We start from the raw sequence: 113187 nt of genomic DNA, 5'->3' as shown, positions 1-113187 counted from the left end.
TCCGGTAACGCCACAGGGCGCGCCTGGGGCACAGCCAGGCGCAGGTTACGGCTTGTCGCCTGAGGCCTCTTTCTGCCGCCGCTTCCGCCGTTCTTCTTCCTCAAGCAGGGCACGCTGCTTGTCAAAAGGCACTCAGCCGCAGCTCATGCGGTCTACCCGCAGCCAGCCCTTGCGCAAGGCCAGAATGTAAAAGGCCGCTACGCCGCCGAAAACGCCTATCAGGACCAGCAAATCCCACATCTTTCCTCCGCAGACTGCGGCCGCGGGCTTGCGGCCCTTTTCGCCAGTCTGTTATTAAGAATAACTATAAAAACTCCGCCCACAAGGGCGCGCGCCCCTAAACTCCCGCCGCCCGCCGCCGAAAATACTTATAGCGGCAAGGCCGCGCGGCGGGAAAAAACTTCCGTTTTTCATGAGCATGGTTTTTGCATCTGTTTGGCAAACCGCGGCGCGTTTTCCGCATCCGCCGCGGCACACCACGTTGCGAGGCGCCTATGGCCATCAGCATATCCGGCTCCAATTCCATATCCGGCCTGAGCGGCATGGACACCGATTTTGACGAGGTTCTCGCCAAGCTCAAAGAAGTCGAATCCACCCAGCTTAACCGTCTGGAGGCCTGGAAGGACGACTGGAACCTGCGCTACGAAGCCTTCGGCGAAATCATCTCCCAGGTTCAGACCGCCCAGAGCGTGCTTGCCGACCTGGCCAACAAGAACAACTTCGTCAGCAAAAACGTCACCAGCAGCAACGAAAACGTCGTCACCGCCGTGGCCAGCGCTGCGGCGCAAGACGTGCAGCACAACATTACTGTCAGCCAGATGGCCAGCAACGCCATCTGGGCCAATATGCACGTCTATGACTCCAAAACGGACATTATCAACGATACGGGCACAACGCAGGAATTTTCCTATACCTATGCGGGCACCACCCGCACCCTGGAAATCGCGCCCAAAACCACGCTGGAGTCTTTTGTCAACCTCATCAACAACGATGCCGAGAACCCCGGCGTCAAGGTCAGCCTGGTGCAGACCGGCTCCGGCTATGTCTTCCAGATGGCGGGCGAAAGCACGGGCGAAGACAATGATCTGATCGTCAGCGATTCCAGCCTGGTGGGCATGACTTCCGCCGGCGCCACCTCCACCTGGCAGACCAACAGTCTGCTGTCCCTGGACGCAAGCGTCACGGACCCCAATCAGTACGCCTACGACCTGCTTATGGAGGACGGCAACTGGTTTACGGTCACCATCAGCGGCGACAAAACCAATACGGATCTGGTCAACCAGATCAACGCCCAAACCGGGCGCAGCGTGGCCAGCCTGGACGAGAACGGCGCATTGCAGCTTGCGGACGTTAAGGCCGTTTACCGCCGCAATACCGAAGAGCAGTCCTCGCGCACGCCCGGCAGCACCACCCTGGGCGTCGGCTCCAACCTCAATGCCACGCTGGGCACGGACACCACCGTTACCTTTACGCTCAACGACGGCGCGGTGAGCAGCACCCATGAGGTGGCCCTTACCGCCGACATGACCATGAAGGAGGCCTTGTTTCAGATCGCCCAGGCCGCGGGCAGCAGCAGCGCGGAGCTGACCCTCAACAGCAACGGCGGCTGGGAAATGAACCTCGCCAACGTCAGCGACCTTGCCTTCAGCAGCGCTGCGGGCATTACCCATACGGAGACGGCCGCCGAGCTGGGCACACGCCTGGACGATGCCGACGCCCTCGCGGCCGACGCCAAGGTAACCTTCAAAGCCGATATGCTGGATGATGCCCTGGGCGGCGACAATCCTGACGGCAGCGATTTCGTTTACACTATCGTTAAGGAGGACGGCAGCACGCAGACGTTGAGCATCGCCAATACGGCGAAGTACAGCGATCTGCTGGCGCAGCTGGGCGGCACGCAGTCTACGGACAGCGACGGCAATACGGTGGTGACCCTGGACGGCGTGACGAACTTTTACCTCAGCACCGGTTCGGGCGGCGGCATGGACGGCATTTCCGTCAAAACCGAGGCCAACACGCAGCTGGCCGGCACGTTTGTCGGCACGGAGGCCATAGACGACGAGCAGCCGGCGCTGAACTACACCATCACCCTCAACGGCGGCGAGCAGGTGACCGTGGATGGCATTGCCAGCGGTTCCAGCATCAAAGACATCTACGAAAAATTTTCTGAAGCTCTGGAAGGCACGGGCTCCACGGCCAAACTGGTTGATGCGGACGGCAACGAATGGGACGGCACGGACGCCACCGGCGCATACTACCTGCAGATCAGCAACGTCCAGAGCGTCAGCGGCCCCGGCGTCAGCGGGCAGGTGGCGTCTTCCTCGGTCTGGAATATCCAGCGCGCCGCCAATGCCCGCTATACCGTGGACAACTGGCCCATAGAGATGGAGTCCTCCAGCAACAGCGTAAGCGACGTTCTTGAAGGCGTGGTCTTCAGCATCCAGAGCACGGGCACGGCCCAGATCAGCGTGAGCACGGACATCGCCTCGGTGGAGGAATCCATCCAGACCTTCCTGGACGCGGTAAATTCCATTATCTACACTGTGCAGAGCTATACTGCCTACGACGCCGACAAAGAGACCACCTCCAACGATCCGGACGACATCGGCAACGACAACTACAGCGCCTCGCAGCTTACGTCTGAAAAGGGCGGCCTGCTGCAGGGCAACTACGGCGTGCAGCTTTTCTCCTCGCGTTTTTCCTCCCTGCTGGGCAGCGCTCCCCCAGGCTTTCAAAGCCGCACCAGCGCCTCTGACCTGCTCTCCGGCGACGTACTGGCCAACCTGGCCAACATGGGCATCAAAACCGATACCGATGAGAACAGCGACACCTACGGCCTGCTGGTCATTGCGCCCGATGCCAGCATTGCGGCCATCCAGCAGATGGACCAGGAAAATTATGAGGACATGATCAACAACAACCTGGAAGCTGTGGTGGATTTTTTCTGCTCCAGCGGCACCGGGGCCAGCACGTCCTCATCCTTCCGCTACAACAGCCACGTTTCCGGCATTACGCAGGGCGGCACTTACGACGTCAGCTACTCCGTGGACGCGGAGGGCAATATCGAACACGTCTATGTGGGCGGCGTGGAAGCCACCCGCGACACCAGCCAGCCCGGCTACTACTACAGCGTGGCCAGCGGCGACGCGCGCGGCCTTTCCCTGAGTATTGACGACCTGAGCGAGGGCACGCACTCGGGCCAGATCCGCATCAAGGAAGGGCTGATCCCCACGGTCAACAGCTTCCTCAAAAGCGAGCTGACCTACAACGACGTGAGCGTCGGCACCAACGCCACAGATTCGCAAATCGCCGACGCCGTGTACCTTAAATCCCAGAACGGCGCGCTGATGGTTTTGCAGGCCAACTACAAAACCATTATGGAAAATATTGACGATAAAATTTCCAAGGAACAAGACAGGCTTGAGCTCTGGGAATCGCGGCAGAAAACCTATTTTGCCAATCTTGAAACATTGCTCAGCGAATACAGCAGCATGCAGGACCAACTGGAATCGCAGATAGCGCAGCTTTCCAACTCTGACGACTAACGCGCAATAAACCGTCGCCCAAGGGCGTTCCGAGGTTGTTTATGAATAAAGCGGCGCATGCCTATTTTCAGACCAACATCTCCACCACCGACCAGGGGCAGCTTCTGCTCATGCTCTATGACGGGGCCCTCAAATACCTGCACCAGGCCCGTGACAAAATCCTGGCCAAGGACTATGCCGCCAAGGGCGTTCTGATCTCCAGGGTCATCGATATCGTCAATGAGCTGGCCGCTTCTCTGAATATGGAAAAAGGCGGCAGCCTGGCCGTGAACCTCAATAACCTCTACCTGCTCTGCACCGCCCGCCTGCTGCGCGCCAACCTCAAAATGGATCTGGAATCGCTGGACAGCGTGGAGCATATCCTTGCCGGGCTGCGCGACGCTTACTCCCAGATTATCGAAACCCCTGAAGCCCGCCGGGCCGCCTCTGAAATCGCCAACCGCATGCAGCTTCCGGGCTCGACCCTGCGCACGGCCCAGCCCATTTTGCCGCCCACGCCCGCGGGCGTGCCCCGGGCCCAGGTCAGCGCCGCCTACGGCCGTACCGCCGCTGCTGTGGGGGAGGAGGGGCCCGCCCGCATCCAGCCCTTTACGCCCAGCCCCGCGCGGCCCGGCCGCCTGCCCGGCGCGTACGGCAAGCCGCAGGGCGACGCCTGACGGGCAGCGGCTTGTGGCCCGGAGCCGCAAAAGCTACACTGGGGAAAAGCTCGCACCACACTGGAATCCCCATGCCGCAATCCCGTTTTTTGTCGCCGGGCCGGGCCGGGTTGCCCCCGGCCCTGATGTTTCAGGGCACCTGCTCCAACGCGGGCAAAAGCCTGCTTACGGCGGCCCTCTGCCGCCTGCTGGCCCGGCGCGGGCTGCGGGTGGCCCCCTTCAAAGCGCAGAATATGTCCCTCAATTCCTTCGTAACGGCGGAAGGGGGGGAAATGGGCCGGGCCCAGGTCTTGCAAGCCGCGGCCTGCGGCCTTGCGCCCGATGTGCGCATGAACCCGGTGCTGCTCAAGCCCACCTCCCAGACCGGCTCGCAGGTGCTGGTGCTGGGCCGGCCCGTGGGCCAGATGCGCGTGGCCCAATACCTGGAATATAAGCCCAAGGCCTGGCGGGCCGTGTGCCGCGCCTACCGCGAACTGGCGGAGGGCAAGGACGCGCTGGTGCTGGAAGGCGCGGGCAGCCCGGCGGAGATCAATCTGCGCGCCCACGATATCGTCAATATGCGCATGGCCCGCTATGCAGGGGCCCAGGTGGCCCTGGTGGCCGATATTGACCGGGGCGGGGCCTTTGCAGCCCTGGCCGGCACCCTGGCCCTGCTCACCCGCGCGGACCGGGCGCGCGTGGCCGGGCTTATCCTCAATAAATTCCGGGGGGACGCCAGCTTGCTGGACCCGGCCCTTACGGCCATCAGCCGCCGCACGGGCAAGCCCTTCTGGGGCGTGGTGCCCATGCTGGAGGATCTGCGCCTGCCGGAAGAAGATTCCGTAAGTTTCAAATCCGGGCTGACGCCAGGTCTGCACCTGGGCGCGGGGCCGGATGCCGGGGATCGCCTGGACGTGCTGGCCGTGGATTTGCCGCACGTCAGCAACGCCACGGATCTGGACGCCCTGCGCAATGAGCCTGGCGTGCGCCTGCGGGTGGCCCGCCGGGCCGAGGATTGGGGCGCGCCCGATGTGGTGGTGCTGCCCGGCAGCCGGAACACGGCGGCGGACGCGCGTTTTTTGCGGGCCAGCGGCCTGGCCGCATGCCTTGCGGCCTTTGCCGCCCGCGCCCTGGCCACGCGGCGCGGGGCGCTGGTGGGGGTATGCGGCGGCCTGCAGCTGCTGGGGGTGGAGGTTCTGGACCCCCTGGGCCTGGAAGAAGGGGGGCGGGAAGCGGGGCTTGATCTGCTGCCCCTGCGCACCACCCTGCGGGCGGCCAAAGAGCTGCGGCGTACAGAAGGCACAGCTTTGGCCGCGCTGACGGACGGCGGGGCAGACGCGGCTGTAGTGGGCTATGAGATCCACCACGGCCGCACGGAAGCGGCGGGCGGCACGGCGGCGCTGGCCGCTGCGGGAGCGACGCGGGTGCTGCTGCGGGACGCGGCGGGCGCGGCCCTGGGCTGGGGCCTGTGCGATGCCGGGGGCCTGGCGCGGGTTTGGGGCAGTTATCTGCACGGCCTGTTTGACGCGGACGCCTTCCGGCACCGGTTTCTGGCCGCGCGGCGCAAGGAGGCCGGGCTGGGCCCGGCCCGGCAGGCCGTCTACGACCTGGGGCCGGAGCTGGACCGCCTGGCCGACGCCGTGGAGGCGGCCCTGGACATGCCCGCCGTTTGCGCCGGCCTTGGGCTCTGAAAGGCCGCGGGCCGTTACGGCCTTGCAACGTTGAAAGGCCGCGGCGTCTGCCCGCGCAGCCGTCCGCTGCGGAGGCGTAAGCGCAATTTATTTGCGCCGTTAAGCGCCGAAACGCGCGTGCCGTAAACTTTGAGAATACCTATTCTCAAGGTTAGTCTGCTCTAGAGCGACGTGGTCAGATCCTTGCCCAGCACCTTGTTGAGGACAAACAGGGGCGCCAGAACGGAAACGATGAGGATGGCCCCGTAGGCCGAAGCCGGGCCGAAGTCGCCGCTGCCGATGTACTGAAAGATCTGCACGGTCATGGTGCTCCACGGCCCGTAATAGAGCACAATGGTGGAGCTCAGTTCCGCCAGCGTCGTTACCCACATGATAATGGCCCCCGCCGCCACGCCAGGCAGCATGGCGGGCGCCACCACCTTAAGGAAGGTGCGCAAGGGCGGCACCCCCAGGCTGATGGAGGCCTCCTCCACCGAGACCTCTATCTGACGCAGCAGGGCGGAGGTGGTTTTGACGGAAAAGGGCGTTTTGCGGATAAAGTAGGCCAGCACAATGATCACCCAGGTGCCGGTAAGCGCCACGGGCCCCGTGTTGTAGGTGGCGGCCAGGGCAATGCCCAGCACGGAACCGGCGATGACCAGAGGCAGCATCATGGCCAGGTCCAGGGCATAGCCGATGGCCCCGCCCTTGCGCACGATGAGGTAGCTGACCGCCAGGCCGAAAACCATGCCGATGACGGTAGCCGTGGTGGACAAAAAGAAGGAATTGAGGATGGGCCTGGGGGCCACCTGCAGCGCTATGAGCAGGTTGTCCAGCGTAAACTGGCCGTAATAGAGGACCGGGCCGCTGGTTTTGGTGACCGCCGCCACCATGACCATGGCAAAAGGCGCCAGAGAAACGAAGACGATAAGGGCGCAGAAGCCCCAGGCCAGGGCCTTGCCCAGGGGGGGCAGCGCTTTGATTTCCGGCGGGCGCAGTGCGGACATGGCGTAGTTTTTTCGCTCAACCCACATTTTCTGCAGCACGGTAAGGGCCAGGGTCACCACCACCAGCACCGTGCTCAGGGTGCCGGCCATGGAAGGGTTCCCCCCCATTTCGCTGACAAATTCGCTGTAGGCCTGTTCCGCCAGCACCTTATAATCGTTGCCGATAATGGTGGGCACGCCGAAGTTTTCAATGGACATGCAAAAAACGATCAGCGCGCCGGAGGCGATGGCGGGCGTGACCACCGGCAGGGTGACGGTGCGGAAGACCCGCCAGGGCGAAGCCCCCAGGTTGCGGGCGGCTTCTTCCAGCGATCTGTCCACGGAGTTGATGGCCGCGCCGACCATAAGAAACACGAAGGGGAAGAACTGCAGGGTGAACACCAGCACCACGCCCTGCCAGCCGTAAATGCTGGGAATGTGCAGGCCCAGGTCGGCAAAAAAACGGGTAAGGATGCCGTTGCGGCCCAGGAGCAGAAGCCAGGCTTCCGCGCCGATGAAGGTGGGCAGGATCAGCGGCAGGGTGCCCAGGGTGCGCAGCACGGTTGCGCCGGGCAGCTTGTAGCGGGTGGTAAAAAAGGCAAAGGGCACGCCGATGAGCACGCTGAACAGCGTGGCCAGGCCGCTCATGAACAGGCTGTTCCACAGGCAGCGGCGGTAAAAGGGCGTGGTCAACACGCTGGCGTAGTTCTCCCAGGTAAAAGCGCCGGTCTCCGGGCTGAGGAGGCTGGCCTGAAAGATGGCGGACATGGGGTAGACCACCAGCAGGACAAGCGTCAGCGCCGCCAGTACAAAAATCAGATTCCAGACGGAAAAAAGTCTGCGCAGCGTCATCAGTTGTCCACCCTGACCGGGCTGGCTGGCGCGAAGCACAGCCGGATCGGATCCCCCGGCTTTTTGGCCTCCCTGCCGCGCAGGGCGGGCACGTCCACGCGCAGCGTCGCGCCCAGCGCCGCCACATGATAAACCATGGTGGCCCCCAGAAACATCACGTCGCGCACCTGCCCGTCAAAGGCGTTGGTTGCCGCCGCATCCGGGCCGGCTTCGCGCAGCCAGTCCGGGCGCAGCATCATACGCAGGGCCTGGCCCTGGCGCGGCGCGTCGTCCAGCAGCACCGCAAATTCCTTGTCGGCGCACTGCATCCGGGCCGTTTTACTTGCCGGATCCCAGTTCAGGGGGCGCATTTCCAGCAGGTTGCAGGCGCCCATAAATTCCGCCGTAAACTGGTTGACGGGCGCAAAATAGATGCCCTGCGGGCTGTCCACCTGCTGCAGCCTGCCGTTGTAAAAAATGGCCACCCTGTCGGAAACGGCCATGGCCTCTTCCTGATCGTGGGTTACATAGATGGTGGTGATGCCGAGGGTTTGCTGGATCTGGCGTATTTCTTCGCGCATGGTGACGCGCAGTTTGGCGTCCAGGTTGGAGAGGGGCTCGTCCATAAGCAGGACGTCCGGGCGGATAACCAGGGCGCGGGCCAGGGCCACGCGCTGCTGCTGGCCGCCGGAAAGCTGGCGGGGGTACCTTTCGCGCAGGTCCAGAAGCTGCACGGCCTCCAGAATTTCCGCCACCCGGCTGCGGATGGTTTTGTGGGGAAGTTTGCGCGCCGCCATGCCGTAGGCCACGTTGTCAAAAACCGTCATGTGCGGGAACAGGGCGTAGTTCTGGAAAACCATGCCCGTATTGCGCAGGTGGGCGGGCAGGGAAAGGATGGATTTGCCGCCGAAGCGGATGTCGCCGCTGTCGGGGTCGTTAAAGCCGGCAATCATGCGCAAGAGGGTGGTCTTGCCACAGCCGCTGGGGCCCAGAAGGGTAAAAAATTCGCCGTCGCCGATTTTCAGATTTACGTTGTCAACTACCCGCAGCTGGCCGAATTGTTTGACGATATCCACAAGCTCTATGTGCACTGGCGTATCCTTGGCTTAAACGCCCCAGGGGCCGCAAGGCCCGCGCAGGGGCTTGCGGCCCCCCGTGGGGCTGGCGGTCATGAAAAAAACGGGGCCGCGTTCAGGGCATGGTCCGCCCCGCGCCCTGAACGCGCTGGCTACTTTTGCAGGACCTGTTTTTTCCACCAGGCAAGCAGCTGTTTTTGCAGGGTATTGGCTTCAGCCGGATCATAATCGCGCAGCAGGGTTATTTCCTGCAGCGTGGGCATGTCCTTCACCGTAACGGCGTCCGGCCGGGCGGGGCGGCGGAAGTATTTCTGGAAGATGCCGTCCACCACGGGTTGCGAAAGCAGGTAGTCCACCAGGGCTTTGGCTTCTTCCGGGTGTTTGCAGCCGGCGATGATGGCGGCGCCCTCGGGCGCGGCGATAACGCCGTCCGCGGGGTAGACTACGCGCACGTCCTTGGCGCCGCCCGCCACATAGCGATGGGCGGCGTATTCCATGGTGATGGCCAGGGGGAACTCCCCTTCGGCGGTGCCCTTGTAAACAAGGCTGGAGCTGTCCAGAATTTTGACGTTGTCGATAAGTTTTTTCAGGCCGTCCCAGCCGTACAGTTTATAGATGCCGTACACCTGCGCATAGGCGGAGCCGGATTTCAAGGGGTTGGCCATGACCACCTTGTTTTTCCATTTGGGGTCCAGCAGCTCTTTCCAGGATTTGGGCAGCTCTGCGGGCGGCACCAGGCGGGTGTTGGCCATGATGACCATCAGGTGCATGTTGGCGGCGGTCCAGCGGTGGTCTTTTTCCACAAAGGCTGCGGGCAACGCGGCGGCCTGGGGGGATTTGTAGGGCATGAAGTCGGCCTTGGCGTTGTCCAGCACGGCCACGTCGCCGCTCCAGAAGACGTCGCAAAGGGGGTTCGCCCTTTCCGCAGCAATGCGCTTCATGGCTTCGCCGGTACCCATGCGCACCACCGTGAGCTTGATGCCCGTCTTTTTTTCAAAATCCAGCGCAATGGCGTCCAGCATGTCGGGCTGGTTGGAGGAGTAGAGAACCACCTCTTTGGCCGCAGCGGCCACAGCAAGGCCCAGCGTGAGTACAACCAGCGCCAACAGCGCGCACAGCTTTTTGCAATAAACGTTCATCTGACCCCCCAGGCAATATGTCATGAAGAAAGTGCAGTCATCCGACGATAATAGCGAAAATACGCTCCCAAAACACGGAGGTCAAGGCTGCGCGGCGCGTTTCCTTTCCCCCGCCTCACAGGCCACGACCTATCCCTGACGGCGGGGGTTGAGGGCAATGCGGTTGCGCTCCACGGCCACGGCCAGTTCCGGCAGCAGGTCGTGGAGGGCGTTTATGTCATTGGCGCGGGCGGCGCGTTCCACGCAGCGGGCCATGCGGGCCAGGACGCGGAAGCCGAAGGAGTCCGATTCCGCGGCTATGCGGGCGGCGGCTTCGCCCACCACGCGGCAGCGGCGGTTGTGGTAGCCTTCCTGGGCGTCTTCCATGGCGGCGTCCAGGCGTTCCACCAGACGGAGGAGGGCGGCGTCCGCCTGCTGCGGCGGGACCAGGAAGGGGGCTGCCGTGGGTGGCGCGGGTTGGGCGGCCTGCGGGGCGGCTTCGGGCGCTGCCCCCGTGGGGGGCGTGGCCGCAGCGGGTGTGGGGGCGGCTTCGGCGCTATGGGCCTGGTCGTCGGGCGCGGCTCCGGCGATGAAATTAACGATTGAGGCGTCCTTGGCGGCGCGGCCCGGGCTGCCGGCGGGCGCAGCCTGCGGGGCGGCTTCGGGCTCCGCCCTGGCAGCTTCGTGTCCATCGCCCAAGCCGCCCAGGAGCTTCAGGATAAGCCTGCCCGCGGCGGTGCGGGGCATTTCCCGCGGCGGTGCAAAGACGGACTGCGGTTCCGGCCTGCCCGTGAGGGTCAGGGGCGTCCTGGGCGGGCGTTCCTCTGCGGCGGCGGCGCGGCCCGGCTGCGACAGGGGCTGCGTTGCGGCAGGCTTTGGCCGGGGCGCGGCTGGGGCGGGCGGCTGGGTGCTTGGCGCTGCACCGCCCGGCTTTTTGGGGATGGGCATGGGTTCGCCCACCCATTCGCCTGCGGTGGAGATGCTGGGGCTCACATAGCGCCGGTGGTCCTGTCCAGGCGTGGACGCGGGCGGCGCGGCTGGCGCCGCCGGTTGCGCAGCCGCGGCTGCGGGCTGGGCGGAAGCCTGGGGTCGGGCTGTGTTTACGGGCGTGCCCAGGGGCATGGGCTCGCCTACCCATTCGTCGGCCAGGGCGCGGTCCGCCCAACTGGCGGAACCCGTGGGGGCTGCGGAGCCGGGCATGGCTGCGGCCGCCGGGGGCGCGGCGGAAGCAGCCTGCGGGGGCAGGGGGCTTGCGGGCGTGGGGGGCGCAGGCGCGGCGGCCTGGGGCACTTCTGATTCCGTAGCCTGAAGTGCGGCCTGGGGTGCGGCGTCGGCCGCGGGCGCGGCTGACGCTTCAGCAGCGGGCGGTTGCGGCGGCGTCTGCGCCGCGCTGGGGGCAAACGTCTGTTCCGGTGGCTGTTCCGGCGTCTGTTCCGATGTCTGTTCCGATGTCTGGGGAGCGGCAGCTTCGGCTTCCGCAGCGCCCACGGGCGTGAGCACGGCTTCGCCGGGGCGTTGGGCCAGCAGGGCTCCGGCTGTGGCTGCAGAGACGGAAGGCTCCTCCCACTGGGGGCCGCCCAGGCCCGCGGAGGCCAGAAACGCGTCGTGCTCTGCCGCGGCGGGCGGCTGGTGCGCCGCAGGTTCGGCGGCATCTGGGGCAACGGCTTCCGGGGCAACGGCTTCCGGCGCGACGTCGGCTGTCGCGGCAGGCGGGACAGATGTTTCCGGCGCGGCGGCGTCGGTTGCGGGGCGCGGGCCAAGAACCATATCCTGGAAGGCCGCGGCGGCGGGTTCCGGTTTCGGAGCGGACGCGGCGGCCGGGCCGAAGGGATCCGGTCCGAAGAGGTCGGGCAGCGGGGGATTTTCTTCCGGTTCCGCCGGTTCCGGAGCAGGGGGAGCGGCGTCCTGCGGCGCGGGAGTATCCTGCGCCTCAGAAGGAGGCGTTCCTGCCATATCCGTTGCGTCCGCAGCCGGGACCGGGGCGGCGGAGACTGCCGACGTCCCGGCTGCGCTTGGCTGGTCGGCGCGTTCGGGGCGGGCTTCCGCGTCCGCAGCGGCGCCGGCAGCGCCTGCCGGAATGTCGGCAAACGCGTCTGTCGGAACGTCTGCCGGAACGTGGGGTGAAACACTGGCGAGGTCGTCGGGCCCTGGGACATCGTCGGCCTGAGGCCGCGCCGCCGTGGCGGAAGGCGTCGGCGCTTCAGGTTCCGGGTCCGGCAGGGCGAGGGCCGTGGGGCCGTTCTCCTGCGGTGCGGGTTCCGGCTGCGGCGTGGGGGCCGTTGCCGCCGTGTCGGCTGTGGTTGCCGTGGAGGGGCCGAACAGATCGGGCAGCGGGGCGTTTTTCTGAGGGGCTTCCGCGTCTACGGGGGGCAAGGGGCTGTCCGGCCGGATTCCGGCCTCGTCCAGCACTTCGCGCAGGGTGGCGGCAAATGCGGCGGCGTCCAGGGGCGTGAGCAGGGCGTGGGTATAGCCCGTTTCCGCCAGGTCGTCCCAGTGCCGCTGGTTCCGCGTCACGGCCAGGGCCTTGAACGCGCCAAGCCCGGCGCGCTGGGCGTCCGCCTCGAAGCGCCCCAGCATGTCGGCCTGGGCCGGGCCGTGCTGGGGGTGAAAGACGGTCAGCAACACGGCGGGGCTGGCGGCGTTGTTGTTCAGGGCGGCCTCCGGGTCGGGGGCTGCGGCGCAGCGGCAGCCCGCCTCCCGGCACAGGCGGATCAGGGTTTCCCGCTCCTCTGCGTCCGCGCCCGCTACGGCCACTGTGGGCGCGGCGGCCGGGGCGGCCTGGGGGGCGGTTTCCGCCTCTTCTTCCCCTTCCAGGGGCTTCAGGCGCAGGGTAAAGGCAATGGACGCGCCCTGCGGGCCGCTGTCCACAGTAAGGTAGCCGTTGCAGGCCCCGGCCAGCTCCCAGGCCTGGAGCAGGGCCTGACCGGAGCGCTGGCGCGGCGGCAGGCCTGCGCCCGTATCCGTAACGGTAAACAGTAGGTGGCCGGGGTCTGCGCTTTCGGGCACGCGCCGCACGGTCAGGTGCACGGCTCCCCGCGCTGTGGCGCGCACGGCGCTTTCCAGCAGGTCGCCCAGCACCTGGCGCAGGGCCTGCCCTGGCCCTTCATATACATGGCCCAGCAGGGGCGGCAGGTACCAGGCCAGGCCAATGCCCGCGTTTTCCGCCGTCACGGCCACGGCGTCGTGGGCCTCGCGCACCAGATGCTGGAGGTTGAAGGCGGCGCGGGCGGGCGGTCCGGCGCTGGCCGGCGACAGCGCGCCCGGATTGTCCAGGGCGCGGGCCAGGTCGTCCGCCGCGCTGCGCAGGTTTTCCGCGTGCTGGCGCACGGCCGGGGGCAGCGCGCAGCCCAGCAGGGCCGCGCCTTCCCGCAGAATTTTTTCCAGAGGCGGGCGCAGGGCATCCCGATCCGCAAAGGCAGCCGGGGCGGGGGCTGCGGCGCGGGACGCGGCCTTTGCGGGCGGCGTCCAGTCTTGGCCGTCGGGCAGGCCGGAAAGATCGGGCAGGCCGTCAGTGGGCAGGGGATCCAGGCTGGGCAGCAGGCGCAGGTTGGGGTCGTCCAGGGGCTGATCCAGGGTGATGACGTCCGTATGCGCGGCGCTGCCCGATGTGGCGGCCTCCGGCCGGGCCGGGTCTTCAGCCAGAGCCAGGAGGGGATCCGGAGCGGCGGCGTTCTTGGGGGTGGCCGCCATGTCTTTGGGCTGGCCCGTGCCCGCAATGAGCAGGGCGCTCAGGGCCGTGCCCCAGAGGGGGGCGGCGGCCAGCAGCCCGGCGGCGTAGCCCTGGTCCAGGCCCAGCAGGCTGGCGGCCACGAACAGGGGCGGCAGCAGGCAGCCCAGCAGAAAGCGCCGCGCGCCGCCCAGGCCCATGAGCGCGCCGGCCAGGGCCGTGGGCGCGAACAGCACGGTGCAGGCGGGCCAGAGGGCCAGATAGCGCACCAGCCAGCCGAAGCCGGGCAGCAGGGGCAGCAGGGCGAGCGCCGCGCCGGGCAGGGAAAGCAGCAGAAACTGCGCGTCCAGAGCGCGGGAGCGGCCGCGGGTGCGCAGCAGGTGCCGCCCCACATGGGGCAGCAGCATGAGCGCCAGGCCGGGCGCAAGCACGGCGGCGGCCTCCGCCGGGGTGATGCGGCCTTCGCCGTAGGCGGGCATGCCCAGCACGGCCTGGAGCAGGGCCACGCCCACATAGAGGGCCGTCCAGCCGCGCCACTGGCCTTTCTCTGAAAGACCGCGCAACAGACAGAGCAAAAGCACCACGCCCAGGGCCAGCACGGCCGCCGTGCCAGCCAGGCTGTCCCAGTTGCTGGCGGCGTCCTGCGGGGTGCGGAGCGTAGGGGCGAACCACGGCCCCGGCAGGCCGTCCAGGCGCAGGTAGCAGGTCAAAGGCTGGGCGGCGGCTTCGGGCAGCAGGAGTACATTGCGCTGGCTGGGGGTTGTTTCGCGCCATTCCGTAGCTTCCGTAAGGGGGTCGGTGTGGGGCGCGTAGAGGATGGGGCCCGCGGGCACGGCGGGGCCCAGATCCAACAGCAAGGCGGCCGGGCGCAGGCCCTGCGGCAGCGGGGCCAGCGTAAAGCGCAGCCAGAGCACGCCCGTGGTCCGGGGCAGGGCCGGGAGCGACAGGGGCTTGAAGGCGGCGGCGTTGGCCGGGGCCGCCGCTTCGTCCACGTCCATGCTGCCCGTGGGGTCAAGAAAAGCGTCCAGGTAGGGGAGCAGGCCCATGTGGGGCGCGCTGGGCATGGCCGGTACCGGACCCGCCTGCCCGCGCCCGGGCAGCCCGCAGAGGACATACAGGCAGAGCAGCAGCGCGCCGAGCGTTGCGGCCAGGCGGCGCTGCGCCCAGGCGCGGGCAGGCGGGCCTTTGCGGGAGGAAGGGGCTGCCTGCGGCGGGGTGGGAAGGCCCTCCGGCACGGCGGCTGCGGTGCGGATCTGCCCGTCGCGGGCGTTCGGGGCCGGGGCTCGGCTGGAGGAAGGGTCTGGGCCCGAAAAGAATGCAGTCATGGATGCTCCGCCTGTGTCTCTGCCGCGAAGGCGGCCTATTGCCGGATGAGGTCGGCCACCGCCTTGCCGTCAGGGGCGCGGGCCGCGGGGTTGACCGCCAGCAGACGCTGCCAGGCTTTGATGGCGTCCTCCTTGCGCTTGAGGTCGTAGTAGAGGACCACGCCTTCGTTGAACATGGCGTTTTCGTGGCGCGGGTTGACGGTGGAGGCGCGGCGGAAGTCGGCTACGGCTTTTTCAAATTCCCCCAGTTCCCTGTGCATGATGCCGAGGTCGGTGAGCACGTCGGGGTTGTCCGGGGCCAGGGCCAGGGAGCGCTCGTAGGCGGCCGCGGCCTTGCGGGCCTGGCCAGTGTCAAAATAGAGGTTGCCCAGGCTGGTCCAGGCGACGGCGTCGTTGGGGGCGGCCAGCACGGTTTTTTCCAGCTCCGCAATTTTGGCGGCCAGTTCCGGCGGCATGGGGGGCTGACTTTCCTGCGCGGCAGAGGGCGTTGCGGCGGGAGCGGCCGGGGCGGGCGCTTCCGCCTGGGCCTGCGGCCGGGGGCCGGAATCCGACGCGGGCGCGAACAGGGAAGGCGCGAGCGAACCGACGTAGAGGCCCAGCACCAGGGCCAGGGCCACGGCCAGGCCGAAGACCAAGGGGCTTACGGCGCGTTTGGGCGGCACGCCGTGCTGCGCGCGGCTCTGCGCCTGGGGGGCCGCGGCTTCCCCCTGGCCTGCGCCGGACATCGCGCCGGTCGCGGCGTCGCCCGGCGTTTTTGCCTGGGCGTCGCTTCCGCCCTTTTCGCTCTTTGCACTGGCCATACAACCTCCTGAAAGCCGACGACTGCGGCCGGTTTGCCTGCAAGGCAGCCTACAACCTGCGTCTGAAAGAGGCAAGCCCGCTCCGGCCGGGCGCGGCAACAAACGCGGCGTGCGGGCCATCCGGCGGCGGACGAACCAGGCGGCGGGCAGGGCGGGTGCGCCATGTTCGGGGCCGCCACTGGAACGTCCTTTGGCATGAGCGCGATGCCACCTTCGCGGACGGGGGAAGGAGGCAGGTGCGGGCGCGCTTGCGTGGGGCGGCAAGCATCGCATGGTCCCTGCGTGACGTAGATGGGGAGGCAGGTGCGGGCGCGCTTGCGTGGGGCGGCAGTGCCGGCCGTAACGAGCCCCCCGTCAGCGTGGTGCTGTCCCGCGCGGATGCCGGATTGCGCGCCGCGCTTGGCGGTTTTTGTTTGAATCTTGCGTCGGTTCCGCGTATACTGTCGCCGCCCCGCAGGTCGGCAGCGACCGGGGCCCGCTCCTCGGGCGGAGGGATGGCAGAGCGGTTGATCGCGGTGGTCTTGAAAACCATTTGGGGTTTGCGCCCCACGGGGGTTCGAATCCCTCTCCCTCCGCCAAACGCCTTACTGCATATGGAGCGCGATATGTTAAAAAAGCTGCGGGGTACTTTGCCAAGGAGCTGCTGTGCGATATGCCGCAGTCAACATTTTGCGACAAATATCCTGCCCGGCTTATTTACTTGATTTTGCGAGCGTCTGTCGGTGGATACTACGCCTGGGTCAAACGCGACGCGGTCCCATCAGACAAGGCGGCTCGCCGGAGGCGAAGTCCTGGCTGTCCACCAAAATGACGCAGAACAGTTGCGCCAGGTGAGTGACATGACCTACATGCTCACACGGCAACGCCGGGGATATCTTGACGGAATCAAGATATTGTTACAACAATGGCCCCATGAAGAGCTTCTGGGACTTGTTGAAAAATGCGTTAGTGCATCGCAAATCTACGGCTTGCCAGCTGAAGCCATTATAATAGATGTAGCGAAGTATATTGAGATTTTTTACAATCGGCAAAGACTACAGACAGCACTCGGCTACCTAGCTCCGGCTACGTTTGTCAGGCGCTGCCTGCTGGACGCAACGCTGCCGAATGCCGCTTAACCTGGCTTCCGAATTTGACGACCTACCTCACTTGTACCCCATAAACCCCTTCAACAAGTCCTGAAAATTTTTAGGCTGATACTTTTCAAAACTCTCCTGGTCCGCAAAAACAAAATCGAATTGACTGCCAGACTGTACTTTGTTGATATCTTCGCACCACTGGCGCAGGCGCTCCATCTTGAGCGGCACGTCAAGGTCTTCCTGCCCCTTGGTTTCCACTATGACGACTTTGTTACCCGGAAGTTTAACAATGAAGTCCGGGTAGTAATTGGATATGTCGCCGTCAGCGTTGACGTAATCCAGCTTGAAGTTCACGGCGAAGTAGTTTTTGGCGTAGGAAATAATATCCGGGCATTTTTCCAGGAAACTGGCGAACACCAGCTCAAAATGGCTGTCGCCTACAATGCGGCTGAAAATACTTTTTTGCGGTATCAGGCTGGCCTGATCTTTCACCATAAAGGGGCGGGTTTTCCGTAACTTGATAGAATCTCTAATTTCCGCATCCCCCTTGTCTTTCACCGTCAAGCTGTTAATGGCCTTTTTTATGGTGTCAACGATGGTTTTGGCGGCCTCAAGCTCGGAGAGGTTGCGCAGGGTGTTGGGGCTGTTCAGGTCTACTTCCTGCGTGAACAGTTCATCCCGCACAAACTGCTTCACCTTGCCGTAGAGAACGTCATACCCGCTGAACAGGCGCAGTTCCTTCATAATCGTTTGGGCAAAGTAGCCGAGAACGCTGCGGTAGTCGGCTATGCCTGCGGTGTCCAGAATCGTTGTGTGCGCCACTTCTCCGGTGGTGATGTCTTTGAAGACTATCTCCCGCTGCTCTTCTTCGGAAAAATGTCGGTATGCGACTTTTTTGTGCGGCAGCGCCGCCACGTCCAGATCGGCGAGATTTTTATATTCCCTATACACACGCGGCGTCATGACCGGAATTTCGATATCCAGTGCGCCAATATCCTTTTGGGTGTTTTCGTTATCCACCTCAACAACCATAGGCGTTTTTGGCTTTGTGTCTTCACCCATGGCCTTGCGCTCCAGTTCCACGCCTTCGGCCTGGATGGACTCGACAAACTCCATGAACGCATCCGTGCCGACGACACTGACATATTCTTCAATGCCGCCGCGATACATTTTTCGCAGGCCGCGCCCCAGGGTCTGTTCCGGCAAAATGTTGCTCTTGGAGGAATAGGCCCGCAGGCCGACAATGGTGGTCACGTTGCGCACGTCCCAGCCTTCTTTCAGCATTAGGACGGATACAATGGCCTTATAGGGGCTGCTGCCGTCGTCAATTTCATTGGATTGCTTGCGCAAGCGCTCAAGCTCTTCTTTGGCCTTGCCGGAGGCCGCCTCGGAGAGTTCACCGTTGTTTTTGGTATGGATGACAAGAACGGCGTCTTTCAAATCCGGGTAGTGGGCCTCCAGGTATTCGGCCACGTCATCGCAGTTGCGCGTATCATCTGTCATAACAAACAGCACAGCCTTTTTGCCGAGCTTTTGGTGCTCTTCATAAGCCTTACGCCATTCAATAACCCCAAGGTCGATATAATCGGCATACTTTTCCGTGTATTTGGCGCTTTGCCGTTCCACCAACTTGGCGCGGCTGGGAGCATCCGGCAACACCGGATGTTTTACGACATTCTGGAAGATGGCTTCGACCAGCGGATAATCCGCCACTGTTTGCACAAAAATAGCACCTTTGTTATGCTTCGGGGTGGCGGTAACGTCCACTTGCAGGCTCAAAGCCCCGCCTTTTTGCAGCAGGCGGTTGTGGATATCTTCAATGGACTTGAACCAGGCCAAGGAAGAATCATGAATGTGATGTGCCTCGTCATTGAGAATCATCAGTTCGTCAATGTCCCGGACAATCATGCCCAAGTCCACTTTTGAATCTGTCGTCGCGCCGGCTGGGCGCTTGCCGAGAAAGTAATCCATCGTGTTTTCATCGTCCGGAGAAGGCGGGATGTCTTCCCCGGCATAAACGCGGTGGATGTTGGTCAAAAAGATATTGCCCGTGAAGTGTGAAACGCGCACCTCATCCTGCTTGTGCAGGGTAAGCTGGAAATCATCGCGCCAGTTACGCCCGTCATAGCCATTGTCCGGCAAGACGGGATCGTCAAAGAAAATGCGCAATCCTTGAAAGTCTTTGTAGATTCTATCCAGAACGATGATGTTTGGGGCGATAACCAAAAAGTTGCGGGCAAGCTCGGAATCCGGCTCATACATTTTGTGGAAGTAGCTCCAGGCCAAAGCCAAGCTCATGACCTTGGTTTTGCCGCTGCCGGTGGCCATTTTGATGACCAGACGCAACCAGCTCTCATCAAACATGCTGGCGGACACATGCCCCGCGCTGTCAAAGCGCATCAGGTCGTATTTGTCCCGCGCTCCCACAACGTCATACAGGTAGACGATTGTTTCCAGGGCTTCACGTTGGGCAAAGAAATACTGGAACTCGGTCATGGTGCCGTCAGCCTGCGGCATAAGATGCGGTTCCTTGAACCACCAGTTCAAAAGGCTTCTGCTGGTATCGGTCGCGCCAACATAGCCGGAATCCCGAAACTCCTTTACCTTACGGCGTAAAGCCGCCACAAGGGGTGGCATAAGTTTTTCCATACTGGTGTCACGCAGGGCTTCATCAGCAGGGAACCAGCGCACAGCGGGGTCAAGGATGGCGTAGGGGGAATCGGGGAAATCAGGATGCAGAGCCACGGCATAACCTCAAAAATGGAGTTTCGATTTGTGTCTAAATGGGAATTCGTTGTCTTTACAGGATGTTTTTCAATTGGGGCTCCACGTTCTGTTTTGCGAACAAATGAGATCAACCCCAAAAAGGTATGTATTTGGCATAGCGTCTTGAACGATTTTCAGGGTCGTCAAGTTTGATCTTGCCGTCATTCACAGCGTCAGAAATGATGCGCGATATTGCCTCCGCCTTGCTTTCCGCCAGCTTGAACCGTTCGCGCAGGCTCTGGTTGGTCATTTTCTGATTGCTCACATAAAGCAGGCAGGCGTGCTGGTAGCAGGCCCGCACCCGTTCTTTGCGATCCATGTCGTCAAAGCTCTTATGGGCGAAAAGAACTACGCTGGTATGTTGTTCGCCGGTACGAAAATCCGGTGCGGGAAGCTGCCATGCCTCGGCAAAAGCCACAACTTTGTCGATGCCGCTACTTTTTTCTTCGCAGATGCGAAAGCGGCGCATGAGGTCGGTCAGGCGCTCGTTGCGCGATTTGTATTCGTCAATGAACCTGTCGGTGGGGATCAGGGGCGTGCCGGGATTGGTTATCTCAATCCGGTCACAATAGATTTCGAGCATCACGAAAGAACCGAAATCTTCCAAGTCCTGATGCACAAGAGCGTTGGCCACCAACTCACGAATGGCTATTTCCGGGTACATTCTGGTTTCAGTGCGTAGAGCCTGCCCGATTACTTCGTTGGCGGGTAGCTGGCTGTTGATGTAGCCGACAAGCCCTTCAAAACCGGCAGCGTAACCCTTGGCCCCGATTTGCTCACGCACAGTTTCCAGTTTGTTGGCTCCCTTGTAGACAACCACCCTGGGGGCTTTGCGGCTTAACTGCCCGAACTGGCGAAGGTCTTTGGCGAACAGTAGAGCGCCAAGGTTGGTGATGTTCCAGAGTCCTTCGGCCTCCACAATCAATTGTTCTTGCGCCAGACGGGCCAGAGCCGCATCCCGCGTTGCCGGGTACGGGAGCTGCATCAGGTCAAAGTAGCTCTGGGTATCAAGCAGCATGACCACATCTTCCGCGCTTGCTCCAGCGCGTGCGTAACGCAGCAAAAAGTCCGGATTCCCTTCGACAAAGATGCGCCGCAGCATGTCCTCGGACATGGGCATAAGGCTTTCGCCCACGCGCATGAGGTATGCGCCTTCATAGGTAAAAGCCGTTCCCGCCGGGCGGGGTGGGATATTGAAGGCCAGCACACGACCATCCGGATGCGTAACCTCTTCCACTTCCACGCGGAATTTGAGTTTGGAGAAAATCCGGCTTTTGATTTTGTCGGGGTTGGGGAAGGCGGCAGTTCCCACAACCTTGCGGGGTTGCTTGTCCGTTATGCCAAGCAGCAGCAGACCGCCGCCCTCGTTGCTCAAGGCGACGCAATATTTGAACAGTGTTTCCGTGTCATATTGTTGTTTGGCTTCCTTGAACTCAAGCCGTTCGTGCTCTCTGGGCGCGGCAATGATGCGGTCTATATCTTGTGCCAAAAGCATTAAATTCTCACTTCAATGATGGTCATGGTGTCGTTGCCGAAAATATCCACCACTTTGACGGCAATCTTGTAGGCGCCAGTGGGATATTCGTGGAAAACACTTTGTAATTCAAGGCTTCTGTTCTTTTTGGTGCGGAAGCTCTGCCATTCGTTTTCAAAAATATAGTCGCCCGTCCAGCTTTCTTCCATCTCGCCGGTATCCGGGTTCTTTTGGCGGATGATTTCGCGCTTGCTCTCAAAATTGAAGTCAACCGACCAATAATCAATCCAGTCCGTCCACTTTTGGGTCAGCACCTCACGGCTGACAATACCGTCCTTGTCCTTGCTGACTTTGACAATCTGCCCTTTTTCCACCACCACCTTGTTGGCCTTGTTCTTGAGGGTGGTTTCGGCGTTGGAGATGGAATCCTGCGAGTAGAACACGGAAAAGTCCGTGAGCTTTACGGCCACACTGTTCTTTTTATGCAGCGGCTTGACTTCGATGAAGGAAACATCATGAAAAACAACCTGGTTCTTTTCCACGGCCCGTTTGTCGAAAACTTCCGCCGGAATATACTTGGGCGCAATATCAATACCCTTGCCCCGCGCTTCGTCCAGCACGTTGGGGAACAGGCCCATTTCAAACTCAAAGCCAAGAATATCGACTTTGGTAATGTGCTTTTTGCGACACTCCAGAATGACTTCTTCCACAAACAGGCGCGTGACCGGCATGTTCACCGGGCCGATAACCACCATGCGCCCGTTACGCTTGCCATGGAAAGTGGTAAAGCCTTCCACGGCTTCCGCACGATAGGCGTTGAGAATAAGTTCAAGAAAAGCGGCTTCCTTGGCGGCAAGTTGTTGCTGCTTCTGCTCTTCGCGCAAGTCCTGGTTCACGCCGACATAGTGCTGGCGCTCATATCGGCCGAGGTTGAGGATTTCAAAGGCGCGGTAGTCCTTGCCTTCGGCCTTAAGCTGGCGTTGCACGCCGATCATGCGTTTGCGGGTGGTGTGGATGGCGAATTTGCCCAGGTCGGTGGCAATCCATTTGCGGCCGAGCTTTTCAGCCACGGCGGCGGTGGTGCCGGAACCGCAAAAGAAGTCGGCCACGAGGTCGCCTTTCTTGGAAGACACATTTATTACTTGCTCTATCAATGCAACCGGCTTTTGCGTGGGGTAGTAAACGCGCTCGTCTGAGGCTTTATTGATAATTGGAATATCCCACCAGTCACGCGGCGCAACACCAATTCTGTCGTTAAGGTAGTCTCTATAGGTTAACCCAGGATACCTTGCCTCATGTTCATGTCGTAGCCCGTCAGCAGCCTGTATGGGGCTCCCTTGGAGGTTGCGCCCACGAATTTGATATGGCCCTTTGCCATCATTATCATCAAACTTAAATTTTTCTCTTGTAATGTCGGAATATTCAGTTGCACCCTTTTCCCAATTAAAAGTGCGCAACTTGCTATTTGATTTTGCGTAAAAGAAAATTGTATCATGCTTGGGGTTGTAAAAGTTTAATTTTCTTTCTCGTTCTTTATAGCACCATATTATTTCATTCAAAAATAGTTCTTTCCCGAAAACTTCATCTAAGGCGAGGCGCATATAGCCGCTGACTCTCCAATCACAATGCACATAAATACTGCCGTCTTCCGCCAGCAAGTCCCGCATCAGCACAAGGCGTTCATAAATCATGCTGATAAACGAATCCGCCCCACGGCCCCATGTGTCCCTATACGCAATTTCTTCTAATATGTTCGGCTTCTTGGTGAAGGTCTCTTCGCCAACCTCAATATCCATGGAAAAATCCGCACCCACGTCAAAGGGCGGATCAATGTAAATCAGTTTCAAGCCGCCTTGGGCTTCTATGGCTTCGCGCATGGGGCCGCTTTTCAGTGACGAGAGAATGAGCTTGTTGTCGCCCCAGATCAGTTTGTTCGTCCAGCCCTTGAGCTGGCGGCCCCGCGAATCAACATTAAAAAGACTACTCTTGTACCCATCCCACTGGCTGACGAACTTTTCCGCACGCGGTTCGTCCACCTGCTCAATAGTCTGAAAAGGCAGCACAACATTGCATACTTCATTGGTCTTGCCGTTCCAGACAAGTTCCACCTCGCGTTTGTCGTCAAAAAGCAGAAAGCGGTACTTTTCCGGCAAGGGTTTGTCTGCCTCAATGTAGCGAATGATTTCCTGTTGCTCCTGGGGGGTGAGGCGTGGCATAACGGTGCTCCAAAATATTCAGCGGATTCTTGTGGTTTCAGTATCAATGCCCCTATAAGGTACAGTAGCGGCAGGCGAAAAACAAGGAAGGAGGCGCCAGCGCCTTGCAACGTTGCAACGCCCTAAAACGCGCCGCCGTCTTGTCCCCCCCCAAAAAAAATTCGTTTTTTTTCTGCCGTCGGGCCTAGCCCCGTTGTTTTTCAGCGTAGAACACGATAAGCACAACCGAGAGTGGATTCCGCCCTGCCTGATGACGAATGCAGTTAGAGTTTTTTCTCTGTATTTCGGCCAGTTGGAAATGGATTTTCGGGTAAATCCAAGCGGATGCGCGCAGCTTTGACGGCGCCTGCTCTGGTCACGGGGGCGTGGCCGGACGCCGGGGCGCACGGGCGTTCTGTGCCCGCCCTTCCGGCATGCCCACCAGCAACATCATTTTTGTATGAGGGTCTTATTATGGCATGGACGCAAGTTTACGATCCTGTAGGCGGAGCGGTGGTCTCCGCCCTGCTGGCAGCCATCCCGCTGTTCAGTCTGTTCTACATGCTGGCCGTACGCCGGGCCAAAGGGCATTATGCCGCCCTGGTGGCGGTGGCCCTTTCCTTCATTCTGGCCGTGGCCGTGTGGGGCATGCCTTTCGGCACTGCTGTGGGCGCGCTGACGTATGGCGTGGCCTTCGGCCTCTTCCCCATCATCTGGATCGTCGTCACGGCGGTGTGGGTGTACAACATGACCGTGGAATCCGGCGAATTTGAGTTCATCAAAGAATCGCTGGCCCGGCTCACCGACGACCGCCGCCTCCAGGCCATTTTCATCGCCTTTGCCTTCGGTTCCTTCCTTGAAGGCACCGCCGGCTTCGGCACGCCCGTGGCCATCACCGCCGCCATGCTGGCCGGTCTGGGCTTCAGGCCCCTCTACGCCGCCGGCATCTGTCTGATTGCCAACACCGCGCCCGTGGCCTTCGGGGCCATCGGCATCCCGGTTATCGTGGGCGCGCAGGTCGCCGGTCTGAGCGATCTGCATGTGAGCGCCATCGTGGGCCGTCAGCTGCCCTTCCTCTCCATTATCGTGCCCTTGTGGCTGTGCGTGGTCATGTGCGGCTTTAAGCGCGCCATGGAAGTGCTGCCCGCCATTCTGGTGGCCGGCGTGAGCTTTGCCGCTTCCCAGTTCGCCTTCTCCAACTTCCACGGCCCGACCCTCCCCGACATCATGTCCGCCATCATCACCATCGTGGCCATGGTGCTGCTGCTGCGCGTGTGGAAGCCCGCCCGCATCTTCCGCTTTGAAGGCGAAAAGGAAACGCCTATCACGGGCGAGGCCCCCAGCTTCGGCGTGGTGCTGCGCGCCTGGCTGCCCTACATTATCCTGGCTCTCATGGTCTTCTTCTGGGGCCTGCCGCAGTTCAAGGCCATGCTCAACGCCGTGCCCGGCGCGGTGATCAAGTTCTCCTGGCCTGGCCTTGACGGCATGGTCAACAAGGCTGCCCCCATTTTGGCCGCCGGCAAGAACCCCAACTATCCCGCCGTGTTTGCCCTGAACTGGCTCTCCGCTGGCGGCACGGCCATTCTTATTGCCGGCTTCCTTTCCGTGCCTCTCATGAAGGGCTACAGCTTCGGCAAGGCCGTGGGCTGCTTCTTCCGCACCATTTACCAGCTGCGTTTCCCCATCCTGACCATCGCCACCATCCTGGGCCTGGCCTACCTCATGAACTACTCGGGCATGAGCTCCACCCTGGGCATCGCCTTTACCCTGACCGGGCCGCTCTTCCCGCTCTTCTCGCCCCTGCTCGGCTGGCTGGGCGTGTTCCTTACCGGGTCGGACACCTCGTCCAACGCCCTGTTCTGCGGCATGCAGCGCTCCACGGCTGAAGTGGTGGGCATGGACCCCTACCTGGCCGTGGCCGCCAACTCCTCCGGCGGCGTTACCGGCAAGATGATTTCGCCTCAGTCCATCAGCGTGGCCACCGCGGCCACGGGCCTGGTGGGCAACGAGGGCAACCTCTTCCGCTTCACCCTGGGCCACAGCCTGGCCATGACGGCCTTCATCTGCGTGCTCACCTATCTCCAGGCCGGCGTGCTGCACTGGATGCTGCCGTAGCCGACCATTTGACTTACTGCCATGACAAGGCCGCCCTTCGGGGCGGCCTTTTTGCGGTCCCGTCCTTTTTGCGGCCGGGGCTCGTCCTTCATGGCTGCGGCCCTGATGGAGCGCTGCGCCTGATGCTTGCCTCTTATCCACGCCCCTTTCCGGCTTTTTGCTGCCGCTGGGGCCGGGGCATTGCCGTGGCCGCCGCCCGCGCCGAAGAGGGCGGAAGGCAAAAGGGAAGCCGCCGCAGGGGAGAAGACGGAGGCCGCGCGGACCGCCCCCGCGGCGCGCTTGGCTGCGCCGGGGAAACAGAGTATTCTGACCGCCGGACTCAGTTTTTCTCTCAACACAGGAAGATGGTGATTACGATGGAAAGAACAAAACTTGCCCCTTTTGATTGCGCCAAAGAGCTTTTCGCGGCCCTGCCCAAGGGCGTGCTGCTCACGACCAAGGCCGGAGACAAAGTCAACAGCATGGTCATAGGCTGGGGAACCCTGGGCATCGAGTGGCAGACGCCCGTCTTTATCGCCTTTGTGCGCGAGCACCGCTATACCAGGGAAATGCTGGACAAAAATCCGGAGTTCACCGTCAATGTGCCGGTGGGCGCGTATGATAAGAAGATCATCGGGGTCTGCGGCGGCAAGAGCGGAAGGAATCTGGACAAGGTGCAGGCGGCCGGGTTGACCCTGGTGGAACCCGAAGTCGTTTCCGTGCCGGCCGTCAGGGAATTTCCGCTGACCCTGGAATGCAGGGTGGTCTACCGCCAGCAGCAGGACCTCGCCGCCCTGACCCCCAAGCTCAAAGACGCCTGCTACCCGCAGGATGTGGACAGCAGCAATGTGGGCGCCAACCGGGATGCGCACATCGCCTACTACGGTGAAATCGTCAGTGCCTACCTGCTCAAGTAGAGCAGATTAACTTTGAGAATATGCATTCTCAAAGTTTAAGATACGCTCGTTTCGGCGCGTAACAGCGCAAATAAATTGCGCTTGCGCCTCCACAGCGGGCGTCTGCGCACGCAGCCGCAAGGGCATTTCAAGGTTGCAATGCCCTTGCAGGGCAAGGACCGCTGCCGTTGCTCGCGGCGGCCGTTGGGCCACGACGCCCGGCGGCCGCGCCCGCAACGGCGCGCATTTCCGGGCCCCCTCGCGGCGTGGGGGAGGCTACGCGGTCTCCAGAATCCGGCGGGCGGCGGCCACGTCGGCGTTGATCTGGGTTTTAAGATCCTCCACGTCGGCGAAGCGGCGTTCGTCGCGCAGGCGGTCCACAAAATCCAGGCGCAGGGTGCGGCCGTAGAGATCGGGGCAGTCTTCCAGCAGGAAGGCTTCCACGCTCAGCTCGTTGCGGCCGAAGGTGGGTTTGTGGCCCACATTGGTTACCGAGGGCCAGGCGCGGCCTTCCAGGGTCACGCGGGTGGCGTAGACGCCCCTGGCGGGCAGCGCCACCTGCGGGTAGCGGATGTTGGCCGTGGGGAAGCCCAGGCCCCGGCCGCGGCCGTCGCCGTGGACCACGGGGCCGCTGAAGCCGTAGCAGCGGCCCAGCAGCGCGGCGGCCTCGCGCACGTCGCCCCGGCCGATGAGCCTGCGCAGGACAGTGGAGCTCACCACCGTGCCGTCCACCACCACGGGGGCGAGCTGCTCTACGCTGAAGCCTTCGGCCGCGCCCAGGCGGCGCAGCTCCTCCACATGCCCGCAGCGGTTGCGGCCCAGGGAAAAATCGTAGCCCACCACCAGGCGGCGCAGATGCAGGGGCAGCAGGCAGCGGCGGACGAACGTTTCCGCGTCCAGGGCGGCCAGGTCGCGGTCAAAGGGCAGTTCCAGCACCTGCGGCACGCCCAGGGCCGCCAGGCGGTCCAGGCGGTCCTGGCGGGTGCAGAGGGGCATATGCCCCTGGTCGGGAAAGAGCACCAGGCGGGGGTGGGGCCAGAAGGTCAGCACCACGGGGGTGAGGCCGTCTTCCCTGCAGACCGCCAGGGTTCTGCGGATAAGAGCCTGGTGCCCCAGGTGCAGACCGTCGAAGTTGCCGATGGTGACGCCCGCGCCGGCGGGCGCGCCAAGAGATACCACGGAGTGTGCGATGTTCATGCCTGCGGCTTCCGAAACGTGGCCGGCTCAGATCAGCCGGGCGAATATGAAGTTGTAGCGCTGGCGGATGTGCAGCACCAGCTTGAGGGTCATGTTCCTGGCCTGTTTTTCGTCCTGTCGGGTAAAGGAGCACAGGTGCCGGGCCACGGGGCTGAAGTCCGCATCGCCCCGGGGCTCCAGCATGCCCCAGTATTCGCTGGCGCGGGTCAGCAGGGGGGCGCACTGGCGGTCCTTGCGGTTCTGGCGGTACTCGCGCTGAAACTGGACGAACATGGCGTCCGCATCCTGCGGGAAGGAGCGGCCCAGGGCCAAGCGCCACAGGGCCATATACAGGGCGCGCAGCTCAAAGAGCATCTGACGGCGGCGCAGAAACTGCAGCCGCCCCACGCGGAGCAGCTGCAGCTCCACCGTGAAGTCGGCGTCCGCCAGCAGGGCCGCGAAGTTGTCCAGGGCCGTGCGCACCGCTTCCGCGGGCGCGGCGGCCACAAAGGCGATGGCAGGGCTGGGGGCGACGTCTGCGGCGGTCATGGATTTTAGGCAGTTTCCGGGTTGGGGGCTTCGCCCGCCTTGCGGCGGCGGGAAGAACGTTTGCGGCGGCGGCCCGTGCGCGGGGCGGCGGCTTCGCCTTCTTCGGCGGGCGCGGCGGCCTCCTCGTGGCGGTGCGGGCCCTTGGGCGCGCGGGGCCGCTGGCGGGAGCGCGCCGGGGCGCTCTGATCGGGAAAGCGGTTTTCGTGCAGGCTTTCCTGGTGGCAGGCGTCCAGCAGCATGGCCAGCAGCAGCACGTTGTCTTCTTCGTCGTTCTGGGTGGCCAGCTCGTGGGCCAGGGGGGCGTAGCGGGCCACGCGCATGCGCTCCAGGCCCGTCAGCGTGCGGAAGCGGGCCTCAAGGATGGCCGTGAGGCGCGTGCCGGCCACCCGCGCCACGTCGTCGTCCGTGGGCAGGGGCAGCTCCATGAGGGCGATTTTGTAGTGCTTGGCGATGCGGTCCAGCTCCATGCGCTGCATGACGTCCACCAGAGAGATGACCGTGCCCGCCGCGCCCGCGCGGCCCGTGCGCCCCGCGCGGTGGATGTAGCTTTCATGGTCTTCGGGCGGCTCAAAAAGAAAAACGTGGGAGAGTTGGGGGATGTCAATGCCGCGCGCGGCCACGTCCGTGGCCACCAGATACTGCAGGCGGCCCTGGCGGATTTTTTCCAGCACTTCTTCGCGCCGGGCCTGGGTCAGGTCGGCCGAAAGCTCGTCGGCATTGTAGCCGAAGCCTTGCAGCACGCCGGTCACATAGTGCACGTTGGCCTTGGTATTGCAAAAAATAATGGCCGAAGCGGGGTTTTCCGTTTCCAGCAGGCGCACCAGGGCGCGGTCCTTATCCATGGGCTTGACCTGGCAGAACAAATGCTGCACCGCCGCCACGTGCACTTCCTTCTGCGAAAGGGAGAGCATGGCCGGGGCGGCCATGAATTCCTCCGCCAGCTTGAGCACGTGCGGCGGATAGGTGGCCGAGAACAGGCAGGTGTGGATGCGCCGCCGGGGCAGGTAGCGCTGGATTTCTTTCATGTCCGGGTAAAAGCCGATGGAAAGCATGCGGTCGGCCTCGTCAAAAACCAGCTCCCGCAGGGATTCCAGGTCCAGCGTGCGGCGCAGCAGGTGATCCAGCACGCGGCCGGGCGTGCCCACGATAAGCTGCGCGCCCTCGCGCAGGGCGTCCATCTGCTTTTTGTAGCCCACGCCGCCGTAAACCGCGGCGGTAAGGATGCCCGTGCCTGCAAAAATGGTGGCGGCCTCGCGCTCCACCTGCACGGCCAGCTCCCTGGTAGGGGTCAGCACCAGGGCCTGCGGGGCCTTGAGCTCCGGCGCAAGGCGGGGCAGCATGGGCAGCAGGTAGCAGCCCGTTTTGCCGCTGCCCGTGCGGGACTGGACCATGATGTCCCGCCCTTCCAGCAGATAGGGCAGGGCCAGAGACTGCACGGGCATCAGGCTTTGCCAGCCAGCGCGGGTGCAGGCCCCGCGCACGGATTCGGGCAGATCTTCCAGCGTGACGCCGGGCAGGGCGTCCTCCGGCTCGCTGACGGCAATGCCTTCCATATTTTCCAGGGGCGACGGCTGGTTGGGGGCTGTTGCGGGCTGTTCCGCCGGTGTGGTTTGCTGCTCTGCGTTCAAAGTGTCATGGTGTTCGGACATGTATGTTCCCGGCGGCGAGTCCGCCTTATTCTGGAGTTTTTGTTAACACAGCAATGTGCCACAGTCCGGCGTGGCGCGCAAGGCCTGCCGCAACCCCTTGCGCATTGCGGTTGCAGCCGCTATATTAAAGCGTTTTGCATCGAAGCGACGCCCAAGGAGAACGCCCCATGCCCCAGATGCCGCCTGCCGCGGATTTTGCCCCCGACTTCAGCAAGGGCCTGGTGCCCGCCATCGCCCAGGATTGCCAAAGCGGCGAGGTGCTCATGCTGGCCTATATGAATGAAGACGCCTGGCGCAAAACCCTGGAGACGGGTGAAGCCCACTACTGGAGCCGCAGCCGCCGGGAAATCTGGCACAAGGGCGGCACCTCCGGCAATGTGCAAAAAGTGCGCGCCCTGCGGCTGGATTGCGACAATGACACGGTACTCCTTCTGGTGGAGCAGCAGGGCGGGGCGGCCTGCCATACGGGCCGGCGCTCCTGCTTTTACCGTGAATGGAAGGACGGCCGCCTGCACGAATGCGCCCCGCAGGTCTTTGACCCCAAAATAGTTTACGGCGGATAAGGAAAAGCCCATGAGCGCGGAAACCACCCCCATCATCAAGCTCGGCGTGCCCAAGGGTTCGCTGGAAGAAGCCACCATCAACCTTTTTGAACGCGCGGGCTGGAAAATCCGCAAGCATACGCGCAACTATTTTCCGGACATCAACGACCCCGAAATCAGCGCCTCGCTCTGCCGCGTGCAGGAAATCGGCAGCTATGTGGCCGCCGGCGTGCTGGACGCGGGCATCACCGGCCTGGACTGGCTGGTGGAGCGCGAGCATGAAGACAAGGTGGTGCGCGTGGCCGATCTTGTCTACTCCAAAACCTCCAACCGCCCCTGCCGTTGGGTGCTGGCCGTGGCCGGCGATTCGCCCTACCAGACCCCGCAGGATCTGGCGGGCAAACGCATCGCCACCGAGGTGGAGGGCCTTACCCGCCGCTACTTCGCCAAAGCGGGCGTGGCGGTGGACGTCTTCTACTCCTGGGGCGCTACCGAGGCCAAGGTGGTGGAAGGCCTGGCCGACGGCATCGTGGAAGTTACCGAAACCGGCACCACCATCCGCGCCCACGGCCTGCGCATCATCGACGAGGTCATGCGCTCCTATCCCGTGCTCATCGTCAACAAAGAGGCCTGGAAAGACCCGCGCAAACGCGCCAAGGTGGAGCAGCTCAACCTGCTCCTGCAGGGGGCCCTGCGGGCCGAAAACCTCGTGGCCCTCAAGATGAACGCCCCGGCCGCCAACCTGGACGCCATCCTGGAGATGCTGCCCTCCCTCAATTCCCCCACCGTGGCCCCCCTGCGCGACACGCGCTGGCTCTCTGTGGAAACCGTGGTCCAGATCGACGTGGTGCGCGACCTCATCCCCCGCCTGCGCCAGGCCGGAGCCGAGGGCATCATCGAATACGGCCTCAACAAGGTGATCTGACGCCCCCTTGCCGCGTCCGGCGCGGCCAACCCATCCGGCGGCGCTGCGCACCGCAAGGAGCCCCCATGACCATGTCTTCCGACGACGACGCCAGCCGCGAGTTTCTGGAAAACCTGCCCGAACTGGCCCCCGGCGCGACCTTCTGCTTTGACTGCAACCCGGAAGTGCCCTGTTTTAACCGCTGCTGTGCGGAGCTGACCCTGCCCCTGACCCCTTACGACGTGCTCCGCATGCGCCGCCACCTGGGCCTGGGCAGCGAAGACTTCCTCAATACCTTCACCCGCATGCGCACCTTTCCGGATACGGGCTTCCCTTTGCCCCTGCTGCGCATGCTGGAAGGCCCTGGCGAGCCCTGCCCCTTTGTGAGCCCCGTGGGCTGCTCTGTCTACGACAACCGCCCCGGCGCCTGCCGCTTCTACCCTCTGGGGCGCGGCACAAAAATGGCCGAAGACGGCGTGGCCGAGCGCTTTTTTGTGGTGCGCGAACCCCATTGCCACGGTTTTGACCAGGGCACGGACCGCACCGCCGCCCAATGGCTTGAAAACCAGGGCCTCACCCCCTACAACGCCGCCAACGACCGCTACATGCGCCTTATGGCCATGGTGCGCGCCACCGGCAAACCCCTGGAATCCCGCATGACCACCATGGCCGTGCTCTGCCTCTACCAGCTGGACAAATTCCGCGAGCTCATCGAGCGCATGCGCATCTTCTCCCGCGTGGAAATAGACCCCGCCCGCCGCGAAGCCGTCATGCAGGACAGCCTCGAAGGCGATGTGGCCGCCCTTGACTTCGCCCTGGACTGGATGGAGCTGATCATCTTCGGCCAAAGCCAGGGCCTCGCCAAGGCGGAACCGCAAAAGTAGGGGAGAGATTTTGTGTGGGGGGAAGGGGACTTTTGTCCACAAAAGTCCCCTTCCCCCGCAAACGCCTTTTGCTCCCGTCCTTTCCCCCCTTCGCCCGGTATGCCCGGCTGGCCTTCAGCGGCGTTTTCTGTTTTACTGGGGGTTGCCGCACGGGGCCTTAGCCCCCCTTCCGCCTGCGGCAGGCCGAGTTGGCGTCATGTGGGATGTGTTGGAATATCTTGCCATTGTGGTTGCGCACGCCCTTTCCTGGGTGGCCGTAGGCCACGCGTTGCTCACCAAGCACGATCCGCGTGCGGCTCTGGGCTGGACGGTCACGGCCTTGCTTCTGCCCCTGGTGGGGCCGTTGCTGTACGCCTCGTTCGGCATCAGCCGGGCCGAGAGCCGGGCTACGCGCATCATGCGGCGGCAGGCTCCGCTGGAGCCGGACTACGCCCATCCGCCTTTGCCCAGCGCGCCGCCCGGCCATGTGCCGGAAAACATCGCCCGCATGGAGCATATTGGCCGCGTGCTCACGGCGCAGCATCTCAGCGTGGGTGACGCCATTTCCCCTCTGCACAACGGCGACGAAGCCTACCCCGCCATGCTCCAGGCCATCAATGCGGCGCAGGAGCGGGTTTACCTTTCCACCTATATTTTTAATGCGGGCCTGACGGCCGTGGCCTTTTGCGAGGCGCTGGCCGCCGCGGCCGCGCGCGGGGTGGACGTGCGGCTGCTGGTGGACGGCGTGGGCCAGTTGTATTCCCTGCGCCGCCCGTGGAAAAAGCTGGCCCGCCGCGGCGTGCGCGTGGCCGTGTTTCTGCCGCCGCGCCTTGTGCCCCCCAACCTGAGCATCAACCTGCGCAACCACCGGAAACTGCTGGTCTGCGACCAGACGGGCTTTACCGGGGGGATGAACATTGCGGACGAAAATCTGGCCGCCCGCGGGCGCAACCGGGTGCAGGACGTGCATTTTCGTTGCGAGGGCCCCATTGTGGACCAGTTGCGCCGGGCCTTTCTGCTGGACTGGGGCTTCAGCACCGGCCAGTATTCGCCCTTGCCGCCCCCCAGCACAGAGGCCAGGGGCGCGAGCCGCTGCCGCATCATCATGGACGGCCCCGGTTCCGACGAAGACCCTTTGAGCGACATCTTCTGCGGGGTCATCAACGCTGCCCGGCGCAGCGTGCGGATCATGACGCCCTATTTTCTGCCTTCGCACGGCCTGGTGGCGGCTCTGCGCTCCGCCGGGCAGCGCGGGGTGGACGTGCGGGTGGTGCTGCCCGCCAAAAGCAATCTGTTCTATGTCCATTGGGCCACCTTCCGCCTGCTGCCCACCCTGCTGGAGGCCGGGGTGCGCGTCTGGCACCAGCCGCCGCCCTTTGCCCACACCAAACTGCTGGCCGTGGACGGCTATTACAGTCAGATCGGCTCCTCCAACTGGGACGCCCGCAGCCTGCGCCTCAATTTTGAACTTAATATGGAAATTTTTGACCCCAAGGCGCACGACGCCATTGCCGCGCATATTGATGCGGCGCTGGCCCGCGGCACGGAGATCACCCTTGCCCGTCTGCGCGGGCTTTCCCTGCCTGTGCGGCTGCGCAACGCCGCCTGCTGGATTTTTTCCCCCTACCTGTAACCGCGCCTTACGCGCAAGGGTTTGCCCATGAGCGGCACACACGCCCCCACGTCCGCACTGCCCCCGGAATCGGCCGCACCGATTCCGGACGACGCCCCTTTGACCATGACCCCTTCCGGCCCTGAGGCGGCCGCCGCAGGCCCGGCCCCGCACGGCGCGCCTGCCGCCCCTGGCGCAGAAGCCTGCGCCGCGGGCTGTCCCCTGGCCCGCATTCCGGCTTCGGTCTGGCGCGGTCTGCTGCGTCCGCCTTTCCGGCGGCGGCATCCTTTTGTGTTCTGGGGCGGGCTTGCGGTATTGCTGGCGGCCCTGTTGTACGCCTTTTTTCCGGAAGGCGGGCTGGGCGGGCACGACCGGCTGGCGCTGGTCAACGTGCGCGGCCCCATTCTCAGCGCTGAACCCACTCTGGACTGGGTGCGCAAGCTGGAGCGCAACCCTAACGTCAAGGGCGTGCTGGTGCGGGTGGATTCGCCCGGCGGCGGCGCGGCGGCCTCGCAGGAAATCTATACGGCCCTGGCCCGCTTGGCCGAAAAGAAGCCCGTGGCCGTGAGCATGGGCTCTCTGGCGGCCTCTGGCGGGCTTATGGTCAGCATGGCGGGCCGTCGCGTGTTTGCCAATCCGTCCACCGTCACCGGTTCCATCGGCGTGCGCATGGACATCCCGCAGGTCCAGGGCCTGTTGCAGAAGCTGGGCCTGGGGCAGGAAACCCTGACCACGGCCCCTTATAAGGACGCCGGTTCCTATCTGCGGCCTCTGACCCCGGAGCAGCGCCGCTATTTCGCCGCCGTGCTGGAGGATATGCACCGCCAGTTTGTGGGCATTGTGGCTCAGGGCCGCCGCATGTCGCCGGACAAGGCTGCGGAGCTGGCCAACGGCAAGATCTACACCGGCCGCGAAGCGTTGGCGCTGGGGCTTGTGGATGCCTTGGGCGATCGTCAGGACGCCCTGGAATGGCTGGCCAGGGAATGCGGCGTGCCTGCGCAGCGGCCCCTGCTTTCCCCGCCGGAGGGTCGTTCCTGGCTTTCCCGCACGCTCAAAACCTGGCTTGGTCTGGATGTGAACGGCCTGGCCGGGCTGACGGAGAGCGCCGCGCCCGCATTTCTGTACCAGTTTTAGGGCATTTCAACCTTGAAATGCCCTGGCGGCTGCGTGAGCAGAGACGCCGCTGTGGAGGCGTAAGCGCAATTTATCTGTGCTGTTAAGCGCCGAAACGAGCGTGCCTTAAAGGCAGATTCTCAAAGGTAATCTGCTCTAGGTCCAGACCCGGCCGGAAAGGGGCCGCTGACGCCGTGTCCGCAAGGCCGCCGCGCCCTTGTATGCCGCGCTCGGCCCCACGGGAAGGGCTGCGCCGCAATTCTGGCAAGGGATGCCCGGTGCAACGGCCGGGGAAAGAGCGGGCCGGCGGGAATACATCGCAAGGCCGCAAAAGCGTCCGTCCGGGGTCCGCCCGGCACCTTGCCTGAGGAGAGAAAAGTTCCCCCTTCCCCCCACAAAAGTGCGCTATTCTTCCCCCGCAAAAGTCCTCTCGCCGCCGCTTCTGCCTGTGGTATAGGGCAGGCGTTCAAAGACCTTGCGGCGGGGGGTGAGGGAGATGTGGTAGTACTGGTCCTGGGGCACATAGATATAGGGGATGTCTTCTTGGCGCTGGCGGAGGAAGAGGGCGAGGAGCACGCGGTTGATGGCCTGGTGCCCCACGATGACCAGGGGGGTATCCCCGGCGAGGAAGAGGGCGCGGCGCAGGCCGCGCTGGACGCGCTCGCGGAGCATGGCGTAGCTTTCGCCTTTGGGGTAGGCGAAGCCGTATTTATCGGCGTTGCGGGCGCTGGCCACCTGGGGCATGCGCTGGCGGATTTCCGCGTAGCGCAGGCCTTCGCAATCTCCGGCCCAGATTTCGTCAAATTCGCGGAAGGCCATGACGTGGGTATGGGGGCGCTGGGCCAGGAGGGGGGCGGCGGTCTGGTGGGAGCGCAGACGGGTGGAGGTAAAGACCCAGTCGATGGGGCGGTCGCGCAGGTGTTCTGCCAGGGCGGCGGCCTGGGCGCGGCCGTGTTCGGTCAGGGGCGGGTCGCCGCCGATGCGGCCCTGGAGGTTGAATTCCGTCTGGCCGTGGCGGACCAGGTAGAGGCAGTGGACCCAGACGCTGACCACGATTTCGCGGATGGCGGGGTAGTAGGCGCAGCCTTCGCGGGGGTGTTCGGCCAGGATGCGGTTGGCGGTGGAATCCACGCGCAGCCAGAATTTTTCGTGGCGCAGGGGCTCGTAGATGTTTTCGTAGTAGCTGATGCGTTTCTGGAAGTTTTCCAGGGCGGCTTCTTCGGCATAGCCTGCGTATTCGGGCAGGGCGGTTTTGCGGCGGATGCAGGCGCGCAGCAGTTCCTGATCCTCATTGAGGCATTCGACAAACAGCAAAGGGTGATCGGTGAGGGTGCCTTCCATAAGTCGGCGGCGGGCGCGGCTGACGTTGGTGGCGTCCAGGATGGCCACGTCGCCGTTGCCGCCTTCGGGGGCGAGCCACTGGCGGGCCAGCTCCATGTTGTGGCGGCAGATCTGTTCGCGGGCCTGGCGGCCATAGGTGTTGTGGGGGTTATAGAAGTCCGGATCGGTGGAGGCCGCGCCCAGGCGGGCGCGGCGCACGTCGCCGTTGTTGAAGAGGCGGGCGCGGATGCCTTCGGCGGCGAGCCCGTCGCGGATGCGTCGGGCCAGGGTGGATTTGCCCCGCGCGGGCAGGCCCACCATAGCCACATAGAGCTTCTGCATGCGTTCTCCGCGGCCCGGAGCGGCGGTGGCGGCGGGCGGCGGCCCCTCCGCGGGGCCCTGGGTCTTGCGTTACTCCTGGGTAAAGCGGTAGAGCCGGACGGAGAGGGGCTGCATATTGCCCCGGTGCATGGCCGAGACCACAAAGGCGTAGTCGCGCGGGCTGCCCGCAGGCGGGCAGGGGCCGCGGTAGTGGCGGGTAAGGCCGCCTTCGGGGATCAGGCCGGAGCCGTCGTTATCCCAGCTGCCGCCGCCGAGGAAGAGCTCCTGGGCGTCGCCCGTGTATTCCACCAGCCGCACGTCGTAATAGTCGGCATCCGGGGGCGTGTTGGTCACCTGTATTTCGGGCGAGATGCGGGAGCAGCGGTGCACGTCGCGCAGGTTAACGGCAATGCTCATGTCGTGGGGGGCTTCCTGGGCGTCATCGTCTTTGGCCGCGCAGGCGGGCAGAAGCAGGGCGGCGCACAGGGCTGGCAGCAGAGCGCGCAGGCAGTTGCGGAACCGTTTAAAACGCATGGGGCCTCCACCATGGGTTTGCGTCCGCCGCGCAGGGGCGGCGAGCCGCGTCGACAAAAAGAGAATTGCTTTATGCGGCGTTTGGAAGCATAACCAATAGCCATGCCAAACACAACAACCATGGGGAGTCATGTTATGTCCATTCTTTCCCACAGCGTGGCGGGGTATCTGGACCACGCCTCCTGGATCCGGCGCATGTTTGAGGCCGGGGGGCAGTTGAAGGCCCGCTATGGCGAGGACAAAGTGTACGATTTCAGCCTGGGCAATCCCGATCTGCCCGCGCCGCCCGCCGTGGCGCTGGGCTTGCGCGCCTTTGCCGCCCATGCGGGCGAGCCTTTTGCCTTCGGCTATATGCCCAACGGCGGGTTTGGCTGGGCGCGGGAAAAGCTGGCTGCGCACCTGAGCAAGGAGCAGGGCGTGCCGCTCAAGGCCGATCAGGTCATCCTGGGCTGCGGCGCGGCCGGCGTGCTCAACGCCTTTTTGCGCGCCGTGCTTGACCCCGGCGAGGAAATGCTGGCCTTTGCCCCCTATTTTGTGGAATACGGCTTTTATGTGGCCAACCACGGCGGCACGCTGCGGGCCGTCATGAGCAAAAAGGACACCTTCGCCCCCGACCTGGAAGCCCTGGAAGCCGCCATCAGCGCCAAAACCCGCGTGGTGCTCATTAATTCGCCCAACAACCCCACCGGGGTGGTTTACAGCCGCAAGGATCTCACGGCCCTGGCCGAGCTGCTGGAAAACAAGAGCCAGGAATACGGCCGCCCCATCTGGCTGGTGGCCGACGAACCGTACCGCTTTTTGGCTTACGACGGGGTGGAGGTGCCCTCGGTGCTGCCGCTCTATCCCTATGCGGTGGTGGTGAGCTCGTTTTCCAAGTGCCTTTCCCTGCCGGGGGAGCGCGTGGGCTACGCCGCCCTGTCGCCCCGGCTGCCTGAGGCGGCGGAGCTCATGGCCGGGCTCACCCTCACCAACCGCATTCTGGGCTTTGTCAACCCGCCGGTGGTGGGCCAGCACCTCATGGCCGCCGCCCTGGACAGCCAGGTGGATCTGGCCGTGTACGCCGCGCGTCGGCAGGCCATGGCCCAGGTGCTGACGGAGGCGGGCTACGAGTACCTGATGCCCGCCGGGGCCTTTTACTTCTTCCCCAAAGCGCCGGGCGGCGACGACGTGGCCTTTGTCAACGCGCTGGTGGAGGAACGCATCCTGGCCGTGCCCGGTTCGGGCTTCGGCTGCCCTGGGTATTTCCGCCTGGCCTTCTGTGTGGACGAGGGCGTCATCCGCAACGCGGCGGAAGGTTTTGCCCGCGCGCGGGCAAAAATCGGCTAGGGCGGATTCCCTTTGAGAACAGGCCTGCTCAAAGTTTGCGACACGCCCGTTTCGGCGCGCAACAGTGCAAATGCATTGCGCTTGCGCCTGCACGGCGGGCGTAACGCCTATTCCGGCGCTTTGCCGCACAGCCGCGCTGGCAAGACGCCGCAAGGAACGACCATGCGCCATACCGCACTACAGCCTTTTCGCCTTGCCTGGGCCCTCTGCGCCCTGGTTCTGCTGCTGACGGCCACGGCCGCCCTGGCCAAGGACATCGGCGTGCAGGAGGCCGCGGCCCTGCTGCGCCGTCCGCCCGACGGGCTGGTGGTGCTGGACGTGCGCACTCCGGCGGAATACCGGGCCGGCCACCTGCCCGGAGCCGTCAACATGGACTACTTCGGCGGCCCCTTTGAAACGCAGATCCAAAGTCTGCCCAAGGATGCGCCCGTGCTGCTCTACTGCCGCACGGGCAACCGCTCCCAGGCGGCGCAGGAGACGCTGCTCAAGGCCGGGATCCGGAATATTCTGCACATGAAGGAAGGCGTCAGCGCCTGGCAGGCCCAGGGGCTGCCCCTGGAAAAATAGCCGTCGTCTCTGGCACGATTCCTGCTTTACTGGGGACGGGGAGGAAGTTTTTTCCTCCACCGTCCCTTGTTTTATGGAGGCAACCGTGAACTCCGCACTCTACATCGGCGCCACGGGCATGAAAGGCCTGAGTGAGGGCATGAATGTCATCACCAACAACCTGGCCAACATCAGCACCATCGGCTACAAGCAGCAAAGCATTCTCTTTTCCGATCTTATCTCCACGGATCAGGGGGGCATAGGCGACTGGTGGGGCGCGCAGACCGATTCCTATGTGGCGGTGGGCCAGACAGGCAAAGGCCTGCAGGTGGACACGGTGCGCACCCTGTTCAATCAGGGGTCTTTTGAAACCAGCAACACCGTGACGGACCTGGCCATCAACGGCAAAGGCTTCTTTCAGGTTACGGACGGCGTGAACCTCTACTATACCCGCGCCGGAGACTTCCGTACATATGAGGACGGCGTGCTGCGCACGCCCACAGGGCTCGCCGTCAACGGCTACATCTACAATGCCGACGGCACCAAGGGCGCGCTGCAGCAGGTGACGCTGGACAAATTCGGCACCATGGCGGCCAAGGCCACCAGCAGCGTGGATCTGCGCTGCAACCTGGGCCTTGAGAGCCAGAACAGCAGCAGCGAAACCGACCCCTATTTCAGCCTCATCGGCCAGTACAACGCCAACAGCTCGCCGCCCATAGACAGCTCCGCCTATGGCTACAGCACGGGCGTGACCCTCTACGGCGCGGACGGCAGCACCCAGACGGCCACCATCTACTACGACGCGGCCCCGGCCGACGGCGCCGATTCCGTGGTGCAGTTCCTCATCGCCAGCGACAAGACGACCACGGACGGCACCAGCGCCACCACGGGCTCCGGCCTGCTTATGTCCGGCACGCTTACCTTTAACAGCAGCGGCCAGCTTACGGACATGACGGCCTTTACCCCCAGCGCGGAAAACAGCGTGGACCTGGCCGACTGGCAGCCCGCCGCCCTCTCCGCCGGCGGCCTGCCGCAGATGACCGTGGACGGACAGACCGTTACGGTCAACCTGGGCATCAGCGCCTCCGGCGGCTGGAGCAACGCCCCGGCCAGCGCCGCCGACGTGGGAACCGACCCCGCCGCCCTGGGCGGCATGAACAACGCCAAGGTGGCCTCCAACGCCACCACTAACTATACAGACAGCTCTTCCACCACGAGCGTCACCAGCCAGAACGGCTACGCCGCAGGCACCCTCAACGGCATTGACATCGGCAGCGACGGCACCATCACCGGCTCCTACTCCAACGGCAAAAGCATGGACCTCTGGCAGATACCCATCTGCCGCTTTACCAGCGAAGACGGCCTGCGCCGCGAGGGCAACAACCTCTTTTCCGCCACGCCGGAAGCCGGACAAATGGACATGGGCGTGGCCGGCACTGAAAACTACGGCACCATCGAAGCCTACGCCACAGAAACCTCCAATGTGGATATGGCTACCGAAATGGTCAATATGATCATCACCCAACGCGGCTTCCAATCCAACAGCAAAGTCGTCACCACCGCCGACGAGATGCTCCAGAAAGCCATGGAGCTGAAACGGTCGTAAGCGAAGCGTGTTGTGTGTGGGCAATAGACTGTTTGTGGAGGGAAGGGGAAACTTTTCTCTTCTCAGGCAACGCGCAAGGCGTGCCCAGGACGGACGCTTTTGCCTCATTGCGAGGCATTTTCGCCGGCCCTCTCTCCCCTTCCCATAAACGCGGCTGTCTTTCCCTGGGAGTTGCGCGCGGCCTAAAGGGGCGGGCGGCCCTTGCGGCCGTCACTCCTGCAGCTGGTCCGTGAGATGCTCCAGGGAGTTGATGATCTCCAGAAGTTTGTTGGTCTCATGGCGGGCGTTGGTCATGGATTTGGCCGTATCCCCCACCACGGCGTTGACGTGGGCAATGGTGCGGTTGATCTCCTCACTGGCCGTGGATTGCTGCTCGCTGGCCGCCGCAATGGCCTTGACCTGTTCGCCGGTGTTCTCCACCGTGCCCACAATGTCCTGAAGGGCGGAGCCGGATTGCCCGGCAAAGTCCGTGGCCCGCTCCACCTGGCTTACGGCGTTCTCAGTGGAAAGCATGCTCTTGGAGGTGCTGTCCTGAATGGCCGTAATGGCCTTGGCCACATCGTTGGTGGAGGCCATGGTTTTTTCCGCCAGCTTGCGCACCTCGTCGGCCACCACGGCAAAGCCGCGTCCGGCTTCGCCCGCGCGGGCGGCCTCAATGGCCGCGTTCAGGGCCAGCAGGTTGGTCTGATCCGCAATGTCCGAAATGACGTTCATAATGTCGGAAATGGCCTTGGCGTGGCCGTCCAGCTGCGCCATGTCGTCCCGCAGGGCCAGGGAGAGGTCGTGCACGGCCTTGATGCTGTCCAGGGCGTTGCGCACTACCGCCGCGCCGCCCTGGGCTTTTTCGCGGGTTTCGGCCGAAGCCTCGGCGGCCACGTCCGCATTGTGGGCCACCTCCTGCACGGTGGCGTTCATCTGGTCCATGGCCGTGGCGGCCTCGGCCAGACGCCGCGCCGCCTGGGCCGCGTTTTCGTCAGACTGGCGGATGCCGCGGGAAAGGCTTACGGCAATGGCGTTGAGCGTTTCCATGGTCTCTTCCAGGGCTGCGGCCACCTCGGCCATGCGCTGGTTTTTGTCCGTGATCTGCTGCTGGGCGTTTTTCAGGGCCGTCATATCCACATAGAGGCACATGCCGCCCAGGCAGAGGCCCCCTTGATCATAAATGGGAAAAACGTTGGCCAGCACGTTGACGCGCGAGCCCTTGTGCCCGCCGATGGTGACCTCCAGATTGCGGAAGTACTGGCCGTTGCGGATGCTTTTGCCCACCGCCGTTTCCCTGCCGGGGTCGTTATAAAAAAGCTCGGCCAGGGTTTTGCCCAGGCAGGCGTCTATGCTGTTGTCGATCTCCAGCATGTTCAGGCAGTCCTGATTGGTGCTCAGGGCGCGTTCCTCCGCGTCCACCAGCAGGTAGGGCATGGGGATGCCCGCCAGAATGCCGTGCAGCTGCCCCGTGACCCGGCGCAGGTCGTCGCCCAGGTCTTCCAGAGCCGCGCGGAGCGGGGGCGGCGCGCCCGGCGTTTCTGGCAGGGGCGCGCCCTGACGCACGGCCGCCAGGGCCTCCAGAACGCAGCGCAGATCCGCCCCAGCCAGAATGCGAAGGCCCGCCAGCAGGCAGATCGCGGCCAGGGCCGCCCCCGCCGCGCCAGCCAGGGCCGGCGCGGCCCCCAGTTCCCCAGCCAGAGCGGCCAGGCCCGCCCCCGACAGCAATCCTGCACCGCCCAGCAGAAACGTCTTTTGTGACGAAAGCATGCGTCCCCCTCAGAAAAACGGGAAAATATAACCGATTCTTTGTGACTTAACGGCGGATCTGGGCAAATGTTAAGGGCGCGGCAAGGTTTTTGGGGGCCCGGCAGGGGCACGGAGGAGGGCGGCGCGCGCCGCAACGCGGAAAACGGCAAAAATGCTTGACAGGGAACCGGCAAAAAGGTATTGACACCCATTCAAGGCGGCTGGCGCTTGCGTTGGCCGTGCATCCTGATACGGAACTTGTTCCAGCGGGGTGGCCTGAAGGGGCCCCCTTTTTTTTGTCCTTGCGCTTGCGCCGCCAAAGGAACGCATGACCGAAGAAGCCTGCAAAAACGCCATAATCCGCCTGGTTGAGCCCCTGGCGCACGCGCTGGGCCTGGTGCTCTGGGGCGTGGAAATCGTCCGCGCCGGGCGCGTTCTGGTGCGGGTATATGTGGACGTGCCCGCTCTGCCGGGTCAGGCGAACGGCCTTGAGGCGGCAAATCCCACGGATCCCTCCCCGGACGACGCAGTGACGCCCGCCCTTTCCGCCAGTCTGGACCAGTGCGAAAAAATTTCCCGACAACTGGGCCTGGCCCTGGATGTGGAAGACTGCTTTGCCGACCCCTATGTGCTGGAGGTTTCCACCCCCGGCCTGACGCGCGTTTTTTTCAGCCCGGAGCAGATGCCCCCCTATGTGGGGCAGGTGGTGGAAGCCCGCCTGGAGCGCCCCCTGGTTCCTGAAGCGGCCGACGCGGCCCCGGCGGATCTGCCCGCCCGGCGCGTCTGGCGCGGCGTGCTGCAGGCGGCGGAAGGCGCGGCCTTTGTGCTGGCCCCTGTGCAGGTGAGCCAGGAAGGGGAAGTGCTGCCTGAGGATCTGCCGGCGGTGCGCATCCCCTGGGAGGCCGCCCGCCGGGTCAGCCGCATGTATGTGTTTCGCAAGCCGGTCAAGCCGGGCAAAGGGGCTGGAAAGGGCGCGGGGAAGCAGTCCGGAAAAGGCGCGGCCGAGGGGCCGGGCAAAAAAACCGGGAAGGGAAAGGGCGGTCGGCGCGGCGCGGATGCCGACGGCCAGCCTGACGCCGCCCCGGAATCGGCGGCCGCAACCGCGGCGGGCCGCAATCCCGGATAGTTTCCGACGCCGCCCCGCCCGCGCGGGCCTGCGCCGGAAGCAGAGAAGTTACGCCGCCCTTGGCGGCAGCCGGAGGCACAGATGAATCTTGAACTCAAAAAGGCCATTGATCAGATCAGCAAAGACAAGGGCCTGGACCGCAATATGCTCATCGAAACGCTGGAAGACGCCGTGCGCACCTCGGTGTTGCGCCGCTTCAGCGAAGATACGGACGTGGAGGTGAGCTATAACGACGAGACCGGCGATATTGAGGTCTATCAGTTCAAAATCGTGGTGCCGGACGGCGACCTGGCTAATCCGGACACGCAGATCGAGCTGGCCGAGGCCCGCACCCACGACCCTTCCGTGCAGCTGGACGACGAGGTGGGCTTCCGCGTGCGGGTGGAGGATCTGGGCCGCATTGCCGCGCAGTCGGCCAAGCAGGTCATCATTCAGCGCATGCGCGACGCCGAGCAGGGCATTATTTACGAGGAATACAAAGACCGCGTGGGCGAGATCGTCTCCGGCATCATCCAGCGGCGGGACAAGGGCGGCTGGGTCATCAACCTGGGCCGCACCGAAGCCATTCTCCCGCGCGAGGAGCAGATCCCGCGCGAGCACTACAAGCGCGGCGACCGCGTGCAGGCTCTGATTATTGAGGTGCGCCAGGAAGGGCGCGGCCCGCAGGTGGTGGTTTCGCGCTCGCACCGCGATTATATGGCCGCCCTGTTCCGGCGCGAAGTGCCTGAGGTGGACGACGGCGTGGTGCAGATCATGGGCGTGGCCCGCGACCCCGGCTCCCGCGCCAAGGTGGCCGTGCTCTCGCGCGAGCGGGACGTGGACCCCGTGGGCGCCTGCGTGGGCGTGCGCGGTTCGCGCATCCAGAACATCGTGCAGGAGCTGCACGGCGAGCGCATCGACATCGTGGTCTGGAGCGCGGACATCGCCACTTACGCCCGCAACGCCCTGGCCCCGGCCCTGGTTTCGCGCATTGTGGTGGACGAAGAAGAAAATCTGCTGGAAGTCATCGTGCCCGACGATCAGCTCACCAACGCCATCGGGCGCAAGGGGCAGAACGTCAAGCTGGCCGCGCGCCTGTTGGGCTGGAAGGTCGATATCTTTACTGAAACCCGCTACAACGAGGCCAACGCCATCGGCCACGGCCTGGAGCAGGTGGCCAGCGTGGCTGAAGTCTCCATTGAGGCTCTGCTGGCCGCGGGCTACAGCTCCCTGGACAAACTGCGGGAAGCCTCGGATGAAGAGCTGGCCGACAAGTTGACCATCAGCGCGTCGCGCATTGCGGACCTGCGCTCGGCCATCAACTTCCTGGCCCCGGTGGTGGAAACCACTCCCGAATCTTCGGCCGTCCACCTGGGCGGGCCCGCGGACGCGGCGGAAGACGCGCCCGATGAAGCCGAGGCCCCCGAAGCCGGGGAAGCGGCTGCGGATGGGGAAGGAACGTCGGCCGACGTTGCCCCGGACGCCGCAACGCCCGCTGCAGCTGAACGCGAGGGCGAGGCCTGAGCATGACGAAGCCGGAGCACGACGCCGGCCTTACGGCCGGGTCGGAAGGGCCGGTGCGGATGTGCGTCATCTGCCGCCGCCGGTTCGCCAAGGCGCAACTGACCCGCCATGTGCTCACGGCGGAAGGAATTTTGAGTATTGACGCTGCAAAAACCAGACCGGGCAGGGGCTGGTATGTGTGTTCCGATCCTGTCTGTACGGCCAGATTCGCCAAATTCAGGCCCGGCACACGGCGCAAGGGGGGTAACCATGGCTGATGCGAAAATAAAGATCAAACTTCTCGGCGAGGAACTCGCGACGGATCCCAAGGACATGCTGCGCATGCTGCGTGAAATGGGCATTGCGGCGCGTTCCGTTTCCGGCTCCGTGAGCCCGGAAGAGGCCGCCCGCGTGCGCGCGCATGTGGCGGAGCAGAAACAGGCTGAGGCCGAGCGTGCGGATACGCACCCCAACGTCATTGTGCGCCGTCGCCGCAAAGAGCCGCCCCAGGCCGCTGCGCCGGCCGCCAAGCCCGAAGCGCCGGCCGCGGCAGATCCGGAAGCTGCGCCAGCTCAGGAGGCCGCCGCTGCCGCTGCGGCCCCCGCGCCGGAAGCCGCGGCTCCGGCCGCTCCTGCTCCTGAGGCGCCCGCTGCATCAGTCCGCGCGGCCAGGCCCGCCCGCCCGGCGCCCGTCGGCGCGCGCGTGCTGCACCGCCCCGGCGATACGCCGCCCGCCGCTCCGGCGCAGGCCCCTGCGGCGTCTGAAACTTCTGCGGCGGCTGCCCCCGCCGCGCAGGCCGCCCCTGCGGCCCAGGCCGCGGCGGAACCCGCCCCTGCCGCTGTGCAGGCCGCTGCCGCCCCGGCGCAGGAAGAGGCGGCCAAGGCCGCGCCCAAAGTTGTGGAAGACGCGGCGGAAAAAGCCGCCCGCGCGGCGCGTCTGGCCCGGCCGGACGCCTCTGCCGTGCCCGAAGGTTCTTCCGCGCCCACCTTGCCGCCGCGCGCGCCCGAAAACCGCTCCGAGCGGTTCGAGGGCCAGAACGCGGCCGAAGGCGAGGCCCCTGCGCCGCGGCGTCCCCGGGCGGAAGCGCCCTCCACGCCGCAGGTGCGGATCATTTCCCGTCCGGCTCCCGGCAGCCAGCGTCCCGCGGCGGCCAGGCCGGCGGCGGGCGCGCGTCCCGGCGCGCCGCGCGACGGGGCTCCCCGGCCTGCGCGTCCTGGCAGCCCGCGCCCCGGTGCTCCGCGTCCCGGCGGGCTCGGCCAGCAGCCGCCCGCTCCCGGCACGGAAGGCCGTGAAGGGCAGAGCAAGAAGAAGCGCCTGAAAGGGCGGCGCACGGTAGATTTTCAGCAGGGCAATTTCGGCCGCCGCGACGATGACGACAGCGGACGGCTGAACCGCGGCAAGGGGCGTCGCAAGCCCGGCCGCGGCGCGCCTGTGGCCCAGGCCACCCAGCCGCTTAAGGCGGCCAAGCGCAAGATCCGCATTACGGAGGCCATCCGCGTGGCGGACATGGCCCACCAGATGGGCCTTAAGGCCAATGAGATCATCAAGGTGCTCTTCGGCCTGGGAGTTATGGCCACCATCAACCAGTCGCTGGATATCGACACGGCCACCCTGGTGGCGTCGGAATTCGGCTACGAGGTGGAGAAGGTGGGCTTCTCTGAGGACGACTATCTGCTGCCCAAGGAGGCGGACGCGCCGGAGAGCCTCAAGCCCCGTCCGCCCGTGGTGACCATCATGGGCCATGTGGACCACGGCAAGACCTCCTTGCTGGACGCCATCCGCAAGACCAACGTCACCGGCGGCGAAGCGGGCGGCATCACCCAGCACATCGGCGCGTACCACGTCAAGACCAAGCGCGGCGAGATTGTCTTTCTGGACACGCCCGGCCACGAGGCCTTTACGGCCATGCGCGCCCGCGGCGCGCAGGTGACGGACCTGGTCATTCTGGTGGTGGCGGCCGACGACGGCGTGATGGAGCAGACCCGCGAGGCCATCAACCACGCCCGCGCGGCCAACGTGCCCATTATGGTGGCCGTGAACAAGATCGACAAGCCTGGGGCCAATCCCGACCGCGTGCTGCGCGAGCTGGCCGAACTGGGCCTGCAGCCTGAGGACTGGGGCGGAGACACCATTGTGGCCAAGGTTTCGGCCAAGACCCGCGAGGGCCTGGACGCCCTGCTGGAAATGGTGGCTCTGCAGGCCGAGATCCTGGAGCTGAAGGCCAATCCGGACAAGCCCGCGCGCGGGCATATTGTGGAAGCCAAGCTGGACAAGGGCCGCGGCCCTGTGGCCACGGTGCTGGTGCAGGAAGGCACCCTGCACCAGGGCGACAACTTTGTCTGCGGCTCCTTCTCGGGCCGCGTGCGCGCCCTGAGTAACGACCAGGGCAAGAAGGTCAAGGAGGCCGGGCCCTCCCTGCCGGTGGAAGTGCAGGGCTTTGAGGGCGTGCCCGAAGCGGGCGAGGAATTCTTTGTGGTGGCCGACGAAAAGGTGGCCCGCCGCATTGCCGATTCGCGCATGGTCAAGCAGCGCGAGCGCGAGCTGGCTTCGGAATCCCGCGTCACGCTGGAGACCTTCCTCTCGCAGCGCGCTTCCGACCAGGAGACCTTGACCCTCAACCTGGTGGTCAAGGCCGACGTGCAGGGCAGCCTGGAGGCCATTACCGAGGCCCTCAACAAGCTGAGCACGGACAAAGTGCGCATCAGCGTGGTGCACGGCGGCACGGGCGCCATTTCGGAGTCGGACATTCTGCTGGCCTCGGCCTCCAAGGCCATCATCATCGGCTTCAACGTGCGGCCCACGGCCAAGATCAAGGACGTGGCCGAGCACGAGAACGTGGATATCCGCTTCTACGACATCATCTATAAGCTGGTGGACGACATCAAAAGCGCCATGGCCGGCATGCTGGCTCCGGTGCAGCGCGAAGTCTATCTGGGCCAGGCCGAGGTGCGCGAGACCTTCAACGTGCCCAAGGTGGGCGTTATCGCCGGCTCCTATGTGGCGGACGGCAAAATGGCCCGCAACGCGGGCGTGCGCCTGCTGCGCGACGGCGTGGTGGTCTACACCGGCAAGATTGCCTCGCTCAAGCGCTTTAAGGACGACGCCAAGGAAGTGGTCAAGGGCAACGAATGCGGCGTGGGCCTGGAGAACTTCAACGACGTGAAGACCGGCGACATCATCGAAGCCTTTGAAACTGTTGAGGAAGCCGCAACGTTGTAGGCAGTTGCAGCGCGGGCGTGCGGCGCTCGGCTCTGCTGTCGCCATCCCTAGCTTTCTCCGTCGCAAGGGCTGGCGCATCGAAGCCTTCGAAACTGTTGAGGAAGCCGCAACGTTGTAGGCAGTTGCAGCGCGGGCGTGCGGCGCTCGGCTCTGCTGTCGCCATCCCTGCAGGCTGCAGGCGCGTACAGAACTGCCTCCGGCGGCGCAGGGGGCGAGGCCCCCTGCGAACCCCTTTTCATCCTGGGTATGCCTGCGGCGTCCCTTGAGGGAGAAAAGTTTTTTGAAGGGTGGGGGGCGTGGGGGGAGGGGAACTTTTGTTCACAAAAGTTCCCCTCCCCCCACAAAAATCCTTCCCCCACAAAAATCTCCCCCGGAACCGTCGGGCGGCAGCGCGGGAGGGTGCAGGGATGTTCATGGCGGTGCTTACCGTGGAGTTCAGTTTGCACGGCAACGACAATCTCAAGGCCAAGCGGCGGGTGGCCAACAGCCTGAAGCAGAAGACCCGCAATCGTTTTAACGTGGCCATTGCCGAGGCGGGTACGGAAGAGAGCCTGACCAGCCTGCGGCTGGCGGTGGTTTCCGTATCCAACAGCGAGCGTCATTTGCGCAGCCGCATGGACAAATGCGCGCTGATGATGGAGGCGGTCTGCCCGGAAGAGATGGTGGACAGTCAGGTGGAGATATATGCTGCAGACTGAGCTTGTGCCCCAGGCTTACAGAGCGCATGCCGAGCGCATGGCGGCGGCCCTGACCGGGCTGGACCGCGTGGTGGTGGCCGCGCATGTGCATCCGGACGGCGACGCCGTGGGCTCGCTGGCGGCTGCCGGGCACATTCTGCGGGCGCTGGGGCGGCGGTTCATGCTCTACGCCCGGCCGGGGCTGCCGCGCTATCTGGATTTTTTTACTTTGCCTGCGCCGTTGTATTCCAGCCTGGAGCGCCCTCCGTTTGCGCCGCGCGCGGCCCTGCTGCTGGACTGCGGCGAGCCGGAGCGTCTGGGGCCGGAGCTGGCGGCAGCGCTGCCGAGGCTGAAAAGCGTGAACATCGACCACCATCTGGGCGGCAGCGGCATGGGCAGCCTGGACAACTGGGTGGAGCCGGAGGCCGCGGCCACGGCGCAGCTGGTGGGGTACACGGCGCTGGCGGCCGGGTTGCCGCTGACGGGCGGGCTGGCGCAGGGCGTGCTGCTGGGTCTGGTGACGGATACGGGCGGCTTTGCCCACGGCAACACCAGCGCGGCAGTATTGGCGCTTGCCGCGCACCTGGTGGCCGGGGGCTGCGATCTGGCGGCCCTGCGCGAGCGCATGGACAATACCTGGACCTTGGGGCATCTGCACCTGTGGGGCGAGCTCATGGGGCGGGCGCAGCTGCTGGAAAACGGCAGCGTGGCCTTTTGCCCCGTGTATCTGGAAGATTTTCGTCGGCACCAGGCCATGAAGGAAGACCTGGAGGGCTTTGTGGAGCACCTGCGGCGGCTGCGCGGCACGCGGGCGGCGGTGCTGCTGCGGGAGGACGCGCCGGAGCGCTGCAAGTTCAGCCTGCGTTCTTTTGGGCCGGTGGACGTGCGGGCTGTGGCCGCGCGCCTTGGCGGCGGCGGGCACCGCAATGCGGCGGGCGGCACGGTGCAGTTGTCCATGCCCGCGGCCCAGGCAGCTCTGCTGGAGGCCATCCGGCAGGAAGCGCAGGAGCGGGCGGTGGAAGAGGGCTCGGCGGCCCAGGGAACGGAAGCCGGTTCTGCAGCGGGTTCCGGGGCTGGTTCCGCAGCGGATTCTCAGGCCGGGCAGGTCGGCTTTTGACTTGCTTCGGCGCTGCGGGTAAGGTGGATTGTTGCGTATGACGGATGTAACGGCGGCTTCGGCTGCCCCCCGCAAGGATTCTTTGCCGGCGGCCGCCCCAGCCCGGAAGGCGGCGGGCCGCGCGCCCGCGCCGTTGCCGCAGCTGCACGGCGTGCTGGTGCTGCGCAAGCCCGCGGGGCCCAGCTCCGCCCAGTGTCTTACGGCCATCAAGCGCCTGGGGCAGAAAAAGATCGGGCATGCCGGCACCTTGGACCCCATGGCTTCGGGCGTGCTGCTGGTGCTGCTGGGGCAGGCCACCAAGCTCTCCGGCCATTTGCTGGAGGGCGGGGGCAAGGTGTACTCCGGCACGTTGCGCCTGGGGCAGACGACGGACACCTGGGACGCCACGGGCGCGCTCACGGCCGAAGCGCCGTGGGAAGGGGTGAGCGAGGCGCAGGTGCGGGAGGAGATCGCCGCCTGGTGCGCGCTTGCGGAGCAGGCCGTGCCGCCCTATTCGGCGGCCAAGCACGAGGGCCAGCCCCTGTACCGGCTGGCGCGTAAGGGCCTTGCCGCGCCCAGCAAGGTCAAACGCATAGAAATTTCACAGGCGGACACGCTCGAAGTAAGCCTGCCGCTTGTGCGCTTTCGGGTCGCATGCAGTTCCGGCACCTATATACGCTCCCTGGCCCACAGCCTGGGGACGCGCTTGGGGTGCGGAGCCGTGCTCACGGAACTGACCCGAGAGTACAGTCACCCCTTCGGTCTTGACCTGGCCCGCGATCCGGCGGACTTCACGGCCAATCCCGCCTTGTTGCCGGGCTGCGTGCAGCCTTTGAGCGCGGCTTTGCCGCACTGGCCGCAGGTGGAGCTTCTGCCGGACGAAGCCGCCCGGGTGCGCAACGGCGTGGCCGTGCCCTGCCGCGCGGGGGCCGCGGGCGAGCGCGCCCTGCTCCTGGAGCGGGGGGCGGCCCTGGCCCTGGCGCAACGGGCGGCAACGCCCGCCGGGCCCTGCTGGACCGTACTGCGGGGACTTTGGAACTAACCCTGAGAGAATCAAGGAGAACTGCTGTGGCAATGGATGCTGAAGCGAAAAAAACGGTTATTGAAGCCCACGCTAAACACGAAGGCGATACCGGCTCCCCCGAAGTGCAGGTGGCCCTGCTCACCGCGCGCATTGAGGGCCTTACCGGGCACTTCAAAGAGCACAAAAAGGACTTCCATTCCCGCACGGGCCTGCTCAAGCTGGTGGGCCGCCGTCGCAACATTCTCAATTACCTGAAGAAGAAAGACGTGCAGCGTTACCGCGCGCTGATCGAGAAGCTCGGTCTGCGCAAGTGACGCGGCGCGGGGGGGCTCCGGTTGCGCCGGGGCTCCCCCGCAGTGTCGTGCAACGCCCCGCAAGGGGCTAACATCGCCAAGGAAGGGGGGTCCGGGAAAATCAGGCAGGGCGCGGCTCTGCCCGCTTTTGCCGGAATCCCCTTCGCCAGTGCAAAGGAACGTTATGCAACAAGACATTTTTAATCCCACGCGGGTCACGGCCCAGGTGGGCGGCAAAGAAATTATTCTGGAAACAGGCCGCCTGGCCAATCAGGCCCACGGCGCCGTGTGGGTGCAGTGCGGCGGCACCGTGGTGCTGGTCACCGTGTGCTCCCAGCCGCTGGAGTTTGACAAGGGCTTCTTCCCCCTTACGGTGGAGTATTCCGAAAAAATGTACGCCGCCGGGCGCATCCCCGGCAGCTTTTTCCGTCGGGAAATCGGCCGTCCTTCGGAGCGCGAGACGCTGGTTTCGCGGCTTATCGACCGGCCCATCCGTCCTTTGTTCCCCAAGGGTCTTCATGAGGACGTGCAGGTGCTGGCCAACGTCATCTCTGCGGATCAGGAGAACGAATCGGACGTGCTGGCCCTGACCGGCGCTTCGGCCGCGCTCATGCTCTCGCCCCTGCCCTTTGCCGGGCCGGTGGCCGGCGGGCGCGTGGGCCGCGTCAACGGCCAGTTTGTGCTCAACCCTTCCTTTGAGCAGCAGGCCCAGAGCGACATCAACCTCATCTTTGCCGCCTCAGGCGACGCCCTGACCATGGTGGAGGGCGACGCCCGCTTTGTGGCCGAAGACGTGATTATCGACGCCCTGGAATGGGGCCGGCAGCAGATCCAGCCCCTGGTGGCCGCGCAGCTCAAGCTGCGCGAGCTGGCGGGCAAGGAGAAAATGGCCTTCACCCCGCACGACGAAGACCCCGTGCTGGTGGCCCGCGTGCGGGAGCTGGCCCTGGCCGCCGGGCTGGAAGAAGCCCTGCGCGTGCCCGACAAGCTGCCCCGTAAGGAGGCCCGCAAGGCCATTAAGGAAAAAGTGGCGGAAAATCTGCGCAACGACCCGGCCTGGGCCGATAACGAGGCCGCCCTCAAGAACGTGGGCGAAATCCTTTCGGACCAGGAAAAGAAACTGGTGCGCGCCCGCATCGTTAACGAGGGCACGCGCATTGACGGCCGCGACACCAAGAGCGTGCGGCCCATCCAGATCCAGACCGGCGTGCTGCCCCGGGCCCACGGTTCGGCCCTGTTCCGCCGGGGCGAAACCAAGTCTCTGGTGGTGACCACCCTGGGCTCCTCCACGGACGAGCAGCGCATGGATTCCCTCACCGGCGACGTGACCAAGCGCTTTATGCTGCACTACAACTTCCCGCCTTTCTGCGTGGGCGAGGTGAAGCCCGTGCGCGTTTCCCGGCGTGAAATCGGCCACGGCGCTCTGGCGGAAAAATCCCTGCGGCCCGTGCTGCCCGCCCCCGAGGACTTCCCCTTCACCCTGCGCGTGGTGGCGGAAACCATGGAATCCAACGGTTCGTCCTCCATGGCTGCGGTCTGCGGCGGCTCCCTCTCCCTTATGGACGCGGGCGTTCCCGTGAGCGCCCCTGTGGCCGGTGTGGCCATGGGCCTTATTAAGGAAGGGGATAAGTACATCGTGCTTACCGACATCCTGGGCGACGAAGACGCCCTGGGCGACATGGACTTCAAGATCGCCGGCACGGCCGATGGCGTCACCGGCGTGCAGATGGACATCAAGGTCACGGGCCTGACCACGGAGATCATGCGCGCCGCCATGCGCCAGGCCCACGAGGCCCGGCAGCACATCCTGGACGAAATGGCCCGGGCCATCGCCGAGCCGCGCAAGGAGCTTTCGCGCTTTGCCCCGCAGCACGCCGAGGTTTTTGTCAACCCTGACATCATCCGGCTGATCATCGGCCCCGGCGGCAAGAACATCAAGGCCATCACCGCGGCCACGGGCGCTTCCGTGGATATTGAGGATTCTGGCCGGGTGTCCATCTTCGCGCCCACGGCGGAAGCCCTGGAAAAAGCCCGCGAGATGGTCTCCTACTACGACCAGCGTCCGGATCTGGGCAAGAACTACATGGCCAAGGTGCGCAAGATCATGGAGATCGGCGTCATCGTGGAAGTGCTGCCCAATGTGGAGGCCCTGGTGCACGTTTCGCAACTGGACGTGAAGCGCGTGGAGCAGCCCGGCGACGTGGCGCATCTGGGCGAAGACATGCTGGTTAAGGTCATTGAGATCAACGGCGACCGCATCCGCGCCAGCCGCAAGGCCGTGCTGCTGGAGGAACAGGGCCACCCCTGGAACCCGGAGGAAACGGCCCGTCCGCCCCGCTCGGACCGCGGCCCCCGCGACCGGCACGACCGCGGTGATCGCGGCGGTCGCGACCGTCGCCCCCCGCGCGGCGACCGCTAGGACACGACGGGGGCGGCGCGCCGCCCCCTGACCCTTTGAAGGCCGTGCGGCTTTGGGCCCCGCCCTTGCCGCACGGCGCGCGCCTTCGAGCATCCAGGGTACGCCCGGCGCGTTCCCGGCGAAAGGAAAGTTTTTTGAAGGATGGGGAGCGGGGGGAAGGGAACTTTTTTGAACAAAAGTTTTCCCTCCCTGCCCAGGATTCCCCGCCCTGACCACAAGGATGACGCATATGGTCAAAAAAACAGCAAAAGATTCTGCCGCTGCCCCGGCGGACGCCGCTGCGGGCGCGCCGGAAGCCGAAGAGTGGGTGCGGGTGGACGCGCAGGGCGAGCCTTTGGCGGACCAGGGCCCCACGGAAGAAGAAGTGCGGGCCCGGCTTATGGCGGCCAACCGCGCGCATACGGAAACGCTGGGCGATGCCTGGGCCGTGCTGACGGGGCAGAACCCGGAAGCCGTCATGGGGCAGATTGCGGCCACGGTCATGCACGAGGGCGGCACGCGCCCGGCCTGGCAGTGGAAGCGGGAAGGCCAGGACCATGTGCTGCTGGCCTGGCCGCAGGACCAGCCCGTGCGGGCTGCGGTGCTGGTGGCCGGGGAAGAGGGCGGCAAGCTGCGCCCGGTTTCGGCCGCGCCGCTGCTTGACGGCCTGCCCAACGACCTTACTGTGGAAGACGTCCACCCCTGGAAAACGGGCGTGGACGCCAATGTGGCCGTGAGCATGCTGGAAGGCAGGAACCCCATGTGGTTCTATGATCCGCTGTACGGGCGGGACAGGGACGACCTGACCGCAGGGGTGACGCACACCTTTTTGCTGGCCGGGCTGGCTTACGGCCTGCGTCGGGCCCTGCTGGACGAGATCACCATCACCAGGGGCCCGCAGTTTGAGGCCCACGCGGCGGCCTGGCTGGCGGCCAATCCCGGCAAGGAGCGCCTGGACGTGCCGCCCCTGAAGGTGAATATCGGCGGCAAGCACATGATCATGCCGGGCAAAAATTTTTGCGAGTACCAGATGCGCGGCACGGTGGAAGATGTGCAGGACTGCCAGCTGGAAAAAATGCCCGTCAAGCTGCTGTACCTGAGCTTCCCCTTTGAGAGCCGCCCGGCCCTGCGTCTGGCCGTGTACGCTTCAAAAATGGCCTGCAGCGGCTATGAGCCGGAGGCAGGGCACGAAGTGGACGCCTACGTCTGGCTGCAGGGACGGATCATTGATTTTGACCGGGAGCCACAACCCGGCACGCAGCGCAGGCAGTAGCGCAGCGGCCGGAGCGCCTCCGCCGCCGTCCCTTTTACGCTCAGGGCGCGCCCGGCGTCGCCTGAGGGGATAAACGTCTTATGCACGCGCCACTGCTCTGGTTTTTTCTGGGCACGGCCCTGCTGCTGGCGGAGCTGCTGACCCCCGCCCTGGTTCTGCTGTTTTTCGGGCTGGGGGCCTGGGCGGCAGCCCTGGCCGCCTTGCTGGGGCTGGAGCTCTCCGGCCAGCTGGTGGTCTTTATGGCCGTTGCGCTGTGCAGCCTGGCGGTGCTGCGGCGGCGTTTGCGGCAGGTGTTCGGCGGCCGGGCCAGAGCCGGGGACGCGCCCCACGATGAGGACGCGCCGGCGCCCCATCCTCTGACCGGCGCGCGCGGCGTGGTGAGCAAGGCCCTGCGCCCCGGCGCGGAGGGCGAAGTGAGCGTTGGCGGCAGCTTCTGGCGGGCCGTGAGCGCCGTGCCGCTGGAAAAAGGCGCGCCTGCGGCCGTGCTGGGCGCGCAGGCCGACAACGGCCTGGTGCTTTGCGTGGCCCCTGTTCCCGGCGCGGCGGCGAGCAAAAAAGACGCCGCGTAAGCTGTTTTAACCTTTGAGAACGGGCCTTCTCGAAGCTGTACGGAGTTTCTCCGGCGTCTGCCGACGCCGCAGGCGCGCCCCGCAGCGCGCCGCTTTGGGCGCTGTGCGCCCTTCCCCCCACTCTTGCGACGGTCGTCCCCCCCCCCTGACCGTTTGAGGTGCCTATGCAAACATTTGTGACGGAATACGGCTGGCTGGTTCTGCTGGCCGTGCTGGTGGTCATTGCGCTGGTCAAGAGCGCTGTTGTCGCGCCCAATCAGTCGGCCTATGTGGTGGAGCGCCTGGGCAAATTCCACAAGGTGCTCTACGCGGGCTTCCACCTGCTGGTGCCCTTTGTGGACGTCATCGCCTACCGCCGCAGCCTCAAGGAGCAGGTGCTGGACGTGCCCAAACAGACCTGCATCACCAGAGACAACGTGAGCGTGGACATTGACGGCGTGCTCTATCTGCAGATCATCACGCCGGAGAAATCCGCCTACGGCATTTCGGACTACGAATGGGGGGCCATCCAGCTGGCCCAGACCTCGTTGCGCTCGGTTATCGGCAAGCTGGAGCTGGACAAAACCTTTGAAGAGCGCACCCGCATCAACCAGGAAGTGGTGGAGGCCCTGGACGCCGCCGCCGCGCCCTGGGGCGTGAAGGTGCTGCGCTACGAGATCCGCGACATTACGCCGCCCGTGACGGTCATGGAGGCCATGGAAAAGCAGATGCGCGCCGAAAGGGAAAAACGGGCGGCCATTGCGCAGTCCGAGGGCGAGATGCAGGCGCGCATCAACCTGGCCGAAGGGGCCAAGGCTGCGGCCATTGCGCAGTCTGAAGGCGAAAAGCAGTCGCTTATGAACCAGGCCGAAGGCCAGGCCGCCCAGATCCGCACCGTGGCCACGGCCACGGCCGAGGGCCTGCGCATTGTGGCGGGCCAGTTGGGCGACGACCCCGTGGCCGCGGCCCAGCTGCGCCTGGCCGAGGCCTACATTGACCAGTTCGGGCGTCTGGCCCGCGAGGGCACCAGTCTGATCATCCCCGCCGACATCGCCGATGCCGCGGGCATGGTGGCCGCCGTGAGCGGCATCATCAAACCGGGTCGGGGGCTGGCCGCCAGGCCGGGCTCCGGCGAGCACGCAGCTTCATGAACGACCGACAGCCTTTTGCCAATACCTTTATGGGCACGGGCCAGTGCCTGGACACCCTGAACCGGGTGCTGGCGGCCCTGGCCCCTGGCCATTCTTTCCGCGATTCTTTGCAGGAGCTGCTCACGGCTCTGGCCGAGGACATGCATTTTGACCGCCCCCACATCGTGGTGCAGGATCCGGAAAGCGGCGAGCTGCGGCTTTCCCTTTCCTACGGCCAGGCCGACGCGCCCGAAGCGGCCTACGCGCCCGGTTCCGGCATTACCGGGCAGGTCTTTGCCGAGGGCAAGCCCATTGTGGTGCCCTGCATGCAGGGCCGGGAGGATTTTCAGAACCGCCTGTTCGGCCGCAGCGAAGAAGAAATGGCCCGCCTGGCCTTCATCAGCGTGCCCGTGCGCGTGGACAACGCCGACCGCATTGAAGTGATCGGCACCCTCAGCGCGGATACGCCCACGGCCCCGCAGGAAGAGCTGGACCTACGCTGCCGCTTCCTGGAAACCGTGGCCACCCTGGTGGGCCGCCAGGTGGCCCGCCTGCAGGAAGAGCTGGCCCGACAGCACTTCTGCATGCTGCCGGACGAACCTCTGGTCAGCGGCACGCCTTCCTCGGTCATAGCCAATTCCAAGAGTCTGCGGCATGTGCTGCGCCGCCTGACCCAGGCCGGGGCCAGCCGGGCCACGGTGCTGCTGCGGGGCGAATCGGGCGTGGGCAAGGAGCTTATGGCCCAGGCCCTGCACGCGGCCAGCCCCCGCCGGGCCCAGCCCCTGGTCATGCTCAACTGTGCGGCCCTGCCCGCAGAGCTCATTGAGGGGGAGCTGTTCGGCTGGCGCAAAGGGGCCTTTACCGGCGCGGTGCAGAACCGCGCGGGCCTCTTCCGCCAGGCGGACAAGGGCACGCTTTTTCTGGACGAGATCGGCGACCTTTCCCTGACGGCCCAGGCCAAGGTGCTGCGCGCCCTGCAGGAAGGCGAAATCCAGCCCCTGGGCGACGAGCGCCGTTATAAGGTGGATGTGCGCCTGGTCTGCGCCACCAACCGGCCGCTGGAAGACCTGGTGGAGCAGGGGCAGTTTCGCGAGGATCTTTACTACCGCATCAACGTCTTCCCTGTGTTCATCCCCCCCCTGCGGGAGCGGCCCGAGGACATCCTGCCCCTGACCGAACACTTCCTGCAGATGTTCAGCAAGGAGTACAACCGTCCGGTGCGGCGCATTTCCACCCCGGCCATCGACCTTCTGCTGCAATACCACTGGCCCGGCAACGTGCGCGAGCTGAAAAACGTGGTGGAACGCGCTGTGCTCATCTGCGACGACGCCGTGCTGCGCGCCCACCACCTGCCCAGCACCCTGCAGAGCGCCGAGAGCAGCAGCACGGGCCGCACGGCGGATTCCCTGGGCTTTACGGAAACCATCGCCCGCATGGAACAGGAATTTATTGTGGACGCCCTCAAAAACGCCAGGGGCAACATCCACCAGGCCGCCCGCGACCTGGGCATCACCTACCGGATCATCTATTACAAGATGAAGAAGTACGGCATTGACCACCGCCGCTTTCTGCCTTCGGCCCTGTCCGAAGGCGAGAACAAGGAAAAAGCGTAAGAGCCCCGGCCGCAGCTGCGCCATGCAGCCCTGAGCAAGGGCGGCTGTCCACTGGGCGCGTTGGCGGCTTCTGGCAGGGCGGCTTACGCCGGATGCGTTCCGTCGGCTGCGCAAGAGGCGGCCGTCGCATAGGCGCACGCGACTGCGGTGTGCGCGCCAGGGTGAAGGGCTTGCCCGCCGAGGCAAAAGGTGTGCTTGAAGGGCGTGGGCGAAGGAAGGATTTTTCGTATCCGCAAGCGTCTGGCTTTCGCCTTGCGCACAGCGCAGGGCCTGCCGGACAGGGCCGGACGCGATGCTGAAAACGGCGCGCAGGGTCAGGGCGACGGCCCCGCGCGCGCGATCGGCGGGCGTCCGGCTCTTTTTGCGCCCCCCTGCCCGGCTGCGTGGAGAACCGGTTGCCGCCGTGGGGGCCGGGCAGAAACTGGGCCGAAAGCGGCGGCCATCCACTGCCCAGTCTTCTGCGGCCGCACGCCGCAAAGGCGCGCGGGCTGCTTTGCTGCACGGTTCAGCGCCGGAAGCGGGCGTCCTGCTTACCCTTGAGGGCGTGCGGTCCTCAAGGGTAAGCTGCGTTTTTAGAGCATGGCAACTTTGAGATGCCCTGGCGGCTGCGTGAGAGACGCCCGCTGTGGAAGCGTAAGCGCAGGTTATTTGCGCTGTTAAGCGCCGAAACGAGCGTGCCGTAACCTTTGAGAATGTCTGTCCTCAAAGCTAATCCGCTCTAATAGCGGGCCAGGATAAGATCCGTCAGCGCGCGTTTGGGCACATAGTGCACGCCCTGGGCGTCCCGCCAGTAGGGGGCGTTGCCCGCGGTCGGCATGGGCGCCAGCACGCGCTTTTCCTTGGCCACGCCGAAGGCCAGCACCAGCGCCATTGTATACGCATCGGGAACGGCCAACAGCTTGGGCGCGGCCTGGTGGTCAAAGGCCTGCATGATGCAGCAGCCCCAGCCCCGGCTGGCGGCGGCCAGCTGCATGGTCTGGGCGGCAATGCCCGTATCCACCAGGTGCAGGTCGTTGCTTTTGGTGGGCAGCAGAATGGCGATGAAGCCCGTGGGCCGCTCGCCCGGCTGCGGGCCGCCCCAGTCCCTGAGCGCCCCGGCCCAGCGCGTCAGCGCAAACAGCCGCCCGCACATGTCTCCCGGGCCCACCAGCACAAAGCGCAGATCCTGGGCGTTGCGGGCCGAAGGGGCCAGGCGGGCGCAGTCCGCCAGCCACTCCAGATCCGCCATGTTCAGGGGCTTGTCTTCCTCAAACCGGCGGCAGGTGCGCGCCGCCGTGACCAGTGCGTGAAAATCCATAGCGTCCTCCTTGGTTGGTGACAGCCTACACCGTAAGCAGCAGAAACCACAACTGACTCCATTGGATGGCCGCCCCCAGAAAATCGCCGGAAAGGCCGCCCTCCCGCCTGGCCAGGGCCGCCATGCGCGTCAGCAGCAGGGCCTGGCCCAGGGCCGCGCAAGGCACGCGCCAGAAGGGCAGGGCCAGGGCGGCGGCCAGCCCGCAGAGCAGGGCCAGGGCCAGCAGGGCGTAGCCCCAGGCCAGGCGCGGGGTAAGACCGGCGCGGGCCAGGCCGCCCAGGGAGTGCGCTTCGCGCGCGGGGGCCAGGGCCGCCAGCCAAAGGGCCGCTGTCCGGCCCCAGGCCGGGGCCAGGATGAGCGTAGCCCAGTGCCCTTGCTGGAGCTGCCAGGCCGCAAGGGCCCACAGCCCGCTGTAGGCCAGCAGCAGATGGAGCGCGCCAAAGGCCCCCAGGCGGCTGTCGCGCAGCACGGCCCAGAAGCGTTCGCCCTGCGCGCCGCTGCCTGCGGCGTCGCCCAGGTCGGCCAGGCCGTCCCAGTGCAGGCCGCGCGTGGCCCAGATTTCGGCGGCCAGCCACAGCCAGGCGGCAGTCAGCAACGCAAGCGGGGCGGCTGCGGGCTCCAGGGTGTGGAGCAGCAGCAGGGGGGGCAGGGCAAAGGCCAAGCCCAGCACCAGCCCGGCCAGGGGAAAGAAGGGAACGCTGGCGGTAAGGGCGGCGGCGCCTGCCCCGCGGCGGGGGGGAACCAGGCGGCTCAGAAAGGCCAGGGCGTCATAGGCGCGCAGGGCCTCGCGGGCGAGTCGGCGTGCGCCGGAGGCGCACAGGCGGGGCAGGGCCAAGCTCAGCGGGTGTGCGGATGGTTGAAGGCCAGGGAATAGAGGTGGTGAAAAAAGTCCACATACTCCACATTGACCCGCTCCGGCACCTTGATGCGCGCCGGGGCAAAATTGAGGATAGAGGTGATGCCCGCGTCCATCAGATGTTGGGCCGCGCGCTGGGCGCGCTCCGGCGGGGTGGTGATGATGCCGATTTCAATATTGAGGTCGTCCACCATGTCCTTAAGGTCGCGGGTGCAGTGCACCTCCAGGCCGTGGACAATTTCCCCGATTTTAAAGGGATCGCAGTCAAAAATACCCACGATGTTGAAGCCCCGGGCGCGGAACTCGCCGTGGTTCAGAATGGCTTTGCCCAGGTTGCCCACGCCGATGAGGGCCATGCGCCATTCTCTGTCCACGCCCAGGGAGGACGTGATGGCGGCGATGAGGGATTTGACGTGGTAGCCCACGCCGCGGATGCCGAACTCCCCGAAGTAGGCAAGATCCTTGCGCACCTGGGAACCGTTAACCCCGCAGGCTTCGGCCAGGGGGTTGGAAGATATGACTTCCACATTGTCGCGGGCGAAATTTTCAAGAACCTGAACGTAGGTGGCGAGGCGCTGGATGGTGGCTCGGGGGATATGTTTGCTTTTGGGAGGGGTGACCATAGATGTACCTTCTGACTGCCGCGGTGGTGTGGAGGGAGAACGTCCTCATGTGAATAAAGTATCTACCAAAAAACGGCAAATGTGCAAGCCGGCCCCCTTTTTCGTCTCCTCCAGGGCAACTGCGCAGAAAAACGGAAAAAAGTCGTCGACGGCACACGCTCGCAAGCGCCCGCTGGAAAAGTATACTCAAAAAGGCGACAAAGGTTAAGCGCATTGCCGCCCAGGGGCGACGGCAATGCGCCTGACTGTAAGTGCAGCTGCGCCGCCCGCAGGGCTATCGGGCCTGGGCATCCATGACGTCCAGCATGAGGGCCGTGGGCTTTTTGGCGCAGGCGTCCAGATAGCTTTTAAGGGCCTGGTCGCTGGAAAGCACAGAAGCGTCCTTGCCGCTTTTGGCGCGGTGGTAGCCGTCCAGCCAGATGACAAAGCCGCTGCCGTCGTCCGGGTTGGCGTTATAGTCCGCGCAGGTGGTCTTGTCCGCCCGCCATTTTCCGTCTGTGGCGGCAGCCTGGGATTTGCGGGCTTTCTGCCAGACGGCGAGGACTTTTTCCGCGGGGTTGGGCTGGCAGGCGGCGAAAACCTGGCCCAGCATGGGGGCCAGGCTTTCCGGATCCGCCACGGGCTGCCCCGCCAGGGCGCTGGCGTAGCCGTCGATCTGCAGGGCCTCAAAAACGGGCGGCTGCCCGCCGTCCGTGGTGGGTTGGGCCAGCAGCTCGGCGCAGATGTAGGTTTTGGGGTCGATCTGATCGTTCTCCGCGCGGGCGGTCAGGGGCAGGGCCAGGCACAACATGGCGAGGCCGCAGCAAGCAAGCATTTTTTGCATACATTTTTCCTTTGTTGGCGCAGTGCGCTCCTCCCTCCATCGCCCAGTGCGGCCTGTCTGTCAACTGCGCTGTGGGGGCGCGGGGTTGCCGCCCCTGCGGCTGGTGCGGACACGCCAGGGGGATGCGGTACGCCCTGCGCATTGTCCTGAAGAGGGTAACGCTTTTAGGGCATTTCAGAGCTGAAATGCCGCAGCCGAGGCGACTGCTGCGTCGCATAACCTGTTGTCGTATCCGCAGATAAGCCAAAGAACGCCAGGCAGCGCAAGCAGAAAAAGGTTTTTTGAAGGATGGGGGCGTGGAGGGGAAGGAAACTTTTGTGAACAAAAGTTTCCTTCCCCTCCACAATGCCCCGCTTACAATTCAGGCGGGAGTTCCTGGAGCTGCTTCCAGGTAAAGACGGGGCCGTCCACGCAGACGTAGCGGCCGCCGATATTGCAGCGGCCGCAGATGCCGATGCCGCACTTCATGCGTTTTTCCAGAGTGGTGACGATGTTTTCCGGCGCGAAGTTGAGCTTCTGCAGGGCCTGCACCGTGAATTTGATCATGATGGGCGGCCCGCAGAGCACGGCCACGCAGTTGTCGGGCTTGGGGTTGATTTCCAGAAGCACGTTGGGGATGAGGCCCACTTTGTGTTCCCAGCCGTCGAAGGGGGCGTCGATGCAAAGGGTGCAGTCCAGGTCGGGACGGCGCAGCCAGTCTTCGGTTTCGTAGCTGAAGGCCATGTCGCGGGGGCTGCGCGCGCCGTAGAGCAGGCTGATCTTGCCGTAGTCCGCCTTGTGTTCCAGCAGGTGGAGCATGATGGTGCGGATGGGGGCCATGCCGATGCCGCCGCCCACGAAGAAGATGTCCTTGCCCTTCCAGCTGTTGTAGGGAAAGAAGTTGCCCAGGGGGGCGCGCACGCCCACCTTGTCGCCGGGGGAGAGGCGGTGGATGGCCGCCGTGACCTCGCCCGCCTGCATGACGGAGAACTGCAGGTAGTCCTTCTGGGATGGCGGGGAATTGATGACAAAGGTGGATTCGCCCGCGCCGAACACGGAAAGCTGCCCTACCTGGCCGGGCTCGTAGCGGAAGTTGCGCATGGTTTCGGCGTCGTCCAGCACTACGCGCAGGGTTTTGATGTTGCCCGTCTCCTGGATGACTTCAGCCACGGTGGCGGGCATAGGCTTATAGGGGTTGCCCGGCATCATGGGCCGGGGGCTGATGGTGTGGCGGGCCTGGCCGGGCTTGGGCGCGGGGGCCTTGGGGGCCGCGGCCTGGGCCTCAGGCGCGGGCCTGGGCGTTGCCGGCGCGGTTTGCACGGGCGCGGCCTCCTTGGCGGGAGCCGCCGTAGCGGCGGGCTTGGCCGCGGCAGAGGGTTTGGTTTTGGCGGAAGATTTTTTGGTTGCCATGGCTGCTCCTACTCCTTGGTGCTCTGCCCGTCGTCCATGGCGGCCAGCACAATGGCGCGGATGTCCAGGCAGACGGGGCAATTGCTGACGCAGCGGCCGCAGCCGTTGCAGGAGAACACGCCCCAGTTTTCAGGATAGGTGGAGAATTTGTGCGATACGCGGTTGCGCATGCGCAGGGCCTTGAGCGTGCGGGGGTTGTGGCCGCTGGCCTCCCGCGTGAAGAGGGAGGACATGCAGTTGTCCCAGCTGCGCAGGCGGCGTCCGCCCTTTTCGCTCAGGCCTTCGCCTTCGTCGGTGATGGTGAAGCAGTAGCAGGTGGGGCAGAAGTAGGTGCACGCGCCGCAGGAGAGGCAGCGGTCTGTCCAGTGCTGCCAGAACTCCATATCCGTAAAGCGGGCGGCCACCTTTTGCGGGGCCTCCTTGAGGTTGGGGGCCGGTTCCAGGCTGGCCCAGGCCGCTTTGCGGGCGGCTTCGGCCTTGGGGAAGAGCTCCGCGCCGTCCTTGAGGTCCGAGGCTTCCAGCAGCTCGGCCCCCTTGGGCGTGATGGCCTGGAGCACATAGCCGCCCTCGATCTCGGTCATGAGCACGTCCGAACCTTCGGGGGAGGTGGGGCCGCCGCCTACCCAGTGGCAGAAACAGGTGTTGCAGCCGCAGGGACAGGTGAGGGTGATAACCGTGAGCTGTTCGCGCCGGGCCTTGTAGTAGGGGTCGGCGTAAGGGCCCTTGAGGTAGGGGCGGTCCAGGGTGGCGTAGCCGCGCGCGTCGCAGGGGCGGCAGGCAAAGACCACGGTGGGCTGGGCTTCGGGCGTATCGTCCAGGCTGATGGAAACGCGCTCGGGGTTTTCAGGATCCTTGGATTTTTTGTAGCGCACCAGGGTTTCGCACTGGGGCAGCACGGCCTCTTTGGCGGGCACGGTGGCTTTGGCCAGGGTAAAGGGTTTGCCTTCCTGCCAGGGCTCAAAGACCACCGAGATTTTGTCGGCCGGCTTTTCCGCCGGAACCAGCACGCGGCGGCCGTTTTGCGAGAGAAAGGCCAGAAAAGCGGGCAGACCGTCAGGGGTGACAAAGCGGAAGGTGCTCATTTCCAGTCCCTCTCATGGATATTCTTTTCAACCACTTCATAGCCCAGGAGGGGCGGCGTGTCGTCCGGGTTGAGGCCGGGCTTGTAGCCGTCAAAAAGCTGGGCCACGGCGCGGGCGATCTGCTGGCGCAGGGCCAGAATGGGGATGCCCACGGGGCAGGCCCGCTGGCATTCGCCGCAGCCCGTGCAGCGCCCGGCCAGGTGCAGGGCGTGGATGGTCTGGAAGAAGAGCTTTTCCTTGGCCGAGTCTTCCTGGGCCATCCAGTGGGGGTCGCGGCTGTCCGAAACGCAGAAGTCGCGGCACACGCACATGGGGCAGGCGTTGCGGCAGGCGTAGCAGCGCAGGCAGCGGTCCATCTGGGCTTTCCAGAAGCCCAGGCGCTGGTCCAGGCTCATGGAATCCAGCAGGGCCAGCTCCGGCGGGGTGTACCCGCCGGGTTCCACTTTGACGGGTTCGCCCAGGCGGGTGTCGGCCAGCACGGCCGACGGGGTGGTACAGCCGTAGCATTTGCCCTGGGCGCAGTCTGTCATGCAGAAGCGGTGCTCCTTGCCGTCGGCGGTGATGGTAACCCCGGCCTCGTCATAGGCCACGCCGTCGATCTTGGTGTAGCGGCCCAGCTCCTGATTGACGCGGGCCATATCCAGGGTGCCTTCGCAGGGCAGGGCGAAGATGGTCACGTCCTCCCGGCGGATGAGGTTTTCCTGCAGGAGCTCCACCACGGAGCGGGAATCACAGCCCTTAACCACCACGCCCACTTTTTTGCCCTTGAAGGAGGGCAGGTACACGGCGGGGTTGTTGACGTTGAAGGGCCCCCAGACCAGCTTTTCCACATCTTCGGGCGTGCGCATGAACAGGGGCACGGTGTGGGCCGCATCGTAGCCCTGCTGCCAGCCGATAACGCAGTCCAGCTCAGGCAGCTTGGCCTTGATGGCTTCTTTGAGCTCGGCCAGGGCGGCCTTTTGGCCCGTGCCCAGGGGGCGCAGGGATTTGAGGGCCATGTCCGCCACTTCCAGCAGGGGCTCGGCGTTTTCCAGCCTGGGGGCGGGGCCGAGCTCGTGGATGCGGTCGGTAAAGACCGTCACCACCTGCTGCCAGCGCTGCCCTTCGGAAGCGGAAACCCAGGTGTATTCAAAGCGTCGTTCGTCAATGCCCAGCACGGGCAGGAACTGCTTGAGCACTTCCAGGCGGCGGCGGGCATAAAAGTTGCCCGCAGCGTAGTGGCAGTCGCGCGGGTGGCAGCCGGAAACCAGCACGCCGTCCGCGCCGTTGAGCAGGGCCTTGACGATAAACAAAGGGTCGATGCGGCCCGAACAGGGCACGCGGATGATGCGCAGATCTGTGGGCTGGGTGGCGCGGGCCACGCCGGCCGTATCCGCGCCGCCGTAGGAGCACCAGTTGCAGAGAAAGCCCACGATCCGCAGTTCTTTGCCGGTCAGCACTGGCATAAGGCGTTCACCTCCGCAAGGATCTGGTTGTCGGTGGCGTGTGAAAGCTGGATGGCCCCCTGCGGGCAGGTGGACGTGCACAGGCCGCAGCCCTGGCAGACGGTCTCAATGACCTGGGCCTTGCCCTCGCCGCGGATTTCCACTTCCTTGATGGCCCCGAAGGGGCAGCAGCGGATGCACTTGCCGCAGTTGACGCAGCGGCGGATGTCCACCTGGGCGATCTGCGGGTCGCTTTCCAGTTTGTCTTTGGCGAAGAGGGCCAGCACCTTGGCCGCCGCCGCCGAGCCTTGAGCCACGGAGGCCGGGATGTCCTTGGCCCCCTGGCACACGCCGGCCAGGAACACGCCGGCGGTGTTGGTCTCCACCGGTTTGAGCTTCACATGGCTTTCCATGAAGAAGCCGTAGCTGTCGTAAGAAATGCGCAGCTTTTCGGCCAGCTGGGGCGCGCCCTTGCTGGCCTCAATGCCCACGGCCAGCACCACCAGGTCGGCGTGCACCTCCACGGGGCGGCCCAGCAGGGTATCCACGCCCAGCACGGCAAGCTGGCCCTGGCCGTCCGGGTAGATCTGGGAAACGCGGCCGCGGATGTATTCCGTGCCGTATTCCTCCATGGCGCGGCGGGTAAACTCGTCATACATTTTGCCCGGCGCGCGGATGTCCATATAGAAGACGAAGGATTTGGAATCGGGGATGTGGTCCTTGGTCAGGATGGCCTGCTTGGCCGTGTACATGCAGCAGAAGCCGGAGCAGTAGGGGCGGCCGATGGATTTGTCCCGCGAGCCTACGCACTGGATGAAGACGATGTTCTTGGGTTCCTTGCCGTCCGAGGGGCGCGTGATGTGCCCGCCCGTGGGGCCGGAGGCCGAGAGCAGGCGCTCGTACTGCAAAGAGGTGATCACGTCCGGGTAGGCCCCGCCGCCGTATTCCTGATAGATGGTCCAGTCCATGAGGTCATAGCCCGTGGCGGCCACAATGCTGCCCACCTCTTCGGTGACGACCTCATCCTCCATGTCGTATTTGATGGCCCCGGTGGGGCAGACCTTGGCGCACACGCCGCACTTGCCCTTGGTGAGCTGGCGGCAGTACTGCGGGTTGATGACGGCCTTCTTGGGGATGGCCTGGGGGAAGGCGATGGTGATGGCCGTGGTGTTGCCCGTGAGCTCATTGAAGGCGTCGGGTGTTTTTTTGGCCGGACACTTTTCGGTGCAGGCCCCGCAGCCCGTGCACAGGCTCCAGTCCACATAGGTGGAACGCTTGCGGATCTTGACCGTGAAGTTGCCCACATAGCCCGAAACGTCCTCCACCTCGGAATAGGCGTACAGGGTGATGTTGGGGTGCTGGGCCACGTCCACCATTTTGGGGCCCAGAATACAGGCCGAGCAGTCCACGGTGGGGAAGGTTTTGTCCAGCTTGGCCATCTTGCCGCCGATGGTGGCCTCGCGCTCCACCAGCACCACGGGCACGCCGCCTTCGGCGCAGTCCAGGGCGGCCTGAATGCCCGCCACGCCGCCGCCGATGATCAGCACGCGCTTGGTGACGTCAAACTTTTTGGCCAGCAGGGGCTTGTTGTTGCGCAGCTTTTCCACGGCCAGGCGCACCAGCTCGGCGGCCTTGTTGGTATTGGCCTCTTTGTCCCGGCCGATCCAGGAGACGTGCTCGCGGATATTGGCCATTTCCAGCATATAGCGGTTGAGGCCCGCGCGTTCCACCGTGCGGCGGAAGGTGGGCTCGTGCATGCGCGGCGAACAGGAGGCCACCACCACGCCGTCCAGCTTGTTTTCGTGGATGGCGGCCTCAATGGCGGCCTGGCCCGGTTCGGCGCAGGTGTACATGGGGTCTGTGGCGTAAACCACGTCGGGGTAGCTGCGGGCTATTTCGGCCACCTTGGCGCAATCCACGGTGCCGGCGATGTTGCTGCCGCAGTGGCAGATGAAGACGCCTATTCTCATGACCGGCCTCCTTCAGCGGCATCGGCGCGGCGCAGTTCGTCCAGTTTGGCCACAAGACCGTCAGCGCTGACGCGCAGCTTTTCCAGGCCCAGGTCGGTCTTGGGCAGATCAAAGGCCAGGCCCAGCATCTGCGTGTAATAGAGGATGGGGAGGTGGAAGCGCGTTGCGGCGGCGTCGCCCGCCTGCACCTGCCGCAGATCCAGGTTCATCTGGCAGAGGGGGCAGGCCACAATGACCGCATCCACCCCCAGGCGCGTGGCCAGGTCCAGAATGCGCGCGGTGTTGCGGGCCGTCATGCTCCGTTCGGGAATGCCGAACGAAGCGCCGCAACAGGAGGTCTTGAGCGGAAAGTCCACCATTTCCGCCCCGCAGGCGGCCAGCATGCTTTCCATAAGGGTGGGGTTTTCCGGGTCGCCGAAGTTCATGATCTCTGCCGGGCGGCTCATAAGGCAGCCGTAGTAGGCGGCCAGCTTGAGGCCCTTGAGGCTTTTGCGCACGCGGGAGGCAATGGCGTTCATGTCCAGCTGGGCGGCAATGCCCTGCATGACGGAGGTCACGGGCGGGAATTTTTCCGCCGCGGGGCCGTCCAGCAGTTCGTCCACCCTGGCGCGGAAGGCGGGGTCCTCCATGCGTTTGGAGGCCATGCGCAGGTTGGAAAGGCAGCTGGGACAGGGCGTCAGCAGAAGGTCGGCCTGCTGCTGGGCGGCGATGTCCAGGTTGCGCACGCAGAGCGCGGCGGAAAGCTCACTGCTCACGGCGTGGGCCGGGGTGGAGCCGCAGCAGCTCCAGTCCGGAATATCCACAAGGTTCATGTTCAGGGCCCTGCACACGGCCTGGGTGGATTTTTCGTAATCCGCCGAAGAGCCGCGGGCCGAACAGCCGGGATAATAGGCAAAATTCACGGCCGCACCCCCTCGCGTTTGGCGCGCTCTTTATAGCGCTTGAAAATGCGGGCCACCGGGGCTGCGCCGTGGGGCAGCACATGGGGCTTGAAGCCCAGCTTGCCTTTTTTGAGGGCCTCCGGGGCCAGGTCCAGGTCCGTGAAAACGCGCATGGAGCGCATCATGTACAGGGCCATGGTGCCGATCTCATAGGTGCGGCCGAAGGCGCGCACCGTATCCAGGAAGGACCACCAGAATTTTTCCACCTTGGGCACGGTGACGCGCCCTTCCCGGCGGGCCATGTGCCGCAGGGTTTCCATGACGTCGCCCACGTTAATGTTGTTGGGGCAGCGCTGACTACAGGTGGAACAGGAGAGGCACATCCAGATGGATTTGGAATCCAGCACCATGTCTTTCAGGCCCAGCTGCACCGCGCGCATGATCTGGCTAGCCTGCAGGTCATACACGAAACCTGCCGGACAGCCGGCCGTACAGTTGCCGCACTGGTAGCAGGTAGACACGTTTTGGCCGCTGTGCGCCTCTACTTCCGCCGTAAAGGCGGTGTCGCGCATCCGGCTCAGGTTGATGGCGTCGTTCATGGGAACTCTCTGGTTAGAGGCTGAGGGTAAGGAGCCTGTTTGGTATGAAATCAGACGCAAACTACCCCAAAAAGAGAGGGAAATCTAGGTCCGGGGCCGCAGAAACCGGTACAAAATTTTGTTTCTTACACGTTTTGACCGCGCAGCGCCAGGCTGTGGGCCGCGCGCAGCCCCAGCAGATAGCTCTCCACGCCGAAGCCGCAGACGCTGCCCGCGCAGACCGGGGCCAGCACCGACTGCTGCCGGAAGGCCTCCCGCGCGTGCACATTGGACATGTGCACCTCCACCACGGGCACGCGCAGGATGGCCAGGGCGTCGGCCAGGGCGTAGCTGTAGTGGGTCCAGGCCCCGGCATTGATGACCACGGCCCGCGCGTCCGAATCCGCCAGGGCGTGGATGCGTTCCACCATGACGCCTTCGTGGTTGGTCTGAAAGCAGTCCACCGCCACTTCCAGCTCCTGGCCCAGGGCCGCCAGGGCCGCGTCAATGTCCGCCAGCGTGGCCGTGCCGTACTGGGCTGGGTCGCGCCGGCCGAACATGTTGAGGTTCACGCCGTGCAGGACAGCTATGCGCATGGGGCCTCCTTGTGCCGCGCGTCCGCGCCCAGGGCCGCGTCCAGAGCGCGCCGCGCCGCCGACGGCAGGGCGCGCCCCGTCCAGAGACGGAACTGGGCGTCGCCCTGGCAGTAAAACATCTCCAGGCCGGAAACGCAGCGCCGCCCGGCCAGCCGCGCCTCGCGCAGGAAGCGCGTTTCCAGGGGGTTATAGACCAGATCGTAGGCCAGAGGCGTTGCCTGTGCAGCCTTTTCGCCATAAAATCCGGACTTTTGCCCGGAGAGCGGAGCGGCGGCCAGGGCAAAGTCGTAGGGGGTTTCTGCCTCGGCCTTGCCCCGCATGCCCAGGGGCGTGGCATTGACCACCAGCAGGGCGGGCAGGTCGTGCCGCTCCGCCCACTGCAGGGGAACAAGCCCGAAGGCTTCCGCCAGGGCCCGGTGCGAACGGTCTGAGGGCGTGGCCACATAGACGCGCCGGGGGCGCTGCCCTTCCGGCAGGCTCGTAAGCCCTGCGGCCACGGCCCGCGCCGCGCCGCCCGCGCCCAGCAGCAGGGCGTCGCCCTGGCCCAGGGGCAGGCCCGCCAGGGGGGCCAGAAAGCCCGCCGCGTCGGTATTTTCGCCGCAGAGGGCATCCCCCTGCCAGTACAGGGTGTTGACCGCGCCCACCTGCCGGGCCAGGGGCGTCACCGCGTCCAGCAGGGGGGCCAGGGCCGCCTTGTGGGGAATGGTGACCGAGCAGCCCCGGATGTGCAACAGGCGCACGCTTTCCACAAAAGCAGGCAGCCTGGGGGGCGGCACTTCCCAGCGGCAGTAAACGGCCGGCAGGCCCAGGGCGTGAAAGCCCGTGTTGTGGAGAAGAGGGGAAAGGCTCTGGGCCAGCGGCCAGCCCGTGACCCCGTACAGGACCGGATCTTCCATTGACGCACCTCGGCAAATGTCCTGGGCCCGTCCGCGGGCCTTCAGGCATATGGGGAAGTGTGCCGCACTCCGCCGCAAAAGAAAAGCCCCGGCTGCCGGGGGGGAGCCGGAGGGCTTGGATTGCGCCCCGGCGGCGTGTAGACTGGCGCAAAAGGAGGCACTTATGCCGACCATGCCCGCCTATTACGTCCCCCACGGGGGCGGCCCCTGCTTTTTTATGGACTGGAACCCGCCGGACGCCTGGACGGAACTGGGCGCGTGGCTGCGTTCCATCCCCGCGCAGTTGCCGCGGCGGCCCAAAGCGCAGCTGGTGATCTCCGCCCATTGGGAAGCGCCGCGTTTTACTCTGCTTACCACGCCCGCGCCGGAGCTTTATTACGACTATTACGATTTTCCGCCGCACACCTATGCGCTGCAGTGGCCCGCGCCTGCCGCGCCGGAGCTTTTCGGGCGCGTGCGCAGCCTTGTGCGCGGGGCGGGCATAGCCCTGGACGAGGACGACCGGCGCGGCTTTGACCACGGCGTTTTCATCCCCGGCCTGCTGTCCTTCCCCCAGGCGGATCTGCCCACCCTGCAGATCTCGCTCCGGCAGGGGCTGGACCCTGAGGAACACCTGGCCCTGGGGCGCGCCCTGGCCCCCTTGCGTAACGAAGACGTGCTGTTGGTGGGCAGCGGCATGAGCTTCCACAACATGCGGGCCTTCCGCTACGGCGACAACGCGCCCATTCCCGGCGCGGACGATTTTGACCAGTGGCTGACGGAAAGCGTGCGCGACCTGCCGCCGCAGGAGCGCAACCGGCGTCTGGCGCGTTGGAAGGAAGCCCCTGGCGCGCGCTTTGCCCACCCGCGCGAGGAGCACCTGCTGCCGCTGATGGTGCTGGCCGGCGCGGCCGGGCCGGGCAGCCTGGCTTTTCACGGCCGGGCCATGGGCGCGCCCCTGGCGGGCTTTGCGCTGGAGTGAGGCCGCGCGCCGCGCGTGGGCCTGCGCGGCCGGGGGCTGCGCCGCGTTGCGGCCCCTGACCGGGCTGCCCAGGCGCGGGCCGCAGCACCGCTATTCCAGAATATAGCGCATGGGATTGACGGGCACGCCGTTAAGGCGCACCTCGTAGTGCAGGTGCGGGCCGGTGGTGCGGCCCGTGTTGCCCACATAGCCGATGACCGCGCCGCGCTTGACCCACTGGCCCGGCTGCACGGCGCTGCGCTGCAGATGGCCGTACTTGGTGGTGATGCCGCCGCCGTGGTTGATCTCCACGCTGATGCCGTAAGCGCCGTCGTGCCCGCTGAAGGTCACCGCGCCCTGGGCCGGGGCCGCCACGGGCGTGCCCACGCGGTTGGTGATGTCCAGCCCCTTGTGGAACTGCCCCCGGCCGCCGAAGGGCGAGGAGCGCCAGCCGAAGCTGGAGGATACGAAGCCCACCACGGGCCAGATGGTGGGCATGGAGGAAAGGGCCTCGCGGTTTTCGCGCAGGGCCAGGAGCAGATCCTGCTGGCGCACTTCTTCCAGGCGGGTGGATTCGGAAAGGCGGTCGAGAAAGTCCTGCATCTTGCGGGCCGCCAGCTCCTGGCGGTGCAGGGGCAGATAGAGGCGGGCAAAATCCCCGGGCCGGTCCAGGCCGCCGCCGGCGTCCTCCGGGTCTTTTTCCATGTTCATCATGATGCGCAGCTTGCTGTCGAAGCGCTGCACCCGCTCCAGGTCGCGGCTCACGCCGGTGATGCGCTCGGCCAGGTGGACCATCTGGCGGCGCTGGTCCTCCAGAACGCGCTGGGCGTTCTGGAGGTCGTCGTCCAGATGGCGCGACTCAAGCCAGGCCCGCAGAAGCCAGACGTTGGCGGCCACCAGGCCCAGCGCCAGAACGGCGGCAATGCAGCCGAACCAGCCGCGCAGACGCAGATTGCGGCTGCCGCTGCGGCCTTCCTTGAAGATGACAATGTGATATTTGCCAAAAAGCATGGAGGGATTACTGTAGGGCCGCTGTCCCGGCCCTGTCAACGGCAATGCCGCGGCGGGGGCAGGGCGGGCGCGCCTTCCTGTCGCAGGGCCGCGTCAGGCGCGCGGTCTGCCGGGGCCGCATCGGGTTGGGCCGCATCCGCCTGGGCCGCACCGGGCGCGGCGTTGGCCTCCATCTGCCAGCGGATCAGGCCGTTGTAAACGCAGCGTCGGGCGTCGCGGCTCACGGCGTAGAGCTGGTTCAGGGTCTCCCCCATGGCGCTGCGGGCCGTGTGCCCTGCGGAAGGGCAGGCGTTGGCCCAGACGGGCAGCTCCCACTGGCGGGCGGCCTTGAGGATGTATTTTTTCTCCACCAGCAGGAGCGGACGGATAAGGCGGAGCCCGCCGCCGAAAAAGGATTCGTTCATGCTCATGCCGTCCACCCGGCCGTTGCGGCAGAGGTTGAGGAAGAAGGTCTGCACCAGGTCGTCGGCATTGTGCCCCAGGGCCAGGTGGGTGAGCCCGTAGCGCGCGCAGAGCTCAAAAAGCCGCTTGCGCCGGAGCCAGGCGCAGCGGAAGCAGGCCGAACGGCGCAGGTTTTTGTGCGAGTGCGCTTCGGGGCCGTAGTCCGTCACCTCCACATGTCCGGCAATGCCGTGGCGGGCCAGCCAGCCGGGCAGGGCCGCGTGGCTCTGCGGGTCAAAGCCGGGGTTGAGGTGCAGGGCCATGATTTCAAAGGGAAAGGGCACAATGCCCTGACGGATTTGCAGGGTCTTGAGCAGCACAAAGCTGTCCACCCCGCCGGACACGGCCACCCCCACCCGGCAGCCGGGCCAGAGCATTCCCGTCCGCTGCATGGCCTTGCCAGCGCTTTTGACGCAGACCTCCTGCGCGAACGAACGTTTTTTTTCCTTGCCGCCTGCCATAAGGCTACTCCTGTGAAAGACTGTGCGAGAGACTGCGCCCTTGACAAGGGCGATGAGAGCCTCTAGCATATCTCATTTCGGCAGGTCAAAACCTGCGTGAAGGCGCGCCCGGCCCTTTACAACGGCACGGGCGGCATTATGTTGTATGCCGTAACCCTGCGCGGCGGCCTTTGGGGCCGCGTCCCGCGGGGCGCGGCGGACCGGAGCCCGCATGGGCGGCGCGGATATTTCTATGCCAGGGCAGGGGTTCCGGCATGGCTGCGGCTTTGGCCGCCGGCGGAGCCCTTCCAGGGAGGCAGCATGGCCCGTATTACTGTGGAAGATTGTCAGGAACGTGTGGACAACCGCTTTTTGCTGGTGCAGATGGCCATCAAGCGGGTGCATCAGTACCGCGAAGGCTATGAGCCGCTGGTGGAATCGCGCAACAAGGAAGTGGTGACGGCCCTGCGTGAAATCGCAGCCGGCAGGGTGCTGCCTGACGACCTCAGCCTGTACAATCCGCTGCCCGAAGGGCAGACGGTGGCGGGCGAGGACTAGACCTTCCGTCATTCTGCAACCGCAACGCGCCTACCGGAACCACGATGGAGCTTGATTACTACGAGGTGCTGGGCGTCGCCCGCGACGCCGATACGGACGCCATCAAACGCGCCTACCGGAAGCTGGCCCTCAAATACCACCCGGACCACAACCCTGGGGACGCCGAGGCCGAACAGAAGTTCAAAGAGGCCGCCGAGGCCTATGACGTGCTGCGCGACCCGGAAAAGCGCGCCCGCTATGACCGCTTCGGGCAGGCGGGCGTGCAGGGCGGCGCAGGGGGCTTCGGCAGCACCGAGGACATCTTCGCCCACTTCAGCGACATTTTCGGCGATCTGTTCGGGTTTTCCACGGCGGCCCGCGGTCCGCGGCCTACGGCCGGGGCCGATCTGCGCTACAATCTGACCATTTCTTTTGCCCAGGCGGCCAAAGGGGACGAGATCACCCTTTCCCTGCCCAAGCATGTGGTCTGTTCCGAATGCCGCGGCAGCGGCGCGGCGCCGGGCAGCAAGGCCGAAACCTGCCGCCACTGCGGCGGTTCGGGCCAGGTGCGGCGCACGCAGGGCTTTTTTCAGATCGCCATGCCCTGTCCGGTGTGCCACGGTTCCGGCCAGGTTATCGTCAAGCCCTGCCCGCGCTGCAAGGGCGAGGGCGTGGTGACCGACACCCGCGAGCTGGTGGTGCGGGTGCCTGCCGGCGTGGATACGGGCACGCGCCTGCGTGTGCGCGGCGAGGGCGAGCCTGGGGAACACGGCGGCCCGCCCGGCGATCTCTATGTGGTGCTGACGGTGGAGACCGACAAACGCTGGCGGCGTGAAGGGCAGGATTTGCTCTGCACGCAGGAGATCAGTTTTGTGCAGGCCGCGCTGGGGCACCGGGTGGAGGCGCCCGGCCTGGACGGCCCGCTGCCGCTGGAAATTCCGCGCGGAGTGCAGAGCGGCACGCTGCTGCGTCTGGCCGGGGAGGGCCTGCCCTATCCCGGTCGTCAGGCGCGCGGCGATCTGCTGGTGGAGGTGCGGGTGCTGACCCCCACCAGGCTTTCCAAAGAACAGGAAGATTTGTTGCGCCAGTTTGCGGCCGCCAGCGAAAAGACGCCGCTGGCCAAGGTGAAAAAAGCCGCCAAAAAGATCAGCAAGGCCATGGGCCTGGAGTAGCGGCACGCAAAGCGCCGCAGCGCAAAAGATCAGAAAAAGCCCCACGAAACGTTGCGTTTCGTGGGGCTTTCAGCTTTGCGGCTCAGGGAGCCTGTTAGTTCAGACCTTCGCGGGGGCCGTTGTCCTGGCGGGGCGGGCGCTGGCCGTTGTTGCCGCGCATGTCCTGGCGGGGCGGGCGCTGACCGTTGTTGCCGCGCATGTCCTGGTGCTGGTCGCGCCGCTGGTCGCCGCGCATGTCCTGCCGGTGCTGGCCATTGTTGCCGCGCATGTCCTGCCGATGCTGGCCGTCCTGCCGGTGCTGGCCGCGCTGGTCGCCGCGCATGTCCTGCCGATGCTGGCCGCTGTTGCCGCGCATGTCCTGCCGGTGCTGGCCGCTGTTGCCGCGCATGTCCTGCCGGTGCTGGCCCTGGGGCTGGCGGCGGTCGTCCTGGCGCTGGCGCATCTGCTGCCGCTGGGACGGGCCGTCGTCCGCCGTTGCCGTCGTCGCCGGGGCAAGGCCGTAAAACAGGACAGCCGCCGCGGCGGCCAGAACCATATGCTTCCACGTCTGTTTGCTTGCGTTCATGGTTTTCTCCTTAGGGTTTGTGCCCAGCGCCCGCATACGCCTTTTGCCCGGGGCCCGCAAGGGGGCTTGCGAAACGGCGGCGGGGGCCGTTGCGGGGGCGGGCTTGTGCAGGTTCCTGGATGTGGTGTATAGGGGTCTGAAGGGCCGCGAGGGGCGCGGCCGTGTGTCTGGTGTCCACAAAATCCGTCCTTCCGGAGGGAAGCATGCTCGTACAGAACTGGATGACCACCGACGTTGTGAGCGTCACGCCTGAAACTTCTCTGCTCAAGGTGGGCAAGCTGCTGAAGGACCACAACATCCGCCGGTTGCCCGTGCTGGACGACAAAGGCCATGTGGTGGGCATTATTTCCGATCGCGACGTGCGCGACGCCTCGCCCTCCAAAGCCACCACGCTGGACATGTACGAGATGCACTACCTGCTGGCCGAGCTCAAGGCCAAGAACATCATGACGGCCAACCCCGTCACCATTTCCCCGGCGGAAACGGTGGAAAAGGCCGCCATGCTCATGCTGGACCACAAGATCGGCGGCCTGCCCGTAGTGGAGGAGAGCGGCCGCCTGGTGGGCATTCTTTCCGACCAGGACGTGTTCAAGGCGCTGGTGGACATTACGGGGGCGCGGCTGGGCGGCATTCAGGTGGGCGTGGAGCTGCCGGACGCGCCCGGCACCATGCGCCCTATTTTTGATACCCTGCGTGCCCACAATGCCCGGCTGCTTTCGGTGCTGACCGCCAGCAGCGGCGACGACGGCATGCGGCAGGTTTTTTTGCGTATCCGCCAGATGGCCAGCCCCGAAGCGGAAAAGGCCCTGCTGGAGGCCATTGGCAAGCAGGCCCATGTGCTGTACTGCGCTGGGCGCGGATGCAGGCCGTGCCGTGATGCATAACATATCTTTTTGAAATGAAAACGCAAAAAAAATCGGCAACGCCGGGCGCACAGGGCAAAAAAGCCGCCGGGGCTTGCCAAGGACTTTTCTTTGTGGCATAAACGCATTCGTTGTGATTGCGTTACGCTTTCGCGCCTACGAAGGAATTCGGCCGGGCTTGCCCGGTTGGCGTAGCGTCGGGGCTGCCTGGCCCTGGCGGAGTTGAGCAATATCTGTCCAAGGAGGACACACGCATGGCTGAGATCACCTATAAAGGTAAAAGCTTTGAAGTTGACGAAGACGGTTTCCTGCTGCGTTTTGACGACTGGTGCCCCGAATGGATGGAATATGTGAAGGAATCCGAGGGCATCTCCGAGATCACGCCTGACCACCAGAAGATTCTGGACTTCCTGCAGGACTACTACAAGAAGAACGGCATCGCCCCCATGGTCCGCATTCTTTCCAAGAACACCGGCTACAAGCTGAAGGAAGTGTACGAGCTCTTCCCCTCCGGCCCCGGTAAGGGCGCCTGCAAGATGGCTGGTCTGCCCAAGCCCACGGGCTGCGTGTAGTTCCGGCCATTACAGCATTTTTCCTGCAAAGCGGGAGGGTTTTCGCCCTCCCGCTTTTTTTGTCCCTGCCCGGCCCCGCAAGGGTGCTACAAGGCGGGGCGCGAACCTCCCCAACGATCCCTTCCCGCGGTTCCGTAAGGCATTTCAAAGTTGAAATGCCCTGGCGGCTGCATGAGCAGACGCCAGGGCGTGTGGGCGTAAGCGCAAGTTATGTGCGCTGTTAAGCGCCGAAACGAGTGTGCCTTAACCTTTGAGAATGCATATTCTCAAAGGTAATCTGCCATAATTGCAAGCGCTTTTATTTTTTTTGCATCCTTCCGTGCCCTTGCCAAGAGGACTACTGCGGTTTGCGGTGCGATTGCTGACGGGGTTTGCCCGGCTGTTTGGCAGGGGCGCTCTTTTGGGCGCGGACCACGGCTTTGGCGTCGGGGTCGCCGTTTTTGGCGGCCAGGTGGTACCAGCGGTTGGCTTCGCTCAGGTTGCGGGGCACGCCGGTGCCCTGGTCGTACATAAGGCCCAGGGAATACTGGGCGGAGGGTTCGTTTTGTTCGGCGGCCTTGCGGTACCAGTCCACGGCCTTGGTGTAGTCCTGGGCCACGCCGCGGCCCTGTTCGTACATGAAGCCCAGGTTGTACTGGGCTTCGGCGTAGCCCTGGTCGGCGGCGCGCTGGTACCACTGCACGGCCCGGGCCGGATCCTGGGCCACGCCCCGGCCTTCGGCGTACATGTAGGCCAGGTTGTTCTGGGCTTTGGGGTCGTCCTGCTGGGCGGCCTGTTCAAACCAGTGGGCGGCCTTGGTGTCGCTTTGGTTTTCGCCTTTGCTGTTGAGGCAGAGCCAGCCCAGGGAGTACTGGGCGTCGGCCAGGCCCTGGTTGGCCGCGCGGGCGAGCCAGTCCATGGCGGCGGTTTCGTCCTTGGCCACGCCCCGGCCGTGGGCGTAAAGGTAGCCCAGGTTGTACTGGGCCGTGGCGTGGCCTTGCTCCGCGGCTTTGCGGAACCAGCGGGCGGCCTCGCGGTAGTTGCGGGGCACGCCTTCGCCGGAGGCCAGGGCCGTGCCCCAGGAGTTCATGGCGCTCAGGTCGCCGCCTTCGGCCGCCAGGCGGAAAAATTCCGCGGCGCGGGTGGCGTTCTTTTTAACGCCCTTGCCGTCCAGGATCAGGCGGCCCATGACGTAGAGGGCTTCGGGGTGCCGTTGGTCCACCAGGGGTTTGAGCAGGCGCACGGCCTGGTCGTAGTCGTTTTTGTCCAGGGCGGTCTGCACTTCCTGGAGGGTTTTGCCCGCATCGGCTTCGGCCGCCGGGGCGGGGGCGGCGAGGCTGAGGAGGCAGAGGAGGCAGAAGGCCGCGGCTGCGGCGCGTGGGATAAAGGGCAATGACATGATTATAAACTCTTGAGGGTTTGGATCCAGTGGGGATTGACGCTGCCTTCCACCGTGCGGGCCTGTTCCCGGCAGTAGGCCCGACGGGCCTGCCGCACGGGCTCGCTTTGCCACCAGGCCAAGGGGGCTTCCCAGACCCGGGCGACCTGGGCCGCGGCGGCCTCCGGCGTGGGCTGCCAGACGCCGGCCTGGGCCAGCAGATCCAGCAGGGCGTCGCTTTCCGGGGTGAGGGGCCAGACCTCCCGCCGCCAGAAGGCGATAACGGGCATATCGGCGGCCAGGGCTTCCAGCAGGGTGGTGCCGTTGTGGTCCAGCACCAGCAGGCGGCAGGCGAAAAGGTGTTTGTCCAGGGGGCCGGCGGCCAGGCGCACGGCGGGGAAGCGTTCCAGCACCCAATCGGCGTCGCGCAGGCTGCCGGGCACGGGGAAATAGGGGCGGTACAGGCTTTTGCCTTGCAGGTCGCGGCTCAGGGCGGCGAAAAAGCGGGCTTTGTCCTTGCGGTAGTCCAGCACCTGGAGGGGCGAGGGGTGGGCGTCCAGCCGGTAGCCGAAGGCGGGCATTTCCGTGCCGACCAGGAGGAGATTGTGGCCATTTGCGCCGTGCCAGCGGCCGGCAAGCCGGGCCAGCTGCGGGTGGGGCAGGGGGATGAAGTTGCCGCGGCAGCCCGCATGGCGGCTCCAGCCCCAGGTGGCAAAAGCGTGCTGGGCGTATTCCACCATTTCCACTTCCGTAAGGCAGCGCACCTGGCCGTAGTCGCTGCCGTGCTGCACATACATAAGCCGGTGGCCGCGACCGCGCCAGAGGGCCAGGCGCTGGCGGTAGGCGGCGTCCTCGTAGGCCAGCACGCTGGCCACGCGCAGGCGCGGGCCCCACAGGGCGGGGCGCAGGCGGCGCGGGTGGCGCAGCCCGGCCAGCAGGCGCGGCAGGGCGGGCAGAAAAAGGGGCAGGGGATCGGCGGCGTAGGGCTGCGGCAGGTCCGGGGTCCGACCCGTGGCCGCGCTGCCGTAGGCGGCAAGGGGCGTGGAAAGGTCCGGCCCGTGGCTGCGGTGCAGCAGGGCCAGAGAAAAGCGCAGGCTCTGCCCCAGGCTCGCGCCTTTGATGCAAGGGAAGGGCAGGCGCAGCAGGGCGTTGCGGGCCAGTTCCCGCAGGCGGGCGCGGCCTGCTGCCCTGGTAAGGCGGCCATAAGCCTTGGTCTCCGGCGGCAGCCAGACTTTGCTCCAGGCCGGGGGAAAGACCGGCTCCAGCAGGCGGGAGAACAGCCAGTGGTTGAAGGTGTGCCCCAGGGCGCCGTGCAGGACGAAGTCCGGCCCGGCGGCGAAGAAAAAGGTGCAGGTTGCGGGCAGCAGGGGCACTTGCAGGGGCGTCTGCCCCCAGGCCCGGATCATGGCTTTGACGCGCCACCAGCGTTCCACAATCTGCTTGGCCACGTTCATGGCCCAGGGGGCCAGCAGGGTTTCCCAATAGGCCGGGGGCAGGTCGCGGCTGTGCGGGCAAAGCCGGGCCGCCAGGGCGGGCAGGGCGTCGGCGCAGAGGGCCTTGACCTCGGCGCAGGCCTGCTCCTGCAGGGCAAGGTCCGTAAGGGGTTCGGGCGCGAAGGTAAAGCGCTGTTCCCAATCGGGGAAGAATTCTTCCTGTTCGGCAAAGCACCAGGGGCCCGCCGCCCGGAAGGCGGCGGGGTCCGCCCCCCGGGGCATGCGGCCGAGCACAAGGGTAGGACGGCCGTTGTCCATGGCTCAGGCCTTATCCAGGTCCGCCCAGGTGAGCACAGTGTCTTCGGGCAGGTCGCGGCGGGCGCGCAGGCCCAGCACGGCATCGTAGTTGCGGGGCGAGATGCCGTGGGCCGGGCGCTTCCAGGTGAGGTCGGCGGGCGTAAGGGGCTGGCCGGCGGGCACGGCGCGGGCCGTGACCAGAGAGCGGCGGGCGTGCTGCCGGGCGGGTTCTTCTTCCGGCAGGGCGCGCACTTCCATTTCGCCCACGCTGGCCAGGGTGGCGGCCAGGCGGGTGCGGAAGCGGCGCAGGTCTTCCTTGTCCATGGCGTGGTAGTGGTCGTTGCCGGGCAGGGTTTTATCGTGGGTAAAGTGTTTTTCCAGCACGCGCGCGCCCAGGAGCACGGCGGTTTCCAGGATGTGCATGTCCTTGGGCAGGGTGTGGTCGGAATAGCCGATAACGTGGCCGGGGAAGTGGCGCTTGAGCGCGGGGATCATGCCCAGGGCGGCGTTTTCGTCTGCAGTGGGGTAGTTGAGCACGCAGTGCAGCAGGGCCAGTTTGTTGCCCCTGGCTTCTATCCACTCCACGGCTTCGGCGATTTCGTGCAGATAGGCCGCGCCGGTGGAGAGCAGGATGGGCTTGCCGAAATCGCAGAGGATGCGGATAAAGGGCTTGTTGGTGATGTCCGACGACGAGATTTTGAAGACGTCCATGAGGTCGTTGAGAAAGTGGGCGGACTCCACGTCAAAGGGCGTGGACATGAAGGCGATGCCCGCCGCGTCGCAGTGTTTTTTCAGCGCCTCAAACTCGTTTTTCCAGAAGGAGTCGTGCTTTCTGAACAGCTCGTACTGGCTTCTGGTGGGTTCCTTGCTGGTGTCCCAGTAGGCCGGGGAGTCCTTGGAGGCCAGGGTGGCCGCCTTGTAGGTCTGGAACTTGATGGCGTCGGCCCCGCTGGCAGCGGCCTCGTCAATGAGCCTGCGGGCAATGTCCATGCTGCCTTCGTGGTTCACGCCGGCCTCGGCGATGACGTAGGGCGCGGGGATGCGCGTTTCCGGTCTGGGGACGGCAAATATATCCATAATATCCATATGGTTTCCTCGTTCAGATACTTTGGCTGGCAAGTATACGCCCGCGTGGCGCAAAAGAAAAGCGCGTTGTCCTGTGCTGCGATGCAACATAATGATATAATAAATATTATTTGAAAAAGGCGGCCCCCGGCAGGGCCCGCCGCGGCGGGCCCTGCCGTCCGGCCTTGTCAAAAGGCCGGGGCGGGGCGTATGCTGCGCGCCTTTGCGCCACTGCAACATCTTACAGGCAAGGAGCTCCCATGACTGCCGCGCTGCGCATTGTTCTGGCCACCCATAATGCGGGCAAGGTCCGCGAGCTGGCCGAACCCCTGGCCCACGCCGGGGTGGAGGTGCTTGGCCTCGCCGCCTTTCCCGAAATCGGCGAAATCGACGAATACGGCCTGACCTTTGAGGAAAACGCCCGCATCAAGGCCGAAACCGTGGCCCGGCACACCGGGCTTGTGAGCGTGGCTGACGACTCCGGCCTGGAGGTGGACGCTCTGGACGGCGCGCCGGGCGTGCACTCCGCCCGCTACGCCGACGACTGGCCCCTGCTGCCCGGCGAAAGCCGCGACGCCCGCAATATGCGCAAGCTCCTCCACGCCCTGGCGGCCGTGCCCGAGGCCCGCCGCGCCTGCCGCTACGTCTGCTGCATGACCGCCGTTACGCCCGACGGCCGGAGCCTGACCACGCGCGGCACATGGGAAGGCCGCCTGCTTGCGGAACAACGCGGAAGCAACGGCTTTGGCTATGACCCGCTTTTTTTTGACCCGACCCTGGGCCTGACCGCCGCCCAGATGACCCCGGAGCAGAAAAACGCCCGCAGCCACCGCGGTAAGGCCCTGCGCGCCCTGCTGGAAGGCTGGGCCGCCTTTGTCCGGGCCTGAAGGCTCTTTCCCCTCCATAACCGGAATTCAGGCGCATCGCCCCCCACTTCTAGAGCAGATTAACTTTGAGAATATGTATTCTCAAGGTTTACGGCACGCTCGTTTCGGCGCTTAACAGCGCAAATAACTTGCGCTTACGCCTCCACAGCGGGCGTCTGCTCACGCAGTCGCCAGGGCATTTTAAAGCTGAAATGCCCCGGCAGCGCGGCCCCAAACCTTGCCTTGCAGCAAGGTAAGGCCCCCCGCCCAAGAAGGATGCCATGGGTTTCTTCTACGGTCTGCTGTCCTCGGCCGCTTTCGGCCTGATCCCCCTGTTCGCCCTGCCCCTGATCCACGGGGGCATGCCCGCTTCCCTGGCGCTGTTCTACCGCTTTGCCATTGCCGCCGTGGTTCTGGGCGGCATCCTGGTTCTGCGGGGCGAGCGCCTCCACGCCAGCGCGCGCTCCCTCTGCCTGCTCGCGGGCATGAGCTGCATGTACGCCCTGGCCGCTCTGCTCATGTTCTGGGGCTTTGCCTACATGCCCAGCGGCGTGGCCGCCACCCTCCAGTTTCTCTATCCGGTCATGGTCATGCTGCTCATGATCGCTTTTTTCCATGAGCGCTTTTCCTGGATTACAGCCTGCGCCGTGGCCCTGGCCCTCCTGGGCGTGCACCTGCTGGGCGGCGGCGCGGGCGGCCGCGTGCAGCCCATAGGCGTGGCCCTGCTGCTCGCCTCCGCCCTTTGCAACGCCCTTTATATCACCGCCATCTTCGCTGCCCGCATTCCCCACATGAGCGGCCTGGTCATGACCTTCTACGTCCTGGCCCTGAGCGGCCTGCTCACCCTGGTCAACTGCCTGGCCACCGGCGTCTTCCGCCCTTTGCGCTCCTGGCGCGAGCTGGGCCTCGCCCTGCTGCTCGCCCTGATCACCGCCGTGGTCTCCAACCTCACCCTCATCCTGGCCGTGCAGCGCATCGGCTCCACCCTCGCCTCCGTCCTCGGCGTCATGGAACCCCTCACCGCCGTTCTGGCGGGCGTCCTCGTCTTCCATGAACCCTTCACGCCCCCCATCGCCGCCGGCGTCGCCCTCATTGTCGCCTCCGTCATCCTCGTCCTCCTCGGCGAGAGGATCCGCGCCCTGGGCGCGCGCTTGCGCAGACGCAACGGGGCGGGGTAACAGTCAAAAAAACGTTTCTCCCCTCAGGGGATGCGCAGGGCGCAGCCTGGGCAAACGCTCCATTTTTTTTGCAGCGTCAGGGGCAGAGCTTCTGTCGGGATGGGCGGCACGCTTCCTGCAAGAGGACAGTTGCCGGTCTTTCGGCAAGGAGGCTGCGCCATGAAATTGACAATGCTGCGGTGGGGTCTTGCACTTCCGGCGGCGCTGCTGTTGAGCCTGGGGGCGGCGTTGCCGGCGCAGGCCGTGCGCATCAAGGACATCGCCACCTTTTCGGGCGTGCGGGACAACCAGCTCATCGGCTACGGCCTGGTGGTGGGCCTGGCGGGCACGGGCGACAAAAAGGATTCCGTCTTCACCCTGAGCTCCATGAAAAACATGATGGACCGCATGGGCGTGGGCGTGGATTCCTCATCGTTGAAGATCAAGAACGTGGCTTCGGTCATGGTCACGGCGCGCATGCCCGTGTCGGCCAAGCCCGGCACGCGCCTGGACGTGACGGTATCCTCGGTGGGCGACGCCACTTCGCTCATGGGCGGGGTGCTGCTGCAGACGGCCCTCAAGGGCGTGGACGGCAAGATATACACTCTGGCCCAGGGCGCGCTCACGGTGGGGGGCTTTTCCGCCGCGGGCAAGGCGGCCAGCACCAGCAAAAACGTGGCCACGGTGGGCATCATCCCCGGCGGCGGCATTGTGGAGCGCTCCATTCCTTTTGAATTCAACCAGCAGAACAAGCTGACCCTCAACCTGCGCATCGGGGATTTTTCCACGGCCCAGCAGATGGCGGAGCGTCTTAACGGGGCCATGGGCGGCCCCTACGCCCGCGCGGTGGACGCCACCAGCGTGGTCATGGACGTGCCGCCCCAGTACCGCAACAACCTGGTGCCGCTCATGGCCTCGGTGGAAAACCTGGACGTGAGCCCGGATACGGCAGCCAAGGTGGTGGTGGACGAAAAGACCGGCACCGTGGTGCTGGGGCGTGACGTGCGGGTTTCCCGCGCGGCCGTGGCCCACGGCAACCTGCAGATTACCGTGCAGGAGAGCGAGCAGGTCTCGCAGCCGGGGCCGTTCTCCCAGGGGCAGACTGTGGTGACCCCGCAGACCGAGGCCAATATCCGCGAGGAACAGCGCCACCTGGTCATGGTGGAAGGGGCCACCCTGCAGGAGCTGGTGGATGGCCTCAACGCCATCGGGGCCACGCCGCGCGACCTCATTTCCATCCTGCGGGCCATGCAGGCTTCCGGCTCGCTGCACGCGGACCTGGAGGTGATCTAAATGAGCGCGTCCCTCGGCGTTCCCCCTTTGGTGCCCCAGGCGGGCGCGGCTGAGCTGGCCCGGCAGGAGGTGCAGACGCGCCTTGCCGGGGTTAACGGCAAAAATCTGACGGAAGCGCAGCAAGAAAAAAAGCTGCGCGAGGCCTGCCAGGGCTTTGAATCCATTTTTATCCAGAAAATGTGGCAGGAGATGCGCAATACCCTGCCCAAAAGCAACCTGCTGCAAGGCCGGGAGGAACAGTTCTGGCAGGGCATGTACGACCAGGAGCTGGCCAAGAAAATGGCTGCGGCCGGGGGTGTAGGCCTGGCGGACATGATGTACGCCCAGCTTTCGCAACGCCTGGGCAGCGCCAGCCAGAGCGCGGCGGCCGCCGCGTCGCCCGCGCGCGCTTTCAGCCCGGAGGCCGCGCCCTTGCTGCCCCCCGCGCCGGAAGCGCCGGCGGCACAGGAAACCGCGGCCGGGCAGGCCGGCAGCCGTACAGGCGCGGGCGCGCAGGGCATGGCGGCCATTTATGACGGCGCGGCCCCCCTGCGCGATGCCGGGGCCGCGGCCGACGCCGCGCCCCAGGCCGTTGCCGCCTCTGGAATCCCGGCCGCCGCAGCCGTGACCAATCCGCCGGAGGTGGACCAGGCCCTGGCCGTGCTGCGCGCGCAGCAGGCCCTGCAGCAGAGCGGCGAGCCGCACAAACAGATCCGCGTGACGCACGCCGGCCGGGGCGACTCCGGCCTGCAGATGGCCCGCGCCGCCCGGTTCCAGGCGGGCAGCAAGCTGGGGCCTGGGGCTGTGCTGCCCACCCTGCATCCCGGCGCAACCGACGCGGCGCGCAACGGCCGCGCTGACGCCCGGCAAGGCGCAACGGCCGGGGCGGTGCCGCCCCTTACGGCGCAGTACCTTGCCGCGCCGGGCGCGGCGGCGCAGAATGCTTCTGATCAGGGCTTTGCCGGGCAGAGCGCGGCGGGCCAGGCTGCAGGCCAGACCGGGGCGCAGCAGGCCGCCGGGGGGCAGCAGCCCATGAAGGTGCGCTACACTACCAATATTGCCGCTGCGGGCCAGCGGCATAAGGAAGAACTGCTCCGCAAGCTGCAGCCGGGCGCTGCCGCGCCTAACGCGGCTGCCGCGGCGCAAGCCGCCAATGCCGCCCAGCAGGCGCAGGCCGCAGGCAACGCGGAGGCCCGACCCGCGGCCGCGCCCAGCGCTCTGGAGCGGCAGCAGGCTCTGCAGCCCATGAAGGTGCGCTACACCACCAATATTCCGGCCAATGGCAAGCGGCATAAGGACGAGCTCATCCGCACCCTGCAGACGGACGCCGTGGGCCCCAACAGCCGGGCCGGAGCGGGGCTTGCCGCTTACCATGCCCAGCAGGCGCAGCAGGCCCAGGCCGGGCAGGCCGCAGGGCTGCCCCTTGCGCCGGGCGCCGCCGGCGCTGGGGCTGGGGACACCGCAACGGGCGGCATTCCGCCCCTTACCGCGGCGGACCTGGGGGGCTAGGCCCTAGGCTTCGCGGCACGGATATTGCTTCCATCGCAGCATAACGCGCGGGGCGGCAGATTCTGCCCCCTTGCGGCGGTCCCGGTTCCGGCCGGGGCGGCCGCAGCGGGCTTCCGCCCCCGCCCCATCCCGGCGAGGCAGTCATGTACGCACACATCCACGCATCCCTCCACCGTCAGGCCAAGGCTCTGGAGCTGCTCTGTCAGCTGCTGGAAGAAGAGTACGGCATTCTGCTTTCCCGCCGCGCGGACGACGTGGCCGGGCTGGAATTTTCCATCCAGGAGCTTATCCGGCAGCTGGCCGTGGAGAAGGTTACGGTAGTCAAGGCCCTGAACGGCATGCGGGTTACGGCATACGCCGCCGGGCTTTGCGCCGCAGGGCGGGAAGCGGAGGGGGAAGCCCTGCGCGCCCTGGCCCGCGAGGTGGACCGGGCCGAGCAGCGCGCCTCGCGCCAGGCCTCGCGCAACAGTCAGCTGGCTCTGGCCCTGCTGGACCAGAGCAGCCGCAGCCTGCAGGCTCTGACCCGTCAGGCCCTGCCCGTGCCGGCGGATACATATGGCCGCAAGGGCGGCATGCGCGCGCAGCCCCATCCGCAGGCGGCCTTTCTTTCCGGGAGGCTCTAGGCCATGCTCAGCGGTCTGCTCAACCTCGGGTACACAGCCCTTACGGCGGCGCAGGCCTGGATTTCGGTCACAGGCAGCAATATCGCCAATGCCGATACGGAAGGTTACACCCGCCGCTATGTGGACCAGCGCGACGGCGGCACCATTACCACCAAGCCCGGCGGCGAAAGCCTGGGCGTCAACGCCCAGCAGGTGCTGCGCTATTTCGACGCTTTTCTGGAGAGCTCCTATGTGCGGCAGTCCACCAATTCCGCCCGCTGGAGCGAGCAGGAAACCATCATGTCCTCGGTGGAAAACCTGTTCAACGAGTCCAACCGCACGGGCATCAGCGGCACGCTGACGGAATTTTTCACGGCCTGGAGCGATCTGGCCCAGCGTCCGGACGACACGGCCACGCGCGAGAGCCTGCTGTCCTACGCCGACAGCCTCAGCGACATGCTGACCAGCACCGTGGACAGCCTGAAAGCCATTCAGGACGAGATGGACGTTTCCATCAATCAGGCTGTGGACCGGGTCAATACCCTCTCCAAAAGCATTGCCGACCTCAACAACCAGATCAACGCGCGCACCCGCGAGGGCGTGAGCAACCCCAACGATCTTCTGGATCAGCGCGACCAGATGGTGCGCGAGCTGGCCGGGCTTATTGACGTGGAGACCACGGACAACGGCGGCGGCGATTTTACCGTGCAGCTTTCCACGGGCCAGCCCCTGGTGCAGGGGCAGAGCTCCTTTGAGCTGGACGTGCTGGACGCGCGGGCGGAAAGCCGGCTGACGGCCGATTCCACCTATACGGGCAGTGTGGAATTTGACGGCACGGACAGCCACGAATACACGCTGGAGATGGTGACCGGCGGCGATGTGGGCGATACGCCCCCGCCTTCCTTCCGCGTTTCGCTGGACGGCGGCAAAACCTGGCTGCGCGACGAGGATGGCCAGGAGCTGCACTATACCGTCACGGACAACGACGGCGACGGCCAGGTGGACCCCGTGCAGGTCAAGGATCTCAAAATCTCCTTTTCCGAAACCACGGGCTTTACCGCGGGCGACAAGTTCGACATCGTTCCCAAGACCGGCCTTTACTGGATTGAGCCCACGCGCGGGGCCCAGAACATCACCCCGCAGACCTACCTGGACGGCACGGAAAACCAGAACCGCACCACCGGCGGCACGCTGACGGCCTATTTCAGCGTCCGTGACGACAACTGCGGCCGCTACCTGGACGAGCTGGACGCCGTGGCCTCCTCGCTGATCTGGGAGGTCAACCGCATCCACAGCCAGGGCACGGGCAACACCCTTCTGGACTACAGCCAGGGCCAGCAGCAGGTGGAAAGCTCCACCCAGGCGCTGGGCTCCGCGCAGTCCATCCTGCCCAATGCGGACCGCCTGCAGTCCGGCAACGTCAACTTTTATTTTTATGACAAAACCACCGGCGAATATGTGACCTCCGGCATGCTGGATTTTGACTCCAGCACCGCCGAAGTGGAAAATTTTGACCCTTCCGTACACTCCCTGGAGGACGTGGCCAACGCCATCAACAGCAGTTTTCCCGACCCCAATAATGCGGGGCAGAATCTGCTTAAGGCCAGCATTCAGGACGGCAGGCTGCTTATTGAAACCAACAGCGCCAGCAACGTGCAGTTTGCCCTGGGCGCGGATACCTCCGGCCTTATGGCGGCCCTGGGCGTCAATGCCTTTTTTACCGGCACGGGCGCGGACGACCTGGCCGTGAACAGCCAGATGCACAGCGATGTCAACTATATCGCCGCCGGCCAGGTCAACGGCCAGTACCAGGTCAACGCCGGGGACAACGCCACGGCCACGGCCATTGCCAAGCTGGCGGATACGACCGTGACCATCTCCACCGTCTGGAAGACCGTGAGCAACCAGACCATTTCCCAGTACTACGCCAACCTGGTCACCACCGTGGGCGCGGATACGCGCAGCGTCCAGACCAATGCGGAGTACCACACGGCCCTGACCAGCGATCTGGAAGACCAGGTCAGCTCCGTCACGGGCGTGAACCTGGACGAAGAAATGGCCAACCTCATCAAATATCAGCATTCCTACACGGCGGCGGCCAAGCTCATCACCACCGCCGACCAGATGCTGCAAACCCTGCTGGGCCTCAAGGAATAAGGGGGGCGTATGGCCATCCGCGTGACGCAGCAGTCCATGTACAATACCATGGTCAGCCAGATGCAGAGCACTCTGGCCGCCTACATGGAGAGCAACGAGCAGGGCTCCACCCAGAAGAAGATCAACCGGCCTTCAGACGACCCGGCCGGCACCTACCGCGTGCTCATGACCAGGGACGACATCAGCGCCACCGAGCAGTACGAAAGCAACGTGGATACGGCCACGGGCTGGCTGCAGCTGGCCGACGACGTGCTGGGCACCCAGCTGAGCAACGCCATCACCAGCCTCAAAAGCCTGGCCGAGCAGGCCTCCACCGGCACCTACACGGCGGAGAATCGCCAGCAGATCGCCTATCAGGCGCGGGAAATTTTTGGCGAAATCCTCAACCTTTCCAATACGCAGTACGAAGATAAAAATATCTTTGCCGGGCAGCGCTACTCCAGCAGCGCCTTTACGGAAAGCCTGGCCCTGACCAGCTGGGACGAAAACTGGGATGCGGCCATCGACGCCGGGGCCTATACCATTGAGGGCGCTTCGGACACCTCCCTGATGGTGCAGTTCACCAGCTCCGGCACCCTGGGCACGGACACCCTGAACTACCGCTGGTCCGCGGACGGCGGCACTACCTGGACCGACGCCTCTACATCGGACGCGACGCTGGATCTGGACGGCGTGGTGGTGACCATGCAGCAGGACCTGGCTGTGAGCGCGGCGGACACCACCCTAGGCGCGGGGGCCGACAACGGCACCCTGCTCTATATCCGGCCCACGGCCGTGTATCAGGGCGACGACAACGACCCCCCGCCGGACATGACCATTATGGGCGGCCCCGAAGGCCTTACGGCCGAGGCCAGCGGCAGCTTCGGCAGCAACGTGCTGGTGCGGGTGGACAGCGACGTGGACCTGAGCGCGGCAGGGGCGGGCACGGAGTTCGGCTATTCCTACAGCACGGACGGCGGGTCCACCTGGGTGCCGGCCACGGCCGTAAGCACAGGGACGGACTCGGTGCGCCTGCCCGTACCGGGCGGCTATATGGACCTGACGGCCGACGCCGCCTCCAGCACGGTGACGGCGGGCACGCAGGTGCTTATTCACCCCCGGCGCGCCGATCTGAATCTGGAAATTCTGAAAGACACATATATTTCCGTCAACAACGTGGGCAAGGATATCTTCGGCGGCTACTACGACGGCCAGGCCTCCATGACGGAAGACACCAACCTGTTTGAGGTGGCGGGCAATTTTATTGCTTACTGCGAGAACAATAACCAGGAAGGCTGCCAGCAGGTGCTGGCCCAGCTGGAAAGCGTGCAGCAGAGCGTGCTTACCCAGGTGGCCCGCATCGGCGGGCTGGAAAACCGGGTCAGCACGGCCAGCGACGTGCTGAGCTTTCAAAAGCTGGACCAGGAAGACCGCTTGAGTTATGTTGAAGACATCGACCTCACGGAACTGCTGACCAAGCTGACCCGCCAGCAACTGACGTACCAGACGGTGCTGCAATCCTCATCCCTGATTATGCAGATGAGCCTGGCCAATTACCTCTAGGACTTAGGACCGCCCTAATGCTGATTTTGACGCGCCGCCCCGGCGAAAGCCTCTACCTGGGCGAGAACATCCGCATCACCGTACTGGGGATGCAGGGCAAGCAGGTCCGCCTCGGCCTGGAAGTGCCGGAAGAAACCACAGTGTACCGCGAAGAAGTGTACCGGCGGGTTGTGGAGGAAAACCGTCGCGCCCTTGCAACCAGTAACAACGACCTTATGGTGGCTGCTGAACTATGGCACGGAACAACGAAGTAACCATCGACACCCGCCTTGGGCAGCGGAGCATCGACATGGACAAGGCGGTGCACTTTCCCCGCGGGCTGGCCGGATTTGAAACCGAGCGGGATTTCATCCTGCTGCAGATCCGCCCGGAGGCCCCGCTGCTGATCCTGCAGAGCGTGCACACGCCCCAGGTGGGTTTGCTGGTGGCCGATCCCTACAGTTTTCTGGACAAATCCTACGCCCCGGTGCTGGGCCCGGCGGAACGCCAGCTGCTTCAGCTGGAAAACCCGGACGAGGCCGTCCTGCTGGTTACCGTGTCCATTCCTGTCGGCGCGCCGGAGCAGGCCGCCCTTAACCTTACGGGCCCCATCTTCATCAACCACAAGGTCCGCCTGGGCGTGCAGGTGCCCCAATGCGTGGAGGGCCCGCAGCAGATCAACATGCATACTCTGCAGCCCGTGCAGCCTGTGCAGCCTGTGCAGCCGTCCGTGGCCGCCCCCACAGACTGACCGCCCCTGCTGCGGCGCAGCATTTCTGTCCCCCGAAGCCCCTGGCGGCTTCGGGGGATTTTTGCGCCCGCCGCCCGGCGCGCGTGCATGGGGGCGGAGCTGCTTGACATGGCTGCAGGGCAATGTATTGTTATTGTAGTGGCTATCTTGCAGCCGCAAGAGCCCGGACCTTTTACCACGCCATGGAGGAGCAGCGTCATGGAAATGGAACGCAGCAATAAATTCGATTGGACGTGTCTGCTTATTGGGGTGTTGTTTCTGTTTGTGGCGCTGGTCGCCTTCAGAAATCCCGCGGCCAATCTGGCGGCGATCACCATTGTTTTTGCCCTGGCCGCCCTGTTTAAAGGCCTTCTGCTCATCCGTTATCGCGGCGAAAGCCTGATGCGGCTGATCGTGGGCGTTCTGGATGTGGCCATCGGCGTGGTGTTCCTGATCAACCTGGGCTTTTCCATGGCCATCATGCCGTATATTTTCGCTTTCTGGTTCATCATGACTTCCATTGACGCTCTGGTGTATTCCTGGCCGTTGCGGCTGCTCAACAGGGGCCTCTATATCTTCACTCTGGTGCTGAATGTCCTTTGCGTTCTGCTGGGCTTTTTTATGGCGGCCAACCCTGTTTCTTCCATCCTGACCATGAGCTTCCTGGCCGGGTTTTACTTTATGAGCGCCGGCATTGTGAGCATCCTGCTGGCTTTCGGCAGGCCGCGCGCCTAGTGCAGATTGCCTTTGCGGCGGGCCTGTGTTGCCGTGCGCCGCGGCCGCGCCGGCCCCTTGACCGGGCAAGCCCTAAGCAGGCATAACAGCCTGCGGAGGCCGCGCCATGCTCAAACCGTTCTACCAGGGCAAGCTGGACACGTTTTGCGCCATTTACGCCGTGCTCAACGCCCTGCGCCTGACCCACGGCCTGCGCGTGCTCAAAGCGCGGGACATTCTAAACGACACGCTGCTGGGGCTGGCCGCCTCGCCCGATGCCTTCCGCGCCGTGCTGGAGCAGGAAACCGACTACTGCGCCCTGGTGGACGGCATGCTGCGCGTGCAGGGCCGCAATTTCCCCTTGGAAATCCGCCAGCCCTTCGCGACGCGGGACGATCCTTCTCCAGAGCAGGTCTGGGAATGCTGTGGGGGCTGGCTCAACGCCGCCGACCACCGGGCGGTCATCTTTCGCTTTACCCGCCGCCTCATTCCCGATGGCCCGGCCGTCAACCGTCACTGGACTACAGCCGACAGTCTGGAGGGCAATACCCTGCACCTTTTTGACTGCAGCCATGAGGCCGAGGCCATCCTCAACATCCATTTTCAGGACTTTGCCACCCGCGCCGAGGATGTAAACGCCCAGCGCCTGCTGCACATCCAGCCCTACACCATCCGTCTGCTGCGCCTGCCGTTTTAGGGCATGCAACTTTGAAATGCCCTTGCGGCCGCGCGAGCAGGCACCCGCTGTGGGGGCGTAAGCGCAAACGTATTACCTTTACGCTTTCGTGGCCGCGTCTGCGCCCAGGCGGCGCAGTGCAACGCACAAAATCGTCCGGTCGGGTACGCCCCGCGCGTTGTCTGAGGAGGGAAAAGTTTTTTGAAGGGGATGGGGAGCGTGTGGGGGAAGGGGGACTTTTGTTCACAAAAGTCCCCCTTCCCCCACACAATTTTTTATTCCGTCGCTTCATTCTCCGTTTCATGGCGGCCGGCCATGAGGTTGCGGTGGCCGTTGATGATCTGGCCCACCACCTGGGGTTCGGCGAGGGAGGTGGCGTCGCCGATGTCTTCGTACTGGCCGCCGGCGATTTTGCGCAGCATTCTGCGGATGATTTTGCCGGAGGTGGTTTTGGGCATGGCCTCTACGAACTGGATATGTTCGGGGCTGGCCAAGGGGCCGATGTCGCGGCGCACGGCGTCGCGCAGTTTGACGCGCAGGGCGGCGCTCCAGGGCACTTCGTCGCGGGTGACCACATAGGCGTAGATGCCTTCGCCCTTGAGGGGGTGGGGCATGGGCACCACGGCGGCTTCGCCCACTTCGGGGCAGGCGGCCAGCACGGCTTCGATTTCGGCGGTGGAGAGCCGGTGGCCGGAGACGTTGATGGAGTCGTCAATGCGGCCGAGGATCCAGAAGTAGCCGTCCTGGTCCACTTCGGCGGCGTCGCCTGAGGCGTAGCAGCCGAAGCGGGAGAAGTAGGACTGGTATTTTTCTTCGTCGTTGAACACGCCCTGCATCAGGCCGGGCCAGGGACGGCGGATGACCAGGTGCCCGGCGCGGCAGCCTGCTTCGGGTTCTTCGCCGTCGCGGGCGGCGGAGCCCATAACCGTGGCGTCGATGCCCGGCAGGGGTTTGCTGGCCGAGCCGGGTTTGAGTTTGGTGGCGTAGGGCATGGGGGCGATCATGGCCCCGCCGGTTTCGGTTTGCCACCAGGTGTCCACAATGGGCAGCTCGCCGCTGCCGATGTGTTTGTGGTACCACTGCCAGGCTTCGGGGCTGATGGGTTCGCCTACGCTGCCGAGGATGCGCAGGCTGCCCAGGTCGTAGCGTTCTGTCCAGGCTTCGTTCATGCGCATGAGGGAGCGGATGACCGTGGGCGCGGTGTAGAGGATGTTGACGCGGAAGTTTTCCACAATGCGCCAGTAGCGGTCGGGGTAGGGCCAGGTGGGGATGCCCTCAAACATGAGGGTGGTGGCCCCCAGGGAGAGGGGGCCGTAGACCCCGTAGGTATGGCCGGTGATCCAGCCCGCGTCGGCGGTGCACCAGTAGACGTCGTCGTCGCGCATGTCGAAGCACCACTGGGTGGTGTGGGCGGCGTAGGTAAGGTAGCCGCCCGTGGCGTGCATGACGCCCGTGGGTTTGCCCGTGCTGCCGCTGGTGTGGAGCAGAAAGAGCGTGTCTTCGGCGTCCATGGGTTCGCAGGGGAAGTCGGGGTTGAGGGTAAAGTCGTCAATAAGGTCGTGCCACCAGATGTCGCGGTTGCGCTGCATGGTCACGCCGTCCAGCCCGGCGTGGCGCACCACCACCACATGGGCCACGGAGGGGCATTTTTCCAGGATAGGGTCGAGGTTGGCCTTCAGGGGTTTGCATTTGCCCCCGCGCACGGCGGCGTCTGCGGTGATGACCACGCGGGCCTTGCAGCCTTCGATGCGGCTGCGCACGCCGCCTTCGGCATAGCCGGAGAAGATGGCCGTGTGGATGGCCCCGATGCGGGCGCAGGCCAGCATGGCGATGAAGAGCTCCGGGATCATGGGCATGTACAGGGCCACATGGTCGCCCTTGCGGATGCGCAGGGAGCTTAAGGCGTGGGCCACCCGGCAGACCTCGGTATAGAGCATCTGATAGGTGTAGCAGCGCACGTCGGTTTCTTTTTCGCCCTGCCAGATGATGGCGGCTTTGTTGCGGCGGCCGGAGATGAGGTGCCTGTCAATGCAGTTGAACGAGGCATTGAGTTTTCCGCCCACAAACCACTTGTATTTATGGCGTACTTCGTCAGCTTCTAGTACCTTGTCCCAGCGTTTGAACCAGTGGATCAGTTGCGAAGCTCGCGCACCCCAGAAATCGTTGGGGTCTTCCAGGGCGCGCCGGCAGAGGGCGTTGTATTCCTCCGGGCCGCAAACCCAGGCGGAAGTCTTGCCGTGCTCTGGCGGAAGATAGCTGCGGTTTTCATTCAACAGTGTGGTGATCCGCTCCTGGGACATGGTCCTGTCCTCCCTCCTGTGGTTAATGATTGTGTAACGGGGGTGGCAACACGCCATGATAGCTCATTACGGAGATTGGAGAGAGGCGTCAATAGGCCGGAATTGTTTGGTCTTTCAGTCATTGTTGTGATTTTTTGAACAAGGCGGCCGGTTTTTGCGGCCTGGGACGGTGGAACGGGCATTGGAATGGCGTTACAATTGAAGAATTTTTTCACAATCGGGCTGAAAAAATATGAAAATTTTTTTGGGGAAGGGGGGAATTGAGCAAGGGCAGGCGCAATGCCCCTGCGGCTGGGGTGCGGCGTATTGACAGGCGGCGTTTTTTCCCCGCATGATAGCAGAAAATTATTATGGCGCGTGGACTGCTGTGTTTTTGCGGCGGCGTTTTGCCGGGAGGGGAAGGGCAGTCGGGGATGGATTGTCCGCAAAAGAGGTGGGTTATGCCCGGACCCTTGCCGGAAAAGCTGGCGGTCGCCGTAACGTTTTTCTTTAAGGAAAGCCGGTTCCAATACCTCAGGCGCGTTTGCGAGGAGTTTAAAAACTTTGCCGCGTCCGTTCAGGTCCATATCTGTACAAATTCTTCTGAGACGGAACGTCTCGTCGCGGCAAGCTCCCTGTGCAATGCCGGCAATGTGCAGTATGCGTTTCATGTGCCGAATCTGCTGGGGCATCCATACCTGCTGACCTGGATACACCGCCAGGTTTTTACAGAGCTTTATGCGCAAGACGCCAGCATTACGCATTTCCTTTACCTTGAAGATGATACGCTGGTTTTGCCGCGAAATGTGGCCTACTGGCTGCGTGGGCGGGAGCTTTTGCGGAAAACGCGCCAGTACCCCTCTTTTGTGCGCTATGAGCTGCGGCGGGGCGACGGCCGGGCGTATGTGGTGGACCAGGCGGAAAGCCAGTGCATGCGCGCTCTCCCCTATCTGACGGTTTCGGAAGAGTACGCTTTCATTAACCTGCCCAATCCGTATCAGGGCATGTATCTGCTGGACAGGGAACTGATGGGGGAATTTCTGCGCAGCCCGGCGGTCAACCCGGATTACGGCGTCTGGAATATCCGGGAAAAGGCCGCGCAGGGGCTGACCTTCGTGGCGGTGCCCAAGGGATTTTATTCCAGGAATCTTACGGGCTATCTGCGCAAGCAGGGCCTGCCCGATCCGGATTGCCTCGTGCGGCATCTGCCCGCCAACTATACCCATAGCCCCCAATACGTTGCAGGCAAGGTGCCTGTGGAGGCCCTGTGCCTGCCGTGACGCAGGGCATTGCAAAATTGAAATGCTCTAGTCGGACTGCGGCGGCAAAGCGCGGGCGCAGGGCTCGGCCGGGAGCCGGCCTACAGAAAGTCCGGGTCAGCCGCGGCCTTGCCGTCGGCCAGCATGATGCGCACATAGTGCAGGCTGTGTTCGTCTACCGGGATGATGGGGAAGGGCTGGCCGCAGCCGGGGCAGCGCACCATGCGCGGTTCCGTGGGGCTGGCCTGGGGCACATGCTTGCCGCAACCGGGGCACTGGTAAAAGAAAAGGATTTCCATGCCGTCCGGGGCCACGGGTTCTATGGGGCGTCTGGGTTCAGCCACGGGTAAGCTCTCCTGTAAGGTCGCGGCCCGTCATGGCCGGGGAAGGGGGCAGTCCCCAAAGCCCCAGCAGGGTGGGCGCCACGTCGGCCAGGCGGCCGTCGGCCAGGGGGCGCGGCAAGCCTTCGGGCTGCAGCAGGATGCAGGGCACGGGGTTGGTGGTGTGGGCCGTGTGCGGGCGGCCGTCCGGGGTGAGCATGGTTTCGCAGTTGCCGTGGTCCGCAATAATGAGCATGCGGCCCTGGCGGCTTTTGACGGCCGCGGCCATGCGGCCCACGCACTGGTCCACGGTTTCGCAGGCCTGCACGGCCGCGTCCAGCACGCCGGTGTGGCCCACCATGTCGCCGTTGGCCAGGTTGCAGACCACCAGATCATAGACGCCGCTGTTCCAGGCTTCCACAAATCTGTCCGTCACCTGTGCGGCGCTCATGGCCGGCTTGAGGTCGTAGGTGGCCACCTCGCGGGGGGAGGGCACCAGGATGCGGTCCTCGCCGGGGAAGGGCGCTTCCGCGCCGCCGTTGAAAAAGTAGGTGACGTGGGCGTATTTTTCCGTCTCGGCCAGGCGCAGCTGGCGCAGGCCGTGGTCGGCCGCAGTCTCGCCCAGACCGCCGCGGACAGCTTCTTTGGGAAAGGCCGCGGGGATGTTGAAATCGGCTTCGTAGGCGGTCATGGAGGCCACAGCCGTCAGGGCGGGCACGCGGCCCCGGTCAAAGCCCGTAAAATCCGGCTGGATAAAGGCCTGCACCATCTGGCGCATGCGGTCCGCGCGGAAATTGAAGAAGAAGAGCGCGTCGCCGTCGGCCATGCCCGGCGCGTCCTCGCCCGCAAAGGCGACGGGCTGGATGAATTCGTCCGTAACGCCCGCCTGGTAGGCGGCCTCCACCGCGGCCACGGGGTCCTGGTCTGTCAGGGGCCGGGCGTGGACCATGGCCTGCCAGGCCAGGGTCAGGCGCTCCCAGTGCTTATCGCGGTCCATGGCGTAGTAGCGCCCGGTCATGCTGGCCACGCGGGCGGCGGGCTGGCCTTTGACGGCCGCCAGCAGGGCGCGCATGTAGTCCGCGCCGCTGTGCGGGTCGCGGTCGCGGCCGTCCATGAAGCAGTGGATCCGTACGGGGATGTTGCGGGCGTGGGCCAGCGCGCAGAGCGCCTCCAGGTGGCGGATGTGGCTGTGCACTCCGCCGTCGGAGAGCAGCCCGGCCAGGTGCAGCCGCCCGCCGGTGCGGGCCGTCGCGTCCAGCAGGGCCGTAATGGCGGGGTTGGCGGCAAAGCTGCCGTCCTCCAGGGCCAGGTCGATGCGGGTCATGTCCTGGTAGACGATGCGGCCCGCGCCGATATTGAGGTGCCCCACCTCGGAATTGCCCATGTAGCCCGCGGGCAGGCCCACGTCGCGGCCCGAAGCCGCAAGGCGGGAGTGGGGGCAGGCGGCGTTGAGCGCGTCCAGCTGAGGCGTTTTGGCCAGCCAGGGCGCGTTGCCCGGGCCGGGCGCGGCCAGGCCCCAGCCGTCCAGGATAAGCAGCAGGGTGGGCGTAAGGCGCGCGCGGGATGTCGTCATGGGCGCGCCTCCCCGGCGTTGTGCGCCCCCCAGAGGGCCTCCAGGCCGTAAAGGGCGCGCATGGGCTCCTGAAAAATGTTCACCACCAAGTCGTTCATATCCACCAGAATCCACTGGCCGGCGGCATAGCCTTCGGTGCGCAGGTATTCGTAGTTGCGCAGGCGGCAGAGTTCGCCCAGGCCGTCGGCCAGGCTGCGGGCGTGCCGGGCCGAACCGGCGCTGGCGATGACCAGGGCCGTGGTAAAGGCGTTCTGCCCGTTGAGGTCCAGGCTGACCACGTTGAGGGCTTTGTGCTCTTCCAGCCAGCGGGCCACGTCCGCCATGCGGGCGGCCACGGAGAGGGCCGAATGACGCCTGGGGGAGCCTGTGCCTGGGGCGGCGGGTGGGGTTGTGCTTTCCATAGCGCAAAACATACCGTAAAGCCGGGCGGAGAGCAATGCCGGGCCGCTCGCCGTATTGACCGCACCGGCGCATTGCGGCATACCAAACCGATACGCCGGTTGTACGGCCGCGTCCGGACGTCGCCCCGGACGCGGATTTTTGCGCCACTGTCAGCAATCCAAGGAGAGGGCCGTGCTTTTTGATATGCAACAGGAAACCCTGCCGCGCGAGGAACTGGAGGCGCTGCAACTGCGCCGTCTGCGCAATCTCTGCGCCCGCGTGTACGCCACAGTGCCGTTCTACGCCAAACGCTTCGCGGAAGTGGGCGTTACCCCGGACGACATCAAAACGCTGGACGACGTGCGGCGGCTGCCGTTTACGGAAAAGCAGGACCTGCGCAACCACTATCCCTTCGGCCTGTTTGCCGTGCCCAGGGACCACATTGTGCGCCTGCACGCCTCCAGCGGCACCACGGGCAAGGCCGTGGTGGTAGGCTACACCGCCCGCGACCTGGAAACCTGGGCCGGGCTTATGGCCCGCAGCATGGCCGCCGCAGGCGTGAACAGCACGGATGTGGTGCATGTGGCCTACGGCTATGGCCTGTTTACGGGCGGCCTGGGCGCGCACTACGGGGCCGAGCGCCTGGGGGCCACGGTGGTGCCCGCCTCGGGCGGGGCCACGCGGCGGCAGGCCTCCCTGCTGCGGGACTTCGGCAGCACCGTGCTCTGCGCCACGCCGTCCTATGGCCTGCACCTGTGGGAGGCCGCGCGGGAAGTGGGCGTGGATTTTCGCGAGCTGCCCCTGCGGGTGGGCATCTTCGGGGCCGAGCCCTGGTCCGAGGCCATGCGCCGGGATATTGAAGAAAAAATGGGCATCGACGCCATGAACATCTACGGCCTTTCTGAAGTCATGGGGCCGGGCGTGGCCATGGAGTGTCGGGAGGCCAAATGCGGCATGCATTTGTGGGAGGACCACATCCTGCCGGAAATCATCGACCCGGTTACGGGCGAGAGCCTGCCCCCCGGCGAGGTGGGCGAGCTGGTGCTGACCACCCTCACCAAGGAGGGCATCCCCCTGGTGCGCTACCGCACCCGCGATCTTACCAGCCTGGACTATACGCCCTGCGTCTGCGGGCGGACGCATGTGCGCATCTCCCGCCTGCAGGGGCGCAGCGACGATATGCTCATTATCCGCGGGGTCAACGTCTTCCCGCAGCAGATCGAAGGCCTGCTTATGGAGAGCGAGGGCCTTACGCCCAACTATCAGATTATTGTGGACCGGGCGGACAACCTGGATACCCTGGAAGTGTGCGTGGAGGTGAGCGACAGCCTCTTTGCCGACCAGATCCGCAAGCTGCAGTCGCTGGAGAAGCGCTTGCAGAAAAATATCAAGGAGTTCCTGGGCGTCACGGCCAAGGTGCGGCTTATGGAGCCGCACTCCATCCAGCGCTCGGAAGGCAAGGCCCAGCGCATTGTGGACAAGCGCCCCAAGGACTGAACAGCCCGTGCGGCCATGCGCAGCGTTCTGTAACCTGCGGGAAAAAATGTCACAGCAGGCTTGACACTGGGGGGCAAGCCGGATAAAAGGATTCCTCGCTGAGCGGGAGTAACTCAGTGGTAGAGTGCAACCTTGCCAAGGTTGAAGTCGCGGGTTCAAATCCCGTCTCCCGCTCCACTTTTCCTATTGGCGGCATAGCCAAGTGGTAAGGCAGAGGTCTGCAAAACCTCCATCTCCAGTTCAAATCTGGATGCCGCCTCCAGAATGCTCTTTGTACGCAGCGCCGTTTTGCATATTTGCGGGAGTAACTCAGTGGTAGAGTGCAACCTTGCCAAGGTTGAAGTCGCGGGTTCAAATCCCGTCTCCCGCTCCACTTTTGCGGGAATAACTCAACGGTAGAGTGTCAGCTTCCCAAGCTGAAGGTTGCGGGTTCAAATCCCGTTTCCCGCTCCAGAGATTTTTAAGCCCTTACAGCATTGGCTGTAAGGGCTTTTTGTATGGGAAGGGCGAGTTTTCGGGTCTACACCAAAGGTAATCGGGGCTACACCAAAGACCGGGGCAGGCGCTTTCAGCGGGCCATAACGCAGACAAGGGCGCGCGCTCCCGGCGGAACGCTGTGCCCCTGTCTGCGCGGCGGAACCGTGAAGGGCCCTAAAACCGGCTGGTGCCGGTAATAAGGACCATATCCACGGGCACGTTTTCGTGAAAGCCCAGGGTTTTGGTTTTAACCTTGGCGATTTTGTCCACCACGTCGAGCCCTTCAGTCACCTTGCCGAACACGCAGTAGCCCCAGCCGTCGGGGGTGGGGGCGGTGTGGTCCAGAAAATCGTTGTCCACCAGGTTGATGAAGAACTGGGCGGTGGCGCTGTGGGGGTCGCGGGTGCGGGCCATGGCCAGGGTGCCGCGCGCGTTTTTGAGGCCGTTGTCGGCCTCATTGGGCACGGGTTCGCGGGTGGGCTTTTCATCCATGCGGGCGGAGAGCCCGCCGCCCTGGACCATAAAGCCGGGGATGACCCGGTGAAAAATGGTGTTGGTGTAAAACCCGTCATCAACGTACTGCAGAAAGTTGGCGACGGTTTTGGGAGCCTGCTCAGGGAAGAGCTCCACCAGAATATCGCCGGAGGAGGTCTCCAGCAGCACCGTGGGATTGTCGGCCATGTTCGCTCCTTGCAACGTGGGGTATGCGGGCGCAAGCGCCGCTCTTGCGCGCACTATAGGGCAGGGCGGGGCGGATGACAATGCCCGACCGAAGGGCTATGCTCTTGTGCATGGATCCATCCCCGTCAGCGCCTGCGGGCGCTTCCGCCGACATGTTGCGGCCTTTTTCGCCGCCGGAGCAGCACATCCCGCGCCTCCGGCGCGCTTTGCTGGACTGGTTTGCCGTCAATCAGCGGCGGCTGCCCTGGCGCGTCAATTACACGCCCTATGAGGTCTGGGTCTCGGAGGTCATGCTCCAGCAGACGCAGATGGAGCGCGGCGTGGACTACTTCAATCGCTGGATGGCCCGCTTTCCCGACATCGCCGCCCTGGCGGCGGCCGACGAGGAAGCGGTGCTGCGCCAGTGGGAGGGCCTGGGCTACTATTCCCGCGCGCGGCACCTGCTGGCCGCGGCCCGCAAGATCGTGGCCGAGCACGGGGGCGTCTTTCCCTCCGATCTGGAGGCCATCCGCGCCCTGCCGGGCGTGGGGCCGTACACGGCCGGGGCCATCGCCAGCATCGCCTTCGGGGAAAAGCTGCCCTGCGTGGACGCCAATGTGGAGCGGGTCATCGCCCGGGTCTTTGATGTGGACAGCCCGGTGAAGCAGGATCCCGCCGCCGGCGTGGTGCGGCGCTGGGCCCTGCGCCTGGTGCCTGAAGGCCGCGCGCGGGAGCACAACCAGGCCATGATGGAGCTGGGCGCGCTGATCTGCCGCAAAAAGCCGCGTTGTGAGGTCTGCCCCCTGGCGGAATTCTGCATCAGCCGTCACCTGGGCATTGCGGAGCAGCGCCCTGTGCCGGGCAAGCGGGCCGTCATCAAGCCCGTGCAGGCCGTCACCGGCGTGCTGCGGCGCGCGGGCCTGGTTTTTGTGCAGAAGCGGCCGCCCTCCGGCGTGTGGGGCAACCTTTGGGAGTTCCCCGGCGGCCGGGTGGAGCCGGGCGAGAGCCCGGAAGCGGCCGTTGTGCGCGAATTTATGGAAGAAACCGCCTTTGCCGTGCGCGTGGCCGAAACCTTTGGCATTATTCGGCACGGCTACACCACCTACCGGTTGACCCTGCACTGCTTCGGCCTTGACCTGGCGGCGGCGGGGCAGACGCCCGCGGCGCAGCTGACCGCCGCCACGGAATGCCGCTGGGTGCGCCCGGCGGATCTGGAAGCCCTGGCCATGCCCGCGGCGCACCGCAAACTGGCGGACAGGCTTTTTGCCGGAAAAAATCAATGAATACGCCGCCCCCTGACCGTCGGCCCTGCCGCCGCGGCCCCGGAGTCGTCTGATGTGGGATTTTGCCTGGATTGCGGACCCTGCCGCCTGGGTGGGTCTGGGCACGCTCGTGCTGCTGGAAGTGGTGCTGGGCGTGGACAACCTGGTGTTCATTTCCATTCTGGTCACCCGGCTGCCCGAAGTGCGGCGGCGGCAGGCCTTTCTCACGGGCATTGCCCTGGCCCTGCTCATGCGGCTGGTTCTGCTGGCCTTCATGGCCCGGCTGGTCACGCTGACTGCGCCCCTGTTCGTTCTGGGCGGGCACGGCTTTTCGGCCCGCGACCTGATTCTTATGGGCGGCGGCGTGTTTTTGCTGCTCAAGGGCACCACAGAGCTGCACGACCGGGTAGAAGGGCGCGCGGGCAGTTTTTCCGGCCCGGAGCGACAGGTGGGCTACTGGCAGGTCATCCTGCAGATCGTGGTGCTGGACGCGGTTTTTTCGCTGGATTCCATCATCACTTCCGTGGGCATGGTGGAGCATGTGTTCATCATGATGCTGGCCGTGGTGGCGGCCATGGCCATCATGGTGCTGGCGGCCGCGCCCCTGCTGCGTTTTGTGGAGCGGCACCCCTCGGTCATTGTGCTCTGCCTGGGCTTTCTGCTCATGATCGGCCTGAGCCTGCTGGCCGATGGCCTGGGCTACCATATCCCCAAGGGCTACATGTACGCGGCCATCGGTTTTTCCATCCTTGTTGAGGGCTGCAACCAGTGGGCTCTGCGCAACCGGCGGCGGCGCTTCAGCATGCGGGATATGCGCGAATCCACCGCGCGGGTCATCCTCAATTTTCTGGGCGGCGGCGTGCCTTCCGGCGATGCGCAGCTGGACGCGGCGGCCCTGGCCGGGGAAGGTGGCGGGCAGCTCTTCGCCCCGCAGGAGCGGGACATGGTGGCCCGGGTCATCCGCCTGGGCGGCCGCACGGCGCGCTTCATCATGACCCCGCGCCAGCGGGTGCGCTGGCTGGACAGCCGTGCGGACCGCAAGGCCGTGAGCCGCTTTGCCGCGGAGGCGAACCTGCCCTGGCTGCCCGTGCTGCGCCGGGATACGGACGAAGTGCTGGGCGTAGTGCGCCCCGGCGACCTTCTGGCCGCCCCGCCCCCCGCGCCGGGCGCGCCCTTTGATCTGACAGCCTTTGTGCGCCCCGCGCCGACGATTTTTGAGCACACGCCCCTGCCCGTCATCCTGGACAACTTCCGCACCCACCCGGTGCCCCTGGCTTTTGTGCGCGACGAGTACGGCGACGTGGTGGGCGTGGTGACCCCGGCCGAGCTGCTCAGCATGCTGGCCGGGCAGATGGGCGACATGCCCGCCGGGCCTGAGGCCTGCCGCCGCGAAGACGGCAGCTGGGTTATGCCGGGCCGTCTGAGCGTGGACCTCTTCGCCTCCTGGCTGAGCGTGCCCCTGCCCAGACGTCTTTCCAGCGCCACCCTGGCGGGCCTGATTATGGAGCGCCTGGGCCGCATCCCCGTCAAAGGCGACCGCCTCATCTACTACGGCTGGGAGCTGGAAATCCTGCGCATGGATCGACACCGCGTCGATGCGGTGCGCGCCGTAAAAACCCTCCCCGCAGGCGTGGGGCGCAAGAAGCGCTGACGCCCCCTCGGCTGGGCCTGCCGCAGGCCTGAGGCTGCTTCCCGTTTCGCCCTGTTCTTCCTTTCACGTCTGCCGCCTTTGAGACCGCATTTGCGCAGCGCCGGGCAGGGACCGCTGCGGCTTTTGTCCGCACAGCAGCGCTGCGCCTTTGTGGCGGGCATCCGTTGGCGAGCCGCCAAAGCCTCTAGTCTACACCAAAGCCCTCCCATGCGGCAGGCTCTGGCGGCATTTTTGCGCCGCCCGTTCACGGCAACCCCTTGCCCCTCGCGTGCGGATAGTGCAGGATGCAGAATAGGGCGTAAGCCCTTGGGCCCTGCGTTTGCGCCCGTCAGGCGGGCCGCCTGCGGCTCTGGCGGAAAGGGGCAGAGAGCGGTTTTTTGCGCGCAAAAAATATTTTTTTCACATTTAACCCGTGTCACGCAAAGAACGCCGCGCAAGCCCTTGTGCGCCCACGGCAGCAGGAAAACCGCGTCCGCCGGGGCAACGCGCAATATGTGGTCTGACGCGAAAAGTGGGGCTTGAGGGCTTCCGCTCGTGATAAATTTCTTTTACAACAGTCTGAGGATATGTCAGGGTACGCCTGTGCAGCGTTTTCCCGGCTGCTGGGCGGGCGTTGCGTCCAGGCTTCTTCCCCGCACGGGGGGTGCCGGGCGCGCATTGCGGGGCAGCGGAGAAACGCGCGGGACGCGGCAGGCGGCACGCCGCCCCGCGCAGCCCGCAGGGCCGGGAGCGCCCAGGGCCCTGTTCTTTGGCATGACAAGATTGGCGCACGTTTTCCAAAGGCATTTTGCGGCATCTTGCCGCGCGGGACGCGCCGTGCGGCTTTTGTACAACTGGTTTGTGGCCCCGTTTTCCGGCCCTGTGCCGACACAATCTTGCATGGGAGGAGTGTATGCGATTCGGCAGACAGGTGTATGAGTTTCTGCTGAGCGGCTCGCAGGCTTACGCCAAATGGGATCTGGAAGTTTCCACTTCCATCCTGCGAAACCGAAAAAAGCTGCTCATTCTGCTGGCCCTGGCCGTGCCCATCTTGGCGGGCTGCCTGGCCGAAGCCTACGAATATCACGAAATGCTGGGCGGCAAGACGGCCTACGCTCCGGCCTTCTACACCACCACCATCTTTCTGGCCTCCATTGCCGTAGGCCTGGCCGCCGGGCTCATTACCGGCTGTATCGGGGCAGGCGGCGGCTTCATCATCACGCCCGCCCTTATGGCCGTGGGCGTGAAGGGCATTCTGGCCGTGGGCACGGACCTCTTCCACATCTTCGCCAAGGCCATCATGGGCACCACGGTGCACAAAAAGCTGGGCAACGTTTCCGGCAAGCTGGCTGTGGCTTTTTTGTTCGGCTCCATTATCGGCACCTTTATCGGCGGCTTTATCAATAAGGGGCTGTACAATAAGGATCCGCTGCTTTCCGAGCTTTTCATCAGCACCATCTATGCCGTGCTGCTGGGTTTTCTGGGTTTTTACGCTCTGTTTGACTTTCTGCGCAGCAGCCGCGGCCCCAAGGCCGCCAGCCAGGACGCCCACGGCGGCGGCGGCGGGCTCACGGGCGTTTCCGTCAAGCTGCAGAGCCTGACCGTGCCCCCCATGATCACCTTTGACGAAGACCTGGTGCCCGGCGGGCGGCGCATTTCCGGCTGGATAGTGGCCTGCGGCGGCGTGGTGGTGGGCCTTCTGGCCGCCATTATGGGCGTGGGCGGCGGCTTCGTCACCTTCCCCATGTTCGTGTACATTTTCGGCGTTTCCTCCATGACCACCGTGGGCACGGATATCCTCCAGATCATCTTCACCGCCGGTTTCGCGGCCGTGGGCCAGTACGCCATCTACGGCTACGTGTTCTACACCCTGGCCGTCGGCATGCTGTTGGGCTCCCTGCTGGGCATCCAGATCGGCGCGCTGACCACCAAGGTGGTCAAGGGCATCCACATCCGCGGTTTCTACGCCATCTCCATCATTGCGGGCTTCATCAACCGCGTTACCACCCTGCCCAAGAAGCTGGTGGAAATGGAGGTGCTGCACTGGTCGCCCAGTGTGGTGGGCATCATCGAGGACGTGGGCAACGTGGTCTTCTGGGTGGTGGTGGCCTTCTTCGGCCTGTGGGTGTTCAGCAAGTTTTTCCTTAATCTGGGCAAGCTCAGAGGGGAGGCCTGATTATGCTTATCCACGAGAAAGGCCCCTTTTTGCGGGGCAGCTTCCTGCTCATCTCGTTCCTGGTGCTCTTCGGCGTGCTGCTGACGCCCGTCATGCGCGACGAATACGGCAACCACATGACCGGCCTGCAGTATGCGGACAACGTTTTTAACGAGCTTTCCAAGGGCTCTTCCTACTTCATCCCCGGCGTGCGTGAGAACATCAAGACCGTGGCCGGCAAACAGGTGACGCTGACCGTCAAGCTCAAGAAGGCCGCACTGGCCCCCATGGCCGTGCAGGTGCTGCAGAAGGCCGGAGCCGTTGACGTAAGCGCAGCCGACGGCAAGGTGACCTTCAGCGGCGACCTGGGCGTCATCCTCTCTTCCGCCACGGACGACGCCGACGCCCTGTACCACAACAAGGCCGAGGCCGTTTCGCAGAAGTACGATGGGGCCCCGGCTCTCAAGTCCTCCGCCGCCTGGTGGTATGTGCTCAGCCCGGCCATCAAGGAACTGCAGAAGCAGAAGCTGGTGGCCGAAGCCCAGGTGGTGGACCATGTGGTGCGCCGCGCCGTGGAGCCCGGCAACAACTTCTACAGCGTGACGCCGGCCAAGGTGGCGGACCACGTCTGGCTCATGAGCGCCATGCTCATCTTTTATGTGCTCTATACCCTGTGGTACGGCTTTGCCATTTTTGAGCTTTTTGAAGGCATCGGCCTGGCCATGACCAAGTCCAAGGTCAAGCAGGAAAGCTAACGCTTACGGCCCGTCGGGGCCCGTCGTCGGTCTTCGGCGGCGGCCCGCGGGCCCCGGTGGAGCCCTTGCCGTCCTCCGGCTTCCGCCGTCCCATACGGAAAGCCCGCCGCGCAAAGAATGTTCAGGCATCCTTTGCGCGGCGGGCGACGTTTCTTCCCCGCTTTTCCGCCCCGGCTTCAGCGGCGGCGCAGGGCGTCCAGCACTTCCAGGGCGTCGGGCTGCTGGGGGTCGGCCTGCAGGGCGCGCAGGGCGGCGTCTTCGGCCGCCTGCTTTTTGTGCCACTCCAGATACATTCTGGCCATTTTGCCGAAGGTGGCGGGGTGCCCGCCGAAGGTGCGCAGCACGGCCTTATAGACGTTCTCGGCCTTTTCGTATTCGTGCAGGCGCAGCCAGGCCGCCACGGCCCCGGTGTAGGCGGCGGCTTCACGGGGCTGGGCCTCCATGGCTTCCTCGTACATGGCGGCGGCCTCCGTATCCTGCCCGGCGGCGGCGAAAATCTGGCCCAGTTGCAGCCGGATGTCCTTTTCGTCGCTGAATTCCTCCGCCACCCGCTTGAGAAAGGCGCGGCCCTTGGCCGTCTGCCCCTCCTGCAGAAAGCGCAGGCCCGCGGCAATGAGCTGCTTTTTGCGCTCCTGCCGGGCGGCGTTCTCCTGCTGTTCCGCCTGGGCGCTCTCCTTCTGAAGAATCTTGGCCAGCCCTTCCAGCACCGTGGCCAGGGCGGCCTCTTTGCCCGCCTGGAAGGGGATGGCGCGGGGCTTGCCGGTCTGCGCCGGATCCAGCAGGGGCTGCATGCCGCGGTGGTGGACAAGGGCGACAAGAAATTCGTCGATCTGGATGTCCAGCTCCGCCCGGGCGGAGCGCAGCAGGCGCACGCCCGCGTAGCGCTTGAGGGCCTCGGCCATGGTCAGGAGGGCGCGCTCCACTTCGTCGCGGCGTAGATAGCCTGTGGCGCGGGCCACGTTTTCACGAATTTCCTTGGGGGCGGTGGTGAGCATGGATCAATCCTTTTCTTGCCAGTGCTCCAGAACAAGGGGGCGCGCCGCCCGCAGCATGCGCAGCACCACAGGGGGCACCAGAAAATCGGGCCGTCGCCCGGCCAGCCAGAGCCGCCGCACCCGCGAGGCGCTTACGTCCAACCAGGGCAGGGGCGCAAAAATCGCAAGCCCCCCGCCCGGCAGCTCCAGGCTGGGGCAGCCCGGCAGCAGGGGCGCGCGCTCCCGCGCGGCGGGCCAGAGGCGGCGGGCCGTAGCCGCAAAAAAAGCCGCGTCCTGCCCCTCGCGCGGCACCACCAGCAGGTGGCAGAGCTCCGGCAGGGCCAGGCCGTTGCGCCAGGTAGGCAGCAAGGGCAGGTTGGGGCTGCCGAGCACAAAATAGAGCTCTGTTGCCGGTTGTTCCCGCCGGTAGGCGCAGAGCGTGTCCCAGGTATACGAAGGGCCGGGCCGACGGCCTTCCAGCCGGTTGCAGTTGAGGTCCGGCAGGTCGGCCAGGGCCGCCTCCAGCATGGCGGCGCGCAGCTCAAAGGGCAGCAGGCTTGCCGCGCGCTTGTGCGGTGGCACGGCGCAGGGCACCAGATCCACCCCGCGCGCCCGTTTGCCCAGAAGCTCCCGAACCTCAATGGCCAGCCGCAGATGCCCTATATGCGGGGGGTTGAAGCTGCCGCCCAGCACGGCCAGGCCGCCGCAGGCTTCGGCTTGCGCCGCGCCCGCCGCCGTGCCGTCCCGCGTCCCTGCCGCGGGCATCTATTGCCGCACCTGCCCCTGGCCCAGCACCACGAATTTGGTGGTGGTGAGCTCCTCAACCCCCATGGGACCGTAAGCGTGCAGCTTGGAGGTGGAAATGCCGATTTCCGCCCCCAGGCCCAGCTGGCCGCCGTCGTTGAAACGGCTGGAGGCGTTGACAGCCACCATGGAGGCGTCCGCCTCGCGCAGAAAGCGGCGGGCGTGCTCCAGGCTGCGGGTGCAGATGATTTCCGTGTGGTTGGAGCCGTAGCGGGCAATGTGCTCCAGGGCCGCGTCCAGGTCGTCCACCACGCGCACGGCCAGGACCAGGGCGTGGAATTCCTGCCCCAGGTCGTCGGGCCGCTGGGGCGTGACCTGCGCCTCAGGCGCGGCGGCGAGCAGCGGGAAGGATGCCGGGCAGGCCCGGAACTCCACCCCGGCCGCGCCCAGGCGGGCCCCCACCAGGGGCAGAAAGGCGGCGGCCGCGTCCTTGTGGACCAGCAGGCACTCCAGCGCATTGCACACGCCGGGCCGCTGCACCTTGCCGTTGTACACGATTTCCAGAGCCTGCGGCAGATCCGCATCCGCGTCCACAAAAGCGTGGCAGACGCCCTTGAAGTGCTTGAGCACGGGCATGGTGGCCGCTTCCGTAACGGCGCGCACCAGGCCCTCGCCGCCGCGCGGGATCATGACGTCAATAAAGGCGTCCAGCTTGCAAAGGGCGGTAACGGCCTCGTGCCCCGGCAGGGTGACCAGCTGGGCCGCGTCGGCGGGGAGATCCGTCTCCTCCAGGGCTTGCCGCAGCAGAGCGGCCAGGGCTTTATTGGAGCCCAGGGCCTCGCTGCCGCCGCGCAGGATTACGGCGTTGCCCGCCTTGAGGCAAAGGATGGCCGCATCGATAGTGACATTGGGCCGGGCCTCGTAAATCATGGCAATGACGCCCAGGGGCACGCGCATACGCCCCACCAGCAGGCCGTTGGGCCGTTGCCGCTGCCGTTCCGTGGCGCCCACGGGATCGGGCAGGGCCGCCACATGACGGCAGGCGGCGCGCATTTCCGCCATAATGGCCGGGGTCAGGGTCAGCCTGTCCAGCCTTGGGGCGTCCTGCCCGGCCTGGCGGGCCGCGGCGACGTCCGCGGCATTGGCCGCCAGCACGGCGGCTTCGTGCGTTTCCAGCAGCTCGGCCAGCCGCAGCAGGGCCCGGGATTTGGCTTCAGGGCTGGCCTTGGCCAGCAGGCGGGCGGCCTGCCGTGCCCGAACGCCCAGGGCGTGCGTTGCTTCCGCCAATGTCATGTGCTCTCCTTGCCGGGCCCCGCGTCGGCGGCCGACGCGCCCGCGCCGCAGGACGGGAAAGGCGCGCCGCACGGTCCCGGCGGGGGCGGATGTTACAGGGATATTTATTTTGACAGGGGAACGGCTTGTGCCTATAAAAAGAGCTTGCGCCCATGTCCGCGCCGACGCGCTTCCCCTTTGGCGTCGGCCCCCCTAAGGAGTTTTGATACATGAATCCGCAAAAGAATCAAGGCGCGCCAGACTCGCCCCTGCTGCGCGACCTCCAATCCGAAGTGAGCGCGGAAAGCGCGCCCCTGTTGCAATTCATGCTGCGCCACGCCGGGGTCATTGCCGGGGTGGTGGTGCTGTTTCTGCTGGTGCTGGGCGGCACTGGCGTCTGGCGTTGGTACCATACCTCGCGCGGGGAGGCCTCCCGCGAGGATTTGGCCCGCATCGCCCTGCTCCAGAGCGGGGCGGACCAGATGGCCGCCCTGCAGAAGCTGGCTGAAGAGGCCCACGGCTCCGTCCGCTTTGCCGTGCGCATGACCCTGGGTGAGAGCGCCCTGGCCGCAAACCAGCCCGAAGTGGCCGCGCAGGCTTATGCCGCCGCCGCTCTTGATGACCCCCGGGGCGCGTTGGGCCTGGCCGCCGGGCTCAACGAGGCCGGGGCTCTGCTCCGGCAGGACAAGGCCGCGGAGGCCCTGACCCTGCTGCAAAAGCTGCAGAGCGGCCTGCCGGGCGAGGTACGCGCGCCGCAGCTCAGGCAGATGCTGGCCGAGGTCGCCGCCGCTGCCGGGCAGCCGCGGGAGGCCGCCAAGGTTTACCTGGCGCTGGCGCGTGAAACGCAGGGCACGGGCGGCGGCTACTTCCGCGCCCGTGCGGAACGGCTGGCCCCCGACGTGGTGCGGGAGGAGGCCGACGCCGCCGAGGCGGCCAAGGCCGCGCCTGCGGAGGCGCAGAAAGCGCAGTAATTTTTCAGCGTGCGCCGGGAAAGCCCCACCCTTATGGGCGCGTCCCGCGGCGGCCTCCTCAGGGCGCGCCGGTTTCGGGCGCAAAGGGGCTTTTTCCCGCAACAGCGCGGCAACGTTGCAGCGTATTTCGGCGGCGCGGCTTCAGGGCCGCGCCGCCGTACGGTCAGTATCCAATGACGGTCCGCGCGCCAGGCGCCGGGGCCGGGAGGAAGCATGAGCGAACATCCTTTGTTGTGCGGCGCTCGCGGGGAGCGCCATCTGTTGCTGGGCAACGAGGCCATTGTGCGCGGCGCTCTGGAGGCGGGCGTGCACATGGTGAGCTGCTATCCGGGTACGCCTTCTTCCGAAGTGCCGGACACCTTCCACAGCCTTGGCGGCGCAGGCCGTTACCGCATGGAATACTCCGTCAACGAGAAAGTGGCCCTGGAAGTGGCGGCCGGCGCGGCCCTGGCCGGGGCCATGAGCTTGGTGACCATGAAGCATGTGGGCCTCAACGTGGCGGCGGATCCCCTGTTTACCAGCGTCTACACGGGCCTGCCCGGCGGCATGGTGGTGCTGACGGCGGACGACCCCGGCTGCCACTCCAGCCAGAACGAGCAGGACAATCGCACCTATGCCCGCTTTGCCCAGTTGCCCTGTTTTGAGCCCGCCTCGGCCCAGGAGGCCAAGGACATGACGCGCGAGGCCTTCCGCCTGGCGCGGGAGCTGCAGCAGCCGGTCATGCTGCGCACCACCACGCGCATCAGCCATATGCGCGGCCCTGTGGAATTTGACGATCTGCCCGCGCTGCAGCCCAAGACGCCCTTTACGCGCAATCCCGGCCGCTTCGTGCCCGTGCCCGCCGTGGCCCGCGTGCGCCACGCGGCCCTGGACGCGGTGATGGAAAAGGCCCGCCAGTTTGCGGAGGGCAGCCGCTTCAACCATGTGCGCGAGCCGGAAGCCCCCACGCGCCTGGGCATTATCACCAGCGGCGTGGCCCGGGCCTACCTGGCGGACGCCCTGGCCGCCGGCGGCTGGGAAGGCCGCGCCCGCGTGCTGGAGCTGGGCATGACCTGGCCCCTGCCCACGGAACTGCTGGGCGATTTTCTGCGCCGTTGCGACCGCGTGCTGGTGCTGGAAGAAGGCGCGGACCTGCTGGAGCGCGACCTGCGCGCCCTGGCCCAGCGCCAGGGCCTTGCCGTGCGCATCGAGGGCAAGAATCAGGATCTCACGGGCCGGGGAGAATACTCCACCACCCTGGTCATGCGCCGCCTGGCCGCCTGGCTGGACATGCCCTGCCCGGCCAAGCCCGCCCGCGCCGTGGAGAAAGACCTGCCCGGCCGTCCGCCCAACCTTTGCCCCGGCTGTTCGCACCGGGCCGTGTACTATGCGGCCCGCAAGGTCTTCGGCGATGACGCCTACTATTCCACAGACATCGGCTGCTACACCCTGGGCATGCTGCCGCCCCTGCGCACGGCGGATTTTCTGGTCTGCATGGGATCTTCCATTTCAGCGGGCAGCGGCTTTGCGCGGGCATCGGGCAAGCCGGTGGTAGCCTTTATCGGCGACTCCACCTTTTTCCACTCCGGCATGACGGGCCTGGCCAACGCCGTGTTCAACCAGCACGACATCATCCTGGTGGTGCTGGACAACGGCACCACGGCCATGACTGGCCACCAGCCCAATCCGGGCATGGTGCAGGACATGCTGGGCTCCATGAGCCAGCACCTGGACATTGAGACCATTGTGCGCGCCCTGGGCGTGACCCAGTGCGCCAAGGTGCGTTCCTTCAACGTCAAGGCCGTCATCCGCGCCCTGGAAGAAATGAAAGGCCAGCACGGCGTGCGGGTGCTGATCACCGAAGAGCCCTGCGTGCTCTACGCCCGGCGGCAGCTCAAAAAAGTGCAGCCGCAGGTGGCCGAAGTGGCGGAACAGGGCGAGGCGGCCATGACCTGTCTGCGCGAGCTGGCCTGCCCGGCCTTTTACCGCCGGGGCGACGACCTGGCGGTGGACGCCACCCTCTGCACGGGCTGCATGGTCTGCCTGCAGATAGCGCCCACGGCCTTTAAAGCGCGCAAGCGGTAAGGGGGAATACCATGAGCACACAAGACACGCAGAAAAAAATGCGCATCTATTTTACCGGCGTGGGCGGTCAGGGCACCCTGACGGCCACCACCCTGCTGGCCCGCACGGCCCTGGACGCCGGGCTGGACGTGGTGGCCGGCGAAGTGCACGGCATGGCCCAGCGCGGCGGCGTGGTGGAATCCGTGCTGCTGCTGGGCGGCTGGCGTTCGCCCAAGCTGGACCTGGGCGAAGCCGACCTGCTGCTTGGCTTTGAGCCCCTGGAAACCCTGCGCGGCCTGTCCTACCTGCGGCCCGGCGGGGCCATCTTCTCCAACAGCGATCCTTTGCCGCCCCTGAGCGTCTCCCTGGGGCAGGCCCCTTATCCGGACCTGGCCCACATTGAGGCTAAGGCCCGCGAGGTGGGCGGGCACTGCCGCTTTTTGCCCTGCCGGACTCTGGGCCGCCAGGCCGGTTCCGTGCAGAGCGGCAATACGGTCCTGCTGGGGGCTGTCTGCGCTTCCGGGCTGCTGCCTTTCGGCCCCGACGCCCTGGCCGCGGCCATCAAAAAATATCTGCCGTCCAAGCTGCATGCTTCCAATCTGGCGGCGTTGGAGTTGGGCAGTAGTAGCCAATAACTTATTATATCTCATCCGGGGCGGCGGGACGCGCGGATTTTGCCCCCTGGCGGCGTCAGCGGCCCCTTTCCGGCCGGGTCTGTACCTAAGAGTACTATCCCCGTCCGGGCGGGGCCGCTTCCTTGCCAGGGACCAAAATCCGCAGCGTCCCGCCGCCCCGGAT

Annotated in this window: 93 protein-coding genes and 5 tRNA genes; 57 read left to right on the top strand and 41 right to left on the bottom strand. The window is 65.1% G+C overall.

The window, feature by feature from the left end; genetic code table 11:
• Positions 1-494: 494 nt before the first annotated feature.
• The 3 genes from fliD (at position 495) to BLS55_RS06480 (ending at position 5871) form a co-directional block, all read left to right on the top strand.
• The gene (gene fliD / locus BLS55_RS06490; RefSeq protein ID WP_092153551.1) at positions 495-3545 is read left to right on the top strand and encodes a flagellar filament capping protein FliD; all 3051 of its coding nucleotides are present in this window, start codon (positions 495-497) and stop codon (positions 3543-3545) included.
• 41 nt (positions 3546-3586) lie between these two features.
• Complete coding sequence (fliS, locus tag BLS55_RS06485; RefSeq protein ID WP_092153549.1) at positions 3587-4201, top strand: flagellar export chaperone FliS; 615 nt, start codon at positions 3587-3589, stop codon at positions 4199-4201.
• Between the two features lie 71 nt (positions 4202-4272).
• A complete protein-coding gene (locus tag BLS55_RS06480; RefSeq protein WP_257243155.1) occupies positions 4273-5871 on the top strand; it encodes a cobyric acid synthase in 1599 nt (532 codons plus the stop codon).
• A 161-nt stretch (positions 5872-6032) separates the two neighbouring features.
• Here BLS55_RS06480 and BLS55_RS06475 read toward each other — a convergent pair whose 3' ends face one another.
• The 5 genes from BLS55_RS06475 to BLS55_RS06455 form a co-directional block, all read right to left on the bottom strand.
• Entirely contained in the window at positions 6033-7688 is a 1656-nt protein-coding gene (locus BLS55_RS06475) for an ABC transporter permease (RefSeq protein ID WP_092153547.1), read from the bottom strand.
• Positions 7688-8758, bottom strand: a complete 1071-nt coding sequence (locus BLS55_RS06470) for an ABC transporter ATP-binding protein (RefSeq protein ID WP_143339528.1) — start codon at positions 8756-8758, stop codon at positions 7688-7690. The genes BLS55_RS06475 and BLS55_RS06470 overlap by 1 nt, the downstream gene beginning before the upstream one ends.
• Positions 8759-8895: 137 nt before the next feature.
• Positions 8896-9882, bottom strand: a complete 987-nt coding sequence (locus BLS55_RS06465; RefSeq protein ID WP_180365413.1) for an ABC transporter substrate-binding protein — start codon at positions 9880-9882, stop codon at positions 8896-8898.
• Between the two features lie 129 nt (positions 9883-10011).
• Positions 10012-14853: an ATP-binding protein gene (locus BLS55_RS06460; protein WP_092153543.1), complete on the bottom strand. Its 4842-nt coding sequence runs from the start codon at positions 14851-14853 to the stop codon at positions 10012-10014.
• Between the two features lie 35 nt (positions 14854-14888).
• Positions 14889-15653 (bottom strand): tetratricopeptide repeat protein, encoded by a 765-nt coding sequence (locus tag BLS55_RS06455; protein WP_092153541.1) that lies wholly within the window; start codon positions 15651-15653, stop codon positions 14889-14891.
• A 488-nt stretch (positions 15654-16141) separates the two neighbouring features.
• Here BLS55_RS06455 and BLS55_RS06450 point away from each other — a divergent pair.
• Both BLS55_RS06450 and BLS55_RS11885 read left to right on the top strand, forming a co-directional pair.
• Positions 16142-16231 (top strand) — tRNA-Ser (locus tag BLS55_RS06450).
• 261 nt (positions 16232-16492) lie between these two features.
• On the top strand, positions 16493-16771 hold the full coding sequence (locus BLS55_RS11885; RefSeq protein WP_143339527.1) for a hypothetical protein: 279 nt from the start codon (positions 16493-16495) through the stop codon (positions 16769-16771).
• Positions 16772-16798: 27 nt separating this feature from the next.
• On the opposite strand, the gene BLS55_RS06445 is transcribed toward BLS55_RS11885, so the two are convergent.
• The 3 genes from BLS55_RS06445 to BLS55_RS06435 form a co-directional block, all read right to left on the bottom strand.
• Positions 16799-19477 (bottom strand): DEAD/DEAH box helicase family protein, encoded by a 2679-nt coding sequence (locus BLS55_RS06445; RefSeq protein ID WP_092153539.1) that lies wholly within the window; start codon positions 19475-19477, stop codon positions 16799-16801.
• A 109-nt stretch (positions 19478-19586) separates the two neighbouring features.
• A complete protein-coding gene (locus tag BLS55_RS06440) occupies positions 19587-20993 on the bottom strand; it encodes an ATP-binding protein (protein WP_092153537.1) in 1407 nt (468 codons plus the stop codon).
• On the bottom strand, positions 20993-23188 hold the full coding sequence (locus BLS55_RS06435; protein WP_092153535.1) for a site-specific DNA-methyltransferase: 2196 nt from the start codon (positions 23186-23188) through the stop codon (positions 20993-20995). The genes BLS55_RS06440 and BLS55_RS06435 overlap by 1 nt, the downstream gene beginning before the upstream one ends.
• 453 nt (positions 23189-23641) lie before the next feature.
• Between BLS55_RS06435 and BLS55_RS06430 the strand changes: the two genes are divergently transcribed.
• Positions 23642-25282 (top strand): L-lactate permease, encoded by a 1641-nt coding sequence (locus BLS55_RS06430; RefSeq protein WP_092153534.1) that lies wholly within the window; start codon positions 23642-23644, stop codon positions 25280-25282.
• Positions 25283-25638: 356 nt separating this feature from the next.
• The gene (locus BLS55_RS06425) at positions 25639-26178 is read left to right on the top strand and encodes a flavin reductase family protein (protein WP_092153584.1); all 540 of its coding nucleotides are present in this window, start codon (positions 25639-25641) and stop codon (positions 26176-26178) included.
• A 255-nt stretch (positions 26179-26433) separates the two neighbouring features.
• Here BLS55_RS06425 and BLS55_RS06420 read toward each other — a convergent pair whose 3' ends face one another.
• Genes BLS55_RS06420 through BLS55_RS06410 form a run of 3 tightly spaced genes read right to left on the bottom strand, consistent with a single transcriptional unit; the run spans position 26434 to position 29531 of the window.
• Positions 26434-27354: a bifunctional riboflavin kinase/FAD synthetase gene (locus BLS55_RS06420; RefSeq protein WP_092153532.1), complete on the bottom strand. Its 921-nt coding sequence runs from the start codon at positions 27352-27354 to the stop codon at positions 26434-26436.
• 27 nt (positions 27355-27381) lie between these two features.
• Complete coding sequence (locus BLS55_RS06415; RefSeq protein ID WP_257243154.1) at positions 27382-27882, bottom strand: hypothetical protein; 501 nt, start codon at positions 27880-27882, stop codon at positions 27382-27384.
• A gap of 5 nt (positions 27883-27887) precedes the next feature.
• Positions 27888-29531: a DEAD/DEAH box helicase gene (locus BLS55_RS06410; protein ID WP_092153531.1), complete on the bottom strand. Its 1644-nt coding sequence runs from the start codon at positions 29529-29531 to the stop codon at positions 27888-27890.
• Positions 29532-29707: 176 nt separating this feature from the next.
• Between BLS55_RS06410 and hisI the strand changes: the two genes are divergently transcribed.
• The 5 genes from hisI to sppA all read left to right on the top strand — a co-directional run bounded on the left by hisI (position 29708) and on the right by sppA (position 34586).
• On the top strand, positions 29708-30094 hold the full coding sequence (gene hisI / locus BLS55_RS06405) for a phosphoribosyl-AMP cyclohydrolase (protein ID WP_373886022.1): 387 nt from the start codon (positions 29708-29710) through the stop codon (positions 30092-30094).
• A 10-nt stretch (positions 30095-30104) separates the two neighbouring features.
• Positions 30105-30998, top strand: a complete 894-nt coding sequence (hisG, locus tag BLS55_RS06400; protein ID WP_092153529.1) for an ATP phosphoribosyltransferase — start codon at positions 30105-30107, stop codon at positions 30996-30998.
• Positions 30999-31063: 65 nt separating this feature from the next.
• A complete protein-coding gene (locus BLS55_RS06395) occupies positions 31064-31861 on the top strand; it encodes a YkgJ family cysteine cluster protein (protein WP_180365412.1) in 798 nt (265 codons plus the stop codon).
• A 196-nt stretch (positions 31862-32057) separates the two neighbouring features.
• A complete protein-coding gene (locus BLS55_RS06390; RefSeq protein ID WP_092153528.1) occupies positions 32058-33473 on the top strand; it encodes a phospholipase D-like domain-containing protein in 1416 nt (471 codons plus the stop codon).
• A 27-nt stretch (positions 33474-33500) separates the two neighbouring features.
• Positions 33501-34586 (top strand): signal peptide peptidase SppA, encoded by a 1086-nt coding sequence (sppA, locus tag BLS55_RS06385; protein WP_257243153.1) that lies wholly within the window; start codon positions 33501-33503, stop codon positions 34584-34586.
• 384 nt (positions 34587-34970) lie between these two features.
• Here sppA and BLS55_RS06380 read toward each other — a convergent pair whose 3' ends face one another.
• Together BLS55_RS06380 and BLS55_RS06375 are read right to left on the bottom strand one after the other, a co-directional pair.
• A complete protein-coding gene (locus BLS55_RS06380) occupies positions 34971-36227 on the bottom strand; it encodes a bifunctional nucleoside/nucleotide kinase/histidine phosphatase family protein (RefSeq protein WP_092153527.1) in 1257 nt (418 codons plus the stop codon).
• 69 nt (positions 36228-36296) lie between these two features.
• Positions 36297-36740, bottom strand: coding sequence for a YbhB/YbcL family Raf kinase inhibitor-like protein (locus BLS55_RS06375; protein ID WP_092153526.1), 444 nt, complete (start codon positions 36738-36740; stop codon positions 36297-36299).
• 135 nt (positions 36741-36875) lie between these two features.
• On the opposite strand from BLS55_RS06375, the gene BLS55_RS06370 reads away from it, so the two are divergent.
• The 3 genes from BLS55_RS06370 (at position 36876) to BLS55_RS06360 (ending at position 40218) form a co-directional block, all read left to right on the top strand.
• Positions 36876-38066 carry a pyridoxal phosphate-dependent aminotransferase gene (locus BLS55_RS06370; RefSeq protein WP_092153525.1) on the top strand — a complete coding sequence of 397 codons (1191 nt, stop codon included), beginning with the start codon at positions 36876-36878 and terminating at the stop codon, positions 38064-38066.
• A gap of 162 nt (positions 38067-38228) precedes the next feature.
• Positions 38229-38633 (top strand): rhodanese-like domain-containing protein, encoded by a 405-nt coding sequence (locus BLS55_RS06365; RefSeq protein ID WP_092153524.1) that lies wholly within the window; start codon positions 38229-38231, stop codon positions 38631-38633.
• Positions 38634-38718: 85 nt separating this feature from the next.
• The gene (locus tag BLS55_RS06360; protein ID WP_092153577.1) at positions 38719-40218 is read left to right on the top strand and encodes a flagellar hook protein FlgE; all 1500 of its coding nucleotides are present in this window, start codon (positions 38719-38721) and stop codon (positions 40216-40218) included.
• Between the two features lie 210 nt (positions 40219-40428).
• On the opposite strand, the gene BLS55_RS06355 is transcribed toward BLS55_RS06360, so the two are convergent.
• Positions 40429-41967 carry a methyl-accepting chemotaxis protein gene (locus BLS55_RS06355; RefSeq protein WP_092153523.1) on the bottom strand — a complete coding sequence of 513 codons (1539 nt, stop codon included), beginning with the start codon at positions 41965-41967 and terminating at the stop codon, positions 40429-40431.
• 307 nt (positions 41968-42274) lie between these two features.
• On the opposite strand from BLS55_RS06355, the gene rimP reads away from it, so the two are divergent.
• The 13 genes from rimP to BLS55_RS06290 all read left to right on the top strand — a co-directional run bounded on the left by rimP (position 42275) and on the right by BLS55_RS06290 (position 57825).
• Positions 42275-43072 carry a ribosome maturation factor RimP gene (gene rimP / locus BLS55_RS06350; RefSeq protein WP_092153522.1) on the top strand — a complete coding sequence of 266 codons (798 nt, stop codon included), beginning with the start codon at positions 42275-42277 and terminating at the stop codon, positions 43070-43072.
• Positions 43073-43153: 81 nt separating this feature from the next.
• Positions 43154-44575 (top strand): transcription termination factor NusA, encoded by a 1422-nt coding sequence (gene nusA, locus BLS55_RS06345; protein WP_092153521.1) that lies wholly within the window; start codon positions 43154-43156, stop codon positions 44573-44575.
• A 2-nt stretch (positions 44576-44577) separates the two neighbouring features.
• Positions 44578-44832, top strand: a complete 255-nt coding sequence (locus BLS55_RS06340) for a YlxR family protein (RefSeq protein WP_092153520.1) — start codon at positions 44578-44580, stop codon at positions 44830-44832.
• Positions 44825-47773, top strand: coding sequence for a translation initiation factor IF-2 (gene infB / locus BLS55_RS06335; RefSeq protein ID WP_092153519.1), 2949 nt, complete (start codon positions 44825-44827; stop codon positions 47771-47773). Before BLS55_RS06340 ends, infB begins: the two co-directional genes overlap by 8 nt.
• Before the next feature lie 407 nt (positions 47774-48180).
• On the top strand, positions 48181-48471 hold the full coding sequence (locus BLS55_RS06330) for a DUF503 domain-containing protein (protein WP_092153518.1): 291 nt from the start codon (positions 48181-48183) through the stop codon (positions 48469-48471).
• A complete protein-coding gene (locus tag BLS55_RS06325; protein WP_092153517.1) occupies positions 48458-49567 on the top strand; it encodes a DHH family phosphoesterase in 1110 nt (369 codons plus the stop codon). Before BLS55_RS06330 ends, BLS55_RS06325 begins: the two co-directional genes overlap by 14 nt.
• 133 nt (positions 49568-49700) lie before the next feature.
• On the top strand, positions 49701-50588 hold the full coding sequence (gene truB / locus BLS55_RS06320; RefSeq protein ID WP_257243157.1) for a tRNA pseudouridine(55) synthase TruB: 888 nt from the start codon (positions 49701-49703) through the stop codon (positions 50586-50588).
• Between the two features lie 26 nt (positions 50589-50614).
• Positions 50615-50884 carry a 30S ribosomal protein S15 gene (gene rpsO / locus BLS55_RS06315; RefSeq protein WP_092153515.1) on the top strand — a complete coding sequence of 90 codons (270 nt, stop codon included), beginning with the start codon at positions 50615-50617 and terminating at the stop codon, positions 50882-50884.
• A 163-nt stretch (positions 50885-51047) separates the two neighbouring features.
• A complete protein-coding gene (pnp, locus tag BLS55_RS06310; protein ID WP_092153514.1) occupies positions 51048-53282 on the top strand; it encodes a polyribonucleotide nucleotidyltransferase in 2235 nt (744 codons plus the stop codon).
• 229 nt (positions 53283-53511) lie between these two features.
• Entirely contained in the window at positions 53512-54534 is a 1023-nt protein-coding gene (locus BLS55_RS06305; protein ID WP_092153513.1) for a hypothetical protein, read from the top strand.
• Positions 54535-54614: 80 nt separating this feature from the next.
• Positions 54615-55103, top strand: a complete 489-nt coding sequence (locus BLS55_RS06300; RefSeq protein WP_092153512.1) for an NfeD family protein — start codon at positions 54615-54617, stop codon at positions 55101-55103.
• A 164-nt stretch (positions 55104-55267) separates the two neighbouring features.
• Entirely contained in the window at positions 55268-56233 is a 966-nt protein-coding gene (locus tag BLS55_RS06295) for an SPFH domain-containing protein (protein ID WP_092153511.1), read from the top strand.
• Complete coding sequence (locus tag BLS55_RS06290; RefSeq protein ID WP_257243152.1) at positions 56230-57825, top strand: sigma-54-dependent Fis family transcriptional regulator; 1596 nt, start codon at positions 56230-56232, stop codon at positions 57823-57825. The genes BLS55_RS06295 and BLS55_RS06290 overlap by 4 nt, the downstream gene beginning before the upstream one ends.
• A 718-nt stretch (positions 57826-58543) precedes the next feature.
• Here BLS55_RS06290 and BLS55_RS06285 read toward each other — a convergent pair.
• From BLS55_RS06285 to BLS55_RS06230, 12 genes are all read right to left on the bottom strand, one after another.
• A complete protein-coding gene (locus BLS55_RS06285) occupies positions 58544-59122 on the bottom strand; it encodes a nitroreductase family protein (protein ID WP_092153510.1) in 579 nt (192 codons plus the stop codon).
• 25 nt (positions 59123-59147) lie between these two features.
• Entirely contained in the window at positions 59148-59957 is an 810-nt protein-coding gene (locus BLS55_RS06280) for an adenosylcobinamide-GDP ribazoletransferase (protein WP_257243151.1), read from the bottom strand.
• A 2-nt stretch (positions 59958-59959) separates the two neighbouring features.
• The gene (locus tag BLS55_RS06275; RefSeq protein ID WP_092153509.1) at positions 59960-60601 is read right to left on the bottom strand and encodes a redox-sensing transcriptional repressor Rex; all 642 of its coding nucleotides are present in this window, start codon (positions 60599-60601) and stop codon (positions 59960-59962) included.
• A 274-nt stretch (positions 60602-60875) separates the two neighbouring features.
• Positions 60876-61424: an HdeA/HdeB family chaperone gene (locus tag BLS55_RS06270; RefSeq protein WP_092153508.1), complete on the bottom strand. Its 549-nt coding sequence runs from the start codon at positions 61422-61424 to the stop codon at positions 60876-60878.
• Between the two features lie 354 nt (positions 61425-61778).
• The gene (locus tag BLS55_RS06265; RefSeq protein ID WP_092153571.1) at positions 61779-62609 is read right to left on the bottom strand and encodes an FAD/NAD(P)-binding protein; all 831 of its coding nucleotides are present in this window, start codon (positions 62607-62609) and stop codon (positions 61779-61781) included.
• A 212-nt stretch (positions 62610-62821) separates the two neighbouring features.
• Positions 62822-63895, bottom strand: coding sequence for a 4Fe-4S dicluster domain-containing protein (locus BLS55_RS06260; RefSeq protein WP_092153507.1), 1074 nt, complete (start codon positions 63893-63895; stop codon positions 62822-62824).
• Complete coding sequence (locus tag BLS55_RS06255; protein WP_092153506.1) at positions 63892-65340, bottom strand: hydrogenase iron-sulfur subunit; 1449 nt, start codon at positions 65338-65340, stop codon at positions 63892-63894. The genes BLS55_RS06260 and BLS55_RS06255 overlap by 4 nt, the downstream gene beginning before the upstream one ends.
• The gene (locus BLS55_RS06250; RefSeq protein WP_092153505.1) at positions 65328-67289 is read right to left on the bottom strand and encodes a CoB--CoM heterodisulfide reductase iron-sulfur subunit A family protein; all 1962 of its coding nucleotides are present in this window, start codon (positions 67287-67289) and stop codon (positions 65328-65330) included. Before BLS55_RS06250 ends, BLS55_RS06255 begins: the two co-directional genes overlap by 13 nt.
• On the bottom strand, positions 67286-68191 hold the full coding sequence (locus BLS55_RS06245) for a CoB--CoM heterodisulfide reductase iron-sulfur subunit B family protein (RefSeq protein ID WP_092153504.1): 906 nt from the start codon (positions 68189-68191) through the stop codon (positions 67286-67288). Before BLS55_RS06245 ends, BLS55_RS06250 begins: the two co-directional genes overlap by 4 nt.
• Positions 68188-68769 carry a 4Fe-4S dicluster domain-containing protein gene (locus tag BLS55_RS06240; RefSeq protein WP_092153503.1) on the bottom strand — a complete coding sequence of 194 codons (582 nt, stop codon included), beginning with the start codon at positions 68767-68769 and terminating at the stop codon, positions 68188-68190. Before BLS55_RS06240 ends, BLS55_RS06245 begins: the two co-directional genes overlap by 4 nt.
• Positions 68770-68894: 125 nt before the next feature.
• Positions 68895-69344 (bottom strand): type II 3-dehydroquinate dehydratase, encoded by a 450-nt coding sequence (gene aroQ / locus BLS55_RS06235; protein WP_092153502.1) that lies wholly within the window; start codon positions 69342-69344, stop codon positions 68895-68897.
• Positions 69335-70240, bottom strand: coding sequence for a shikimate dehydrogenase family protein (locus BLS55_RS06230; protein WP_092153501.1), 906 nt, complete (start codon positions 70238-70240; stop codon positions 69335-69337). Before BLS55_RS06230 ends, aroQ begins: the two co-directional genes overlap by 10 nt.
• 163 nt (positions 70241-70403) lie before the next feature.
• Here BLS55_RS06230 and BLS55_RS06225 point away from each other — a divergent pair, with 163 nt between their 5' ends.
• Positions 70404-71201, top strand: coding sequence for a DODA-type extradiol aromatic ring-opening family dioxygenase (locus BLS55_RS06225; RefSeq protein ID WP_092153500.1), 798 nt, complete (start codon positions 70404-70406; stop codon positions 71199-71201).
• 90 nt (positions 71202-71291) lie between these two features.
• On the opposite strand, the gene BLS55_RS06220 is transcribed toward BLS55_RS06225, so the two are convergent.
• Together BLS55_RS06220 and BLS55_RS06215 are read right to left on the bottom strand one after the other, a co-directional pair.
• Positions 71292-72191 (bottom strand): M23 family metallopeptidase, encoded by a 900-nt coding sequence (locus tag BLS55_RS06220; protein WP_092153499.1) that lies wholly within the window; start codon positions 72189-72191, stop codon positions 71292-71294.
• Between the two features lie 35 nt (positions 72192-72226).
• Positions 72227-73093: a tRNA lysidine(34) synthetase gene (locus BLS55_RS06215; RefSeq protein WP_092153498.1), complete on the bottom strand. Its 867-nt coding sequence runs from the start codon at positions 73091-73093 to the stop codon at positions 72227-72229.
• 300 nt (positions 73094-73393) lie between these two features.
• Between BLS55_RS06215 and rpoZ the strand changes: the two genes are divergently transcribed.
• Together rpoZ and dnaJ are read left to right on the top strand one after the other, a co-directional pair.
• Positions 73394-73630 carry a DNA-directed RNA polymerase subunit omega gene (gene rpoZ / locus BLS55_RS06210; RefSeq protein ID WP_092153569.1) on the top strand — a complete coding sequence of 79 codons (237 nt, stop codon included), beginning with the start codon at positions 73394-73396 and terminating at the stop codon, positions 73628-73630.
• A 44-nt stretch (positions 73631-73674) separates the two neighbouring features.
• Complete coding sequence (gene dnaJ / locus BLS55_RS06205; protein ID WP_092153497.1) at positions 73675-74781, top strand: molecular chaperone DnaJ; 1107 nt, start codon at positions 73675-73677, stop codon at positions 74779-74781.
• Between the two features lie 94 nt (positions 74782-74875).
• On the opposite strand, the gene BLS55_RS06200 is transcribed toward dnaJ, so the two are convergent.
• Positions 74876-75346 (bottom strand): hypothetical protein, encoded by a 471-nt coding sequence (locus tag BLS55_RS06200; protein ID WP_092153496.1) that lies wholly within the window; start codon positions 75344-75346, stop codon positions 74876-74878.
• 203 nt (positions 75347-75549) lie between these two features.
• Here BLS55_RS06200 and BLS55_RS06195 point away from each other — a divergent pair, with 203 nt between their 5' ends.
• Complete coding sequence (locus BLS55_RS06195; protein ID WP_092153495.1) at positions 75550-76230, top strand: CBS and ACT domain-containing protein; 681 nt, start codon at positions 75550-75552, stop codon at positions 76228-76230.
• A gap of 233 nt (positions 76231-76463) precedes the next feature.
• Entirely contained in the window at positions 76464-76781 is a 318-nt protein-coding gene (locus BLS55_RS06190) for a TusE/DsrC/DsvC family sulfur relay protein (RefSeq protein ID WP_008682206.1), read from the top strand.
• Positions 76782-77118: 337 nt separating this feature from the next.
• Here BLS55_RS06190 and BLS55_RS06185 read toward each other — a convergent pair whose 3' ends face one another.
• From BLS55_RS06185 to BLS55_RS06175, 3 genes are read right to left on the bottom strand one after another with little or no spacing between them, the layout of a single operon-like run.
• Positions 77119-78159 (bottom strand): tetratricopeptide repeat protein, encoded by a 1041-nt coding sequence (locus tag BLS55_RS06185; RefSeq protein ID WP_092153494.1) that lies wholly within the window; start codon positions 78157-78159, stop codon positions 77119-77121.
• Positions 78160-78161: 2 nt separating this feature from the next.
• The gene (locus BLS55_RS06180; RefSeq protein WP_092153493.1) at positions 78162-79889 is read right to left on the bottom strand and encodes an LIC12162 family transferase; all 1728 of its coding nucleotides are present in this window, start codon (positions 79887-79889) and stop codon (positions 78162-78164) included.
• A gap of 3 nt (positions 79890-79892) precedes the next feature.
• A complete protein-coding gene (locus tag BLS55_RS06175) occupies positions 79893-80954 on the bottom strand; it encodes an N-acetylneuraminate synthase family protein (protein ID WP_092153492.1) in 1062 nt (353 codons plus the stop codon).
• A gap of 239 nt (positions 80955-81193) precedes the next feature.
• Between BLS55_RS06175 and rdgB the strand changes: the two genes are divergently transcribed.
• The 11 genes from rdgB to BLS55_RS06120 all read left to right on the top strand — a co-directional run bounded on the left by rdgB (position 81194) and on the right by BLS55_RS06120 (position 92158).
• Complete coding sequence (gene rdgB, locus BLS55_RS06170) at positions 81194-81820, top strand: RdgB/HAM1 family non-canonical purine NTP pyrophosphatase (protein WP_092153491.1); 627 nt, start codon at positions 81194-81196, stop codon at positions 81818-81820.
• Positions 81821-82080: 260 nt separating this feature from the next.
• Positions 82081-82977 carry a DMT family transporter gene (locus BLS55_RS06165; protein ID WP_092153490.1) on the top strand — a complete coding sequence of 299 codons (897 nt, stop codon included), beginning with the start codon at positions 82081-82083 and terminating at the stop codon, positions 82975-82977.
• Between the two features lie 159 nt (positions 82978-83136).
• Positions 83137-84249, top strand: coding sequence for a flagellar basal body P-ring protein FlgI (locus BLS55_RS06160; protein ID WP_092153489.1), 1113 nt, complete (start codon positions 83137-83139; stop codon positions 84247-84249).
• A complete protein-coding gene (locus BLS55_RS12190; protein WP_092153488.1) occupies positions 84250-85737 on the top strand; it encodes a rod-binding protein in 1488 nt (495 codons plus the stop codon).
• A 143-nt stretch (positions 85738-85880) separates the two neighbouring features.
• Positions 85881-86360 carry a flagellar export chaperone FlgN gene (gene flgN / locus BLS55_RS06150; protein ID WP_092153487.1) on the top strand — a complete coding sequence of 160 codons (480 nt, stop codon included), beginning with the start codon at positions 85881-85883 and terminating at the stop codon, positions 86358-86360.
• A gap of 3 nt (positions 86361-86363) precedes the next feature.
• Entirely contained in the window at positions 86364-88496 is a 2133-nt protein-coding gene (flgK, locus tag BLS55_RS06145) for a flagellar hook-associated protein FlgK (protein ID WP_092153486.1), read from the top strand.
• Positions 88497-88505: 9 nt separating this feature from the next.
• Positions 88506-90038, top strand: coding sequence for a flagellin N-terminal helical domain-containing protein (locus BLS55_RS06140; protein WP_092153485.1), 1533 nt, complete (start codon positions 88506-88508; stop codon positions 90036-90038).
• Positions 90039-90055: 17 nt separating this feature from the next.
• On the top strand, positions 90056-90292 hold the full coding sequence (gene csrA / locus BLS55_RS06135; protein ID WP_092153484.1) for a carbon storage regulator CsrA: 237 nt from the start codon (positions 90056-90058) through the stop codon (positions 90290-90292).
• Positions 90271-90768, top strand: coding sequence for a flagellar assembly protein FliW (locus BLS55_RS06130; protein ID WP_092153483.1), 498 nt, complete (start codon positions 90271-90273; stop codon positions 90766-90768). The genes csrA and BLS55_RS06130 overlap by 22 nt, the downstream gene beginning before the upstream one ends.
• A gap of 198 nt (positions 90769-90966) precedes the next feature.
• Positions 90967-91482 (top strand): HdeD family acid-resistance protein, encoded by a 516-nt coding sequence (locus tag BLS55_RS06125; RefSeq protein WP_180365411.1) that lies wholly within the window; start codon positions 90967-90969, stop codon positions 91480-91482.
• Between the two features lie 106 nt (positions 91483-91588).
• Positions 91589-92158 carry a hypothetical protein gene (locus BLS55_RS06120; RefSeq protein WP_092153481.1) on the top strand — a complete coding sequence of 190 codons (570 nt, stop codon included), beginning with the start codon at positions 91589-91591 and terminating at the stop codon, positions 92156-92158.
• Between the two features lie 254 nt (positions 92159-92412).
• On the opposite strand, the gene acs is transcribed toward BLS55_RS06120, so the two are convergent.
• Positions 92413-94437: an acetate--CoA ligase gene (gene acs, locus BLS55_RS06115; protein WP_092153480.1), complete on the bottom strand. Its 2025-nt coding sequence runs from the start codon at positions 94435-94437 to the stop codon at positions 92413-92415.
• Positions 94407-95087: a hypothetical protein gene (locus tag BLS55_RS11875; protein ID WP_143339526.1), complete on the bottom strand. Its 681-nt coding sequence runs from the start codon at positions 95085-95087 to the stop codon at positions 94407-94409. Before BLS55_RS11875 ends, acs begins: the two co-directional genes overlap by 31 nt.
• On the opposite strand from BLS55_RS11875, the gene BLS55_RS06110 reads away from it, so the two are divergent.
• Positions 95088-95696, top strand: a complete 609-nt coding sequence (locus BLS55_RS06110; protein WP_218970734.1) for a hypothetical protein — start codon at positions 95088-95090, stop codon at positions 95694-95696. It abuts the gene before it with no gap.
• An 80-nt stretch (positions 95697-95776) separates the two neighbouring features.
• Here BLS55_RS06110 and BLS55_RS06105 read toward each other — a convergent pair whose 3' ends face one another.
• Genes BLS55_RS06105 through rsfS form a run of 3 tightly spaced genes read right to left on the bottom strand, consistent with a single transcriptional unit; the run spans position 95777 to position 97969 of the window.
• Positions 95777-96019, bottom strand: coding sequence for a hypothetical protein (locus BLS55_RS06105; RefSeq protein ID WP_092153479.1), 243 nt, complete (start codon positions 96017-96019; stop codon positions 95777-95779).
• Positions 96012-97568: a 2,3-bisphosphoglycerate-independent phosphoglycerate mutase gene (gene gpmI, locus BLS55_RS06100; protein ID WP_092153478.1), complete on the bottom strand. Its 1557-nt coding sequence runs from the start codon at positions 97566-97568 to the stop codon at positions 96012-96014. The genes BLS55_RS06105 and gpmI overlap by 8 nt, the downstream gene beginning before the upstream one ends.
• Positions 97565-97969: a ribosome silencing factor gene (rsfS, locus tag BLS55_RS06095; protein WP_180365410.1), complete on the bottom strand. Its 405-nt coding sequence runs from the start codon at positions 97967-97969 to the stop codon at positions 97565-97567. Before rsfS ends, gpmI begins: the two co-directional genes overlap by 4 nt.
• 172 nt (positions 97970-98141) lie before the next feature.
• Between rsfS and BLS55_RS06090 the strand changes: the two genes are divergently transcribed.
• The 5 genes from BLS55_RS06090 (at position 98142) to BLS55_RS06070 (ending at position 99899) form a co-directional block, all read left to right on the top strand.
• Positions 98142-99446 carry a phenylacetate--CoA ligase family protein gene (locus tag BLS55_RS06090; RefSeq protein WP_092153476.1) on the top strand — a complete coding sequence of 435 codons (1305 nt, stop codon included), beginning with the start codon at positions 98142-98144 and terminating at the stop codon, positions 99444-99446.
• A 102-nt stretch (positions 99447-99548) separates the two neighbouring features.
• Positions 99549-99623 (top strand) — tRNA-Gly (locus BLS55_RS06085).
• An 11-nt stretch (positions 99624-99634) separates the two neighbouring features.
• Positions 99635-99708 (top strand) — tRNA-Cys (locus BLS55_RS06080).
• A gap of 36 nt (positions 99709-99744) precedes the next feature.
• A tRNA-Gly gene (locus BLS55_RS06075) sits at positions 99745-99819 on the top strand.
• A 5-nt stretch (positions 99820-99824) separates the two neighbouring features.
• Positions 99825-99899, top strand: a tRNA-Gly gene (locus BLS55_RS06070).
• 198 nt (positions 99900-100097) lie between these two features.
• Here BLS55_RS06070 and BLS55_RS06065 read toward each other — a convergent pair.
• Complete coding sequence (locus tag BLS55_RS06065; RefSeq protein WP_092153475.1) at positions 100098-100604, bottom strand: peptidylprolyl isomerase; 507 nt, start codon at positions 100602-100604, stop codon at positions 100098-100100.
• Positions 100605-100756: 152 nt separating this feature from the next.
• Here BLS55_RS06065 and mutY point away from each other — a divergent pair, with 152 nt between their 5' ends.
• From mutY to BLS55_RS06045, 4 genes are all read left to right on the top strand, one after another.
• Positions 100757-101866, top strand: a complete 1110-nt coding sequence (mutY, locus tag BLS55_RS06060; protein WP_257243156.1) for an A/G-specific adenine glycosylase — start codon at positions 100757-100759, stop codon at positions 101864-101866.
• A 52-nt stretch (positions 101867-101918) separates the two neighbouring features.
• On the top strand, positions 101919-103496 hold the full coding sequence (locus tag BLS55_RS06055) for a TerC family protein (RefSeq protein ID WP_092153473.1): 1578 nt from the start codon (positions 101919-101921) through the stop codon (positions 103494-103496).
• Positions 103497-104388: 892 nt separating this feature from the next.
• Positions 104389-105651, top strand: coding sequence for a sulfite exporter TauE/SafE family protein (locus BLS55_RS06050; RefSeq protein ID WP_092153472.1), 1263 nt, complete (start codon positions 104389-104391; stop codon positions 105649-105651).
• Between the two features lie 2 nt (positions 105652-105653).
• Positions 105654-106385, top strand: coding sequence for a hypothetical protein (locus tag BLS55_RS06045; protein WP_092153471.1), 732 nt, complete (start codon positions 105654-105656; stop codon positions 106383-106385).
• Positions 106386-106561: 176 nt separating this feature from the next.
• Here the strand turns inward: BLS55_RS06045 and BLS55_RS06040 are convergent, their stop codons facing one another.
• The 3 genes from BLS55_RS06040 to BLS55_RS06030 are packed head-to-tail and all read right to left on the bottom strand — an operon-like array spanning position 106562 to position 109396.
• The gene (locus BLS55_RS06040) at positions 106562-107380 is read right to left on the bottom strand and encodes a tetratricopeptide repeat protein (RefSeq protein ID WP_092153470.1); all 819 of its coding nucleotides are present in this window, start codon (positions 107378-107380) and stop codon (positions 106562-106564) included.
• A 3-nt stretch (positions 107381-107383) separates the two neighbouring features.
• Complete coding sequence (locus BLS55_RS06035; protein WP_092153469.1) at positions 107384-108124, bottom strand: nicotinate-nicotinamide nucleotide adenylyltransferase; 741 nt, start codon at positions 108122-108124, stop codon at positions 107384-107386.
• Positions 108125-109396: a glutamate-5-semialdehyde dehydrogenase gene (locus BLS55_RS06030; protein WP_092153468.1), complete on the bottom strand. Its 1272-nt coding sequence runs from the start codon at positions 109394-109396 to the stop codon at positions 108125-108127.
• Positions 109397-109605: 209 nt separating this feature from the next.
• Here BLS55_RS06030 and BLS55_RS06025 point away from each other — a divergent pair, with 209 nt between their 5' ends.
• The 3 genes from BLS55_RS06025 (at position 109606) to BLS55_RS06015 (ending at position 113024) form a co-directional block, all read left to right on the top strand.
• Positions 109606-110346, top strand: coding sequence for a hypothetical protein (locus BLS55_RS06025; protein ID WP_180365409.1), 741 nt, complete (start codon positions 109606-109608; stop codon positions 110344-110346).
• Between the two features lie 213 nt (positions 110347-110559).
• Positions 110560-112410: an indolepyruvate ferredoxin oxidoreductase subunit alpha gene (iorA, locus tag BLS55_RS06020; RefSeq protein ID WP_092153467.1), complete on the top strand. Its 1851-nt coding sequence runs from the start codon at positions 110560-110562 to the stop codon at positions 112408-112410.
• A gap of 11 nt (positions 112411-112421) precedes the next feature.
• The gene (locus BLS55_RS06015) at positions 112422-113024 is read left to right on the top strand and encodes an indolepyruvate oxidoreductase subunit beta (protein WP_092153466.1); all 603 of its coding nucleotides are present in this window, start codon (positions 112422-112424) and stop codon (positions 113022-113024) included.
• Positions 113025-113187 lie beyond the last annotated feature (163 nt).

This window comes from Desulfovibrio legallii (assembly GCF_900102485.1).
Taxonomy (GTDB): Bacteria; Desulfobacterota; Desulfovibrionia; order Desulfovibrionales; family Desulfovibrionaceae; genus Desulfovibrio; species Desulfovibrio legallii_A.
Note: the sequence above shows the minus strand (reverse complement) of the source record. Positions and strands in the feature narration are given on the sequence as shown.

Excerpts from the sequence above, each read along its gene's own strand:
- BLS55_RS06390 (WP_092153528.1), top strand. The coding sequence starts at position 32,058 with ATGTGGGATGTGTTGGAATATCTTGCCATTGTGGTTGCGCACGCCCTT.
- BLS55_RS06225 (WP_092153500.1), top strand. The coding sequence starts at position 70,404 with ATGCCGACCATGCCCGCCTATTACGTCCCCCACGGGGGCGGCCCCTGC.
- BLS55_RS06255 (WP_092153506.1), bottom strand. The coding sequence starts at position 65,340 with ATGCCAGTGCTGACCGGCAAAGAACTGCGGATCGTGGGCTTTCTCTGC.
- dnaJ (WP_092153497.1), top strand. The coding sequence starts at position 73,675 with ATGGAGCTTGATTACTACGAGGTGCTGGGCGTCGCCCGCGACGCCGAT.
- BLS55_RS06420 (WP_092153532.1), bottom strand. The coding sequence starts at position 27,354 with ATGAACATCGCACACTCCGTGGTATCTCTTGGCGCGCCCGCCGGCGCG.
- BLS55_RS06435 (WP_092153535.1), bottom strand. The coding sequence starts at position 23,188 with ATGCCACGCCTCACCCCCCAGGAGCAACAGGAAATCATTCGCTACATT.
- BLS55_RS06120 (WP_092153481.1), top strand. The coding sequence starts at position 91,589 with ATGCTCAAACCGTTCTACCAGGGCAAGCTGGACACGTTTTGCGCCATT.
- rimP (WP_092153522.1), top strand. The coding sequence starts at position 42,275 with ATGACCGAAGAAGCCTGCAAAAACGCCATAATCCGCCTGGTTGAGCCC.
- BLS55_RS06045 (WP_092153471.1), top strand. The coding sequence starts at position 105,654 with ATGCTTATCCACGAGAAAGGCCCCTTTTTGCGGGGCAGCTTCCTGCTC.
- BLS55_RS06480 (WP_257243155.1), top strand. The coding sequence starts at position 4,273 with ATGCCGCAATCCCGTTTTTTGTCGCCGGGCCGGGCCGGGTTGCCCCCG.
- BLS55_RS06065 (WP_092153475.1), bottom strand. The coding sequence starts at position 100,604 with ATGGCCGACAATCCCACGGTGCTGCTGGAGACCTCCTCCGGCGATATT.
- pnp (WP_092153514.1), top strand. The coding sequence starts at position 51,048 with ATGCAACAAGACATTTTTAATCCCACGCGGGTCACGGCCCAGGTGGGC.
- fliS (WP_092153549.1), top strand. The coding sequence starts at position 3,587 with ATGAATAAAGCGGCGCATGCCTATTTTCAGACCAACATCTCCACCACC.
- BLS55_RS06040 (WP_092153470.1), bottom strand. The coding sequence starts at position 107,380 with ATGCTCACCACCGCCCCCAAGGAAATTCGTGAAAACGTGGCCCGCGCC.
- BLS55_RS06250 (WP_092153505.1), bottom strand. The coding sequence starts at position 67,289 with ATGAGAATAGGCGTCTTCATCTGCCACTGCGGCAGCAACATCGCCGGC.
- gpmI (WP_092153478.1), bottom strand. The coding sequence starts at position 97,568 with ATGACGACATCCCGCGCGCGCCTTACGCCCACCCTGCTGCTTATCCTG.
- fliD (WP_092153551.1), top strand. The coding sequence starts at position 495 with ATGGCCATCAGCATATCCGGCTCCAATTCCATATCCGGCCTGAGCGGC.
- rsfS (WP_180365410.1), bottom strand. The coding sequence starts at position 97,969 with ATGGAAAGCACAACCCCACCCGCCGCCCCAGGCACAGGCTCCCCCAGG.
- BLS55_RS06340 (WP_092153520.1), top strand. The coding sequence starts at position 44,578 with ATGACGAAGCCGGAGCACGACGCCGGCCTTACGGCCGGGTCGGAAGGG.
- BLS55_RS06300 (WP_092153512.1), top strand. The coding sequence starts at position 54,615 with ATGCACGCGCCACTGCTCTGGTTTTTTCTGGGCACGGCCCTGCTGCTG.
- BLS55_RS06465 (WP_180365413.1), bottom strand. The coding sequence starts at position 9,882 with ATGAACGTTTATTGCAAAAAGCTGTGCGCGCTGTTGGCGCTGGTTGTA.
- BLS55_RS06130 (WP_092153483.1), top strand. The coding sequence starts at position 90,271 with ATGGCACGGAACAACGAAGTAACCATCGACACCCGCCTTGGGCAGCGG.
- BLS55_RS06275 (WP_092153509.1), bottom strand. The coding sequence starts at position 60,601 with ATGGTCACCCCTCCCAAAAGCAAACATATCCCCCGAGCCACCATCCAG.
- BLS55_RS06460 (WP_092153543.1), bottom strand. The coding sequence starts at position 14,853 with ATGACTGCATTCTTTTCGGGCCCAGACCCTTCCTCCAGCCGAGCCCCG.
- BLS55_RS06355 (WP_092153523.1), bottom strand. The coding sequence starts at position 41,967 with ATGCTTTCGTCACAAAAGACGTTTCTGCTGGGCGGTGCAGGATTGCTG.
- BLS55_RS06455 (WP_092153541.1), bottom strand. The coding sequence starts at position 15,653 with ATGGCCAGTGCAAAGAGCGAAAAGGGCGGAAGCGACGCCCAGGCAAAA.
- BLS55_RS11885 (WP_143339527.1), top strand. The coding sequence starts at position 16,493 with ATGACCTACATGCTCACACGGCAACGCCGGGGATATCTTGACGGAATC.
- infB (WP_092153519.1), top strand. The coding sequence starts at position 44,825 with ATGGCTGATGCGAAAATAAAGATCAAACTTCTCGGCGAGGAACTCGCG.
- rdgB (WP_092153491.1), top strand. The coding sequence starts at position 81,194 with ATGACTGCCGCGCTGCGCATTGTTCTGGCCACCCATAATGCGGGCAAG.
- BLS55_RS06055 (WP_092153473.1), top strand. The coding sequence starts at position 101,919 with ATGTGGGATTTTGCCTGGATTGCGGACCCTGCCGCCTGGGTGGGTCTG.
- BLS55_RS06380 (WP_092153527.1), bottom strand. The coding sequence starts at position 36,227 with ATGCAGAAGCTCTATGTGGCTATGGTGGGCCTGCCCGCGCGGGGCAAA.
- BLS55_RS06195 (WP_092153495.1), top strand. The coding sequence starts at position 75,550 with ATGCTCGTACAGAACTGGATGACCACCGACGTTGTGAGCGTCACGCCT.
- BLS55_RS06410 (WP_092153531.1), bottom strand. The coding sequence starts at position 29,531 with ATGTCCGAACACCATGACACTTTGAACGCAGAGCAGCAAACCACACCG.
- flgN (WP_092153487.1), top strand. The coding sequence starts at position 85,881 with ATGTACGCACACATCCACGCATCCCTCCACCGTCAGGCCAAGGCTCTG.
- BLS55_RS06370 (WP_092153525.1), top strand. The coding sequence starts at position 36,876 with ATGTCCATTCTTTCCCACAGCGTGGCGGGGTATCTGGACCACGCCTCC.
- BLS55_RS06365 (WP_092153524.1), top strand. The coding sequence starts at position 38,229 with ATGCGCCATACCGCACTACAGCCTTTTCGCCTTGCCTGGGCCCTCTGC.
- BLS55_RS06440 (WP_092153537.1), bottom strand. The coding sequence starts at position 20,993 with ATGCTTTTGGCACAAGATATAGACCGCATCATTGCCGCGCCCAGAGAG.
- BLS55_RS06185 (WP_092153494.1), bottom strand. The coding sequence starts at position 78,159 with ATGTCATTGCCCTTTATCCCACGCGCCGCAGCCGCGGCCTTCTGCCTC.
- csrA (WP_092153484.1), top strand. The coding sequence starts at position 90,056 with ATGCTGATTTTGACGCGCCGCCCCGGCGAAAGCCTCTACCTGGGCGAG.
- BLS55_RS06200 (WP_092153496.1), bottom strand. The coding sequence starts at position 75,346 with ATGAACGCAAGCAAACAGACGTGGAAGCATATGGTTCTGGCCGCCGCG.
- BLS55_RS06375 (WP_092153526.1), bottom strand. The coding sequence starts at position 36,740 with ATGCGTTTTAAACGGTTCCGCAACTGCCTGCGCGCTCTGCTGCCAGCC.
- rpoZ (WP_092153569.1), top strand. The coding sequence starts at position 73,394 with ATGGCCCGTATTACTGTGGAAGATTGTCAGGAACGTGTGGACAACCGC.
- mutY (WP_257243156.1), top strand. The coding sequence starts at position 100,757 with ATGTTGCGGCCTTTTTCGCCGCCGGAGCAGCACATCCCGCGCCTCCGG.
- BLS55_RS06240 (WP_092153503.1), bottom strand. The coding sequence starts at position 68,769 with ATGAACGACGCCATCAACCTGAGCCGGATGCGCGACACCGCCTTTACG.
- BLS55_RS06295 (WP_092153511.1), top strand. The coding sequence starts at position 55,268 with ATGCAAACATTTGTGACGGAATACGGCTGGCTGGTTCTGCTGGCCGTG.
- nusA (WP_092153521.1), top strand. The coding sequence starts at position 43,154 with ATGAATCTTGAACTCAAAAAGGCCATTGATCAGATCAGCAAAGACAAG.
- BLS55_RS06430 (WP_092153534.1), top strand. The coding sequence starts at position 23,642 with ATGGCATGGACGCAAGTTTACGATCCTGTAGGCGGAGCGGTGGTCTCC.
- BLS55_RS06175 (WP_092153492.1), bottom strand. The coding sequence starts at position 80,954 with ATGGATATTATGGATATATTTGCCGTCCCCAGACCGGAAACGCGCATC.
- BLS55_RS06290 (WP_257243152.1), top strand. The coding sequence starts at position 56,230 with ATGAACGACCGACAGCCTTTTGCCAATACCTTTATGGGCACGGGCCAG.
- BLS55_RS06230 (WP_092153501.1), bottom strand. The coding sequence starts at position 70,240 with ATGGAAGATCCGGTCCTGTACGGGGTCACGGGCTGGCCGCTGGCCCAG.
- BLS55_RS06325 (WP_092153517.1), top strand. The coding sequence starts at position 48,458 with ATGCTGCAGACTGAGCTTGTGCCCCAGGCTTACAGAGCGCATGCCGAG.
- BLS55_RS06415 (WP_257243154.1), bottom strand. The coding sequence starts at position 27,882 with ATGACCGCCGCAGACGTCGCCCCCAGCCCTGCCATCGCCTTTGTGGCC.
- BLS55_RS06395 (WP_180365412.1), top strand. The coding sequence starts at position 31,064 with ATGACCATGTCTTCCGACGACGACGCCAGCCGCGAGTTTCTGGAAAAC.
- BLS55_RS06305 (WP_092153513.1), top strand. The coding sequence starts at position 53,512 with ATGGTCAAAAAAACAGCAAAAGATTCTGCCGCTGCCCCGGCGGACGCC.
- BLS55_RS06215 (WP_092153498.1), bottom strand. The coding sequence starts at position 73,093 with ATGGCAGGCGGCAAGGAAAAAAAACGTTCGTTCGCGCAGGAGGTCTGC.
- BLS55_RS06190 (WP_008682206.1), top strand. The coding sequence starts at position 76,464 with ATGGCTGAGATCACCTATAAAGGTAAAAGCTTTGAAGTTGACGAAGAC.
- BLS55_RS06265 (WP_092153571.1), bottom strand. The coding sequence starts at position 62,609 with ATGCCGGGCAACCCCTATAAGCCTATGCCCGCCACCGTGGCTGAAGTC.
- hisI (WP_373886022.1), top strand. The coding sequence starts at position 29,708 with ATGCCGCCTGCCGCGGATTTTGCCCCCGACTTCAGCAAGGGCCTGGTG.
- BLS55_RS06285 (WP_092153510.1), bottom strand. The coding sequence starts at position 59,122 with ATGGATTTTCACGCACTGGTCACGGCGGCGCGCACCTGCCGCCGGTTT.
- BLS55_RS12190 (WP_092153488.1), top strand. The coding sequence starts at position 84,250 with ATGAGCGCGTCCCTCGGCGTTCCCCCTTTGGTGCCCCAGGCGGGCGCG.
- iorA (WP_092153467.1), top strand. The coding sequence starts at position 110,560 with ATGAGCGAACATCCTTTGTTGTGCGGCGCTCGCGGGGAGCGCCATCTG.
- BLS55_RS06330 (WP_092153518.1), top strand. The coding sequence starts at position 48,181 with ATGTTCATGGCGGTGCTTACCGTGGAGTTCAGTTTGCACGGCAACGAC.
- BLS55_RS06180 (WP_092153493.1), bottom strand. The coding sequence starts at position 79,889 with ATGGACAACGGCCGTCCTACCCTTGTGCTCGGCCGCATGCCCCGGGGG.
- BLS55_RS06125 (WP_180365411.1), top strand. The coding sequence starts at position 90,967 with ATGGAAATGGAACGCAGCAATAAATTCGATTGGACGTGTCTGCTTATT.
- aroQ (WP_092153502.1), bottom strand. The coding sequence starts at position 69,344 with ATGCGCATAGCTGTCCTGCACGGCGTGAACCTCAACATGTTCGGCCGG.
- BLS55_RS06425 (WP_092153584.1), top strand. The coding sequence starts at position 25,639 with ATGGAAAGAACAAAACTTGCCCCTTTTGATTGCGCCAAAGAGCTTTTC.
- BLS55_RS06270 (WP_092153508.1), bottom strand. The coding sequence starts at position 61,424 with ATGCAAAAAATGCTTGCTTGCTGCGGCCTCGCCATGTTGTGCCTGGCC.
- BLS55_RS06050 (WP_092153472.1), top strand. The coding sequence starts at position 104,389 with ATGCGATTCGGCAGACAGGTGTATGAGTTTCTGCTGAGCGGCTCGCAG.
- BLS55_RS06015 (WP_092153466.1), top strand. The coding sequence starts at position 112,422 with ATGAGCACACAAGACACGCAGAAAAAAATGCGCATCTATTTTACCGGC.
- BLS55_RS06025 (WP_180365409.1), top strand. The coding sequence starts at position 109,606 with ATGAATCCGCAAAAGAATCAAGGCGCGCCAGACTCGCCCCTGCTGCGC.
- BLS55_RS06035 (WP_092153469.1), bottom strand. The coding sequence starts at position 108,124 with ATGCCCGCGGCAGGGACGCGGGACGGCACGGCGGCGGGCGCGGCGCAA.
- BLS55_RS06165 (WP_092153490.1), top strand. The coding sequence starts at position 82,081 with ATGGGTTTCTTCTACGGTCTGCTGTCCTCGGCCGCTTTCGGCCTGATC.
- BLS55_RS06220 (WP_092153499.1), bottom strand. The coding sequence starts at position 72,191 with ATGCTTTTTGGCAAATATCACATTGTCATCTTCAAGGAAGGCCGCAGC.
- BLS55_RS06260 (WP_092153507.1), bottom strand. The coding sequence starts at position 63,895 with ATGAGCACCTTCCGCTTTGTCACCCCTGACGGTCTGCCCGCTTTTCTG.
- hisG (WP_092153529.1), top strand. The coding sequence starts at position 30,105 with ATGAGCGCGGAAACCACCCCCATCATCAAGCTCGGCGTGCCCAAGGGT.
- acs (WP_092153480.1), bottom strand. The coding sequence starts at position 94,437 with ATGTCCCAGGAGCGGATCACCACACTGTTGAATGAAAACCGCAGCTAT.
- BLS55_RS06475 (WP_092153547.1), bottom strand. The coding sequence starts at position 7,688 with ATGACGCTGCGCAGACTTTTTTCCGTCTGGAATCTGATTTTTGTACTG.
- sppA (WP_257243153.1), top strand. The coding sequence starts at position 33,501 with ATGAGCGGCACACACGCCCCCACGTCCGCACTGCCCCCGGAATCGGCC.
- BLS55_RS06140 (WP_092153485.1), top strand. The coding sequence starts at position 88,506 with ATGGCCATCCGCGTGACGCAGCAGTCCATGTACAATACCATGGTCAGC.
- BLS55_RS06160 (WP_092153489.1), top strand. The coding sequence starts at position 83,137 with ATGAAATTGACAATGCTGCGGTGGGGTCTTGCACTTCCGGCGGCGCTG.
- flgK (WP_092153486.1), top strand. The coding sequence starts at position 86,364 with ATGCTCAGCGGTCTGCTCAACCTCGGGTACACAGCCCTTACGGCGGCG.
- BLS55_RS06030 (WP_092153468.1), bottom strand. The coding sequence starts at position 109,396 with ATGACATTGGCGGAAGCAACGCACGCCCTGGGCGTTCGGGCACGGCAG.
- BLS55_RS11875 (WP_143339526.1), bottom strand. The coding sequence starts at position 95,087 with ATGAAACGCATACTGCACATTGCCGGCATTGCACAGGGAGCTTGCCGC.